The following is a 114173-nucleotide window of genomic DNA, read 5'->3' on the forward strand; positions in this document are numbered from 1 at the left end:
CTCAGCGAGCTTCCCCCGGAGAATCGCCAGCTCCCGTGGTGCTTTCCACAGAACTTCCTCGACGCTCTCAACACCGCCGACGCCGATATCAATCAGCCACGCACCCTTCCGATGCCTGGCCTCGGAGAACGAATACGCCAGCGGCGAACCCGAATACCGGACGCGCTCCGAAAGTTCCTGCCGCCCGTGCAGATGTCCGAGGGCCGTGTAGCCGAAGCCATCAAAGAGATCCAGGGGCACAGCCCCCAAACCGCCGATGCTCAAATCGCGTTCGCTGTCCGAGGTGATGCCGCCGCTCGCGAAGGTGTGTGCCAGCACAACGGAGTGCACCGGCCCTGCTTCGCTTCTCCGGGCAATGTCCTCACGGATGAGCTCCACCGCGGCCTGCGTGACGTCAAAGTGGCTCGGGGTTTGGGTGCCGAGCCGTTCGGCGACAAGCCGCGGTTCAAGGTACGGAATTCCATAGACGGCAACCACGGGCGCACCCGGCTGAGCTGCACCGTGGTCGCTATCCAGGGGAAACAGGACGGGCGAATCGAGATCCTCTACGCGGGTCCGCAAATGGACTCCCCCGCGCTCCAGCAGGCGTGAAGCGAAACCAAGGCGGATCGCGGAATCGTGGTTGCCGCTGGTCAGCACCACCTTGGCTCCAGCATCCGTGATCCGTACGAGGGCGTCGTCGAGGAGCTTCACGACGTCCAGACCCGGAAGGGCGCGGTCGTAGACGTCGCCCGCGATCAAGACGACGTCCACCGACTGTTCCCGGACGACTGCGAGCAATTGCTCAATGAAGTTACGCTGGGCGTCAAGCATCCCGACGCCATGGAACGAGCGTCCCAGGTGCCAATCCGAAGTGTGCAAAAGCCTCATGTTTTCAAGCTAACTGGAGGCCCCGACATTATTGGTGCGGCGCGGCGGCACCGGCCGTAACAGGGCCTTCCGGACAGCTGAATTCCTGCGTCAGCCCCGCTTGCCGTCGAAGAAATCGCGGGCCGGGTCGACGTCGGGCTTCTCTTCGACGGGTGCCACGGCGGACTCCGCAGCGGGCGTGGAAACCTCGGCCGCGCTTTCCGGGACAGCCGCTTCAGCGTCGTCGTCGGACTTTTCCTCCCAGCCGTCGGCCGGCAACGGCTCCTCGACCTCAGCCACGGCAACCGGGGTGGTTTCGCCGAAACCGCGGAAGATGAGGCCTGCGATCGCCGCTCCGACCAGCGGTGCGACCCAGAAGAGCCAGAGCTGCTCCACTGCCCAGCTCGAGCTGAAGATGGCGGAGGCAGTGGCACGTGCGGGGTTAAAGGCAAGGTTGCCCGTGGATTGGCCAAGCTGCAGCAAGACCGCGACTGTCAGGCCGACGGCGAACGGTGCTGCGAGCTTGCTGGGATTGCGTCGAGCGGTGACACCCAGGAAGACCCCTACCAGGAGCGCGGCGCCGAGGACCTCAATGAGCATCACGCCGGTCACGGGAACCTGGAAGCTGGAGTGCGTACCGAAGCCGGAGGTCGCCGTGTCAAACACAGTCCGGCTGTCCGTGATCCCCGGTACAGTTCGGACGACGGCGAAAATCGCCAACGCGCCCAGCAAAGCGCCCACAATCTGGGCCCCCAGGTACGCGGCCCCATCCACAAGCTTCATCCGGCCGGCAACCAGGTGACCAACCGTGATGGCCGGGTTGAAGTGGCCGCCGGACAGGTAACCGAAGGCCAACATGGCAGCAGTGACGGTCAGGCCGCTGGCCAGCGACGCCGGCATCGGAACCGCCTGGGGGTTGATGAAGATCAACACACCCAAGCCAATAACCACAAGGAACAGCGTCCCCAGAGCTTCAGCGGACGCCCGGGCTAGGAGCCGGGTTCCGCGGGAGGAGGGAGCGGACACAGTTGTGGTCATGTCGAGGGATTCCTTTGTTCGAAGTTCGGGTGGTCTGTTGCGGAGGCGGACACTCCGGGCAAGGCAAGAAGCCGTGCGGCGGACCGCTTTCTTGCCCCGCAGCATCCTGTCAGCCGAGTCTGGACGCTTCCTGAATCCGAGCCTAGCCGCCCAAGGCGATTGCGGCGACCGCAGCGCCGGCAAGCGCGATGATGGACACGGCGCTTGCAAGCATCAAGACTGCCGACGCTTCCTCCGCGCCATGGTGCAACTGGTGGGACCTGGCCCACACAACGCAGCCGAGGACGATCGTCGCTGCGGCGGCGGTCAAGGCGCAGATTCCCTGGTAGTCGAGCCCCGGTATCCCGGTGGGCAATTGCCCCGCACCGGATTTGGCCGTCAACCACCTGCGCCAGATGAAGAGATCCACCACCAGAAGCGAAATCAGGGTCCGGCGCCAAGCGAGCGTTGTACGCTCCGGCTGCAGCCCCGGATCCCTGGATTCAACGGTCAACGCGCCACCAGGATCAGCACGGCAAAAGTGAATGCCGCCACCGCGACCACGATGGTCATGAGCAACATGACCCGTGAGAACGGCAGGGCCTGGTCGTTCCGCATGGCCGCCTCCATCTGCGCCCACCGGCGGTAGGCGAGCGTCGCGAGGCCCGCGCCGATCATGGAAAGAACGACGCACAAGACAATGCGCACGGGCTGGGGCGCGATGTTCGGAGCAAGCTGGTCGATGGCGACGGCACCGGCCAACAGGGCCAACGACGTACGGATCCACGCGAGGAAGGTCCGCTCATTTGCGAGCGAGAATCTGTAGTCCGGGGTCTTTCCGGTTTTCCGCCACGCGGGTTCACGCATCATGCCTCCTGGTTCACGAGCCACCGTATCAGCGGGCAGGTGAAGACCGGCCGAGCAGCCACGGTAAATTACCACTATGAGCGCTGAACCATCCCCCTCCGCCGTGCCATCCTTCGAGTCCCGGGTTAACGGCTGCCTGCTGGGAGGCGCCTTGGGTGATTCGCTCGGCTACGCCGTGGAGTTCGACGACGTAGCCACCATCCGTTCCCGCTTCGGCGCCGCGGGCCTGACCTCTTTTGGCCAGCTCGACGGCGGCACCCACTTTTCGGACGACACCCAGATGACGCTGTACACCGTCGACGGCCTCGTGGAAGCCCTGGAGTGGGCCAACGACGGCGTAGCCGCGGATGAAACTGCATGTCTCTGGCTGGCTTACCTGCGATGGCTCGCGAGCCAGGGCGTCGCGTTGCCGGCATCCGCCCCCGTTCCCCAACCGCGGTGGATCGACGGCCAGGAGGTGCTCCGGCACCGCAGGCACCCGGGAAAGGCGTGCCTGAGCGGACTCTCTACGGGCGAGATGGGAACCAAGTTCCGGCCCGTCAATCCGGAATCGAAGGGCTGCGGCACGGTCATGCGCTCGGCTCCCTTTGGCCTGGTCCCGCATATTTCCGAGGCCGCGGTCTACAAGCTGAGCACCGATGCCGCGTGCTTGACGCACGGGCACCCTTCGGCACGGCAAAGCGCGGGTGCCTTCAGCGTGCTCGTGCACAAGGTGACCGCGGGCTCAGATGTGCGGACTGCGGCTGAGCATGCCCTGAGCGTGGTGTCAGCACTGCCGGATCCAGCCCCCGAGCTCCTGGGGCGCCTCCGGGAGGCGCTGGAACTGTCTTCCACCGGCACGCTGCTCAGCCCGGAAGAACTCACCGCGCAACTGGGCGAGGGCTGGGTCGCGGAGGAGGCACTCGCCGTCGGGCTCTATGCGGTGCTGGCGACCGCGCGGGCAGCGGAGACACGGAGTGATCCGGCCGCCCATTTCCGCCAAGCCATAACTGTGGCGCTGAACCACAGCGGTGACAGCGACTCCACCGCCTCGATCGCGGGCAATATCCTTGGGGCGCTCCACGGCGAAGAGGCACTGCCGTCGGACTGGCTTGAAGCCCTTGAAGCCCCGGAAGTGATCCGCGGGATGGCGCAACGGCTCATCGCCGTCACAGTGGGCTAAGAGCCAAACGGTTCAAAGCCTGCGAAGCGCGATATTGTTGCACGCTTCGCAGACGTCCGCGGGAATGAGTCCGCGCCTCTGCAGGATCCCGAAAATGGCGCAGCCCAGGCAGAATCCCACAAACGATTCGAGGGACGCCGCGACGATCAGCAAGGCGAGCAGGATCCAGGCACCTAAGGCGAAACCGGCGAAGAACAGGACCGCGGCCGCCGTGCTGAGCACCGCGCCGATTCCCTGTGCGAAACGCTTGGGCGGCCCCGGGACAAGTTGGGCTGGACCCACCCTGGGGGCCAGCAGTTTGACAGACAGCAAAGCGAACGGCGAGATCCTCGGCCCGAACAACACCCGCAGCCAGAAGCCGGCCGCGATCAGCACGAGTCCCCAGCCGACGCCGCTCACGAGGGTGGCCACTGCGGCAACAACCACCAGGCCGGCCGTGATCCTCGCGGCGTATTCGTTGACCGGATTGGGGAAAGCGAAGACGGCGCGCCATCCGGTGGCCGCCGGAGCCGGCGTTCCTACGGCGAACGCTGCAGTGTCAGCCTGTCTTCCCTGTGTCATGGCTCAAGGCTAGGAGCGCCGCGACACAACGGGAAGCTTTGTTGCTCCGTGTGAATATTGGCGCGGCTAGCGTCCGCCGACCATCTGCAGGAACTCCCCCTCGGACAGCACCTCGATCTGCTGGCCGCGGCTGTGCAATTCCAGGACCCTTTTGGCTTTGCCAGTGAGGCGACCGTTCCGGAGATCGCCTGCCACGAAGCCGTCGCCCACCACCAGGACCGTGGTCCTCCCGGTCACGCGGCTCTCCGGACGCGCACCCATCTCCGCTGCCCGCTGTTTCGCTTCCGGCCGGGCAATCGCAAGCTCACCTGTGAAAACGACCGTTTGCCCGAACAGGGGGTGGCCCGGTTCCGCTGCAGGGTTGGGCTCCGGATTGTCGCCTTCCTCAGGCCAATTGCTCCAGGCGCGTCCAAGCTGGCCGGCACCATTCCCGACGCCGGACCGGCCCGCGGCCGCGTCGCGCCCTCCACTGGCCCCCGCGAGCGCAGCGAGCGTTTGCTTGGACAGTCCGTCTCCTGGCTGGAAGGCCTGCTGTTTGGGAATGGCCAGGCCGAGGGACAAGTAGAGCTCTGCGATGCTGTTGGCGTTGTTCCTGTGCGCGATGTCCACCAGGATTCCGGCGCAGGCCCGGGCGTCCTCCGCGGCGTCGTGATGGTTCACGAGGGGCACGCCCGCCTCCTCCGCGGCGTAGGGCAACGAATTGGATACCAAGGAGTAGCAGCGCCGGGACAACATCACCGTGCAGACGTACTCGTAAGCGGGGCCAGGCAGGCCGGAAACTTCGAGTCCGGAACGGATCACGCCCAGATCGAACGCGGCATTGTGGGCGGCAAGGATATCCCCGCCGATGAAAGCCCCGATTTCAGGGAAGAGTTCGCCGAAGCGCGGAGCCCCGGCGACGTCCTCGGCTCGAATGCCGTGGATCCGGGTGTTGTGGTACTCGAAGTGGTCGTGGTTTTCCGGCGGCCGCATGAGCCAGGAGGCTTCCTCCACCACGACGCCGCCGCGGACCTTGCTCAGGCCGACCGAGCACGGAGAACCCCTGAAGCCGTTCGCAGTTTCAAAGTCGATCGCCGTAAAGTCCAATGCCACTGGTCAAGGTTACAGGTGGAAAGCGGCCCCAATGGCGCCGGTGACGGCCGCCCCCTGCCCCGGAGCGTCTTTCAGACCTCGTCCGCCGTCTCCTGCAGCTTGGTCAGGGCCTTCTTGGTTGTTCTTTGGGTCAGGACATGGATGACCGCCCCTACCGCGCCCCCGGCGAAGGCGAACAGCAGCACTCCAGGCAAGGAGTCCTCCAGATTGGTCGCATCCTTCGGCGCGGGCTTTCCGGTCGACTTGCTCCAGATGGCCTCGAGGGCTTTGTTCGCCGCAACTCCGGCGCCCATGCCCACCACCAGGCCAAGTAGTTTGATCAGGACGTTCATCTCGTTCCTCCGATTGTGGCCAGACGTGTGGTCCGCGGCTGGGAAATACGTCAACGCAGCCGCCTGGACACAAGATTATCAGCATGCTTATCTTCTCTTCCCCGATGCGGGCCGTGCCTGCGACGCCGTGCGCAGCACCGGTCGGACTTACCGACGTCTCATCAGTTTCGTCTCCCGGGGACCGGCGGGGTAGCCGCCGCGGCGGCTCGCCAGGATGATTGCGAGCGCTGCCGCCGTCGGGACGGCTGCGGCTAAGGGCACCCACAGCGCGCCGACAGTGGTCAGGGCCAGGGCGCCATATCCGGCGCCCACGGCGATGCCCAGTTGAATGGTCACCACGGTCAAGCCGTTCGCGGCGTCCTTGTGCTCTCCGCCGGCGCGAAGGATAGCTGCCTGGTTGTAGATGCCGATGGCCCCGAAGGCGGTTCCCCACACGGTCACCAGCACAAGCTCACCCACCCACGTGCCGCCAAGCAGCGGCAAGAGGCCGAAGGCCAGCACCAGCAGGGCGACCGCGGAAATCAGGGAGCGCCGCGGATGGGAATCGGCGGTGAGGCCGGCGATCCAGATCCCCACGAGGCTGGCAGCCCCCACCACGGACAACGAAATGCTCGTGAAGGCATCCGGCAGTCCGGAGACGTGGAGGAAAGGCGCTATGTAGGTGAAGAGCGTGAAGTGGCCCAAAAGCAAGAGTGGCCACGCTGTGGCCACGGCGATCACGCCGGGCAGCTTCAGGGCTCCGCGGAGGGTCGGCGTCGCATGGCCGTCCTCGTCGGGGGCTGCGGGGAGTACCCAAATGGCCAGCAAAGCGAGAACCGCGCCGACTCCGGCCAGGATCAGGAAAGAGGCGCGCCAGGTGAGGACCGAGCCCATGAGCGTGCCGATCGGAGCGCCGACGGCGAGCGCGATGCTGTTACCGCTGAAGACCATGGCCATTGCTCTTCCTACTGAGTGCGCCGGGACGATCCTGGCAACGTAGGGGGCCATGCTTGACCACAGCATCCCGTGGGCCACGCCTCCGAGGAGCCTCGCGGCAACTGCCAATCCCAGGCTCGGGCTCGACGCCAACAGGACATTGCTGAGTGCGAACGCGAGCACGGTGCCGATCAACAACGCCTTGCGGGGAACTCGTCCGCCGAGCAGCCTGGACAACGGAAGCGCCGTGAAGACGATAACTGCCGCATAGGCGGCAGTCAGGGAACCTACGGCCGATTCGTCTACTCCCAGGTCCCGGCTGATCTGGGGCAGCAGCCCGGACGGGAGGAGTTCCGTAGTCACCGCGGTGAAGCCTGCTGCCGCGAGGATCAGGAGACCGCCCCACGGGAACACCGGGGCTGACGCAGGAGCGGCCGTCGCCGCTGTTTCGGGTATAGCTACGTCGCGCATCAAAAAGTTCTTCCTCGTCATTCATGCTCAGTTAGCTGCGGACGCAGAAGTTCTCGTCATTTCTGCCCACGTCCACCACGCTACGCATGTCGGGCGACTGGAGGCAGTGTCTGTCAGACACCCCCAGCCGATGTGTCAAGGGCCCGACGGCGGTTGTCCCGTACCCTTGAAGGGTGACCCTTTCTGCGATGAACGACTTTGCCGTATCCGCTTTGGTGGGTGCAGGACCGGTGCAGCCGCATATGTCCGCGCTCCTCCCCGACTGGTTGAACCCCCAGATCTTCCTGGCCGACCCCGCCTTGGCGCCATGGGTAGTCCTTCTCGTGTGCGGCATCGTGTTCGCCGAGACGGGACTCCTGGTGGGCTTCTTCCTGCCCGGCGACTCGATGCTTTTCACCGCTGGGCTCCTCGTCGCCACGGATACCATCAAATTCAACATCTGGGCACTCGCGGCCCTCATCATCGTGTCCGCGATCATCGGCAACCAGAGTGGCTACCTCATCGGTTCCAAAGCCGGACCGGCCATCTTCAACAAGCCTGATTCCAAGCTGTTCAAGCGGGAAAACGTCGAGAGTGCGCACGCCTTCTTCGAAAAGCACGGCGGCAAGGCCCTGATCCTGGCCCGCTTCGTGCCCATCATCCGCACCTTCGTCCCGGTGATTGTTGGCGTCGCGCAAATGGACAAGCGCAAGTTCTTCATTTTCAACGTCATCGGGGCGGTGCTCTGGGGCGGTGGCGTCACGCTGCTCGGCTACCTGCTCGGCGACAAAGTTCCGTGGGTCCGGGACAACCTCGACATCATCTTCGTGGTCATCGTCCTGATCTCGGTGGTCCCCGTGGCCGTGGAAGTCATCCGCGGCTTGCTGGCCAAGCGCAAGGCAACGAACGGCGGAGCAGAACCCGCCGAAGAATTGGTCGACGGACGCGAAGCCGGAAAGCACGGCGAGCGCTAAGCCCGTTGCTTCAACAGAAGAGGCACCCCGCACTTTGTCTGCGGGGTGCCTCTCTCGTTAATGCTGGCGCAGGTTCTAGCGCAGGGCGTCTACGATCGCCGGGAGCAGCGCCCTGAACGCCTTGCCGCGGTGGCTGATGGCGTTCTTCTCCTCGGAACTCAGCTCCGCGCAACTGCGGTCCAGTCCCTGCGGCTGGAGCACGGGGTCGTAGCCGAATCCACCTGCGCCGCGGGGCTCATGCAAGAGAGTGCCTTCCAGCTGGCCGTACTCGACCACCTCGCGTGCCCCGCCGTCGACGGCGGCCGGTACAGCGAGTGCCGCCGCGCAGACGAACGCGGCTCCCCGGTGCGCGTCGGGGACGTCCGAGAGTTGCGCCAGCAAGAGCTGCAGGTTGGCGGCGTCGTCACCGTGCCGGCCGGACCAGCGGGCCGAGAAGATGCCCGGAGCTCCACCCAGGACGTCCACGGCCAACCCCGAGTCATCGGCAATCGCCACTATTCCCGTGGCTTCAGCCACGGCCCGTGCTTTGAGCAGGGAGTTCTCGGCAAACGTCACGCCGGTCTCGGCAACGTCGGGAGCACCGGCCGCAGCCGCGTCAATCACTTGCGTATCGACGTCGAGTCCCGGTACCTGCCCCCTGAGGAGTTCCCTGAGTTCGCGCAGTTTTCCCTTGTTGTGCGTGGCGAGGACGAGCCGCGGCGCAGTCGCCCCGCTCACGGGGCCTCGGCCAGGGTCTCACGTTGGATGGCTGCCAACTCGCCCGTGCCGATAAGGGCAAGGTCCAGCAAGGCATTCAGTTCATCGCGGTCGAAGGGGGCTCCCTCGGCGGTGCCCTGGACTTCCACGAACTTGCCGGAGCCCGTGACCACCACGTTCATGTCGGTTTCGGCGCGCACGTCCTCGACATAGGGCAGGTCCAGCATCGGGATACCGTCGATGATTCCCACCGAAACGGCAGCGATGGTGTCGATCAGCGGCTGTGCGTTCTTGGCGATCATCTTGTTCTCACGGGCGAAGCGGATCGCTTCGGCGAGCGCCACGTAGGCCCCGGTGATCGCGGCGGTGCGGGTGCCGCCGTCGGCCTGCAGGACATCGCAGTCCAGGACGATCGTGTTCTCGCCCAGGGCCTTGGTGTCGATGATGGAACGCAGCGAGCGGCCGATCAGGCGCGAAATTTCGTGGGTGCGTCCGCCGATCCTGCCCTTGACGGACTCACGGTCGGAACGCGTGTTCGTGGCCCGCGGCAGCATGGCGTATTCGGCCGTGACCCAGCCGCGGCCTTCGCCCTTGAGCCAGCGCGGAACGCCCTCGGTCAGGGAAGCCGTGCACAGCACCCGGGTGTTGCCGAATTCGATCAGGGCCGAACCTTCGGCCTGCTTGGACCAACCGCGGGTGATGCTGATGGGACGGAGTTGATCGGGTGTGCGGCCGTCGGCACGGATGACGGGGACAGATGTGGCTTCGGAAGTCATACTGCAAGCTTAGCGATCCCCCGGCCTCCGCTGGACTGCGGGTTCAGACGGTGTAGTGGACTCCGGCAACCGCGACGGCGACATCGCCGGCGAACTCGGGCCGCGCCTCGGCCATGACCTTGGTCTGCGATGTCCAGACCGGGATGTGGGTCAACAGGAGGCGTCGGGCTCCGGCGGCTGTCGCTGCCTGGCCCGCGCGCTTGCCGGTCAAGTGCACATCCTTGATGTCGTCGTCGCGCCCTTCTTCGAAGGCGGCCTCGCAGAGGAAGAGATCGGCGTTGCGGGCCGCGTCCTCAAGGCCCTGGCACGAGTCTGTGTCCCCCGAGTACGTGAGGACCCTGCTGACCGCTTTGCCTTCTTTGTCCGGCTCGGTGACCTCGACGCGCAAAGCGTAGGCCTCTTCCACCGGGTGGTTCACGGCATACGGGGTCACGATGAAGGGCCCGAGCTGCACGGATTGCCGTTCGCTCCAGTTGCTGAAGTCGAATTCCTCGTGCATTCCGGGGTCCAGCTCAAGGCCGTAGGCGGTGGCCATGCGGTCGGCCGTCGCGGCGGGACCCCAGACTGGGATCCTGTCCCGTCCCCAACCGCCCGGCTTCCAGCGGACCGCTACGTGCAGTCCGCAGAGGTCCATGCAATGGTCCGGGTGCAGGTGGGTCAGGAAGATAGCGTCGATGTCTTCGAGGTCCGTGTACCGCTGGATGGCCCCGAGGGCGCCGCTGCCGAGGTCCATGACGATCTTCCACTGGCGTTCACCGTCGTGCGCGGTCAGCAGATAGCACGACGCCGGAGAGCCGGGACCAGGGAAGGAACCCGTGCAGCCAACAATGGTCAGTTTCACTGGATGCGGCCTCCGCGGGCCGCGCCGAATTCGTTCACTGTGAAGGCTGCGGGGTCAACGAAATTGGACGTCCTCGCATGATGGCCGCCCGCGCGGGCGGCCTCCAACATTTCCGGGGTGATGCGGGCGAGGCTTCCGGTCGGGTACTGGGCGGCCACATGGTCCACGTGGCGCACGGACAGGACCTCCGGGCCGAGGAAACGGCGCGCCAGGGTCTCAAACTGGACGGCGTCGCCGGTGGCCATGAAGTCGTGCCGGGGCAAGCCGGCATCGGTCCGCTGGATCCCGTGGGTGGCCAAGGCGCGGTAAACGTCTTTGGCGGTCTCTTCGGCACTCGACACAAGAGTGACGTCGTCCCCCATGACGTAGGAGATCACGCCAGTAAGCAAGGGATAGTGCGTGCAGCCGAGCACCACGGTGTCCACGCCGGCTTCCCTGAGCGGTTCCAGGTATTCGTGGGCCGCGGCCAGCAGCTCGGGGCCGGTCGTAATGCCGGCCTCCACGAAACTCACGAATTCGGGGCAGGCTACCGAGGTGATGCTGAGGTCCGGGGCTGCGGCAAAGGTGTCCTCGTAAGCGCGGGAACCCACTGTGGCCGATGTCCCGATCACGCCGATCCTGCCGGATCTCGTCGCGGCCACCGCCCGGCGGACTGCGGGTTGGATGACCTCGATGACGGGAATCCCGTAGCGGGCCGTGTAGCGTTCGCGGGCATCGCGCAAGACGGCGGCCGAGGCCGAGTTGCAGGCGATGGTCAGGAGTTTCACGCCGGAGTCCACGAGCTCGTCCATGACGCCGAGGGCATTGGCCCGGACTTCGGCGATGGGGAGCGGCCCGTAGGGTCCGTTGGCTGTGTCTCCCACGTAGATGATCGACTCATGGGGCAATTGGTCGATGATGGACCGTGCCACGGTGAGTCCGCCGACTCCGGAATCGAAGACACCGATGGGGCGTGATCCCAGCAAGGGGTTGGGTGCTGTGCTGTTCAGTGTTTCCGGCGTGCGCTGGGATTCCAACGCCGCTGCGGCGCTCTCCCCATCCGATACCGCGTCCGATGCTGAGTTCATGATTCTTAGAGAATAAGCCAAGGCATGTGCTGCAGCGACGACATGTGGCGGGGGCCTCGTGTCTGTTTTGTCACACGGACGCCCACAAGCCCCACTCAGGGCTTCCGGTCCATCGAGGCCATCATGGCCTGGACCAACGATTCCTGGAGCCACGTGGTGAAGTTGTAGACGAGCGCCAGGTAGCTCTCCACGTCTTCGGCCTGGGACCAGTCCTGCATGGCATGGACATGGTCGGCATCCGCTTCGTCGCGGATATCGAGGCGCTCCGCCAGCACCAAACGAACATCGTTGAGGGCCATGGACCAGAGCTTCGCCTCCTCCGGGGTGAGGACGAGCTCGTTGCGGTCCAGGCCCATGGCAGCGGCTCGAAGGGCGCCGATTTTTCCTTCCCGCAGCGAGCGCTCGGTGAGCTGGCGGAACTCGAGGGACGCGGCGTCGTCATTCTTCATGACGTTCGGCAAGAGCCGCAAAAGGGCGCGATCGGACGGTTCCTTGACGTTCATATCCAGGCCGATCAAAGCCGTCAGGGGATCTTCGTTGCTGGACAGCTCCGGTTCCAGCATCGAAATGACATCATCCACGAGTCCGCGCAGGAGTTCGCGCTCGGCGGGCTCAAGATAGCCGGTGATGCCCTTGAGTCCGTACTTGAAAGCCTTAGCCACGTGCGCCGCCCTTGCGTCCCCGGCCGTCGCCGCTGCTGCTTGCCTTTTCAACCGTTGCCCACAGACCGTAGCCGTGCATGGCAACCGCGTGCTGCTCCACTTGTTCCTTGCCTCCGTGCGCCACGATGGAACGGCCCTTCTTGTGGACCTCGAGCATGAGTTTGTTGGATTTGGCCTCGGAATAGCCGAAGTAGCTCTGGAACACGTAGCTCACATAGCTCATGAGATTGACGGGGTCGTTCCAGACCACCAGGTTCCAAGGGATATCAGCAGCACTGAGAAGGTCGGTGGAGGACTGCTCCGAGATGTCCGTCCGTTCTTCTCCCTTTAAGCCTGCGTCTGTCACTGTGCAGGTGGCTGCATAAATGCCGGGGGCGACGGTAGTGGTCATCTGTCCATTCTAATGGTGATGGATGGGCGAGCTAATGACGGCGAGACGTGGGAGGCGGTGGGTGGGCCCACACCGCCGAGGGCCCCGCGTTGAGCGAAGCGAGACGTGGGAGGCGGTGGGTGGGCCCACACCGCCGAGGGCCCCGCGTTGCGCGAAGCGAGACGTGGGAGGCGGTGGGGGGGCCCACACCGCCGAGGGCCCCGCGTTGCGCGAAGCGAGACGTGGGAGGCGGTGGGGGGGCCCACACCGCCGAGGGCCCCGCGTTGCGCGAAGCGAGACGTGGGAGGCGGTGGGTGGGCCCACACCGCCGAGGGCCCCGCGTTGAGCGAAGCGAGACGTGGGAGGCGGTGGGGACTAGAGTGAATTCGTGAGTAGATCCGTCGCCTGGGACCACCCCCGCACGTCGTTGTATACCGATCACTACGAGCTGACAATGCTGGAAGCCGCCCTCCATTCGGGCGCGGCGCACCGGCGCTCGGTCTTCGAGGCCTTCGCCCGCCGCCTGCCCGACGGCCGCCGCTACGGCATCGTCGCCGGCACCGGCCGGCTGCTTGAGGGAATCAAGGACTTCCGTTTCGGCGATGCCGAGCTCGCGTTCCTCGATCAGCACAAAGTCGTTGACAGGCAAACACTGGACTTCCTCGCCGACTACAGGTTTTCCGGCGACATCTGGGGCTATCCGGAGGGCGAGGCCTACTTCCCCGGCTCGCCCATCCTGATCGTCGAATCAACGTTCGCGGAAGCCTGCATCCTGGAAACGTACATCTTGTCCGTGCTCAACCATGACACCGCGATTGCTTCTGCTGCTTCCCGGATGACCAGCGCGGCCGGCAACCGGCCTTGCATCGAGATGGGCTCCCGGCGCACCCAGGAGGAGTCCGCGACGGCGGCAGCCCGCGCCGCGGTCATCGCCGGTTTCGGCAGCACCTCCAACCTTGAAGCCGGACGCCGTTACGGCATCAAGACCGTGGGCACGGCCGCCCACTCGTTCACTCTCCTGCACGACACCGAGCGCGAGGCCTTCGAAGCCCAGATCGCCGCCTTCGGACCGGAAACCACGCTCCTGGTGGACACGTACGACGTCGAGGTCGGGGTACGGACCGCGGTGGAACTCGCGGGTGACAAACTCGGGGCCGTCCGGCTGGACTCCGGAGACCTCGTGGCCCAAGCCCAATGGGTCCGCGAGCTGCTGGACAACCTCGGCAACATCAACACCCGGATCGTCGTCACCTCGGATCTCGATGAATACGCGATCGCGGCCCTGCAATCGGCCCCGGTGGATGTGTACGGCGTGGGCACCTCGCTGGTCACAGGATCGGGAGCGCCCACCGCCAGCATGGTCTACAAGCTCGTCAGCCGGACCAACGATGCCGGGGAATTCGTTCCCGTGGCCAAGGTAGCCAAGAACAAGGCCAGCGTGGGCGGCCGCAAATACGCCCTGCGCAAGCTCAACGAACTCGGCATCGCAACCCAGGAGATCGTAGGCATCGGACATCGCCCGGAAGACGATGGCAACGACCGCCAGTTGCTCCAGCAGTTCATCAAGAACGGTGAACTGCTCCCGGGATGGACCGGACACGAGGGCGTAGTCCGGGCACAGGAACGCCACGCTGCCACCATGGCCGAATTGCCTCCGGTAGTGCGCAGGCTGCAGCGCGGTGAGCCGGCAATCCCCACCGTCTATGAGGAGGACTGAATGTCCCGTGCCCTGATTATCGTGGACGTCCAGAACGATTTCTGCGAAGGCGGCTCCCTCGCCGTGGAAGGTGGCGCCGCCACGGCGGCTGCTATCAGCGAATACCTGGACGCGAACCATCAGCACTTCGACCACGTCGTGGCTACGCAGGACTGGCACGTGGACCCGGGCAGCCATTTTTCGGAAACTCCGGACTTCGTGGACAGTTGGCCGCCGCATTGCCGCGCCGGGAGCAAGGGCGCCGAGCTCCACCCGGATCTCGACGCCGAATACGTCCAGGCTTACTTCCGCAAGGGACAGTACACGGCCGCCTACTCGGGATTCGAAGGAGTCCTTGCGCCCGAAGACGAAGTGCCCATGGGCGAACTCGCACCCGGTGCAGTCCCCTCCGTCGAGCTGGACGAGGACGCCCTCGGGCTCGATGACTGGCTGCAGAGCCACGGAGTGGAAGAAGTCGTCGTGGTGGGAATCGCGACCGACTACTGCGTCAGGGCCACCGCGCTGGACGCCGTGCAGGCGGGCTACTCGGTGACGGTGATCGGTGAACTCACCGCCGGAATCGCGGAAGATCTTGACGAGACCTACGCGGAACTGGAAGAAAACGGCGTCGAGCTGGGGCAGCGCTAAGGGCAGGAGCCCTGCCAAGCAGTTCTACTTCCGTCCGATGAACCAATCCTGGAGCTTGCGCAGCCGCGACTGCAATTGCTCCTCGTTCGCCTGCGCGACTGCCGGTCCGCCACACACTTCGCGCAACTTGTTGTGGACGACGCCGTGCGGGGTGCCGGTACGGGCCGACCAGGCCGCGACGTTTTTTGCGAGCTCATTGCGCAGGTCCATCAGCATGCGGTGGTCCGGGACCGCGGGCGACGCCGCGGCAGCCAACGGAGATTGGCGTTTCTTCCTCGACTGCTGGTCATGCTGCCGCTGCCGGAGCAAGGTTCCCACTTGTTCGGCGTCGAGCAGCCCGGGGATCCCGAGGAAATCAAGTTCGTCCTCGGAGCCGATATCGGCTCCCGTACCGAATTCGCCGCCGTCGAACAGCACCCTGTCAAAGGATGCCTGCGAATCGAGGGCCTCGAATTTGCCCTTCTCCAGGGAGTCCGAGGCCTTCTCTTCGCGGTTGGCCTCAGCCATCAGGTTCTCTTCGGGGTTGAAGAGGCCGTCCGGATCTTCCTTCTCAGGCCGGTCCAGCGCGTGGTCCCGCTCGGCTTCCATGGAGTTGGCCAAGGCCATGAGGGGTGGCACGGAGGGCAGGAAGACCGACGCCGTTTCCCCGCGTTTGCGGGCACGGACGAAGCGGCCCACGGCCTGGGCGAAGAACAGCGGCGTGGAGGTGGACGTCGCGTAGACGCCGACCGAAAGCCTGGGGACGTCGACGCCTTCGGACACCATGCGGACGGCCACCATCCAGCGCTTGTCGCTGGCGGTGAACTCCTCGATCTTGTGCGAAGCCTTGGAATCATCGGACAGGATCACGGTGGGCGACTGACCCGTGATCTTCTTGAGCTGACCGGCGTAGGCGCGGGCGTCGTCGTGATCCGTGGCAATCACCAGACCGCCGGCGTCGGGCACGGTGCGCCGCACTTCACTGAGGCGCTTGTCAGCGGCAGCAAGCACGGCGGGGATCCATTCGCCGCTGGGGTTCAGCGCGGTCCGCCACGCCTGGGAGGTGATGTCCTTGGTCACGGCGGCCTCGCCGAGGGAAGCCGCCATTTCGTCTCCCCCGCTGGTGCGCCAACGCATCTGGCCCGAATACGCCATGAACAGCACGGGACGGACGACGTGGTCCCTCAAGGCATTGCCGTAACCGTAGGTGTAGTCCGCTTTCGAGCGGCGGATGCCGTCACGGTCTTCGGCGTATTCCACGAAGGGGATGGGTGAGGTGTCGGAACGGAAAGGCGTTCCTGTGAGGGCCAGGCGCCGAGCCGCTGGATCGAATGCCTCGCGCAATCCGTCGCCCCAGGACAACGCCTCGCCACCGTGGTGGATTTCGTCGAGGATGACCAGCGTGCGGGCTGCCTCGGTCTTGGCCCGGTGGAGCATGGGCTTGCTGGCCACCTGCGCATACGTCACTGCGACGCCGACGAACCCCCTGCCGTGCTGGCCGTCCGCATTCTTGAAGTTCGGATCGATGGCAATGCCCACCCTGGCGGCGGCGTCCGCCCACTGCCGTTTCAGGTGGTCGGTAGGGGCGACGATCGTCACGCGGTTCACGGTTCCGCTGTCAAGGAGCATGGACGCAATCCGCAGGGCGAAGGTGGTCTTACCGGCGCCCGGCGTTGCCACGGCGAGGAAATCGCGCGGGCTCGCGTTCAAGTACAGGTCCAGCGCTTCCTGCTGCCAGGCGCGCAGCTTCGGGGCGGTTCCCCAGGCCGCGCGTTCCGGATAGGCCGGAGGCAGCGCCGGGCCGCCGAAGAGTGTTTCAGTCACGCGGATTCCCCCCGACCAGCAACGATTCCAAGCAAGGCCGCTGCAGCCAGCGAAACCCAAATAACCACAAAAAACACCAATCTGTTCCGGATGCGCCGAATCACGCAGGGCAGCACACAGGCAGGGGAAAGCGCTCCCCCGCCTACTACCAGGAAATACCCGACTACTGGGGCTTACTCGCTACTTGGAGCCGCCCGAGCCGCCTTTGTCTCCGCCGTCGTTACCTGGGCGAAGTCCTTCATAGATTTCTTTGCACTCGGGGCAGACCGGGAACTTCTGCGGGTCCCGGCCAGGGGTCCACACTTTACCGCACAGCGCAATCACGGGTTCGCCCGTCAGGGCGGACTCCATGATCTTTTCCTTGCGGACATAGTGCGAGAAACGCTCCCGGTCACCGGGTTCCACTTCTTGGCGCAATTCCTCGCGCTCAATGGTTGCAGTGGAAGTTCCGGCTCCGGAAAGCTCGCGCATGGGATCGTTTTCGAATGGGTCCGGAGGCAGCGTCGTCATGCCATCCATCTTAGCCGCTGCAGCTTCGCGATCAGATGCACCGTGTCAGATGCTCTGCCATTTCGGCTTGTTGTCATAGGTGTGGCGATAGTAGTCGGCGAGCTTGAGCGAGGACGCCGCAGCCTCATCGATCAAGATGGTGGCGTGCTGGTGCATCTGCAGCACTGATGCCGCGCAAATGGCCGCAACCGGCCCCTCGACGAAGTCCCTGACGGCCTGGGCTTTCTGGGCACCCGTAGCGATCAGGACCACGTGCCGGGCATCCATGATGGTTCCCAAACCCTGTGTGACCACGTGGTGGGGAACATCGTCGATGCTCTTGAAGAACCGTGCGTTGTCCTTGCGGGTCTGCTCGATCAGCGTCTTGATCCGGGTCCGCGAAGCGAGCGATGAGCCGGGCTCGTTGAATCCAATATGGCCGTCGGTGCCCACGCCGAGGATCTGCAAGTCAACGCCGCCGAGTTCGCGCATGGAGTCCTCGTACGCTTGGCAGGCCGCGGGAAGGTCGGCCGCGGTACCGTCCGGGCTGTGGACGTTGGAGGGGTCGATGTTGACGCGGTCCGTGAATTCACGGCGGATGACTTCACGGTACGACTCCGGATGGCCAGGCTCGAGCCCCACGTATTCGTCAAGGGCGAAGGCGTGTGCCTGGCTGAAGTCGAGGCCCCTTTCCTGATGGCGGCGCGCCAATTCGTCGTAGACAGGGAGCGGAGAGGACCCTGTGGCCAGGCCCAGGACGGCATTCGGCTTTCGGAGGAGCAGCGCCTCGATGGCATCCGCGGCAAGCGCCCCGATCTGCTTGCTTCCCGGAAGGATGACAACTTCCATCGTCCACGACCTTTCTAGCTGTGTTTCCCGGATCGACTGGTTCAAACTCGAGGTTATCCCATGTCCCATAACTTGTCATTGTCGTTCATGGAATCAACGGTTGACGCTCAATTGCGCGAAGAGCTCCGGCCCGCGCCGGTCAAGCCATCGGCCGCCGATCCGGACACCCGCAACGAACAATGCCGCTCCGAGAACCGTACCAATTGCCAGATTGATCCATCCCCACAGTGGATCGCCCGTGACCGACTGGACAATCACCAGGACAAGCTCCGGAAGGACGAGGAGGAACAAGACTGCCATTCCCCCGAACTGGACCGCCAGTGTCTGGGCAACGTTTCCCGGCGGCTTCTTGAACGGGCTGTCACCGGGCAACGGCACGGTGGACGTGTACCGTGCCGACACGATGGAGGCCAGGCCCAGGCCGGTGAACAGCACACCGAGGGAAAGACCCAGGACACCGGGCAACCAACCCCAGTCGCCGGTCAGGAAAAAGGGCCCGACGGCGAAGATCAACACCACCGGGAGGGCCAATGCCAGGCAGGCCAAGGCCCGGCCGAGCCGGTCGTGAATGCCGCGGACCCCGGTGGCCAGATGCAAGGCAAAGGCGGTGTTGTCGTAGGAGACATCCGCGGAAATAGACCATGCGAGCACAAAGGCGGCCATGGGTCCCAGAATCACCAGCATGGAGTAGCTTCCGGACTGCGCTGACTGGAACAGGAAAATCATGGGCAACAACGGGACCACCATCAGCGAAGCTGCGTAGCGCGGATCGCGGACCCAGTAGCTGAGGGAGCGTGCGGCAATGGCACCGGTGGGAGTTGCCGGCAGCAGTCCGAACAAGCCAAGTTTGCCGCCGCGTTTCCTTGATCCACCCGAATATGGCGGAGTGACCAGCGCCCGCTTGAGCAACGCATTCCAGGCGGCAAACAACACGAGGAGAGTGGCGAGGCCGATCAATGTCTTCAAGCCGGCTGCGGCGATATCTCCGGACGCCAGATCCCCGCCAAGCGACCAGGAAGCTCCGAGTGGAGTCCAGGAGACCGTCCGGGCAAGTTCCGGGAGATAGCCCGTGGAACCGGATACTCCCCTGAAGACGCCAGCTACGATCGGTCCCATCAGCACGAGTGGCACAAAGACCACAATGCTGCTCACGTCTTTGAAACGACGGGAGGCCGCGAGGCTGGCAGTCGCCGTCGTGATGACTTTCGACAGGACCACGCAGCTCAGCACGCCCAGCACGGCACCCAGCAGGGCGCCGAGCGCCGCCGGCACGCTGCGCCACCATGTGGCCGCAGTGAACAGGGCCACAATCGTCGTGGACAAGCCCGGCAATCCGATGAATCCGGCGAGGGTAAGCCCGGCCAGCAGCTGGCGCATGGGAATCGCCGACGTCGTGAAGCGGGAAGGGTCAAGCGTCATATCGGCGGCCGAGGCCATCAGGGGAACGATTGCCCAGGCAAGGATCGCGGCGGCGCCACCGAGGACGACGGCGGTGTGGGCCGTCTCGGCGTCGGCCCACCGCAGGGCGACGAGCGTCACCACGAGGGTCGCGACGACCCCCAGCGCATAGAGCCCTCCGATCGCGATTCCCACAAGCTGGCCGGGGCTGCGCCGAAAGCCGTTCAGCAGGAGCCGCCACTTCAGGCTCAGAAGGTGCGCAACCATTCCAGGCCCCCCGTCTGGTTTCCGCCGCCCACGAGCTGCACAAAGCGGTCCTCGAGCGTGGCGCCATCGCGGACCTCGTCGACGGTACCGGCGGCGAGGACCCTGCCGGCAGCCACGACGGCTACGTGGTCGCACATGCGCTGCACAAGGTCCATGACGTGGCTCGAGACGATGACCGTCCCTCCCGAGGCCACATAGTTGTCAAGAATTCCCCTGATATTGGCTGCCGAGACGGGATCCACGGACTCAAAGGGCTCGTCCAGCACCAGCAGCCTGGGCGCATGGATGAGCGCCGACGCGAGGGCAATCTTCTTCGTCATGCCGGCGGAGTAGTCCACCACGAGGGTGCCGGCGTCGGCGCTGAGATCCAGGGCGGCCATCAACTCTCCCACCCTTTGGGCAACGACGTCCCTGTCCATGCCGCGGAGCAAGCCGGCGTAAGTAACAAGCTGCTCACCCGTCAAGCGGTCGAAGAGGCGGACGCCGTCGGGCAGTATCCCCATCAGCTTCTTGGCTTCGAGCGGCTTCGTCCACACATCCACGCCGTGGATGTAGGCCGTCCCGAAATCCGGCCGCAAGAGGCCGGTGGCCATGGACAATGTGGTGGTCTTGCCCGCCCCATTGGGACCAACGACGCCGTAGAAGGAGCCGGCCGGGACGTCCAGGCTGATGCCGTCGACGGCGATTTTGCCGCCGAAGCGTTTCGCCAGTCCGCGCAGGGCCAAGGCGGGCACCGGGGATGTGGGAGGGGAACCGGGAAGCTGGACAGTCATGCAGTCAGCCTAGCCCCGGGGGCCGTGCCAGGGGTCGTCCCGGAGGGGGAACTACGGGGCGCCTTTACGGATCCGCCTCATCCCAAAGGACTAGCTCCTAGAAGCTGTGCCGTGGAACCGCGCGCTGATACTGCGGCGCCCAATCCAAGGGGAAGCCGAGTTCAAATGCCGCGCGGAGCCACCAGTGCGGATCGCGGAGGGCTGCCCGTGCCATGAATACACCGTCGGCTTGGCCCGTAGCTACAGTGTGTTCGGCCTGTCCTGAGGATGTCAGGAATCCGACGGCTCCGGTGGGAACTCCCGCTTCGCGCCGGATCTGTTCGGAGAATCCCGTCTGGTATCCCGGGCCGGCCTTGATCCGCTGGTGGGCCACCGCACCCCCGCTGGAGACGTCCACCAAGTCCACGCCGCGCTCGGCCGCGGCCCTCGCGAGACGCACCGAGGCGTCAATGTCGATGCCGCCCTCGGCCCAATCACTGGCGGAAATCCGCAGCAGCAACGGCATCGAATCCGGAATGACCGCACGGACGGCGTCAACGACCTCAAGCATCAAGCGGTTTCGTGCCGCCTCGCTGCCTCCCCAGGAATCCTCGCGCTTATTGATGAGCGGGCTTTGGAATTGGTGCAGGAGGTAGCCATGCGCGCCGTGGATCTCCACCGTGTCGAACCCGGCGTCCACAGCCCGTCCGGCCGCCGCGGCGAAATCCGAAATCACGGCGTGGATGTCCGCCTCGCTCATGGCGAGAGGAGCTGCAAGCCCGGCGAAGGCCTCGACTCCGGGGCCGCGGGTAACCCACCCGCCGTCGGACTCCGCTACGGATCCGCTCTCTTCGGCGAAAGGCCAATAGGTGGAAGCCTTGCGGCCGGCGTGCGCCAGTTGGACGCCGATCTTGCCGCCCACCGCACTGTTGCGGTGGACGAAGTCCACAATCCGCTCCCAGGCGCCCGCTTGCTCGTCCGTGTACAGTCCGGCGTCCCGCGGGCTGATCCGCCCCTCCGGGCTGACGGCCGACGCCTCGGTGAGGATGAGCGCCGCGCCGCCCGTGGCAAACGCTCCAAGATGCACCAGGTGCCAATCGTTCGGCACGCCGCCCCCGCCGTCGGGCGAGCAGCTGTATTGGCACATCGGGGAAACCCAGCCGCGATGCGGCAACGTCAAGGAGCGCAATTGAAGCGGACTGAACAACGCCGGCTGCGTCATTAGAAGAGGACCCGCGCCAGACCTTGCCGGGCCTTGGCAACGCGTTGGTCCGCAATGCCGACGACGTCGAACAGCTCCAGCAGGCGCACACGAGCCGTCTCGCGCTCGGGCCCGAAGTTGCGGCCAATGAATGCGATGATGCGGTTGAACGCGTCCTCGATGTGTCCGCCCGAAATGTCGAGGTCGGCCACCGTGAGCTGTACTTCGATATCGTCCGGCTCCTCCGCCGCACGCTGACGCATGGCTTCGGCATCCGTTGCCGTCAGGAGCTCAATCCTGCCCATGAGTTCCACCTGGGCAAGTCCGGCCTTCGCCTCGGCGTCAGCCGGTTTCTCGGCCAGCGCCTGGCGGTAGGCACTGGCGGCGGCGGCGTAATCCCCCGCTTCAATGGCGTCGAAGGCTGCCTGGTGCAGCGGCGGCAAAGGAGGGGCCTCGGCAGCAGCGGGGCCAGCGCCGATACTGCCCGTTACGCCGTTGGCTTCGGCCACCTTGAGGAGTTCATCGATGAGGGCACGGATTTCCTGGTCCGACGCGGGCCCCTCGAAGAGCGGCACGGGCTGGCCCTTCAGGACCGCGACGGCGGTGGGGACAGCCTGGACCTGAAATGCCTGCGCAAGCTGCGGGAACGCGTCCACGTCCGCCGCGGCCAGCACCACTTTGCCGGCGTAGCTTTCGACGACGCCTTCGAGGCTATGAAGGAGGGTCGAGGCCTCCAAGGAGCGATTGGACCACAAGAGGAAAAGGACGGGAATCTGCGCGGAGAGCTGGACGAGGTCCTGGAAATTGGCCTCGGTGGCATCTACGCGAAGGGGCTGGCCGCTTCCCGGGCTTCCGCCGGAGGCAGCCGGGGCACCGCTCGGTGCCGCCGGCGCAGGGCGCCGCAATGCAGAGAGGTCGACGGCGCCGCGCAGGTTGAGCTGGCTGGCAGCGGCTGGAGAGACGGGACGGGATCCTGGCGAACTCATACCGTCCACTCTAGCCGCTGCGCCGACAGCATTTGCCTACTGGAAGCTGGCTCCCACCAGGCCGCGGACCGCGGCAACGAGCTTCATGGGAGCGGTCGAGCCTGCCGGCGGAATGTAAACGGCTACCGACTCCGAGAAGGTCTGCACAAGGCCGACTTTCGTGGAATCCCCGCCCGCGAGCACTGCCGCGGCTTTGTCCACGGTCAGCGTGTCTCCATCCGACTTGGGTTTGCTGGTGAAATCGAAGTTCAGCTTTCCCACCACCACGGCGCCGCCGTCGGAGGTGCGGAACACTGCCGTATCCGTCGGAGAGGGCGTGTGCGTGAAGGTGAAATTGCCGTTGGTACCGGACTTGACCGTGCTCGCCTGGTAGTCAAGGACATCGGCTATGTAGGGCGAGTTGGTGCCTTCCACGAGCTTGTCCTTGAATGCCGAATCGGCCTTGGTCAAGCGATCGCCCAGGGCTGCCATCGCCTCAGTCCCGCTGTACTGCAGCCCGGACTTGTCTCCGGCCGCCAACTGCGCGGTTCCGCCCAAGGGGATCGCCGGGAAGGACGTTCCCGGCTGAAGCGGGGAAGTGCTCTTCAGCTTGTAGTTCTCCCGCGGCGAGGCCTGCACGAGGGTCAGGACCTGGGGAACCACGTTGCCATCGCCCTGGGTCAGGGCGATCACGGTGCGGGGCCAGGTTCGCTGGTTGGAGATGACGCTGCCCAGCAACTTGCTGGACCGGACGGGCATCCGCGCCTCGTGAGTAGCAACCTGGGACCGTATTTTATAGTTCTGCGTGCGCACCTGCAGTTCCGCGCCGTCAACCCTGGGAGCAAGTTTGGAGGCATCGCGTGCGGCATCTCCGGCCGCCACGGCGCCGGCGACCTGGTCCAGGATGCGCTTGAGCTGCGCGTCCACCAAGACGGGGACGTTCTGCGCTCCGGCGGTCCCCGCGGGGCTCGCCGTCGCGGATCCGGAGGGAGAAGGAGTCTCGGCCGCTTGGGCACCTGCCGCGGTGCCACCGACGAGGGCCGTCACAACAGCTGCGGCTACAAGCGAAATACGAAGTGCGGGACCCGCGGCTGTGCCTTTGTTGGTGTCCTGGGCAGGTGCGTCCCCGGCAGGTGTGTCCTCGCCCAGGGGGTCCTTGTCGGTTTCATCGGCGGTGCCTTTGCTGGCGGTCTCCGGGGAGTTTCCGGTGGTTACGCCGCCCCGCGGACCGTTGGGGCGGCCGCCCCGGCCCTTGGTGAACTTGCTGACGAACGGCAACGCCGCACCCGCGACAATGAGGATCGCGCCAATGACGATGAGCGGTACGGCCCACGGCATGGTGGCATCATTGGCGAATGTAATGGAGACCGACGACGGCGCCGGCTTGGTTCCGTCGCTCGCCAGAAGGAGGGACCAGTTGCCGCTCGCGGGAGGGGTGAAGGTGTACTCCAGCTGTCCGTCGGCGTTCTCCGTTTGGACCCACAAGTCCGATCCGGCAGGAGAGGGGGCGTTTGCTTCGCCGTCGGTGCCTGAAAGCTGGAGGGACTTGCCGTCCTCGGAGACGCCGTTGATGGTGTTGTGGGCGGTCTTGCCGACCCACGCATCGACGTCATCCGGACGTCCCACAGCCAACACGAACTTGCCGTCGCCCTTGACGCTGATCTGTCTGGGACCGCCCTTGTGGGTCAACACGTCTTGGGTGATCACCGTCAGCGGAGCGGCTTTGGAGTCGCCAGGGGCGGACGCGGTTACGGTCTCGGCCGGGGCCCAAAAGGTCAGCTGGCCAATGCCGGCCAACAGTGTCAGCAGGCCAAGCAGCACCAGCGAAACTGCAGTCTTCAATCGCACAGGAATACCAATCATCAGCGGTCGTTGAACTTCAAGGGTAACGGTTTTGTTACCAAGGAGTCAGTTCGGGGTCCTCCCAGAGGGCTTCCCGCCGGACGGCTTACCCTCTAGAATTCGGCAATTCCGGCCTGCTGATAGTGTGGCGAAGAACATGACATCGGGCACCCCTCGAGCCTGACCGCGGAACGAAAAGGCAGCTGAAACACGTGAAAGAGCGCAAGGATCCCACACCCGCCGAACAAGGGCCCGGCACCAGCCCGGGTGGCTTGGATGATGGGTCTGCCCAAGACGGCAGGGATCACGGCGAGGGCCTGATGGCGTCCTTCGTGCGCCGCCTCCGCCAGCCCATTCCCGGCGCCCAACCGCGGGTCCGTTTCGAAATGCCTCCCGAACTTGAGCACGATGCAACCGCCGAACCCGCCTTGGATGAATCCGACGGCCCGCGCTTCGGTTCCCCCGGCCCGAGGATGTCCGCGCAACATCCGCTGTATGTCGGCTTCATGGGCACGGCCGGCGTCGGCGTCGCCCTCATGCTGTACTACATCGGCACCAACACCGCCCAACTGCTGTTGTGGATCGTGACGGCCCTGTTCATTGCCTTGGGACTTGACCCTGTGGTCCGCGGGCTCGAAGAGCGCAAGGTGCCGCGCCCGGCCGGCGTCGTCATCGCCGTCGGGGTCCTCGTTGCCGGAGTGGCGGCGTTTTTCGCCACCCTGATCCCCACCATCGTGGAACAGGTCTCACAGATCGTCCGGCAGGCTCCGGACTGGATCCGGGGCTTCGTGGATTCGGATTTCTTCCGCTCCCTGGACAGCCAATTCGGCGTCCGCGACAAGATCAGCCAGGAACTCGACAAGTTCGTCAAGAACCCGGACGCCATGGGCGGTATCTTCGGCGGCGTCGTCGGCTTCGGATCCACCGTGGCCAACGGGGTCTTCGGGACGCTGATCGTCCTGGTCCTCAGCCTCTACTTCCTCGGTGCCCTGCCTGCCATGAAGAGATGGGGATACAGGCTCGCACCACGGTCGCGCAGGCCCCGGGTGGAAGCGCTATCCGAAGAAATCACTCGCTCGGTGGGCAACTACGTGATCGGCCAGGTCTGTGTTGCCTTGCTCAACGCGCTGTTCGCGTTCATCGTCATGAGCATCCTGGGCATTCCGTTCAGCGTCCTGTTGGCGTTCGTGGTTGCCCTGCTTGCCTTCATCCCCTTGGTAGGCGGGCTGATTGCCGCTGTGGTGGTCATTCTGGTGGCTTTGACCGCCGGCTGGCAGACCGCCGTGATCTACGCCATCTGCTACTTCGCCTATCTGCAGTTCGAGGCCTACTTCATCTCTCCGCGCATCATGCAGAAGGCAGTTGCCGTCCCGGGTGCTGTCGCCGTGATCTCGGTGATCGCGGGCGGCAGCCTGCTGGGCGTGCTCGGTGCATTGATTGCCATCCCGACGGCCGCAGCCATCATGCTGCTGATCAAGGAAGTCTTCATCGTCCGCCAGGACCGCCACTAAGCGGTGACTGTTAAACCGTAGCCATTAGGCCGTGGCCACTGGGCCTGCCCAGTGGCGAGGCAAGCCATGGGGTCCCGCACCGGCTTCCGTCACGTCGTCCACAATCTCGTCCAAAACCCGGGCAGCGTACTTCTCGCCGACCCACAAGTGCTTGGCGCCGTCGATCCCCACCACCCGGGCCTGGGGCACCAAACTGAATCGTTCCGCGGCCTCGGCGGGCTGAAGATAGTCGTCGTGTTCCGGAACCAGGACCGTCAGCGGCTTTCCCGAAGCAGCCCATTCCTTCAAATGCACGTCCGTTGCACGGTGCAGCGGCGGAGACAGCAGGACGGCGCCCTCCACTTGGGAAGCCACCGGTTCCACCGCACCGTACATCAAGGCCAGCTCGGTGCCGAAGGACCAGCCCACCAACCAGCGGTTCGGAAGCCCGCGCTCCACAGCGAAGCGAACAGCAGCCTCGACGTCGTACCGCTCGCCGATGCCCTCGTCGAAGTGCCCCTGGCTGGTACCCCGGGGCGAATGCGTTCCCCGCGTGTTGAAGCGCAGAACCGCGACGCCGGCCAGCGCCGGAAGCCGATAGGACGCCTTCCGGTAAACGTGCGAATCCATGAACCCGCCGTGCGTTGGCAGGGGGTGCAGGGTAATAAGGGTCGCCGAGATCTCGCCGGATTCCGGCAGCGCCAGCTCACCCACAAGCAACTTGCCGTCTTCGGTGCGGAATTCCACGTTTTCGCGGTGCGCCGGCAAAACCGTGGATGCCCTGATGTCCGTGGCAGACTCCGGCTGGCTGAAAACGAGGGAAGCGGGATCGAAACTCATGCTTCCAAGCTTAAGCGCTCAGCGGTATCTGTAGGTCCGGCCGGTCCAGCAGTTGTTGTGCCAGTGGCGGCGCTCCGCCAGGCCTGCGGCGTCGCCGAAGAGGTGCGTCTCGGACCACACCACCAGGTGGGCGATGCCAGGCATGATGGCCATCGAACAGCCGGGACATATATACGTCTTCTCGGCATTGCGTGCGGTCATGGTCCGGACCATCCAGTCGCCGTCGGGGGCGCTTTCCCTGCGGGCAATGCCCGAGCGGGCACGTTCCAGGTCCAGTTCCGGCGACTCGCCTGTCCGTTTCCAGCTTGCCTTGGCTGATTCGGTGCGTCGGGGGCGGTTGGAGCGGGGCATGACTCCATTCTGCCCCAGTCGCTAGTTGCGCGGGGCAGGGGATGCGGCAGAGGAAGTAAAGTGGAGCGGGTGCGACTCGTCATAGCCCGTTGTTCCGTAGATTACGTTGGCCGCCTCAAGGCCCACCTCCCCCTTGCCACCCGGCTTTTGCTCGTCAAATCCGATGGTTCGGTGCTGGTCCACTCCGACGGCGGCTCCTACAAGCCGCTGAACTGGATGAGCCCGCCCGCAACCCTCCGGGTGACGACGCCGGAAGAGACCGAGGTGGAAGAAGGCGTGGTGGAGCAGTGGACCGTGCAGTCGGCCAAGACCGATGACCGGCTCATCATCAACATCTACGAGCAAATCCATGACACGTCCCACGACCTCGGAACGGACCCCGGGCTCATCAAGGACGGCGTCGAGGCCGATCTGCAGCGACTGCTCGCCGAGCAGATCGAAACACTTGGTGCCGGCTATTCGCTCATCCGGCGCGAGTACTTCACTGCCATCGGTCCGGTGGACATCCTCGCCCGCGACGGCGACGGCAGGACGGTCGCCGTCGAACTCAAACGGCGCGGCGACATCGACGGCGTCGAGCAGCTCACGCGGTACCTCGAACTTCTCAATCGCGATCCGCTGCTGGCCCCGGTGCGGGGCATTTTCGCCGCCCAGCAGATCAAGCCGCAGGCGAAGGTCCTTGCCAACGACCGCGGAATCGACTGCGTCACCCTGGACTATGACGCGATGCGGGGCGTGGACGACAGCGAGTCCCGCTTGTTCTAGCGGTCCCGGCCTTCATCCCGGTCAAACCGGGCCAGGCGCGGTCCCCGGCAACTAGAATCAAAACATGACTGTCCCAGACCGGCCTGTATCTTCTTCTGCGCCCGTGCGCCACCTGATCACCGGAACCATCGTCAGCGACGGTGCGGTGATCGAAGATGGCCTGGTGGCGGTGGAAGACGACCGCATCGCCTTCGCCGGGCCAGCCGCCGAATTCCACGAAGCAGCCTTCGAGGGGTTCGAGGAAACTCCCCGGACCGATTTCCCCGCGGAACGGTACATCGTTCCCGGATTCGTGGACGTGCACTGCCATGGCGGCAATGGAGGCGACTTCCCCGGGGCTGATGAATCCTCGGCGCGCAAGGCCATCGATTTCCTGCACCGCTCCGGAACCACCACGCTCCTCGCCAGCATGGTCACGGCGCCCCGGGAGGACCTGCTCCGCGGCATCGAGCTTTTCGTGCGCCTGGCCGATGAAGGACTCGTAGCGGGAATCCACCTTGAGGGGCCCTTCCTCTCGCACGCGCGATGCGGTGCCCAGAACCCTGCTTATTTGCTGGAGCCGGACCTGGACCTCATGACGGAGCTGGTTGAAGCCGCTGCAGGCAAGCTCGCAACCATGACCTATGCCCCCGAGCTTCCGGGTGCCGCTGCACTCGTGGACCTGATGACGTTCCACGGAGTAACGCCGTCTCTTGGCCACACGGATTGCGACGACGCGACGGCGGCAGCCTCCCTCACTGCGGCGCGTGAGGGCCTGGAATCCGCCGGTTTCGACGGCGTCAGCTCTCTGCCCACCGTCACGCACTTGTTCAACGGCATGCCTCCCATGCACCACCGCTCCCCCGGCCCCGTGGCCGCCTCCCTTCGGACGGCCCAGGAAGGCAAGGCCGTGGTGGAACTGATTGCGGACGGCACGCACCTGGACCCAAGCACGGTCGCAACCGTCTTTCAGCTGGTAGGCGCAGCAAACGTTGTCCTCGTGACCGATTCGATGGCGGCGGCGGGACTCTCCGACGGAAACTACATGCTTGGCCCCTCCCCCGTGACCGTGACGGACGGCGTCGCTACCTTGGATGCCACGGGATCCATCGCGGGTGGCACCGCCACCATGCTCGACGTCGTCAGGCGCACGGTTGCGGCCGGCGTCGGGCTCGCCGACGCGGTTGCCTCGGCGACGGCGGTTCCCGCCGCGGTTCTGGGGCTCTCCGATGAACTTGGCGGCCTTCGGAGGGGCTTGCGGGCCGATCTCGTCGTCGTGGACAAGGAGCTTCAACTCGCGGGTGTGTTGCGCAATGGGGATTGGCTCGCCTAGGCCGAATTGGCGGGCTCCCCATGGCGGATCCCGTGGCCGGCGCGCTTTCTTCCGTTACCTTCTTTTTACTTAAAATTTGTCGGAATTCCCCAGCAGACCGTTGACCTCCACTATCCGCCATGAAAGTGTTGTAGCAGTCTTTGTGTAGGTGTGATTCATGCTCGCAAGACGTGTTGCGAGCGTGAAGCTCCTGCGAAGCCAACCAGGCCTTGCTTGGACGGAATACCAGGTCTTCTCGCGGAGTAACCAAGGCCGGCACGCGGTGTGCCGGACTTAATAGTTCCACAATGAGGAGAAACAAAAATGGCACTGGGCACCGTCAAGTGGTTCAACGCTGAAAAGGGCTTCGGCTTCATTACCCCGGACGACGCTGAAGGCGACGTCTTTGTCCACTACTCCGAGATCCAGACCGGCGGATTCCGCACCCTCGACGAGAACCAGCGTGTTCAGTTCGAGATCGGTCAGGGCGCAAAGGGCCCGCAGGCCACCGGCGTAACCGCCGTCTAGTTTGACTGCTTGAATTCTGCTTGGCAGGTTCAGGGAAGGGGTTCCGCACAGGCTGCGGGACCCCTTTTCCTTTTCAGGCGACCAGGGTGCGGAGAAGCCTGGCAGTTTGGCGAACGGATAGCCCCGGCAAATATGCGCGGCTTAGCGCGGCGCCGATCGCGGGAATCTCCAGGCTGTCCTGATAGTACATATACAAAGTCCTGTACTCCGGCTGGAACCTCGATTTGAAGCGGGCCAATGAGCGGAATCCGTAAACAGGTTCCAGGGTCCTGCCCACGAGGTCGAGAATGCCCGCCAGGCCGGCTTCCCCGCTGGAGAATTCCTCGGTCTCGCCGGCAAGAGGAGAGCCCGACAAAGAAATGACCTCCACTCCTTGCCGCAACTCGTGCACTGCCGAGGCAATCATGAATTCCATGAGGCCAGGAAAGGCATCGCTTCGCCGACGCATGAAATCCAAGGTCCAGCTGATCACCCGCCCGTCACGAAACACCGGCAGCCAACTGGTGACCCCATAGACAAACCCTTTGCGGTCGACGGCGATGCAGCACAGCACTTCATCGTCCATCAGCTCGTCGAGGGAACCCAAGGTAAAGCCCATTTCGGGTACCTTTTTCCTGGCGGCCCACTCTTCCGACACTTCGCCGAGTTGGGAGCGTACGTGTTGCGGAAACTCCGAATAGCGCCCCCACCGGGCTTCAACGCCGGCCTTTAGCGCGCGGTTCTTTGCTGTACGGACGTTTTGCCACGCTTTGCCCGTGAACTCAAGGTCACGGATGGAGAGCCGGGTTTCCTGGGCGACCGCAATTCGGCGAAATCCCGCGGATTGCAGCATCGACCACAATTCCTCGGTGCAGGAATAGAGGCACGGCACCAATGCATGGTGCGCACAGTAGTCCAGGAACCCCTCGGTCGCGGCAGGGGCTTGTGCGGGATCACCGAACGGTCCGGCAAGGGTCAGTGCCACGTTTCCGTGCTGCTGGTAGGCAATTCCAGCGTCCATTCCGGGAGTGAACCAGAACTTGTTCGGCTCCCACAGCGCCATCCACGAAAGCGACTCCCCGCCGCGTTTGACCAAAGCCTTGGCCGCCAGGCGGGCCGGATCGTCGCCGCCGGGCCCGTGCTGCCGTTTCAGGAGCAGCGTCCACACCGCTGCCATGGCCACCAGCCAGAAGATGATCCCGGACCACGCGAACAATATCGACTCGGCGGCGCTACGTTCCGCGAACACTCGACCGAAGGCCGTGGGTATGGGCAAGGGAAGATACTGCCGGGCGAGTTCCGCAATGAGGCCGAGGATGCCGCCGTCGTGCGCCATACCGCCCGAGCCGAGCCAGGCCCCGGTGTAGCCACTCGCCAAGATGAGCCACGTACCGCCAACCAGCCATGCCATTTTCCGGCGGAGCGGCGCCCTGGAGCCCACCACAAAGTTGCCCCGGAAAAGGAAGAGCAGGACCGCCAGGATAAGGGGAACCAGGGCGAGGGTCAGAATGTGGAACACCGCGGAGCCCATGACTACCGTACGGCCCCGCCCTGGAAAATGCGGAATGCTGGCAAACAACACCAGATAGGCAAAGGACAAAGCCACCACACCGAGTTGCACGGCGATGGCGATTTTCAATGCCAAGCGCCTTCCTTGGCGCATGCCCACCGCGCAGATCAGGAGAAGCAACGCGGGCACCACCGCGAGGGCCACGCCGGCGGGCCCGGGATAGCCCTGGCGTCCGAGCTCAAGGCAGCTGATGTCCACGGTTCCACCGCAGTTCGCCTGTAACTGGTTGAGCGTCGGGACCGGGTTCAGGACCATTTCGCGGAGCAACGCGAGCGGCCCCGCGGGGCTCCTCACCGCGCCCGCCACCAGGGGCCCGACGCCGAAAATCGCCACCATGAGGGACAACAGGTTTCGGGTTTCACGCCTGGTCGCCCGGTGGCTCGGTTGAATTCCGTGGTCGAGCTGGAGCCACAGGCCCGCCCCCAGTCCGAGCACGGCTCCGGCCAGGGCCATGACGGCTGAGGGGTCGCCGACGTACAGGACCAAGAGGAGCGACAAGGACACAGCGGTCGCCCTCAGGCGCCTGCGCCACAGGGTCGGGAGAAGGCCGCTGGCCGCCATCGAGACGAAGAGGGTTGCCGGAAGCGGCCCGGAAGTCCTGGCGTCCATCATCCGCCCCAGCCAGCCGTCGTCGGCGTAGGCTGCCAACTGGACCACCAACAGAAAAGCGGTGACCGTGGCAAACTGTCCGCCAAAGAAGCCCGCCGCCGTGCGGAACAACCCCAGCTTGCGCTCTGCAGAGCCCAACAGCACGACAAACAACAACGAGCTCATCACGTAATCGAGGGGGTTGGCTGCAAAGAACATCGACGTCCAGATGGACCACCAGTCCCCCGACTTCAATCCTCCGCCGCTCACGCTTGAAAGGTGCCGCAAGACGTCGGGGCCGTACCCGAGATCTGAGTCGAAGATCGCGGGAGTGAGAAGGTACAGGGCGAGCACAATCACGGTGAACGGGATTGCCCCGATGTGGGCAGCCACGTTGCCCAGGATGGCCCGGGCAAGCGTTGCCACCATCTTCCGGGCGGGTTTGCCTTCTTCGGGATCAGTCGTCTGGTCCTTGGATAACCGGGCTTCCTGGGTGCTCACTGGACGAGTCCCCAGCGAGGGGCCAGGAATTCCATGGCGGAAGGAAGCTCTTGCACGGCGACCGCCCACGAATGGCCGGCTCCGGAAACTGAAGCGTGCCGGATGTCGAAGCCGGACGTGCGGGCGGCCGCCGCAAGCTCGGTGGCGTAGCCGACGAATTCGCCGTCCGAGGCCCCGACGGCGAAGAAGCCCGCAAGCCCGTCGTAGCTTCGCTGTTTCATCAGGTTCAACGGTGTCAGGGCGTCGAAGGCCGTAGAGTCGCCGCCAAATGCGGTCTGGATGGTCCGCCGGCGGTCCGGGCCAAGTGAAGGCTCCCGCTCTCCCGAGAACGCGATGAACGAAGGATAGATTTCGGGATGCAGCGTAGTCATCTGCACGGCACACGTTGCGCCGAAGGAGAACCCGCCGACCGCCCACTTCCTTGGGTCGGCCGAAACCTCGAGCGTCGAATTGATCCAACGCGGAACATCGATCGCTAGGTAGGTATCCGCACGTGCGATCCGGCTATCCATGCACATCGTGTTTGCGGTATCGGAACCGTTGGGATCGACCACCACGACGACGGGCGCCACGCCTCCGTGCCGGGCGGCGAAAGTATTCATGGCCGGTTCAAGGAGACCGCCGGTCAGCCAGTCGGCGGGACGTCCGGGTTGGCCGGCAAAGAGCACCAGAACCGGTAGTTGGCTGCGGTCAGCGGATTGGTAGGCCGGCGGCAGGTAGATGAAAGCATCCTGGGCCGTGAATCCGGATTCGATTCCGGGGATCGACGCCCTGCGGACAAGTCCCCCCTCAGGCAGCGACACCGGGAGGGTTCGGGAAGAACCCCTCTTGAACCCCTCCTCAAGCTGTGGGATCCGGCCAACATTGTGGCCGAAGAGATCAGCCGCCGTGTGGTTAAGCCCGAAGTAGCTGTTGGTCTGAAGTGCGGAGAGGAGCAGGACCGCGAAGAACGAGACCCCTGCGGCGCTCCTGCCGCGCCACGAGGAACCCGGAAGCCGAAAAAGGAAGAGGGCCAGCGCGGAAAAGGCAACCGTCGACCAAGCAAGGACATCGAAGGGGAGATCCTCCGGGAAGACGGTGAGGACGTTGACGAGCAGCCAATGAATGACCGCAACAACTCCGCTTGCGGCGACAAGCGACACAACAATGGAAAGCAGCCAGCGCCGGTCCCATCGCAGGAGAAGGAATGCGCTCCCGGCAATTCCAGCGCCAAAGATGGTCCAATAGAACGGACCATCAACAAGGCTCAGGTTGTACAGGAATTCCACTGTCCTCAGCGCCAGGTGCCGACGCCCACCACGGGGCCGGCCTCCAGCCAGGATGACAACCCGGCGTAGGCATCAAATCTCATTGCCAGCATGAACCGCTGGCCTTCGTGCTGGAGTTCGACGACCACGACGTCGGGCTGCAGCCTCGTCAGTTCTTCCTCCGTTGGCTTCCGGCGGCCCAAGAGTTCCAGGGAGCTGCGGCGGAAGCTGTGTCTTGGACGGAAGCTAAGGGAAAGCAGGCGGAACCACTCAAGCTCCGAGTCCTGATAACGACAAACCCCCATCCGCCAGCTGTTTCCAGCCGTGCAAATGGAGGCGTCGACCGTGCCCAGGGCGCGCCGCAGATTGAAGCGGCGCACCCCGACGAGGCACAGTGTAAAGATCAGCAACGCAAACGCCGTTGCCAAGGCGATGAACGGAATAGCAGAATCGTCCATCAAGGTCTTGCTATCGGATCCCCGCAGTAGCTGAATCGCCCAACTGGGCGTTGTCAGCGACGATCACCACGCGGTTGTTGTCGACGGAGAAGAACCCGCCGTCCACAACTACTGCAAGGCGGTCTCCGGTAACCGGCTCGATGGCCAGCTCGCCCGCGGCCAGAATGGCGAGGAGCGGCGAGTGGCCCGGCAGGATCCCGATTTCACCATCGCTGGTACGGGCCTTGACCATCTTGGCCGCACCGGACCACACGAAGTGGTCCGCTGCGACAATCTCAACCTCGAGCTCAGCCATACTACTTGGTCTGTTCCTGGATCTTGGCCCACTGGCGCTCGACGTCGTCCAGGCCGCCGACGTTGAAGAACGCCTGCTCTGCGATGTGGTCCAGCTCGCCGTCGCAAATCGCCGTGAAGCCTTCGACAGTGTCCTTGATGGACACGGTGGAGCCTTCGACGCCGGTGAACTGCTTGGCGGTGTAGGTGTTCTGGGACAGGAACTGCTGGATGCGGCGTGCACGCGACACGACGATCTTGTCTTCTTCGGACAGTTCGTCGACGCCGAGGATGGCGATGATGTCCTGGAGTTCCTTGTTCTTCTGCAGGATCTGCTTCACACGGACAGCCGTGTTGTAGTGGTCCTTGCCGATGTACTGCGGGTCCAGGATGCGGGAAGTCGACGTCAGCGGGTCAACGGCCGGGTACAGACCACGGGAGGCGATTTCACGGGAAAGTTCCGTGGTCGCGTCGAGGTGTGCGAAGGTCGTTGCCGGAGCCGGGTCGGTGTAGTCATCAGCCGGCACGTAGATAGCCTGCATCGACGTGATCGAGTGGCCCTTCGTCGAGGTGATGCGCTCCTGCAGGAGGCCCATCTCGTCAGCGAGGTTCGGCTGGTAACCAACTGCGGACGGCATGCGGCCGAGCAGGGTGGAGACCTCGGAGCCCGCCTGCGTGAAGCGGAAGATGTTGTCGATGAAGAGCAGCACGTCCTGGTTCTGCACATCGCGGAAGTACTCCGCCATAGTGAGCGCAGACAATGCCACACGCAAACGCGTTCCCGGCGGTTCGTCCATCTGGCCGAATACAAGGGCAGTGTCCTTGAGGACGCCTGCCTCTTCCATTTCAACCCAGAGGTCGTTTCCTTCACGGGTACGCTCGCCAACGCCGGCGAATACCGAAGTACCACCGAAGTTGCGGGCCACACGGGTGATCATTTCCTGGATCAGAACGGTCTTGCCGACACCGGCGCCACCGAACAGACCGATCTTTCCACCCTTGATGTACGGGGTGAGAAGGTCGATGACCTTGATGCCGGTCTCGAGCATCTCCGTGGAGCCCTCAAGGGACGCGAAGGCCGGGGCCTTGCGGTGGATCGGCCAGTAAGCGTCCGCGTTGATCTCGGACTCGTCAACGTCCAGCGGCTTGCCGAGAACGTTGAAGATGTGGCCCTTGACGCCGTCGCCGACAGGCACGGAGATCGGGGAGCCGGAGTCCTGCACGGAGGTGCCGCGGACGAGTCCGTCGGTGGCCTGCAGGGAGATGGCACGGACGAGGTTGTCACCCAGGTGCTGGGAGGTCTCGAACGTGATGGTCTTGGTCTCACCGTTGAGGGTTACCTCGGTGGTGAGTGCGTTGTAGATCGACGGGATTGCGTCAGCCGGAAATTCGACGTCGACAACCGGGCCGATGACGCGGGCAATGCGGCCGGTGGCGCCGGCCGTTGCGGCTGCGTGCTCGGTAGCGGTGGCAGTCATCTCTCTCACTTCACTCAGTAGATGGCGTGGGGTTAAGTTTATCTATTTGGTGCAGGTGCAGCTTGCGCCGAACCATGCACCGGCAACTACGCGCTCAGGGCGTCGGCACCGGCCACGATTTCGGAAAGCTCCTGCGTGATCTCAGCCTGGCGGGCCGTGTTGCGCAGACGCGTGTACTTCTTGATCAGTTCGGTCGCATTGTCGCCTGCCGACTTCATGGCGCGCTGGCGGGCGGCGAGCTCGGAAGCCGCTGCCTGCAACATTGCCGCGAAGATGCGGGACTCGATGTAACGCGGAAGAAGAGCGTCAAGCACCTGCTCCGACTCCGGTTCGAACTCGTACAGCGGCAGAAGCTCGGACTCGCTGACTGCCTGCTCTTCGACCTCGAGCGGCAGCAGACGGACAACCGTGGGCTCCTGCGTCACCATCGACTTGAAGCGGGTGTAAACGACGTGGATCTCATCCACGCCACCCTCAGCGAAGTCGTTGGCGAACTCTTCGAGAAGAGCGGCGCCGACTTCCTTGGCAGTCTCGAATTCCGGTGCGTCCGTTCCGCCGGTCCACACGCGGGAGTACGAACGGCTGCGGAAGTCGAAGTATGCCTGGGCCTTGCGGCCAACCAGGTAGGTCTTGACTTCCTTGCCCTCTGCCCGGAGAAGCTCGTTGAGACCTTCAGCCTTCTTGAGCACGCTTGCGGAGTAAGAACCAGCCAGGCCACGGTCCGAGGTGATGACCAGGACGGCGGCACGGCGGATCTGCTCCGGCTCGGTGACTAGCGGGTGATCGATTTCGCTCTGGCTTGCGACAGCAGAAACAGCACGGGTAATCGCGTTTGCGTAGGGCGTCGAAGCTGCAACGCGGGCGCGGGCCTTACCGATGCGCGAGGTAGCGATCAGTTCCATCGCCTTGAAGATCTTGCGCATCGACGTCGTCGAGCTGATCTTCTGGCGGTAGACCCGGATCTGGGCTCCCATACATTTCCTTTCCTAAGATCCCGATGGATCAGCGGCTAAGGCTTTGGCGAAGGTACCGGGCCTGCGGATTCCGCAGGCCCGGTAACCAATGCTCTAGCGCTTCTGCTTGACGATCTTTTCCTGGTCGACTTCGCCACCGGAAATCGCTTCGTGCTCTTCGTGGCCGGCGCCAACCAAGCGGTTGTCGCCCTCCCCGAAGAAGCCCTTCTTGAAGTCGATGATCGAGGACTTCAGCGCTTCAGCGGTGTCGTCGTCCAGGACGTTGGTCTGCGCCAGCGTGGTCAGGATGGAGGACTTGTGCTTGAGGTGCTCCAGGAACTCGGACTCGAAACGGCTGACATCCTCAACCGGAACGTCGTCCAAGTAGCCCTTCGTACCGGCCCAGATGGAGACAACCTGGTCCTCGACCGGGAACGGCGAGTACTGGCCCTGCTTGAGCAGTTCCATCAGGCGGGCACCACGGGTCAGCTGCTGGCGTGAAGCCGCGTCGAGGTCGGACGCGAACATCGCGAAGGCCTGCATGTCGCGGTACTGCGCCAGGTCCAGCTTCAAGGTACCGGAGACCTTCTTCATGGACTTGACCTGTGCCGCACCACCAACACGGGACACGGACACGCCGACGTCAACAGCGGGGCGCTGGTTGGCGTTGAACAGGTCCGACTGCAGGAAGATCTGGCCGTCGGTGATGGAGATGACGTTGGTCGGGATGTAGGCCGAGACGTCGTTCGCCTTGGTTTCCACGATCGGAAGACCGGTCATCGAGCCTGCGCCGAGCTCATCGGAGAGCTTGGCACAACGCTCCAGCAGACGGGAGTGCAAGTAGAAAACGTCACCCGGGTACGCTTCGCGTCCCGGCGGGCGGCGGAGCAGCAGGGACACTGCACGGTAGGCTTCGGCCTGCTTCGACAGGTCGTCGAAGATCACCAGGACGTGCTTGCCGCCGTACATCCAGTGCTGGCCGATGGCCGAGCCGGCGTACGGAGCCAAGTACTTGAAGCCTGCGGGGTCGGATGCCGGGGAAGCCACGATGGTGGTGTATTCCAGCGCGCCGTGGTCTTCCAGGGTCTGGCGCACAGCGGCAATGGTGGAAGCCTTCTGTCCGACACCGACGTAAACGCAGCGCACCTGCTTGCTGACATCGCCCGAAGCCCAGTTGGCCTTCTGGTTGATGATGGTGTCGACGGCGATGGCGGTCTTGCCCGTCTGGCGGTCACCGATGATCAGCTGGCGCTGGCCACGGCCGATCGGAATCATGGCGTCGATTGCCTTGAGACCGGTCTGCATGGGCTCGTGAACCGACTTACGCTGGGTCACGCCCGGAGCCTGGAGTTCCAGGGCACGGGTGGTCTCGGCCTTGATCTCGCCGAGGTCGTCGATCGGCTGGCCCAAGGGGTCAACTACGCGGCCAAGGAAGGCGTCGCCTACCGGGACGGACAGGATTTCACCGGTGCGGTGGACTTCCTGGCCTTCTTCGATACCGGTGAAGTCACCGAGGATGATGACGCCGATTTCGCGGACGTCGAGGTTCTGGGCCAAGCCCAGGGTGCCGTCTTCGAAGCGAAGCAGCTCGTTCGCCATGACCGAGGGAAGGCCCTCAACACGGGCGATGCCGTCACTTGCGGCGGTCACGCGGCCGACCTCTACGCGCTCTGCGTTTCCGGGTTCGTAGGACGCCGCGAACTCGTTCAACGCATTACGGACGTCGTCGGCGTTGATGGTCAATTCGGCCATCTGCAGTCCCTGCTCTCCTGTTTTCGTGATCATCGTTGCTCACGATGACCGGTGTTTGTATCAGTTAAGTTGTGCTTGTCTGGCTAGCCAGCGAGTTGCCGGCGGAGTTCGGACAGGCGGGCTACGACGGAAGCGTCAACCACTTCGTCTGCCACCTGGACCCGGATTCCACCGATCAGAGTTGGATCAACGCTGACGTTGACCTTCAGCTCGCGGCCGTAGAGGGCATCAAGCCCGGCCTGCAGACGGCTGGCCTGCGCATCCGTCAACGGACGGGTAACGCGGACAGTTGCGATCCAGCGCTGCTGGCGCTTGGCTGCAAGCTTGGCGAAATTGTCGATGAGCTTGCTCGGCTTGACGCCGCGCGGCTGCGATACGGCCTGGGCGATGAGGAGCTGGGCTTCCGGGCTTGCGCCAGGAACCAACTTCTCCGCCAGGCTGATCTTGGCCGCGGCACTTGCCTGCGACTCTCCCAGGGCACGTTGTACCTCGTGGCTGGAAGCAACGGTCTGGTTGAAAGCAAACAGATCGTTTTCCAGCTCTTCCAGCCCCGTGATTCCGGAGGCAGAAACGGCCGACTTGTTTTCAGCCACGGCGATGACCACCGTGGCGGCAAGAGTCTCGAGTGCATCGCCGATATCGCGTGCCGATGCCCAGCGTGAGCTGGCCAATCCACTCGCGATTTCCGCAGCATCAGCGGAGACTTTCCCGCCAACCAGCTGCTTGACCAGCGCCGACTTTTCTTCTCCGCTGCGGGAGGGGTCAGTCAGGGCGCGGCGCAAGCCAGCCGAGCTGTCCACCGTTCCCAGGATTCCGAAGAGGTCCTTAGCCAACTGCAGCGAGGCCGTCGGAAGCGTGGCTTCCAACTGCTCCAGCGCCTTGGTCAGCGATTCGCTCGATACACCTGCCATTACTTAGCTGCACCTGCGCTCTGGGTCTCCAGATCTGCAAGGAAGCGGTCCACCACGCGGGCGGCACGCTCGTCATCGCTGAGCGATTCGCCAACGATGCGCTCTGCCAAAGTCGTGGCAAGGGTGCCCACCTCGGAACGCAGGGAGACAACAGCTGCCTGGCGCTCCGATTCGATCTGGGCGTACGCCTGCTCAGTGATGCGAGCCGACTCGGCTGCTGCCTTGGTCTTCAGCTCCGCGAGGATCTGGGCACCTTCGGCTCGAGCTTCTTCGCGGATGCGGTTGGCTTCGGCGCGGGCATCGTGGAGCTGCTGCTTGTACTCTTCGAGAGCTGCAGAAGCTTCGGCCTGGGCCTTTTCAGCCTTGGCAATGCCGCCCTCAATCGCCTCTGCGCGCTCGGCAAAGGTCTTCTCGAACATCGGGACAACAAACTTGACCACGATGTACAAGAGGACCACGAAGCCGGCGAAGACGACGCCCATTTCCCAGAGATTGGGAACGAGCGGATTAGCCGACTCGGCGGCACCTTGAGCGGCGGCTGAGATGATCTGCTGATTCATGTTTCACCCGTCCTTATCTACTCGGTTCTGAATGTTCGCTTGGTTCTTAGCGGTTTACTTGAGAACGAAAGCGAAGACCAGGCCGAGGATGGCGAGGGCTTCCGTCAGAGCCAGACCAAGGAACGCGATCGGCTGGAGCACGCGCTGGGCTTCCGGCTGACGTGCAACACCGTTGATGTAAGCAGCAAATACGAGACCCACACCGATACCACCGCCGATTGCGGAGAGACCGTAGCCAATGAGGTTAAGGGAGCCGTTGATGTCGCCGTTCATTGTATTCCTTTCAAGATGCCGCAGTCGCGGCAGGTTGTTTGGTTTGCTTCAACCCCCGAAGGGGAAGATTGAGGGGTTGTGCCTAGTGGCTGTCGGCGTGGAGCGCGCCTTCGATGTAGATCGCAGTCAGAAGGGTGAAGACGTATGCCTGAAGCACCATGATCAAGGCTTCGAGCATGTACATGGCGACGGCGCCAACAAGTACCAGCACGGATGCGCCTTTGAGAAGGACGTTCTCCTGCATGACAAGGAACTCAATACCGGAGCCGGCGATCATCACGATGAGGTGTCCGGCCATCATGGTGGCGAAGAGACGGAGGCTGTGCGTCACGGGCCGGACCAGGAAGTTGGAGATAATTTCGATCGGTACGACGATCGGCAGGATGTACCAAGGAACTCCGGAAGGAACCGTGGCCAGCTTGAAGTACTTCAGGCCGTTCTTCCTGATGCCGATGCCGATCCAGGTGACATACACGACTGCGGCCAGCACATAGGCCCCGCCGACGTGCGAGAAGCTCGGAAGCTGGATCACGGGAATGGCGCCGTAGATGTTGTTCACCAGGATGAAGAAGAACAAGGAGAACAGAAGCGGCACGAACTTCATGAAGTCGCGGCCGCCGATAATGTCCTTGGCGATGCTGTTGCGGACGAAGCCGTAGGCCATCTCGCCTGCGAACTGCAGTTTGCCGGGAACCAACTGCTGCTTGCGTGCAGCAGCAATGAAGAATGTGGCGATAAGGACCACCGACAGGATCACCAGCAACATCTGCTTGGAGAAGCCATCGCTCGCACCCCACGGCAGGATAGCCGGCAGGTGCATTTGGTCGATTCCGGGAGGAGTGAAGGTCCCTGAATCCTGGGCCGGGAGCGCAAGCGCGATCAACGCGTTTCCTCTCTGCAGTGTCCATCATTGGGCGTTGTTGAGGATCCGGCCGCGTTTCTTGCAGCCATTTCCCGTGTGAAATTATTTGGCATTACTGTTCCCGTCCTGGGACGGACCACTGTCTGCTTTGCTTCCACCGGAAGACGAGCGATGACTTGTGAGGCCGTGCATATGGGAAAGATAGAACCCTCCTGCGGCTCCAAGCAGAGCGCCAAGGAGCACAATCCAGCGAGTCCCCCACAGATTATCCAGACCCCAGCCTATCAAACTCCAGACTATGATTCCGCCAACAATGTAGCTGAAGACGGCTATGCCGGCGTTGTATCCGCCGTCGCTTCCGTCGCTCACTTGCTCAGCGGAATCGCCGGTTTTTGGGGCATTGAGCGTAGCGGAGCGTCGCTTGTTCCTAGGAGTGAACATCGTCGCCCCCTTTGCCCGCTGCGGGGTCGTTGTAGATCTGGAGCCGGGCCTTGCTGAAGCCGTAGATTTCGGCGGTTTGCCACGAGACAACCGTGACGACGGCGCCGATCACGAACCAGCGTCCGTGCAGCCAGGCGGGCGCTCCCACGACGAAGAGCACCACCGCGAAGCCGACCACCTTGACAAAGTAGCTGGCAACGAACAGGCCGACCGCGCCGGAGGGGTTATCCCGGCCGACGAAATGGCCGATCAGGAGGCTGATAGCAAAAAATGCCATCACGATCGCCCCGCCGAATGCGGCAGAGAGCACCCCTACGCCACCGTTCATGACCGCCGCAACAGCCGACGTTGCCGCGAGGGCCGCCACCGCCGTCGTCGAGCTGAGGAAAAGAAGCCGCAGCCACAGCGAAGACGTGGAGCGGGGGGCAGCAACGCCGCTCGAGTCGGACTGCTGTCCGCCGGCGTTGGAGGTCATGGGGATGCCAATCGTCGTGGCAAGAATGCCAAATTCTCAAAAAGGGTGGGTGCGCGGGCGAGTGACTGTCCGCCCTAGAATTCTACATGAGATAGAACTGTGATGTTAACGCCCTCGTCACACATCGTCTACTGGGCAGCGCGCCCTTTTCGGACAAAGTAGGGCCAGGCCGTCACCCCGGCCATGATCAATGCGGCCACGATGTCGACCGTGAGGACCATCTGCCAGGGGAAGATGGCGAACGCGAGGCCTCCGAACGCCAGAATGCAGGTCCACACGTACATCATGAGCACCGCCGTGCGGTGGGTGTGGCCGAGCTCGATGAGCTTGTGGTGCAAGTGACCGCGATCCGCAGACCATGGCGATTGGCCGCGAGCTGTCCGCCGCAACACCGCCAAGCCGAGGTCCAGCAACGGCAGCGACAAAATCGCGAACGGCAGCAGGATGGGCACGATGGTCGGAATACCGTTGGCGCGGTCGTAGAGTCCGGAACTGATCTGGCCCGTGGACACCACACCGGCCGAGGCCATCACGAGGCCCAGAAGCATGGCGCCGGAGTCGCCCATGAAGATTTTGGCCGGGAACCAGTTATGCGGCAGGAATCCGATGCAACAACCGACGATGATGGCCATCAGCAGCGCCGCCAGATCCGAGCGGTCCGTCAGCGTTGCATTGCGGTGGACCCAATACGCCGTCAGGAAGAACGCAACCCCGCCGATCGCGGCGACGCCGGCCGCGAGGCCATCGAGGCCATCGATGAAATTGACGGCGTTCATGGTGGTCACGATGAGGAGCGCAGTCAGGACAATCCGTAGCGGTTCCGCCTCGATCCGGATGGGTTCCGGGACAAAAGGAATCACGGACATCTGCACGCCCCAGACCGCAACGATCGTACCCGCCGTGCATTGACCGATCAGCTTGACCCACCAGCGGATGTCCATCACGTCGTCGGCAACACCGACCGCGACGATCACCAAGGCACCCGCCAGGATTCCCCACGGCGCACCGTTTCCGTGGAAGATGTCCTTCACGAAGAACGAATTGCTGGCTACCACGAGGGCCACGGCGAAGCCTGCGAAGAGTCCCAGGCCTCCGAGCCTGGAAATCGGGACTGAGTGCATATCCCGGCTGCGGATGGGGGCGAAAAGCCGGAGTTTGTTACCCATCTGGCGGGCTACCCACGTAGCGAGATACGACACGACGGCAGCCGTGAGCATCATGAGCGAATACATGATCACGTGGCGGCTCCTGTTGGCGGTGGTGGTGGATTATGTCCCTGGCGACTAGCTGCCGGCACAACACCTGCAACACCTCTGCGCACCGCCGAATATTGCTGTACTACAGTTGGACTCTGTCAAGATACTAGCGTCAACGGCGGCTTTGCTCCGTTTCACGCGCCCCTAGGGCGAGCCGGGAGGACCCTCCCCGCGAGTGCCCGGAAGGAACCCTACATGACTGTCTCCGTTGCCGTAGCGGCTGTGACCTTTGACCGCCCCGGAGAGCTAGCAGTCTTGCTCGACGCCATCAACAAGCAGTCCATGCCCGTGGACACCATTTGCCTCGTGGACAGCGGAACCATTCCTTCGCGGGAGCTTGCGTCAAGCCATCCAAAAGTGGACTACGTCCGCTCGGAGGCGAACCTGGGCGGCGCGGGCGGCTTCGCCCTCGCAATCCTCAAGGCGGTCGCCAGCGGCGCCGAATGGGTCTGGATCATGGACGACGACGCCGAACCCGGCGATCCTGCCTGTCTTGAAACCCTGGTTCGCGAAGCAGAGGCCCGCGGACTCGACGCCGTCGTGCCGCTCGTCGTTGCGCCCGGCCACCCGGACAAGCTCTCCTTCTTCTTCCGCATCGACGGCAAGGTGACCCACGAACGCGCCGAAGTCGAGAAGGCGGGGTTCCTGCCCGACGTCGGGCACTTCTTCAACGGCGCGCTCATCCGTTCCAATGTGTTCTTCAAAGTGGGAGTGCCGGATATCCGGCTGTTCATCCGGGGCGACGAGGTGGACTTCATGATCCGCCTCAGGAAAGCGGGAATCCGCTTCGGTACCGTCGCGACGGCCTGGATCAGCCACCCGCACGCGTTTTCCGAGACAAAGCACGTCTTCGGCGCGCGCTGGCACGTGATCGTGCCGGATTCGGCGTTCAAGCGATACTTCTACTACCGCAACCGCGGCTACTTGATCCGCCGCTACCGCCGCGGAAAATCCATGGTGGCCGACGTCGGAGGCTACTTGGGCTACTTCCTCCCCCGGGGTGACTTCCGCGGGCTCGCCGAATGGTTCCGGGCGTTCTCCGCCGGCTTGCGGGACAAGGGCTTTGGCCCCCTGGAGGACCAGAAGTTCTAGCGGTCCTGCCGGGCGCTTCGGTTCAGGCGCTGTTCCTGCCGGAGAGCCGACGGCGGACCAGCAGGCCGAGGAGCACCCACGGCTCGCCGAAGACCCTGTAGGCGACGCGTCCCGGGTGCAGGACGAGCCGCCATGCCCATTCGAGCCCGAGGCGGCCCAGCCAGCGTGGAGCGAGCTTCTGGAGGCCCGCCAACTGTTCGATGGCGCCACCGACGGTGCAGTAGACGGCAGGCGGAAGCTCGTCGAGGCGGCGGTGCAGGACCGATTCCTGCAGCGGCATTCCAAGGCCAAGAAGCACGAGTTGCGGGCGGAATTCCGCGAGCCAGGCGACGGCGGCCTCTTCGCTGTCATCGTCCCAATTCTCACCGGGCCGCCCGGAGACCTCGGCGCCCGGCACGATTTTGCGGAGGCGCTCCACCGTCTTGCTGTTGGCCTCGGGGCCGGCGCCGACGACGGCGATCCTGCGCAGGCCTTCGACGCCGCCTAGCGCCGGCACCCAGTCAGTGGATCCCAGACGGTATTCCATCAACCCCGCGGCATCGCCCCGTGAAGCTCCGCGCCGTCCAAGTCCCCAGAGCATGGCGACAGGCGCACCATCCATGAGCACCACATCGCTGCGTTCATAGAGGCGGCGGAAATCCGGGCTCGAGTGGAACAGCGTTACGCTGTGCAGATTGTGCCCGAGGACAACCTTGGTGGTGCCGTCCGAAACGTACCCGCTGATGGCCTCGATGAGTTCGTCGGCGCACAGTGCGGTGACGTCTACGTCCAGAAGGGGAACGCGATCCCGGACCAGGCTCATTCGGCCCTGGTCTCCGTGTGGACAGGGGTCTCGGCCTGTTCCTGCGGGGCTGTTTCCGTCTCGGACGCCGGTTCCGCCGCTGTTTCAGCCGCGGCCGTTTCAGGCGCCGGCTCAGTGTCAGGTGCGGCTTCAGCCGCGGGTTCGGGCGCGGCTTCCCCGAGGGCCAGCACTCCGGGAACAATCTCGCGGAGGCGTTCCAGGGAAATCGCACCATCGCGGACCACCCGAAGCGGCAGCGTGGTGGCGTCGACAATCGTGGACGCTACGGACTCGGTTCCCTCGACAGGCCGGAAGCCGCCCTCAAGGTACACCTCGACCGATTCAGCAAGCTGGGTCCTCGCCTCGGAGGCTGTCTGCGCGGCGGCGTGGCCGGTGCGGTTTGCCGAGGACACCGCTAGCGGTCCGGTGCGGTTGAGCAGTTCAAGCGCAATTTCATCGTCGGGCATGCGCAGGGCCACGGTTCCGCGGGTCTCCCCCAGGTCCCAGTCCAAGGACGGCTGGGCGTGGAAGATCAGCGTCAGGCCGCCGGGCCAGAAGGCTTCCGCGAGCTTGCGGGCTTCTTCCGATACATCGGTTGCCAGCCCGTCCAGCGCATTGAGCCGCGGAATCAGCACCGGGGGCGGCATATGGCGGCCGCGGCCTTTCGAGACAAGCAGCATGGTCACGGCTTGCGGCGAGAAAGCGTCGGCGGCAATGCCGTAGACAGTGTCCGTCGGCATGACGACACACTTTTTCTCGCTGATGGCGCGCTGCGCATGCTCCAGGCCTTCGGCGCGTTGTTCCTCTGACGTGCAGTTGTAGCTTGTGGTCACAGCGCTATTCTTTCATTTCCCGGAGGCAGCGATTGCCAACACTGCGCTCGTGGCACGTTCCTTGCCATTGAGATCGAGGTGGGTGGCGACGTGCGTCCAGCAACCGGCAGCCTTCAGGTGTTCGGCAATCCAGCCCGCCTGCACTTCCGCGTGCTCCATCACGAAGTAGCCGCCGCCCTTGAGGAGCCGGGCAGCGGAGGCTGCAGCCGCCGTCGGAAGCTCCATTCCGTCCGCTCCCCCGCCGTACAGTGCCTCCGGCGGATCGTGCAGCGCCACTTCAGGTTCGTTCGGAATTGCTTCAGCCGGGATATAGGGCGGATTGGAAACGACGACGTCGAACGTTCCATCGTGTTCGGGCAGTGCATTGCGAAGGTCGCCTTGAACGAGCTTCACCCCGAGGGGCTTCAGGTTCTTCGCGGCCCAGGCGTGGGCGAACGTGCTGAATTCGACGGCGTGGACCTCGGCCCCGGGCACTTCGTGGGCGATCGACGCCGCGATGGCGCCGGAGCCTGTGCCAAGGTCAACCACCTTGGGGTGCTCGAGTCCCTGGAGGTGGTCGATGACGAGCTGGACCACGGATTCCGTTTCCGGTCGCGGAATGAACACGCCAGGGCCCACGGCGAGCGTGAGGTAGCGGAAGTGCGCGACGCCGGTGATGTGCTGGAGCGGGACGCGCTGGGCCCGCTCGGCCACCAAGTCCGCGTAGCCTTCCGGGGCCTCGGAATCGCCCAGCAGCATGGCGCGCAGGCGGCCGAGGCCGACGCCCAGGAGGTGTTCCGCGAGGAGTTCAGCGTCCACGCGCGGAGTGGGGACTCCGGCGTCGGACAGGATGGCTGTTGCCTCGCGGACAGCGTTGGCGAGGCTTTGGCCCGGAAAGAACGTCATGAAGATCCTTGCAGGCTGTTACTCGCCCAGGGCATCCAGGCGCGACTGTTCATCCATTTCGATGGCCGATTGGATGACCGGCTCCAGGTCGCCGTTCATGACGGCGTCGAGGTTGTAGGCCTTGTAGCCCGTCCGGTGATCGGCAATCCGGTTTTCGGGGAAGTTGTACGTGCGGATGCGCTCGGAACGGTCCATGGTGCGGATCTGCGACTTGCGCTGGGCCGAGTTCTCGGCGTCGATCTGCTCCTGCTGGTGTGCCAGGATACGGGCACGAAGGACGCGCATGCCGGCTTCACGGTTCTGGAGCTGGGACTTTTCGTTCTGCATAGCCACCACGATGCCCGTGGGGAGGTGTGTAATGCGGACGGCAGAGTCCGTGGTGTTGACGGATTGGCCGCCGGGACCTGAAGACCGGTAGACGTCGATCTTGAGGTCGTTCTGGTTGATTTCGAGCTCTTCAGGCTCATCCACTTCGGGAAGCACGAGTACGCCGGCCGCGGACGTGTGGATGCGGCCCTGCGACTCCGTGACGGGAACACGCTGGACGCGGTGCACGCCGCCTTCGAACTTCAAGCGGGCATAGACGCCTTCTGCGGGATCGTTCGAGTTGCCCTTGACGGCCATCTGGACGTCCTTGTAGCCTCCCAGGTCCGATTCCGTGGCCGAAATGAGTTCGGTCTTCCACCCGCGGGACTCGGCGTAACGCATGTACATGCGCAGCAGGTCCCCGGCGAAGAGCGCAGCTTCGTCGCCGCCTTCGCCGCCCTTGACCTCGAGAATGACGTTGCGGGCGTCGTCGGGATCGCGAGGGATCAGCAGCCTGCGCAACTTCTCCTGCGCTGCCGGAAGCTTCGCCTCGATTTCGTCTACCTCGGCAGCAAATTCGGCGTCCTCGGAAGCCATTTCCTTGGCCGCTTCGAGATCGTCCATGAGCCCGCGCCAACGGTTGTACGCCTCAACGATGCCCTGCAACTGGGCAGAGCGCCGCCCCAACTTGCGGGCCAAAGCCTGGTCGGCATAAACGGCAGGATCACTCAACTGCGCCTGGATAGCAGCATGCTCGTCAAGCAATCCCTGTACGGACTCAAACATTTTCAAACCTCTTTCGACTTCTACAAGTCTAATAACGCAACGCGGGGTCACTTACGGCCCATCCAGGCCCTCGGCATGGGCCGTAAGTGACCCCGCGTTGCAAAGGGAAGGGGCGGGAGCGGAACATCCGCGCGGCACCAACCGCACGAACGAACCAGCGCCCGCCCCTAAAACAGCTATTTGTCGTTATCCGACTTGGCTCCAAGAGTCGTCTTCTGTACCTGCATGAGGAACTCGACGTTGCTCCCGGTCTCCCGGATCTTGTTGGTCAAGAGTTCAAGGCTCTGCTGGGTCTCGAGTCCGGAGAGGACGCGGCGCAGCTTCCACATGATCTTGACTTCTTCGGCCGAAAGCAGGTTCTCTTCGCGACGGGTACCCGAAGCGTTGACGTCCACGGCCGGGAAGATGCGCTTGTCCGCCAGCTGGCGGGACAGGCGGAGCTCCATGTTGCCCGTGCCCTTGAACTCTTCGAAGATGACCTCGTCCATCTTGGAACCGGTCTCCACGAGCGCGGTTGCCAGGATAGTGAGCGAGCCACCGTTTTCGATGTTGCGCGCAGCACCGAAAAAGCGCTTCGGCGGGTAGAGCGCAGCGGAGTCGACACCACCGGACAGGATACGGCCGGAGGCCGGTGCTGCCAGGTTGTAGGCGCGGCCCAAGCGGGTCATGGAGTCCAGGAGGACCACCACGTCCATCCCCATTTCCACGAGGCGCTTGGCGCGTTCGATGGAAAGCTCGGCAACCGTGGTGTGGTCATCGGCAGGACGGTCGAAGGTGGAGGCAATGACCTCGCCCTTCACGGTGCGCTGCATGTCCGTGACTTCTTCGGGACGTTCGTCAACCAGCACCATCATGAGGTGGACCTCAGGGTTGTTGGTGGTGATCGCGTTGGCGATGGACTGCAGGATGAGCGTCTTGCCGGCCTTGGGCGGGGAGACAATCAGGCCGCGCTGGCCCTTGCCGATCGGGGCCACGAGGTCGATGACACGCGGGCCGATCTTCTTGGGGTCCGTTTCGAGGCGCAGTCGCTCGGACGGGTACAGCGGAACCAGCTTGGCGAATTCGACGCGGTCCTTGAGCTCTTCGGGCGTCTTGCCGTTGACCGACGTGACGCGGACGAGCGCGTTGAACTTCTGGCGCGCGGACTGCTGGCTGCGGTCCTCGCCGTCGCGCGGGGCGCGGATTGCGCCGACGACGGCGTCACCCTTGCGCAGGTTGTACTTCTTGACCTGGGCGAGGGACACGTACACGTCGTTGGCGCCGGGCAGGTACCCCGAGGTGCGGATGAACGCGTAGTTCTCCAGTACGTCCAGGATGCCGGCAACAGGCAGCAGGACGTCGTCCTCGGTGACCTCGACATCGTCGACGTCGGGACCCTGGCCACGGCCACGGCGGCGTTCGTTGCGGTCGCGGAAGCGGTCGCTACGGGTGTTTCCATCGCGGTTGTCACGATTGTCCTGCGGACCCGGACGATCGTTGCGGTCGCGACGGTTGCGACGATTGCGGCGGTTGCCGGTGTCATCGCCGTCGTTCGTGTCTTCGCGACGCGTACGGGTGTTGTCGCGGCGTTCGCGCTGGCCGGGTTCGCCGGCTTCGACAGAGGCCTGCTCGCCCTGGCGCTGCTGTCCCTGACGCTGATCGGGCTGGCGCTGCTCTGGCTGACGCTGCTCGGGCTGGCGCTGTTCAGGCTGGCGCTGCTCTACGCGGGGCTGTTCGGCCTGGGGCTGCTCTGCGGCGCGGGTCTCGGCGGCTTCACCGGCCTCTACCGGAGCGGCCTCGCCACGACGACGGTTCCGCGTGCGCGGCTGGCGGCGTTCGCCGGCGGCCTCGCTTGCTTCTGCGACGGGAGCGGCGGGAGCCTCGACGGCGGCGGCGGGAGCCTCCGCGGTTTCCGTGGCGGCAGGAGCGGCAACAACGCCATCGCTGGTGGCGCGACGGCTTCGGCCACGGCCACGTGCACGGGTGCCGTCCTGCGCAGGAGCTTCAACAGGTGCGGCAGCGGTCTCAGCTTCCGGGGCTGCAGGCGCGGCCTTTGCTGCCACGGCCTTGGCCGCGGTGGGAGCCTTGCTGGTGGTTGCACCGGCACGGTGGGCCGAGATAGCCGAGACCAAGTCCCCCTTGCGCATCCGGGATCCGCCCGAAATGCCCAGCTGACTGGCGAGAGCCTGGAGCTGCGCGAGCTTGAGGCCTGCAAGGCCGCTGCTCTTAGCGGTTGCGGCCGTTGATTCAGCTGCAGAAGATGTTGTGTCCACAGCTGAAGCCAGCTCAGTGGTTTCTGTCACGAAGGATCCTTCCCCCTCGACGGCGTCCAGACCTAGAGCTGGACGCGATGATTTGTTCTGGACTGCAGTTCAGATCTGCAGCCGTGATTTCGGTCTTGCCGGTTTAGTTTCAGCAGGGCCGGATACTAATACGTCTTCGATGCTCCGGCGGGCGGGGCGCGGGCTGACGGCTCGGGTAACAGAAAGGGTTCTGTGGCACCTGCGACAGGCCGATAAGGAGACGACACCGGCAGACTTCGACACAGTAGGAGACGGGAACGGCAATAAGCCGGGATCCAATGTCAGGGAACTGCCCGCGGTTCTACCGCCGGTGCAAGTCCACTCTAGCACCTTCAACGTCCACTGCCAGTGTCATCACGCGCCACGCAACATCCGGAGTGTTGTCCGCGGTGAACGAATTAATCAATTCGGCGATCGCCTCGGCTTCATCCGCGCCGTTGGCCAGTGCCAGAACTGTGGGTCCCGCTCCCGAGACCACGGCTGCATGGCCCGAAGACCGCAATGCCTTGATCAGCGCCGCACTGGGCCGCATTGCCTCTGCGCGGTAGCTCTGGTGCAGGTAGTCCTCGGTTCCGGGAAGCAGGAAACGGGGGTCGGCCGTCAATGCATGGATGAGGAGCGCCGCGCGTCCTGAGTTCATGGCTGCTGCGTGGTGGCCGATGGAAGCGGGCAGCAAACCGCGGGCGGTCTCGGTGGACAGTTCGTAGTCAGGCACGGCGACGATCGGGATGACCGACGGGACCACTTCTGCGCGGGTGCTGCTGTACTGCTCGCTGTCCTGCCATGACAGGGCCAATCCGCCGAAAATCGCGGGTGCGACGTTGTCCGGGTGCCCTTCCATCTCGCTCGTGAGCTGCAGGATCCACTCTCGGTCGCGCTGTGCGGATTCGGGCACCAAGGCGTTGGCCGCGGTCACGGCGGCAACCACGGCCGACGCCGAGGAGCCAAGTCCGCGGCCGTGCGGGTTGACGTTGTCCGCGGTGATCCTGAGGCCGCTGTGCCGGAAACCGAGGCGCTCCAAGGCCGTGTTGAGGGCACGCACGACGAGGTGGCTCGCATCCCGGGGAAGGGAATCGGCTCCCTCACCGGAGAGCTCGAACTCGAGCTCTCCGGTGGTGAGTGTTTCGACGGTCAGGGTGTCGTAGATCGACAATGCCAGGCCGAGGCTGTCATAGCCGGGGCCCAGGTTGGCGCTGGTGCCCGGGACCCTGACGGTCAGCTGCTGGCCTGCCGCGACGAGCGTGAGACCCGTCGCGGTGGGCTGCGTGGTTTCCACTCTTAGTTTTCTTCCAGTCCCAGTTCGGATGCCACGGTTACGACGTCGTTCGGCACCTTGACCGGTTGGACCTCACTGCCGTCTTCGGTACGGAGTGCCCACTGCGGGTCTTTGAGTCCGTGTCCGGTGACGGTGATGACGATCGTCTTGCCGGTGGGAACCTCGCCTGCGGCGTGCTTCTTGATGAGCCCGGCTACGCCTGCTGCGGAACCGGGTTCCACGAAGACGCCTTCCTTGGCGGAGAGCCAGCGGTGGGCATCGAGGATTTCCTCGTCGGTCACGGCGTCGATGAAGCCGCCGGATTCATCGCGCGCCGCGATGGCCGTGTCCCAGGACGCCGGGTTGCCGATGCGGATGGCCGTGGCGATCGTGTCCGGTTCGGTGATGGGGTGGCCTGCCACGAACGGTGCCGCGCCTGCCGCTTGGAATCCCCACATGGCCGGTGTCTTGGTGGAGACGGCGGGAAGGGTGCCACCGGTCGCGGACTCGAAGGGCGCGGAATACTCCTTGTAGCCCTTCCAGTACGCGCTGATGTTGCCCGCGTTGCCGACCGGCAGGACGTGGATGTCCGGAGCGTCTCCGAGGGCGTCGACGATTTCGAAGGCACCGGTCTTCTGGCCTTGGATACGCGCCGGGTTGACCGAGTTCACGAGGAACACCGGGTAGGACTCGCCGAGCTTGCGGGCGATGTCGAGGCAGTTGTCGAAGTTGCCGTCCACCTGCAGGAGCGTCGCGCCGTGCGCGATGGCCTGGCTGAGCTTGCCCATGGAGATCTTGCCTTCGGGGACCAGCACGGCGCACTTGAGCCCGGCGGCGGTGGCGTAGGCTGCGGCGGAGGCCGAGGTGTTGCCCGTGGAGGCGCAAACAACGGCCTTGGCGCCTGCTTCGACAGCAGCTGTCATGGCCATTGTCATGCCGCGGTCCTTGAAGGACCCGGTGGGGTTCATGCCCTCCACCTTGAGGTACACGGTGGATCCGGTGAGTTCGGAGAGCTTCTGCGCGTGGACGAGCGGAGTTCCGCCCTCGCCGAGGGTAATGACCTTCGTGGCTTCCGTTACAGGCAAACGATCAGCGTATTCGCGGATTACTCCGCGCCATTGGTGAGCCACTTAGACCCCTTCTACCCGCAGGACGGATGTCACAGAATTGATGACGTCCAGGCCCTTGACGGCCTCGACGGTTGCCGCGAGTGCGGCTTCGGATGCGCGGTGGGTGACGATCTTCAGCTCGGCCGACTCAACCTTCGAGGCGGCGTCGCGGTGGATCGTCTGGCGCATGATTTCGATCGACACGCCGTGCTCCGCAAAGATGTGGGTGATCCGGGCCAGGACGCCGGCCTGGTCGGCAACGTCGAGGCCGATGTAGTAGCTCGTGGTCGATGCATCGATCGACAGCGCAGGCACGTAGCCCGTGGTGGTCTCGGTACGGCCGGGACCGCCCAGTACCACCCGGCGGGCTGCCGAGACGAGGTCGCCCAGGACGGCAGACGCCGTCGGGGTTCCGCCGGCTCCCTGGCCGTAGAACATGAGCTCGCCGGCGTTCTCGGCCTCGATGAAGACTGCGTTGAACGCACCGCGAACGGCCGCCAGCGGGTGCTCGCGGGGCAGGAGGGTGGGGTGAACGCGGACTGAAATGCCGCCGTCGCCGTTTGCGTTGGTGATCTTCTCCGCGATGGCGAGCAGCTTGATGACGAAGCCTGCGTCCTTCGCGGCGGCAATATCCGCTGCGCTGACCTTTGTGATGCCTTCGCAGTACACGTCTTCGAGGGCGAAGCGCGTGTGGAAGGACAACGACGCGAGGATGGCGGCCTTCGCCGCGGCGTCATGGCCTTCGACGTCGGCAGTCGGGTCGGCTTCCGCGTATCCGAGCCGCTGGGCCTCGGCCAGCGCGTCGGCGAACTGCGCACCGGTGCTGTCCATTTGGTCGAGGATGAAGTTGGTGGTGCCGTTGACGATGCCCAGGACCCTGGTGATGCGGTCGCCGGAGAGGCTGTCGCGGATGGGTCGCAGGATCGGAATGGCTCCGGCGACGGCGGCCTCGTAGGAGAGCTGGACGCCCGCCTTGTCGGCCTCTTCGTAGAGGGTCGGGCCGTCCTGTGCCAGGAGTGCCTTGTTGCCAGTGACGACGCAGGCGCCGTTCTGCATGGCGGTCAGGATGAGCGAACGGGCCGGCTCGATGCCGCCCATGAGCTCAATCACCAGATCGGCGTCCTTGACCAGGGTGTCGGCGTCGGTGGTGAACAGTTCGCGCGGCAGTTCGACGTCGCGCTCTGAATCAAGGTTCCGCACGGCGATGCCGGACAGCTGCAAGCGTGCGCCGGTGCGGGCCGCAAGGGCGTCGGCGTCGTCAAGGAGAATCCGCGCTACCTGGGCTCCCACGTTGCCACAGCCCAGCAGGGCCACCTTCAGGGTTCGCACTTCAGACATTCGCCACTCCCATGTCGCGGTTCAAGAGATCTTCTTCGGTTTCCCCGCGGACGATCAGCCGGGCGGATCCATTGCGCACAGCGACAACGCCAGGCCTGGCCAGATAGTTGTAGTTGCTTGAGAGGGCCCAGCAGTAAGCGCCGGTTCCCGGTACAGCGAGCAGATCACCGGCTGCCACGTCTTCGGGCAGATATACATCTCTAACAACTATGTCGCCGCTCTCGCAATGTTTGCCCACTACTCGGGACAGTTGCGCGGCAGCGTCCGAGGTCCGCGAGGCGAGAATGGCCGAATAATCCGCGTCGTACAGCACCGGACGGGCGTTGTCGCTCATGCCGCCGTCCACCGACACATAGCGGCGCGGGAACGTAACGTTTTCCTTGGCGTCGGCTTCTGCAGGCGCGTCCACGCGGACGGTTTTCAGCGTCCCGACCTCGTACAAGGTGAAGGTGCTGGTGCCCACGATTGCGCGGCCCGGTTCGATCGAAATGCGCGGCGAGGCGATTCCCAGCTCAGCGCACTTGGAGCGAACGACGGCGGCCATCGCCTGCGCGATTTCGGCCGGCGGGCGGGGTGTGTCCACGGGCGTGTAGGCGATCCCGTAGCCACCGCCGAGGTCCAGTTCCGGCAGGACGATGGAGTACTTCGCCTGCATCGCGGCAAGGAATCCCAACAGCTTCTCGGCTGCCAGGGCGAAACCGTCAGGCTCGAAGATCTGGGAACCGATGTGGCAGTGCAGGCCCAGGAGTTCCACATTGGAGTACGAAGTCGCCGCAGCGACCGCTTCTTCGGCGGCCGAGAGGCCGGCTGACTCCGTGGTATCCCCGGCCATGGAGAGACCGAATTTTTGGTCCTCGTGGGCCGTGGCGATGAATTCGTGGGTGTGGGCGTGCACGCCGGGAGTCAGCCGCAGCATGACCTTCGCCGTCTCGCCGCGGCCGGAGGCAATCTTGGCGACCCGCTCAAGCTCATCGAGGCTGTCCACCACGATGCGGCCGAGCTTCATGTCCAGTGCCCGGTTGATCTCGGCGTCGGACTTGTTGTTGCCGTGCAGCCCCAAATTGGCGCCGTCGATGCCGGCGCGGGCCGCGACGGCGAGTTCGCCCCCAGAGCACGTGTCCAGGCGCAGGCCTTCCTCGGCCACCCAACTGGCCACGGCAGTACACAAGAAGGACTTTCCGGCGTAGTAGACGTCCACTCCCCCGCAAATGTCCTCAAAAGCCGCGTCAAAGGCGTCCTTGAAAGAGCGGGCGCGGGCACGGAAATCACCCTCGCTCATGACGAACAGCGGAGTGCCGAACTGCGCCTTGAGCTCGCTGACGGGAACGCCGTCAATGGCGAGCTCGCCGTCGTCGGTCCTCTGGACACCTTCGGCCCACATCGGCGCGTGAAGCGCGTTCACGTCCTCCGGCACGACGAGCCACTCGGGGGCAAGGGGCGAGGCGGCGGTGTTGTTTTGCACGCTGATCACATCCGTTCCGGAGCTGAAACGCCGAGGAGTTCGAGTCCGTTGGCAAGTACCTGGCTCGTGGCGTCGTTGAGCCACAGCCGTGTGCGGTTGACGTCCTGGACCGGCTCGTCGCCGAGCGGTGAGACGCGGCAAGCGTCGTACCAGCGGTGGTAGGCACCGGCGATGACCTCGAGGTGGCGGGCCACACGATGCGGTTCGCGGAGCTCGGCGGCCTTGGCAACGATGGACGGGTAGCTGCCGAGGTAGGACAGCAGCTCGTTCTCGGTGGCGTGGTCCAACAAGGACGCGTCGAAGGCGCTGTGGTCGACGCCAGCCTCGATCGCGTTGCGTGCCGTGCCGCGGGAGCGGGCATGCGCGTACTGCACGTAGAACACCGGGTTTTCGTTGCTGTTCTTCTTCAGCAGTTCCGGATCCAGCGTCAGCGGAGAATCGGCGGGGAAGCGGGCCAGCGAGTAACGCACGGCGTCCTTCCCGAGCCATTCGATCAAGTCCTTGAGCTCGATGATGTTGCCGGCACGCTTGGACAGCTTGGCGCCGTTGACCGAGACCAACTGTCCGATCAGGACCTCGATGTTGACCTCGGGGTCGTCGCCCGCACAGGCTGCGATGGCCTTGAGCCGGTTGATGTAGCCGTGGTGGTCGGCGCCGAGCAGGTAGATCTTCTCCGTGAAGCCGCGGTCCTTCTTCGACAGGTAGTACGCGGCGTCGGCGGCGAAATACGTGGGTTCGCCGTTGGCCCGGATCATCACGCGGTCCTTGTCATCGCCGAAGTCCGTGGTGCGCAGCCAGACCGCCCCGCCGTCGTCGAACACGTGGCCCTGCTCGCGGAGGCGGGCGACGGCGGACTCGATCGCACCGCCGTCGTGCAGTTCCTGCTCGGAGAAGAAGACATCGAAAGCCACGCCGAACCCGGCCAGGGTGTCCTTGATGTCCTTCATCTGGGCCTGGTAGGCCGCGGAACGGATCACCGGCAGTGCGGCCTCGTCGGTCAGCTCGCGGATTGCCGGATGGGCCTTGAGCACCTCGTCGCCGAGTTCCCGGATGTACTCACCGGGGTAGCCGCCCTCCGGAACGCCGCGTCCGTGCAGGCGGGACAGCACCGAGTTCGCGAAAACGTTCATCTGCGAGCCCGCGTCGTTGATGTAGTACTCCGCGGTGACGTCCGCACCGGAGGCGCGGAGGACGCGGGCAATCGAATCTCCCAGGGCCGCCCAACGCGTGTGGCCGATGTGCAGCGGTCCCGTGGGGTTGGCCGAGACGAATTCCATGTTGACCACATGGCCTGCGAGCGCCTGGTTGGTTCCGTAGGAGCTTCCCGCCTCGACGATGGCCTTGGCCAGCGCACCGGCGGCCGCCGCGTCCACGGTGATGTTCAGGAAGCCCGGGCCCGCGATGTCCACGGCGGTGACGCCGTCGATCGCTTCCAGCCGCTTGCCCAGGATTGTGGCGAATTCACGCGGGTTGGTCCCGGCATGCTTGGCAAGCTGCAAGGCAATGTTCGTGGCCCAGTCGCCGTGCTCCCGGTTCTTGGGTCGCTCCACGCGCACGTCCTCAGGGAGGGCAGATTCGGAAAGCGCAAGCTCGCCGGCGGCGACAGCGTCTTTCAGGCAGGCGGATATGGCGGCTGAGAGTTCTTCGGGAGTCACCCGTCTAGCCTACCGGTGGGGCTTGCAAGTGGTGGAATTCTAATGCTTAGCAATGCGCACACGCGGGCACCAGCGCGCACCCAGCCGGCGCCCAGCTTCGGCCAGTAAAGCTCCCAGACTGAACCGATAGGCTGAAATCACCGTCAGTGGTGTGATCGGCCCACGGCCCGAAGGAACGCGCATTGACCACTTTTCGAGTCCAGTTGAAACGAGCAGAACCATGACTACGCCACTCCGCAAGGGCCTCCTGGTGGGCGCCGCCGGCCTCTCTTTGGCCAGTTCGGTGGCAGCTTGCGCCCCCTCGGCACAAGGCAGCACCCCGCAAAAGACCTCCACGATTTCCGGCCCCTACAAGGACGGTACCTACAGTGCGGACGGTGACTACATTTCACCCAACGGCGGTGAAACCGTGGGGGTCAAGCTGACATTGGCCGGTGGCACCATTTCCGCGGTGGACATCACAGTCCATGCCAACAACCCGAACACCAAGGAATTCCAGGGGCGGTTCAAGAACGGCATCGCGGCGCAGGTGGTCGGCAAGAAACTGGATGAGATCAACGTCTCAAAAGTCGCCGGCTCCTCCTTGACCAGCCAAGGATTCAACAAGGCCGTGGAAACCATCAAGTCCGAGGCCAAATAGGCGCATGGCGCACACGGGCTGGAGCGTTTTCAGCTTCGACGGGATCGGGACCACGTGGGAAATCTCGACGCCGGAGCAACTCCCAGAGGAGGTGCGCGCCGGCTTGCTCGGCATCGTGGAGGACTACGACCGAAGCTACTCGCGCTTCCGGGACGACTCCCTGGTTGCGCCGCTCGCCCGTGAACCCGGCACCGTGACCCTCCCTGCCGGGGCAGGCGAGCTGGAACGGCTTTTCAAAAAGCTGTACCGCCTCAGCGACGGCACCATGACGCCGCTCATCGGCGGCAGCCTCGAGCACCTGGGCTACGGGGCGGACTATGCCTTGCGGCCCCTCGGCCATCCGGTGCCGGCACCGCGCTGGGAAGACGCCCTCGTATGGAACGGCACGGAGATTTCCGCTTCCGTCCCTGTGGTTTTGGACATCGGTGCTGCCGGGAAGGGCCAATTGGTGGACCTTCTGGCCTCGGTCCTGCGTGGAGCGGGAACCACGGAGTTCCTGGTCGATGCCAGCGGCGACATGCTTCATTCCGGGGCGGAGCCGTTGGGCGTGGGCCTCGAACACCCCTACGACCCCACCCAGGCGATCGGCGTCGTCGAACTCCGTGACGGGGCGCTGTGCGCTTCAGCCGCCAACCGCCGCGCGTGGGGCGACGGGCTGCACCATGTCCTCGACGGCGCCACCGGGCGCCCGGTGGAGACGGTGGTGGCCACGTGGACCATGGCTACCACCGCAATGGAAGCCGATGCGCTGGCCACGGCGCTCTTCATGGTGGATCCGAAAGTACTTGAGCGAGAATTCGAGTTTTCCTGGCTCATGGTCTATTCAGACGGACACGCCGCCTATTCGGCCGGCTTCGAAGGGACACTGTTCTCATGATTGCCATCAAAGCGCGAGTGGATGCCTGGCTCGGCCATTTCACGATGTACCGGCTGATTCTTTGGGTCCTTGCCGTTCTCGCGGCGTACAGCATGGTGTTGAACGCCCTGGGCTGGTTGAGCTTCGGGCTGCCTGAAATGGTTGTCCATCTTGTGCTGTGCCTGGGCCTGACGTATGCATCCAACCGGCTCATGGCCATGCTCTTCAAGGTCCAGCCGCACTCGGAGTCCTCGCTCATCACGGGCCTCTTGTTGTACTTCCTGTTCTGGCCCACCGAGCTGATTCCTTCGGTCCAGGTCCTCGACCTGGCCGGAGTCGCCGTGGCATGCGTTTTGGCCTCGGCATCCAAATACGTCTTGGCGTTCCGAGGCCGGCATATATTCAATCCCGCAGCGGCGGGCGCCTTCATCGCCGGGCTCACCGGTTTGAACATCGCCACGTGGTGGGCGGCAACCCCGGCCATGTTGTGGCTCCTGGTTCCCGGAGTGCTGTTGGTGCTGTACCGGACGCTGAAGGTGCTCATGGCCTGCACTTTCTTCGCGGTGGCGCTGTCGGTGGTGTGCGCCGTGCTCCTGCGCGGCGGCATGTCCTTCGGACCCGCTTTGTGGCAACCGATCGCCCAGCAGCCACTGCTCTTTTTCGTCGGTTTCATGCTCACCGAGCCCCTCACCCTGCCTCCCCGCCGATGGCAGCAAATGGTACTGGCCGCCGTCGTGGCCTTGTTGTTTGCTGTGCCGTACAACGTGGCGGGCGTGGCCAATTCGCCGGAACTCGCTCTGCTGATCGGAAACCTCCTCGCATTCCTCGTGGGGCAGCGGGGCGGGATCATGCTGACGTTCAAGGGTTCGCGCCCCCTGACGCCGTTCACCACCGAGTTCCGCTTTGAGCCACGACGGCCCGTCCGTTTCCTCCCGGGGCAGTTCATGGAACTCAACCTTCCGCACTCGCGCTCGGACGGTAAAGGGCGGCGACGGGTCTTCAGCATCACCAGCTCGCCCGACTCGCCCGAGATGACATTCGGCGTCGGCACAGCGGAACCAGTCTCCGCCGCCAAGCGTGCGTTGCTCGCGCTTGAGCCTGGAGAGTGCGTCAGCGGAACCGCGGTGGGCGGCGACTTTGTCCTGCCGCCCGACGCCGGCAAACCCGTGCTGCTCATCGCGGCGGGAATCGGGATTGCGCCTTTCCTTTCCCAGCTGGCGTCCGGCAGCTCCGCGCGACGGGACATCGTCGTGCTGTATCTCGCCCCCAGCGCCGCAGAACTCGCCGGAAGCGATGTCCTGGAGGCCTCGGGCGCGCGGGTCATCGCCCGCCTTTCGGACGGTTCCCCGCCGCCGTCGTTCATGCACGACGCCGGGCGGAGCCGCATCGACGGCGACTCCCTGCGGGAGCTCATCCCCGATGTGGCCGAGCGGGACGTGTACGTCTCCGGGTCCCCGGCAAACGTGGACACCCTTCGCTCCGCCGCCCGCCATGCCGGAGCCGGACGCATCCATGTGGACGCTTTCGCGGGCTACTGACGGCTCGCCCCCGCCCGTTTTCCATTGCGGCGCGGTGACCTGCTAAGCTCGTGGACGTCCCTCCGGCAACGGACGGGAGCCCCGGATGCCCTCGTAGCTCAGGGGATAGAGCGTCTGCCTCCGGAGCAGAAGGCCGTAGGTTCGAATCCTATCGAGGGCACAACAGAAAACCCCGCCAGTTCAAGGAACCGGCGGGGTTTTTCTTTGCCTCACCGCCTGCCGAGGAGCCTCGCCGCTTGCCAGTCGGGCAACAAAAAGTGGAAAACTGCGTCACGATTGGCCGCCTGCCAGCACAACGTTCTTGTGCAGACAACAAAAAGACCAGGGCAGACACCTCAACAGGAGCCCGCAGCAGCGTTCCCCGAGCTCGAGTCCATTGCCCCGGTTCTCGCCAAGAAGCTGTCGCGGCTCCCGGCAGCACATCTCGCAACCATCCTTTGCCCACAACCCAAGGACACCGATGCCTGAATGTGAAGCCGCCCGCCGCAACAAGCAAGCCCTCTACGAAATCGAACTGGCCTGGGGCAATGGCATCGTGGACCTCGGCAAGCTGCAACGGATCCTGAAGGGCCCCGAATATGAGGAGGAACTGTTGCCGGTGTGCTTGCAGGAGGCCTCCGAGTCGTCGTGATCCCGGACATGCCGCACCGGCCCGGCTAAAAAGTCAGTAGCCACTCCTAAGCTGTTCGTACCCGTCCAACAGGTACGAAAGGGTTCGCCGTGATCTGTTCCATCATTCCTCCCTACATGCTGCGAAGGCTGGCGGCACAGCACGAGCCCCGCCTGCGGGTGATCGCACGGGCGGCCAAGGAATCCCTGCTCCACATCAAGAACCTCCAGGCGGTCCGCGCGCTTCCCGTGCCGGCCCCCGTGCCGACGGCACGGCAGGCGAAGCCCGGCCCGCCCAAGCGGACCATCTACGACGCTGGCTCCACCGAAGCCCTGCCCGGCAAGCTCGTCCGCAAGGAAAAAGGTCCGGCAACGGGCGACCCCGCCGCCGATGAAGCCTACGACGGACTGGGCGAAACCCACGCGCTGTATGCAGGTGCGTTCAGCCGTAATTCGATCGACGGCGCCGGGCTGAAACTTGATGCCACTGTCCACTACGGCGAGCTGTATGACAATGCTTTCTGGAACGGCAGCCAAATGGTCTTCGGTGACGGCGACGGCGAGATCTTCCAGAGGTTCACGAAGTCGCTCAGCGTCATAGGGCACGAGCTTGCCCACGGCGTCACCCAATACACGGCAGCCCTCGCCTACCGGAACCAGGCCGGAGCCCTCAACGAGTCCATGTCGGATGTTTTCGGGGCCCTGGTGGAGCAATACGCCAAAAAGCAATCGGCTGCGGAGGCCAGTTGGCTGATCGGCGAGGGCTTGTTCACTGACGCCGTCCAAGGCACCGCGCTCCGTTCCATGAGGGCACCCGGCACCGCGTATGACGACGACGTTCTGGGCAAGGATCCGCAGCCGGACTCCATGGACAAGTACGTCCGCACCACCGCGGACAACGGCGGTGTCCACATCAATTCAGGCATCCCCAACCGGGCGTTCTCCCTTGTTGCCCTGGAGCTGGGTGGCAATGCGTGGGAGGCTCCGGGGCAGATCTGGTACAATACGCTGACCAGCGGCTCATTGCCTGCCACGTGCACCTTCGGACGCTTCGCCAAGGCCACAGTGGCCTCGGCAGAGGAGCTCTTCGGCGCCGGCTCACACGAGCATGACGCCGTCCGTACGGCGTGGGAAACTGTGAAGGTAAAGCTCTAGCAGCACCCTTCGGAGCAGTGGAAGCCGCAGAACATGAAAATCACCGTCCAGCGCAGCGGTGGCGTCGCCGCGATCACACGCGTCTGGACCGTGGATGCCGCCACCTCCGAAGATAAGCAGCGCTGGATGCCGATCGTGGAGGCCTGCCCTTGGGACCAAGTGCCGACCCGCGGTCGCGCCAGCGCACAGGCGGCCGCGCGGGCACCCGGGAAAGCTGCCGGGCAAGCCGACCGGTTCATGTATTCAATCCGCGCCGGACAACACCGTGCCACGCTCCCGGAGACCGAGGTCACCGGGCCATGGCACACCCTTGTGGAGAACGCCAAGGTAGAAGGCCACGAGACCCTCCGCCGCTAGCCAACTTCCGCCAACTGGCCGCGGAAAGCCCTCCGGTAAGACTGCGGGCTCGTGGCCAGGACCTTGGCGAAGTGGTGCCGCAGCAGCACGGAATGTCCGAATCCTGCTTCGCGCGCAATTTCGTCGATGTTCAACTCCGTGCTTTCCAGGAGCTCCTGTGCCCGGAGCACCCGTTGCGAATTGAGCCACGCCGCCGGTGTGGCACCTGTTTCGGCCCGGAACCGGCGGGCGAAGGTCCGGGCGGACATGTGCAGCCGGGAAGCCAGTTCGTTGACGCTGTGGTCATGCTCGAGGTTTTCCACCATCCAGCGCAGCAATGCCTCCATGGGCGCAGAGCCGCACGTGGGCATGGGCCGGTCGATGAACTGGGCCTGGCCGCCGTCGCGGTGCGGCGGAACCACCATGTCGCGGGCGATGGCAGCAGCAACGTTTGCGCCAAGCTCGACGCGGACAAGATGGAGGCAGGCGTCAATGCCAGCGGCCGTGCCGGCACTTGTGATGATCGTTCCGTCCTGGACGTAAAGCACATTTTCGTCCACATGAATCTGCGGGTACCTGCTGGCGAGGTCCTGTGAATAGTGCCAGTGCGTGGTGCAGCGGCGCCCGTCAAGGAGGCCCGCACGGGCAAGCGCGTACGCCCCGGAGCAGATCGACATGACCCAAGCCCCGCGCGCGTGGGCCGCCCGTAGCGCATCCAATACAGGCTCCGGGACGTCCTCGTCCCGTCCGTACGGGGCCATGATGACCAGGTCGGCATCGGCCGTAGCTTCCAGGCCCAGTCCGACATGCATCGACAGGCCGGACTTCATCTTCACGTCTCCGGGTACGGGGGTGCAGACCCTGAAGTCAAAGCCGGGAACGCCACTCCCCCGGTCCGCTCGGTCAATGCCAAAGACCTCGCAGGCGGTCCCGAATTCGAAGATCGAGAAGTTGGGAACAACAATGATTGCCACCGTTTTCAACATAGATCCAGTGTGGCAGAAAATTGCCTAAATGGGTCATTTCTGCCACTGTTTCTTGGGGTGCATGAGGAACACGATGGAGTCATGGAATTCATCGGAGTCTTGCTCTTCATCATCCTCATCATCACTGCCGCCGCTTCCATCTCAGCGGTCCTTCGGGACGGCCGCGGCCGCCTTCCCGACCGTTCCGAGCCTTGGACGGCGAGGGACCTGCCCGACAACTCGTGCTGGACACTGCGCGCGTTCTAAGGACAGCCTGCCCCTCAACACGGACGACTTTTGTCCGCATGGTGGGCTAGATTCAGTGCCATGATCCAAACGTCCGCAAGGCTCCTGCAATTGCTGTCCTTGCTGCAGGTCCGGCGTGAATGGACCGGCCCGGCATTGGCCAAGCGGATGGGTGTCACGGAGCGCACCGTCCGCCGCGATATCGACAAGCTCCGGAACCTCGGCTATCCCATCCACGCCTCGCCTGGGATAGCCGGCGGCTACCAACTGGGCGCCGGGGCCCAGCTCCCGCCGCTGCTCCTTGACGACAATGAAGCTCTCGCCGTCGCCTTGGGACTGAACTCGGTGGCGGCGGGTCCCGTGGCCGGTATCGGCGAAGCATCGGTCCGCGCCCTTGCCAAGCTCGAGCAGGTGCTTCCCTCACGTCTCCGCCCGAAGTTCGCGATGCTCAAGGCCGCGGTCACCACACTGCCCAGCAACGCGGCGTCGGTTGACCCCCAGCAGCTCACTGTGGTCTCCGCGGCGATCGCGGACAAGCGACAACTCAGTTTCGACTATGTCAAGGCAGACGGTGACGCTGGCCGGCGTTTGGTGGAGCCATACCGGCTCGTCGACACCGGGCGGCGCTGGTACCTGGTCGCATGGGATGTGGACCGGGAAGACTGGCGCACGTTCCGTGCCGATCGCATCGCCACGCTCCCGGCCGAACGGAAAAAGTATGTGCCGCGCCCCCTGCCTGCCGAGGACCTCGCGGACTACGTCCAGCGCTCCGTGACCCGCTCGCCTTACCGTTACGACGTCGTCGTGCGCCTCCACGCCCCCATCGGCGACGTGGCCGCCGTCGTCGGCCCGCAGCTCGCTAGCCTGAGCGACGACGGCGGGAACGCAACCCTGCTCCGCGCCGGCTGGGACAGCTTGGCACAGCCCGCGGCGCACCTCGCGGCGCTGGACATGGACTTTGAGATCATCTCTCCTGAAGAATTCAAGGAGTACGCCCGCACCATGGCCGGGCGATTGGAAAAGGCCGCGGGAAAGCGCGCACTGCGCGCCGACGCGCCGCCACAGTAGACTGTCAGCAGCCATGACACTTCATATTTCCTACCCCGCAGAGCTGCCCGTCTCCGAGCGCCGCGAGGACTTGATGGCGGCCATCGCCGCAAACCAGGTGACCATCATCGCCGGCGAAACCGGTTCCGGCAAGACCACGCAGATCCCCAAAATGTGCCTGGAACTCGGCCTCGGCGACAAGGGCCTGATCGGCCACACCCAGCCGCGCCGCCTTGCCGCGCGCACCGTCGCAGAACGCATCGCCTTCGAGATGGGCGTCGAGATCGGGCAGGAAGTGGGCTTCCAGGTCCGTTTCACCGGCGAAGTCAGCAAGGCCACCAAAATCAAGCTAATGACCGACGGCATCCTGCTGGCTGAGATCCAGCGGGACAAGCTGCTACGTAAGTACAGCGCCATCATCATCGACGAGGCACACGAGCGCAGCCTCAACATCGACTTCATCCTGGGCTACCTCAAGCGGATCCTGCCGCAAAGGCCGGACCTGAAGGTCATCATCACCTCGGCGACCATCGACCCCGAGCGTTTCGCGAAGCATTTCGGCAGCGAGGAAGAACCCGCGCCGATCATCGAGGTCTCGGGCCGGACCTACCCGGTGGAAATCCGCTACCGGCCGCTGTCCCAACCGGCCGGCGGTGCATCCGGCGAGGATGAGGACGCGTCCGACGACGAGCTCGAGGAAGACCGCGACCCACTCGATGCCGTGTGCGACGCCGTCGACGAGCTCGCGCTTGAGGCTCCCGGAGACATCCTGGTGTTCTTCTCCGGCGAGCGCGAGATCCGCGACGCCGCCGAGGCGTTGAACGGCCGGATCCAGGCCAACCGCAGGCTGGCGGGCACCGAGGTGCTGCCGTTGTTCGCCCGCTTGAGCCTGCAGGAGCAGCACAGGGTCTTCAACCCGGGCGGCAAGCGGCGGATCATCCTCGCTACCAACGTCGCGGAAACGTCCTTGACCGTTCCCGGCATCAAATACGTCGTCGACACCGGCACGGCCCGCATCTCGCGCTACTCGCACCGCACCAAGGTGCAACGGCTGCCGATTGAACGCGTGTCGCAGGCATCGGCAAGCCAGCGTTCCGGCCGTTGCGGGCGCGTGTCCGAGGGTATCGCCATCCGGCTCTATTCCGAGGAGGACTTCGAGTCACGCCCCCCGTTCACTGATCCGGAGATCCTGAGGACCAACCTTGCCGCGGTCATCCTGCAGATGACTGCCATGGGCGTTGCCCGCGGCCCCAAGGACGTGGAGAACTTCCCCTTCGTTGAGCCGCCGGACTCCCGGGCCATCAACGACGGCGTCACGCTGTTGCGCGAACTCGGCGCCTTGAGCGCGGCCCGCACGGGCGACGGCGGCGCTCCCCCACCCGTCGACGGCCGCAGCGCGCGCGGGGGCGGCACCGACAACCGCGGCGGCCTGACCGCCGTCGGGCAGAAGTTGGCCCAGCTCCCGGTGGACCCCCGGCTCGGCAGGATGATTGTCGAGGCCGGAAAGCGCGGCTGCGTCAAGGAGGTCATGATCCTGGCGGCGGCCTTGACGATCCAGGATCCGCGCGAGCGTCCGACGGACAAGCAGCAGCTTGCCGCCGAGAAGCACGCACGCTTCAGGGATGAGAACTCGGACTTCACCGGATTCCTGAACCTGTGGAACTACATCCAGGAAAAGCAGCAGGAGCTCTCCTCCACGCAGTTCCGCCGGCTGTGCAGGAACGAGTTCATCAACTACCTGCGCGTCCGCGAATGGCAGGACCTCTTCCAGCAATTGCGCCAGCTCGCCAAGCCGCTGGGCATCACCATCGACAACAAGCGCGAGGCCGACCCCGTAGGCAACAACGAGGGAATCCACATCAGCTTGCTCTCCGGACTGCTGAGCCACATCGGCATGCTGGATGAACGCAAGCGCGAATACGCCGGAGCACGCGGCAGCCGTTTCGCCATCTTCCCGGGCTCGGCGTTGTTCAAGAAGTCGCCCGCCTTCGTTATGGCCGCGGAATTGGTTGAAACAAGCCGGCTCTGGGCCCGGGTCGCGGCGAAGTTCGATCCCTTGTGGGCGGAGCAGGTTGCACCGGATCTCGTAAAGCGCTCCTACAGCGAACCCCACTGGTCCACCCGGACGGGCTCGGTTATGGCCCACGAGAAGGTGATGCTCTACGGAGTTCCCATCATCCCGAACCGCCGCATCAACTACGGCAGGATCGACCCCGAGCTCTGCCGCGAACTCTTCATCCGGCATGCCCTCGTCGAAGGCGACTGGAAAACCCACCACAAGTTCTTCCACCGCAACCGCGCCTTGCTCCACGAAATCGAGGAGCTCGAGACGCGGATGCGCCGCCGGGACATCCTCGTGGACGACCACACGCTCTTCGAGTTCTACGACGCCAGAATCGGCAAGGACGTGGTCTCTGAACGCCACTTCGACAAATGGTGGAAGGAAGCCCGCCAGCAGGACCCCACGTTGCTGGACTTCGACCAATCGCTGCTCATCAGCGAGGACGCGGAAGCCCTGGATGATTCCGCCTACCCGAAAACCTGGCTGCATAAGGGCTTTGAGCTGCCCCTGAGCTACGAGTTCCATCCAGTGGCTCCCGGCTCGCCGCCCAATCCGTCGGATGGTGTCACAGCCGAGGTCCCCGTGCTGTTCCTTAATCAGCTCGACGACGCCCCTTTCCGCTGGCAGATACCGGGCCAGCGGGTGGAGCTCGTCACCGCCTTGATCAAGTCGCTGCCCAAACACATCCGCAAGAACTTCGTGCCTGCCCCGGATGTTGCCCGGCAAGCGGCTGCTGCTTTGGAAACCGACTTCGATCCTGCCTCGGACGATCTTGAGGCCTCACTTGAGCTGGTGCTGCGCCGTATCCGGGGACACATCGTTCCTCCGGGATCGTGGAATTGGGACGCCGTTCCGGCGCACCTGCGCGTCAGCTTCAAGGTAGTGGACAGCCGCGGCAAGGTGCTCGACGAAGGCAAGGACCTGGCCGCTCTCCAGGAGCAGCTGGCTCCGGCTACCCGCCGTGCCATCGCCGAATCCCTCGGCGCAACACCCGCGACGACGGCGCGCACCAACGGTCCGAAGGGCGCTGCACATGCCGGCGGTGCCGGATCCCCCAGTGGAAACGGCAGCGGCGGCTCGACCCCGCAGGCCGCCGGTTTCCTCTCAGAGCAAACCGGGCTCACCGCGTGGACTTTCGGAGCTATCGAACGCCAAGTGACGCGCACAGTGAAGGGGCACGATGTCACGGGTTTTCCCGCTCTCGTGGATGAGGGCACATCCGTTGCGTTGCGGGTGTTCCAGACCCGGGCGGAGCAGGAGCCGGCAATGCGCGGCGGCGTTATCCGGCTGCTCGCGCTGCGGGTTCCCGCCCCGGACCGCTACGTCCTGGAACACTTGAACAACACGGAGAAGTTGACGTTCAGCCAGAATCCCCATGGTTCGGTAAGTGCCTTGATTGCCGACTGCGTCCTCGCGGCCATCGACAAGCTGACTCCGGCCGAACTTCCGTGGGACAAGGAGGCATTCGACGCCCTGTACGAGCTGGTCCGTGCGGAACTGATCGATACCGTCTTCACGGTGACCGCCGTCGTCGAACGCATCTTGGGCAGCACACGGCGGATCAAGAAGCAACTCAAGGGCAGCACGAGCCTCGCCTTGATCAGCGCGCTCAACGACATGAAGAGCCAACTGGAGCAACTCGTGTTCCCCGGTTTTGTGGCACGGACGGGCTACGCCCAACTGAGCCAGCTGCCGCGGTATTTGGCCGCAATCGAGAAGCGCCTCGAAAAGCTCCCGAACAATGTCCAGCGTGACGGGCTGAACATGTCCGTTGTTCAGGCGTTGGAGGACGACTACGACGACGCTGTCTCCGCGCTGCTGCCGGGCCGACGGGCAGGAGCTGAATTAACACGGGTGCGCTGGATGATCGAGGAGCTGCGCGTGAGCCTCTTCGCCGTCGAACTCGGCACGGCCTACTCAGTCTCGGAAAAGCGCATCCGGGCGATTCTCAACCAGGCGCTGGCCCCCGCGTAGCCGGGGCGGTACCAACGCCCGCTCACCTATATGGCCAAATCCCAAGACGCCCGCTCACCTATATGGCATTGCCTTGCCAAAGGTGAGCGAGCGTTTGGGAAAACACCACCAAAGGTGAGCGAGCGTCGCCCCAACTCAATCTGCGGGAACGTACTCGCCATGTCCGGCGGCGACGAGCCCGGCGCGGAGTTTCGCCGCATTCGCGTCGAGCCGGGCAGGGTCCGGGTTGTGCTCCACGGTTCCGAAGTCGAAATCGGCCAGGGACGTTGCCGGGAAGACGTGCACGTGGAAGTGCTCCACTTCGAAGCCCACCACGGACAGTCCCGCCCGTGGTGCGCCAAACGCCTCCACTTGTGCCTTGCCGATTGTCTGCGCGACCGACATGACTTTGTTGAGGAGCTCGGGAGGGACGTCGGTCCAGCGGTCCACCTCTTCGCGCGGCACCACGAGGGTGTGGCCATCGGTCAGCGGGGCGATGGTCAGGAAAGCCACCACGTCGTCGTCCTTCCAGACAAAACGTCCGGGAATCTCGCCGTTGATGATCTTGGTGAAGAGGGTGCTCATACGTCTGCCTTTTCCGAAGGGGGCTGAAGGGTCTTGGTATCGAGGACGAAACGGTATTTGACGTCGCCGGCAACCATGCGGTCGTAGGCTTCATTGAGTTGCCGGGCGGTGACCACTTCGACTTCGCTGACGACGCCGTGCTCAGCGCAGAAATCCAGCATTTCCTGGGTCTCGGCAATGCCGCCGATCAACGAGCCTGCATAGGAGAGCCGCCGCCGGATCAGCGCGCCAGGACTGACCGGAGGCATGTCGGTGGGAGGCAGCCCCAACTGGAAGAGGGCGCCGTTCAGCCGCAAGGTCCGGAAGTACGGGTTCAGGTCATGGGGCGCCGCGACGGTGTCGATAATGACGTCGATAGTGCGGTCGGCGCCTTCCATGGCTTCGGGGTCCTTCGAGAGGATCACGTCGTCCGCACCGAGCTCTATTGCTGCCTCGACTTTGGCATCCGAGGTGGTGAAGACCACCACGTGCGCCCCCATGGCCTTCGCGATCTTGACCGCCATGTGGCCGAGTCCGCCAAGTCCGACGACGCCCACAACGTCCCCCTCCTCGACGTCGAAGTAGCGAAGCGGCGAGTAGGTGGTGATGCCCGCGCACAGCAAGGGCGCCGCCGCGGCCGGGTCAAGGCCCTCGGGAACGCGCAACACGAAGCGGCGGTCAACCACCACGGAAGTGGAGTAACCGCCTTGGGTGATGGCGCCGCCGTTCCAGGAATCCTTCACCCCATAGGTGCCGACGTTTCCGCGTTCGCAATACTGCTCCAAGCCTTCGAGGCAGCTATCGCACTCGCGGCAGGAGTCCACCAAGCAACCGACGCCCACCAGGTCTCCGGGCACGAAGTCGTCGACGGCGGAGCCCACCCGACGGACCCGGCCCACGATTTCGTGGCCTGGGACGAGCGGATAGCTCTGGGCACCCCATTCGCCCCGCGTCGCGTGGACATCGGAGTGGCAAAGACCGCAGAAGTCGATCTCGATCTCGACGTCGTCTTCCTTGGGAACGCGGCGGGCCACTGTCAGCGGGACAAGACCGCTTTCCGCGGAAGTGGCGCCGTATGCGGCCGCCAGGGTCGGCATGCCTTTCGCGGCCACGGGTGCAGCGGGGCTGGCCTCCGCGGTCTCGTCACTCACGACGAGCGGCTTGCCAAGGGGCGGAGGAACGGGGCGTCCGGGAGTCATGCCTCGACGCTACCCCTGCGGGCGGATTTTTTGCCACTCCGCGCTGCCGTACCCCTCCGGCGTCACCGGACCCATGACTCATGGGCCCGGAGTGCCTAGCGGCGCTGCACCGGTGACAACCGGGTTGGCGTCGAGCGAGGACCATTGCGAAAAGGAGCCCGGGAAGAGGGCTGCCCTGAATCCGGCGATTTCGAGGGCGGCGATTTCGTGGGCTGCCGTCACCCCGGAGCCGCAGTAAACCGCTACCTTGCTGCCTTCGTCGATGCCCAGGGCAGCAAATCTATTGCGGAGCTGCGCTGCGCGGAGGAACGTGCCGTCCGGTCCGAGGTTTCCGCTGGTGGGGGCGCTCAGCGCGCCGGGAATGTGTCCCGCGCGGGGATCAATGGGTTCGATTTCGCCCCGGTAGCGCTCCCCCGCCCGGGCATCGAGAAGGATTCCACGCCTGTGCCAGTCAGCCGCGTCCTCCATGCTGATGGCATCCATGTGGCCGTGTCCAAGCACGACGTCGCCCGGAACCGGCGGTTGCTCGTCCTGCGCCAGCGGGTGGCCTGCGGCGCGCCAGGCACCCAGTCCACCGTCGAGCAGGAAGACGGAATGGAAACCGGCATCCCGCAGCAGCCACCACAACCGTGCCGCGGCAGTGCTGCCGCTGTCGTCGTAGGCAACCACGGTATCGCCGTCGTTGATTCCCCAGGCACGGGCGCTCCGCTGCAAAGCAGCGGTGGACGGCAACGGATGCCTCCCCTGGCCCTCGGCCGTGGGATCGGCGAGTTCGTGATGGAGGTCCACATAGACCGCGCCAGGAATGTGGGCTTGGCGGAAGTGCGAATGGCCGTGCGGATCGCCCAACACCCACCGGACGTCGAGCAACACAGTCCGCTTGCCCGCATCCATGCGGTCCTTGAGTGCGGCTGCGTCAATGATCGTGGCCATCAAATCTCCTTTGTTTTGCTGTGTCTACCAAACGATTGCGACGCTGCCGCCGTGCAGCTGCCGACCGGCTACCAGCCTATCCTTGGGCGGCAGCCTCCGCCGGTAGGCTGGATCGGTGAGCACTCTACGCAACCAGGACCGGGCATGGGCCAGCGAGGCAATCCGACGAATCGAAGCCGAGAACAACCGCTCGGCGGATACGCACCTCTACGCAGTGCCGCTCCCCGAACACTGGGGTGTCCAGCTCTACCTCAAGGACGAGTCCACGCACCGTTCGGGCAGCCTCAAGCATCGCTTGGCCCGCTCGCTCTTCCTCTACGGCCTGGTCAATGGATGGATCACGGAAGGGACCACCATCGTGGAGGCTTCCAGCGGGAGTACCGCCGTGTCCGAGGCGTACTTCGCCAGGCTGATCGGACTTCCCTTCATCGCCGTGATGACCCGGACCACCAGCCCGGAAAAGATCGCCCTCATCGAAGAGTTCGGTGGCGCCTGCCTCCTCGTGGATCACGCCTCTGAGGTCTACGCATTGGCCGAGGAGGTTGCCCGGACGTCCGGCGGTTACTACATGGACCAATTCACCTTTGCTGAGCGCGCCACCGACTGGCGCGGCAACAACAACATTGCGGAATCGATTTTCGAGCAACTCGCCCTCGAAGAACATCCGGTGCCCGAGTGGATCGTGGTGGGCGCCGGCACCGGCGGCACCAGCGCCACGATCGGCCGGTACCTGCGGTACCACTGCCACTCAACGCGGCTGGCCGTGGTCGATCCTGAAAATTCCGCGTTCTACCCCGGCTGGCGCGACGGCGTCTCGGACTACTCGACGGGAATGCCATCCAGGATCGAAGGCATCGGACGGCCGCGCATGGAACCCAGCTTCGTCCCGGCCGTCATCGACACCATGATCCAGGTCCCCGATGCCGCTTCTGTGGCCGCCATGCGGCACCTGCGCAGGCTGGCCGGGCTGCACGCCGGGCCCTCCACGGGAACCAACCTGTGGGGTGTTTGCCAACTGATTGCCGAGATGGTGGCCCAGGGAAAGCGCGGCAGCATCGTGTCACTCATGTGCGACGCCGGTGATCGCTACGCGGGCAGCTACTACAATCCGGACTGGCTCGCTGAGCGCGGCCTGGATCCCGCCCCATACGAGGCCGTACTGGCCGACTTCTTCGAGACGGGTACGTGGCCAGGCAGCATGTAGGCGGCGCAGACTGAGCTAGACCTCCACGGACTCGAGCGGCGACAACCTCGCATAGCGGGTACCGTACTTCGCACCGATCCGGGTTACGTGGCCTTCCACCAAACCGCGTCCGAGTTCATTGAGCAGGCCATCGTGGACCGGGTAGGCCTGGGGTGCGCGGACCGCGATCACGAAGTCAACCACTTCGCCCACCTTTGACCACGGCGCGTGGATGGGCACCAGCAGGGTTTGCACGTCGATGCCATCGGGGACGACGAATGAGTCCCCGGGGTGGAAGACATTTTCGTCCACGAGGTAGCCGATGTTGGCCACCACCGGAATCTGCGGGTGGATGAGGGCATGCTGCCCTCCGAAGGCACGGATCGCGAAACCACCGGCTTCAAAAGAGGTGCCGGGTTCGACGGCGTGTACACGCTCGCCGTCGTCGCCCGCCTTCTCGGCAAGTCGGGACGCGACACCGGAGGGTGCGTGCACCTGCAGCCCTGGGTTTCCCTTGAGGGCTCCGACGACGGCGTCCACGTCCACGTGGTCGGCGTGCTCATGGGTGATCAGCACCGCGTGGGCGCCTGCGAGCGCTTCCTCGGACTCGGAAAAAGTCCCGGGGTCGATCACAAGGACCTGGCTGTCCTTTTGCAGGCGGACACAAGCGTGGGTGAACTTGGTGAGCTTCATGGAGCCAGCCTAGGACGGGCCTCCAATGGTGTCCACGAACCGGCGTCCGAGCGTGGCCTGCTGGTAACGTTGGTACTTGCGAACAACCACATCGAAATGAGTCCACGAATGTCACAGGGCGCCCATGCCGCCACGTCCGGGCCCACAGCCCGGTCGCTTCCGGATGCCAAGGATCCCGCCGTCAAAGAGCAGCGCGTCACCAAGCAACGCCTGGCCGTCAGCGCCGCCCTGGACGAACTCGACGATTTCGTGAGCACCCAGGAACTGTACCGGCTGCTCCAGAACCAAGGCGTCTCGGTGTCCCTGGCCACGGCGTACCGCATCCTGCAGTCACTTGCCGACGACGGCCTGATCGATGTTCTGAGAAACGCCGATGGCGAAGCCGTCTACCGCCGCTGCGCGGTCACAGGCCACCACCACCATTTGCTGTGCCGCAATTGCGGCAAGGCCGTCGAAGTGGAAGCTCCGGCGGTGGAGACGTGGGCAGCCCGGGTGGCTGCCGAGAACGGCTACACCGAAGTGGCGCACACGGTGGAGATTTTCGGGCTCTGCCCTGAGTGCACTGCCAAGAAGGCCGCGGGCCTGCTCTAGCCGGCTACCGCCTGGTCTTCCACTGCCTGGCCCATGGCAGCGTGGGGACGGACGATCCGGCCGTTGTTCCCGCGTTTGGCGCGCACGTTGCCGATGACCCGGCACACCACATAGATCAGGAACGACAACGTGGTGACATAGGGGCTGATGGGAATCCTGCTGCCGAGCGCCAGGAGGATGCCGCCCACAGTCGCTGTGATTGCAAAGACCACGCTCAACAAGACCACGAGCCGCGGCGAAGTGGTCACGCGAAGGGCAGCGGCAGCGGGCGTGATCAGCAAGGCCAGCACCAGAAGCGCGCCGACTATCTGGATGGACAAGGCAACGCTGACGCCGAGCAACACCATGAAGGCAATTGCCAGGCCGCGGACAGGCACTCCCCTGGCTTCCGCCATCTCAGGATCCACACTGGCGAAGCTGAGCGGGCGCCATATCGCGGCCAGAGCGAGCATGACCACCACGGCCGTGCCTGCCAGGACCTGGAGCTGGACAGTGTCCACTGAGACGATCTGGCCGGTCAGTAGCCCGAACTTGTTGGCCGCCCGGCCTTGGTAGAGGGCCAGGAACAAGATGCCCAGGCCTAGCCCGAACGGCATGATGACGCCAATGATCGAGTTCTTGTCCCGCGCCCGGACGCCCATGAGTCCCAGAAGCAGCGCAGCCGAAACGGATCCCGCGAGCGAACCGAAAATGATGTCCGCCCCGATAAGCAGGGCAAAGGAGGCACCGGCGAAGGACAACTCCGAAATGCCGTGCACCGCGAAGGCGAGGTCCCGCTTCATGACAAAAGTGCCTATGAGCCCGCCGAGCAGGCCAAGGACCGCACCGGCCCAGATGGAATTCTGGACCAGGGCCAGCAGTTCGCCATAGTTTTCAAAGTTGAAGATGGTGTGCAGGATGCTTCCGAGATCCATTTAGTGACCTTCCTCCACACCGGCGTGGGCGTCATCGTGGTAGTGCGTCGTCGCGTCCGGAAGGCCGACGACGACGATCCTGCCGTTCGCGCGGATGACCTCAACGCGGCTGTTGTACAGCTCGGACAGGACCTCGGTGGTCATGACCTCTTCCGGTGTTCCCACGCGGAACCTGCCGCCGGCAAGGTAGAGGACGCGGTCTACGTAGTCGATGACCGGGTTGATCTCGTGCGTCACGAACACCACGGCGCTGTTCCGCTCGTGGCATTGCTGGTTGATGAGGGCACTTACGGCCTGCTGGTGGTGCAGGTCCAAAGACAGCAGCGGTTCGTCGCAGAGCAGGAGTTCAGGCTCCGCGGCAAGGGCTTGTGCAACCCGGAGCCTCTGTTGCTCGCCACCGGACAATTGGCCAAGCGGTACGCGGGCGTAGTCACTCGCCCCCACCAAGTCCAGGAGGGCGTCGACGCGCTCATTGACGGCCTTGGCCTTGATCCGCAGGCCCCAACGGTGGCCGTCGACGCCGAGGGCCACGAGGTCCCTGGCGCGCAAGGGCGTATCCGGAGCAAAGGACTTCTGCTGCGGGATATAGCCGATTTTCCGGCTGCCACGTTCCACGGCCTGTCCGGCCACGGTCACCGTCCCCGAGTGAAGCTGCTGCAAACCGAGGAGGACTTTGAGGAAGCTGGTCTTGCCGCTGCCGTTGGGGCCGAGCACAGCGAAGAACTCACCCGCCTGGATGTCCACGTCGAGGTCCTTCCAGAGGGCCCGTTGGCCAAACTGGAGGCCCGCGCCGCGAAGGCTCACTACCGGTGTCAAAAAGAATCCTCGATCCATGGGGTTCGCGAAGAGATGTCGCTGCCGGCCTGCACTTGGATGAACAGGGAGGGCCCCGCAGCCGCCCTGTATATCTTAGGACGATTGCGGGGCCCGTCTGTTCGTATCTGCATAGGCCTTTACTTGTTCAGGGCAGCAGCAACGTTGCCCACATTGTCCGTCATCCAGGCAACGTAGTCCTTGCCCTCGGGAAGTGTCTCGGTAAAACCGATCACCGGGACGCCGGCAGCAGTTGCCGCGGCCTTCAGCTTTTCCGTCTCAGCGCTGGCGGTCTGCTCGTTGTACGCGAGGAAGCGAACCGACTTCGAGGAAATCAGATCGCTCGTTTCCTTGACCGCTGCCGGCGGAACGTCCGAGCCGACCTCAATGGCGTGGCTGAATTCCTCGGGCGTCTTGTTCTCCAAGCCCGCAGCCTCAAGCAAGTACCCCGGTACGGGCTCTGTAACCGCTACCGGAGCGGAACCCTTGGAAGCCTTGATCGCTGCGACTTTGGCGCTGAGTCCGGTCAGCGAAGACTTGAACTTGTCGGCATTGGCGGTGAAGGTCTTGGCATCGGCGGGGTTCAGGCTTCCGAGCTTCGCAGCGATAGCATCGGCCACTTTCGCCATCGCGTCGAAGTTGTACCAGACGTGCTCGTTGAACCCTTCCGGCACCGCTGAGGGAGATGTGCCGGCCGTGGCCGCGGGAAGGAGCCCGGAGACGTTGACGGCGGTAAGGGTCTTGTCCGCCGCGACCTTGCTGTCATCGGCCAGCTTGCTGAAGAAGTCGTCGTAGCCCGCGCCGTTGTCGATCACCAATTGGGCCTTGGAGACGGCCAGCTTGTCCTGGGTGCTTGCCTCGTAGGAGTGCGGATCCTGGCTGGTCTTGCTGATGATGGAGGTGACTGACACTTTGTCACCGCCGACGCTCTTGGCGATGTCGCCGTACACGCTGGTGGAGGCCACCACGTCGATCACCCCGGAGGGCGACGACGGCGCCGTCGCGGCGGGTGCCGCGCATGCGGAAAGCAGGACTGCCAGGCCCGCGGAAGCGGCAAGCGAAAGGCGGGCGGCAAGGGAAAGGCGGGCGGCGGCACGACGCACGGAAAACCTCGGATCTACCGAATCAAGCACAACAGGGGACTCCATGAGTGTACCCGCAAATGGGAATGATTCCTATTTAGAATTTTGGGCGGCTCCTGCCGGCCCCGTTGGAGGCCAGCAGGAGGTTACGCTGATTCCGTTCCGCCCAGCCGTCGGATTCCCCTGGCCTGGGTGGCGTCGCGGATCTCGCCCACAAGCTGTTCGATGACGTCTTCCAGGAACAACACCCCCAGAGTCGCACCGCCCGTCCCCACCACGCGACCCAGGTGCGAGCCGGTCCGCTGCATCACGGCCATGGCATCTTCAATCTCGTCCTCCGGTGCGAGGTTCACGAGGGACCGGATCCGGCTTTCCGCGATCGGATAGCGGCGCCCTTCCTCGGGAATGGAAAGCACATCCTTGATGTGAAGGTAGCCGGTCAGCTCACCGTCGTCGTCCAACACGGGGAAGCGTGAGAAACCGGTGCGGCTGACCGCTTTCTCGAGTTGCCGCGGCGTCGAGCCAGGCTTGAGCGTGACGAGTTTGTCCAGCGGCACCATGATGTGCGCAGCGGTGTGCTCGGAAAACTCCAAAGCGCCGCTCAGCAGGCCGGCGTCGTCGTCCACCAGCCCGTGACGGGTCGATTCCTGCACGATGGACTGCACTTCCTCGAGGGTAAAGGAGGAGGTCACCTCGTCCTTGGGCTCGATCTTCATCAAGCGAAGGATGCGGTTGGCCAGCCAGTTCAGCGTCCAGATGACGGGCTTCACGAAGCGGGCCACGTGGACCAACGGCGGCGCCAGAAGCAAAGCCGCCTTGTCTGCGACCGAAACAGAGATGTTCTTGGGGACCATCTCGCCAAAGGTGACATGCAGGAAGGTGACCGCGAGCAAGGCAACCGCAAACGCGATGACATCCGCCAATTCAACCGGGACGCCCACGGACTCCAGCGGTGCCCCCAGCAAATGGTGGATGGCAGGCTCGGCCACGAGGAGAATCAGCAAAGAACACACCGTGATGCCAAGCTGGGCACACGCCAACATCAGCGAGACGTGTTCCATCGCATAGAGGGTGGTCTGCGCGCGCTTTGACCCGCGTTGGGCCAAAGGCTCGATCTGGCTGCGGCGCGCAGACATTACGGCAAACTCGGCGCCGACAAAGAAGGCGTTGCCGATCAACAGCACCACGAGCCACAGGATTCCTGCCCAGTCGCTCATGCGGCACGTCCTTTACGGCTGGTTTTGGCCACGGGGTTGCCTACGGCATCGCCTGCAGAACCGCCGGACCCCTTGCTCAACCGCTTGCTGGCCTGCTTCCTGCTTTGCCATCCGTTCGAATCGCTTTCCGCTGTGCCAATTTCGGTGCCTTCGTCGTCGTCGGCGTCACCGTCGGGCGCCGTGGGGTGGAAACAAATGCGGTCGATCCGGCGGCCGTCCATCCGGGTGACGGCCAGCGTGCCGCCGCCGGCCTCGACGACGTCGCCGACCATCGCGATCCGGCCAAGTTGGCTCATGACGTAGCCACCCACGGTTTCGTAGGCGGGGTCGTCGGGAACCGTGAGGCCCGGGATCTGTTCACTGACCTCGTCCGGACGCAATAATCCGGGAAAATACCAATCCCCCGAGGCGCTCTGCAGCAATCCGGGCCGGACCCTGTCGTGCTCATCCGCCACCTCGCCGACGATTTCCTCCACCAGGTCCTCAAGGGTGGCGATCCCCGCAGTTCCGCCGTACTCGTCAAGCACGACGGCGAGTTGCAGGTTGCCCTCGCGGAGTTCCAAAAGCAGGGCGTCAAGATGGATGGTCTCGGGAACGCTCAGGACTTCGGACATGATGGCTCCGGCCTCCAGCCGGCTCCTGCGTTCCGACGGGACTGACACGGCTTTCTTGATGTGCACCACGCCCCGGATGTCATCGGCCGATTCGCCGATGACCGGGAAGCGCGAATACCCGGTCCGCCGGGCCGCTTCGATGATGTCCGACACGGGCTGGTCGGCGTCGATGGTTTCCATGCGGATGCGCGGGGTCATGACGTCGGCCGCCGTACGCGCCGAGAAATTCAAGGTCCGGGCAACAAAGTTGGCCGTCCCGGCGTCGAGGGTTCCCAGCTCTGCCGAACGGCGCACCAGGGAGGCCAGTTCAGAAGGCGAGCGCGCGCCAGAGATCTCCTCCTTGGCCTCGAGTCCCACAAGGTTGAGCACCTTGTTCGAGAAGCCATTGAGCACAATGATTGCGGGCTTGAACACGGCCGTGAACATCAGTTGCGGGCGGGCCAGCGCCCGGCCGAGCGGAAATGCCAAGGCCAGGGCCATGTTCTTGGGAACGAGTTCGCCGATCAGCATCGACAAGCCGGTAGCGAAGGCCATGGCCAGGATGAGCGACAAGGACTGGGCAGCAGCCTCAGGCAGCCCGGCCCAAAGAAGCGGTCCGTGCAAGAGGGAGCCGACCGATGGCTCCATGACGAAGCCGGTCAGCAAGGTGGTGAGGGTGATCCCCAATTGGCAGCTCGAGAGCTGGGTAGAAAGGGATCTGAGGCATCTGAGCAACGCCTCGGCGGCGTGGTCGCCGCCGTCGACCGCTCTTTGGACCGTTGACTGGTCGAGTGCCACGAGTGAGAACTCGACGGCTACAAAGAAGCCGGTGCCCAGAATCAGGAGCACGCCGGCGAGAAGGAAAAGCCACTCCATTAGAGGCCGCCGGATCGTGCGGAGGGCAGGAGCAGGGCACCAGGAGGGCTACAGGCTGGTTGGCCCGGCGGGGGTTGGTCGGACGCAGCGGATGAGCGATCCGCCGACCGGCCGGCCAGGAGATCCGGAGTGCGATGGGCATGTGTACGGGTATTGCCGGCTCGGCGGGTGCGCTGCGCGGAGATTGCCGAACGGCTTCCCCTGCAGCTCCCAGGCCGGCACCTAGAATTACTGTCCATAAGAATTCAAGTCTACAGTCCGGCCGAGACGCGGCTTCACGCGACTTCACCGGCCAGGGCCGGGCTCTGCGACGCAGCAAACGACCGGAAAATCCCGGGAAAGATGAGCCCCCTCCGGACGCAAAAGCCGGGCCATCCCGCCTTAAGCATGATTTAGGTCACCACTATTGGCAGATAGCCGCCGCTCGTCACTAGACTGGCTAGGGTCTGAGTTCGCGGGACCCGGACCCTGGCTCGCCTTGCACCCCCCTGCAGTTCCCCGGGCCAGCTGGAAATCAACACTCATGGAAGAGGCGTATTTCAAGTGCCAGAGCAGCCAAGCCACCGTCTACCCGAGGAATTTGGCGGAAACGAGTGGCTCGTTGACGAACTGTACGAGCGGTACCAACAGGACAAGAATTCGGTCGACGCCAAGTGGTGGCCGCTTTTCGAGTCCTTCGATACCGCTGACGGCACTTCTTCCAACGGAACATCAGCAGCCCCTGCCAACCCTCCCACTCGCGAAATTCCTGTCGTGGCACAGGCCGCCGCAACGGCAATGACGCCGGTCGCGCCCGTGGTTGCCCCGGCAGCTCCCCCCGCCGCCCCCGCACCTGTTCCGGCTGCTCCCGCGGCACCGGTCAAGAAGGCACCGGCCACTGTCGCCAAGGACGGCGCGCAGAAGCCATCCGACGGCAGCCAGTCCCAGCCGATCCCGGCACAGCTTCCCAAGAGCACCAAAGCTCCCACCCCGCCGGAAGAGGACGTCGTCTCCGTCCTCCGTGGTCCGGCCAAGGCCATTGCGTCCAACATGGTCATGAGCCTTGAGGTTCCTACCGCCACGAGCGTCAGGGCCGTTCCTGCCAAACTCCTGATCGACAACCGCGTTGTCATCAATTCCAACCTTGCCCGCGCCCGTGGCGGCAAGGTTTCCTTCACCCACCTCATCGGCTACGCAGTGGTCCGCGCATTGTCCCAGTTCCCGTCGATGAACGTGTACTACGACGAAGTGGATGGCAAGCCCGTTGCCGTGCAGCCCGCGCACGTCAACTTCGGCATCGCCATTGACATGCCCAAGCCCGATGGCACGCGCCTCCTGATGGTTCCCAACATCAAGAAGGCCGAAACGATGAACTTCGCGGAGTTCTGGCACACCTACGAAGACCTCATCAAGCGCGCGCGCAACGGCAAGCTCACGGCGGACGACCACGCCGGCACCACCGTGTCCCTGACAAACCCGGGCGGCATCGGCACCGTGCACTCCGTGCCCCGGCTCTCGAAGGGCCAGGCCGCCATCATCGGCGTCGGAGCCCTCGACTACCCGGCCGAGTGGCAAGGCGCGAGCGAGAAGATCATCGCCCAGAACGCCATCAGCAAGATCCTCACGCTGACGTCCACGTACGACCACCGCGTCATCCAGGGTGCCGGAAGCGGCGAGTTCCTCAAGCTCGTCCACCAGCTCCTCCTCGGTGCCCAGAACTTCTACGACGAGATCTTCGAAGCGCTGCGCATTCCCTACGAGCCCGTCCGTTGGAGCCCCGACCTCCAGGTCGACCCCGCTGACGAAATCAACAAGGTTGCCCGGATCCAGCAGTTGATCCACTCCTACCGGGTCCGCGGCCACCTCATGGCAGATACGAACCCCCTCGAATACGTCCAGCGCAAGCACCCGGACCTCGACGTGCTGACCTATGGCCTCACCCTGTGGGACCTGGACCGCGAGTGGCCCACCGGCGGATTCGGCGGCAAGCCGATGCTCAAGTTCCGCGACATCCTGGGCGTCCTCCGCGACGCTTACTGCCGCACTACGGGCATTGAGTACATGCACATCCAGGAACCCGAAGAACGCAAGTGGTTCCAGGACCAGGTGGAGCACCCGTACTCCAAGCCGAGCCGCGAAGAGCAACTGCGCATCGTATCCAAGCTCAACGCAGCAGAGGCCTTCGAAACCTTCCTGCAGACCAAGTTCGTGGGCCAGAAGCGATTCTCCCTCGAAGGCGGGGAATCCCTGATTCCGCTGCTGGACACCATCATTTCCGACGCCGCCGACGACGGACTCGACGAAGTCGCGATCGGCATGGCCCACCGTGGCCGCCTCAACGTGCTCACCAACATCGCGGGCAAGACGTACGCCCAGGTGTTCCGCGAGTTCGAAGGCACCCAGGACCCCCGCTCGGTGCAGGGCTCGGGCGACGTCAAGTACCACCTCGGCACCGAGGGCACGTTCACGTCGGACAACGGCAATGAGACCAAGGTCTACCTCGCCGCCAACCCGTCCCACCTCGAAGCGGTTGACTCCGTGCTTGAAGGCATTGTCCGGGCCAAGCAGGACCGGCTGGACCAGGGCGAGGCGTTCCCCGTGCTGCCCATCATGGTCCACGGCGACGCCGCGTTTGCAGGCCAGGGCGTTGTCGCGGAAACGCTCAACTTGTCCCAGCTGCGCGGTTACCGCACCGGTGGAACCATCCACATCATCGTGAACAACCAGGTCGGCTTCACCACCGCACCGTCGTCGTCGCGCTCTTCGACGTACTCCACCGACGTGGCCAAGATGATCCAGGCTCCGGTCTTCCATGTGAACGGCGACGACCCCGAGGCCGTGGTGCGCATCGCGCAGTTGGCCTACGAGTTCCGCCAGCGATTCCACAAGGACGTCATTGTGGACATGGTGTGCTACCGCCGCCGTGGACACAACGAGGGCGACGACCCCTCGATGACGCAGCCGCTCATGTACAACCTCATCGAAGCCAAGCGCTCCGTCCGCAAGCTCTACACGGAATCCCTCATCGGCCGTGGCGACATCACCGAGGACGAAGCCGAACAGTTGCTGCGCGACTACCAGGAACGCCTCGAACGCGTCTTCGCGGAGACCCACGCCGCACAGACTTCGCCTATCCCGATCATCACGGCGGATTCCGCCGCGGTGTCGGACATCGAGCGTCCCATCGCCCAGCAGGCGGACTTCGGCACCAACGCGCCGGCCACCACCGCCATTTCAGCCGAAATGCTGCAGCGGATCGGCCAGGCGCACCTCGATATTCCGGAAGGCTTCACGGTCCACTCCAAGCTCAAGCAGCTCTTGGAGAAGCGTGAGCAGATGTCCCGCGAAGGCGGCATCGACTGGGGCTTCGGCGAGATCGCGGCCTTTGGTTCGCTCGTCATGGAGGGCGTCCCCGTCCGCCTCGCCGGCCAAGACTCCCGCCGCGGCACGTTCGTTCAGCGTCACGCCGTGTTCCACGACCGCGCCAACGGCAGCGAATGGATGCCGCTGGGCAACCTGAGCGGGGATCAGGCCAAGCTGTGGATCTACGACTCCTTGTTGTCCGAATACGCGGCCATGGGCTTCGAGTACGGCTACTCCGTGGAACGCCCGGACGCCTTGGTGCTGTGGGAGGCCCAGTTCGGTGACTTCGTCAACGGTGCACAGACCATCATCGACGAATTCATCTCCTCGGCCGAGCAAAAGTGGGGCCAGCGTTCCTCGCTCGTGCTCATGCTGCCCCACGGGTACGAAGGCCAGGGACCGGACCACTCGTCCGCACGCATCGAGCGCTTCCTGCAGCTTTGTGCCGAGGACAACATGATCGTGGCGAACCCCACCACGGCCGCCTCGCACTTCCACTTGTTGCGCCGGCAGGCTTACAGCCGTCCGCGCAAGCCGCTTATCATCTTCACTCCGAAGCAGCTTTTGCGCCTCAAGGGTGCGGCTTCAGCGGTGGAGGACTTCACCACGGGCGGCTTCAAGCCGGTCATCGGCGAACACGAGCCCCTTCAGGCACAGAGCGTTGACCGCGTGATCCTGGTTTCCGGCCGCCTGTACTACGATCTTCTGGCGAACCGGCAGAAGACCGGCGACACGTCGACTGCGATCATCCGCCTGGAGCAGCTGTACCCGCTGCCCCAGGCCCAGCTCGAGGCGGAACTGGCCAAGTACCCGAACGCCGACATCGTCTGGGCGCAGGACGAACCCGCCAACCAGGGTCCGTGGCCGTTCATCGGCTTGAACCTGCCGCAGGCACTGGACCGCAAGGTCCGGCTCGTTTCGCGTCCGGCATCGGCCTCTACGGCAGCCGGTTCGATGAAGCGCCACAGCGCTGAACAGGCCACGTTGCTCAAGCAGGCATTCGAACGCAAGTAACCCTCAAAAGAGAAGGCCGCCCGGCTGGAGGTTCAATACCCGCTTCCAGCCGGGCGGTTCTGTTTAATGGAACAAGTGCCCGGTGATCCAGCCGCCCGGCCGGGCACAGTGCAAGGACCGCAACGTTTGGTGAAGAGGTAACCGTGGAAGACAGGAAGCTGCGCATCGCAGCTGTTGGTGATGAACTACTCGCCGGGCTCGGTGACCCCAGGGCCTTGGGCTGGCTCGGAAGGGTTCTTGCGCGGACTCCCCAGGACTCCGTTCCCGTGGAGAGCTACTCGCTTCCCTGCCCCATGGAGGGCACGGAGGGCCTTGCGGCGCGCTGGCTCGACGAAGCCGGGAGACGCTTCAGCAACGTCCACGAAAACCGCCTCGTGATCGGTTTGTCCGGCCGCGACATCGAATTCGGTGTCTCCACGGCACGCAGCCGCCTCAATCTTGCCAATATCCTCGACGGGGCGTCCCAAAGCAACATCGAAGTATTCGTCGTCGGTCCACCACCCACGCTGGACCCGGCCAAGAACCGCCGGATCGCGGAACTCAATGCCGCATTTGCGGACGTCACCACCCGCCGCAACCACCACTACGTCGACACGTTCTCGCCGTTGCTCAACCACGAACAGTGGCGCACCGACCTCGCTGCGAATGGCGGCACCCCGGGCCAAGCGGGCTACGGGCTCATGGCCTGGCTCGTGTTGCACCGCGGCTGGTTCCAGTGGTTGAGGATCGCCCAGCCGGAATAGCCAGGGCCCGAGGCACCCCTCTCGCTTTCGGGACCCATTGCCAAGCGCGATATCGCGATATATCGTGAATTCATCAACGCGATATATCGCGACAATGGTAGCGCAGCAATGGAGGGGCCATGTCAGAAGAGAACTGGACCGTTACCGGTCCGCAGACCATCGACGTCGACGGCGTCCGCTCACTCAAGCTGGGGATCGTCAAGGGTCGCTTCGACGTCGTCACGCACGACGAGGCGACCACCAGGATCGAAGTCTCGGAGATCGACGGCGATCCGCTGAGCGTCAGCCTCATTGACGGCCGGCTCGAGGTCCGCCACCAGTTGCACGGCCCCCAGGGCTGGTTCCGCAACCTGATGGGGACCGTCAACAACACCAGCACCAACACGATCGTCATTAGCATCGCACTGCCAGCCGGCGTCGACGTCGAAGCAGGAACCGTGGGCGGCGACGGCATGGTGTCGGGAGTCACCGGCCATATCCGCCTCAACACGGTGTCCGGGTCAGTCCTCGCGGACGGCACGCGGGGCGAGCTTCACGTCAACACCGTGAGCGGCGAAGTCATCGCCCGAAACCACGACGGCGTCATGACCGCCAAGAGCGTCTCGGGCGAAGTCACGGCTTCGGGCCGTTTCAAGAACATCCGGGCCAATACTGTCAGCGGCGACCTCAGCTTCGACCTTCACGGCTACACCCAGGATTTCGGAGCCAACTCCATTTCAGGGGACCTCACTGTCCGCCTTCCGCATGACGTGGGCGTGGACATCGTGGCCAAGACGGCAAGTGGCACCGTGATGATCGATGACCAGCTCTATGCCCAGTCAGGTGGAAGGGTCCAGACCATCGTTGGCCCTGACGAGCGGCTCATGGTGGCACGCACCAATTCCGTGTCCGGAAAGACCTCCATCATCCATGGCAGTGCGCCAGCCCCCGGAACAACGCACTCAGCACCCGGAGAGGAGGAAGCCTGATGCCGCCCGTCTTTGCCCACGGAGCCCTCCGGCTTTACCTGCTGGCGCTCCTGGAATCAGGCCCCAAGCACGGCTACGAGCTCATCAAGGCCCTCGGCGAACGCTTCGGCGGGACCTACTCGCCCAGTGCCGGAACCATCTATCCGCGCCTTGGCAAACTCGAGGAAGAAGGACTCGTAGCCACCAGCAGCGACGGGCGCCGGACCAACTACTCCATCACCGCGGCCGGACTGGCCGAACTCAACAGCCGACGGCAGGAACTGGCCGACGTCGAGGACAACATCTCCGCCTCCGTGCGGCGCTTGGCCGACAATCTCCGAGACGACATCCGCAGCAACATGCGCGGCTTGCGTGCAGACCTGGCGGCGACTGCCGAAGCCGCGCGAGCCAATGCGAAGTCCGCGGACTTCCAGTCGTGGGCCGGAAGCTACTCTCCGGAGGGACACCGCATCCTGAAGGAAGCCGAAATGATGGTCCAGTCCTTCCGTGATGACATCCGGGTGGAGCTGCGACAGCACGCCGGCTCCAAGGCCCTGACTCCGGTCGCCCTTGAGACCGTGCGCACTGTCCTGGACCAGGCCAGGATCTCCATCCGGAATTCCCTGCGCGGCTGAGTCCCCCGATTCCCTCCGCGGTTGGCCGGCACGGTTCGCGGGGCGGCCCCGTGATGTGGGAGACTGGAGGGCAGCTTTATTGAGTATCAAGAATCTAAGGAGGCCAGCTATGAGCAAGCGTGCACGTAAGCGTCGTGACCGTAAGCGCGGCGGCGCAAACCACGGCAAGCGTCCCAACACCTAAGCCAGCGGCTTAGCGTAAGACTTAATGCGGAGGGCCCCGGAAACCATCAGGTTTCCGGGGCCCTTGCCGTTTGAGGCTGTTAGACGTCCACGGACTTCATAGCGTGGATCCTGTCCAGGATCGAGTTCTTGAGATTCTCAGGAGCCGCTTCCGTACAGGAGCGCTTGACCACGGTGCGAATGACGCACTCAAGGTCGTATTGCTCGGTGCACTCCGGGCAATCTTCCAGATGCACCTTGATCTCTGCGATGTCCTCGCGGGTCAACGCACCATCGAGGTACTCGTAGATACGCTGCATCCGAGCATCGTCGCAGTCGCCCAATCCTTGGCAGCTCATTTCCTTTTCTCCTGTTTTTTGCTTGTGGCCGCGCCCACGGCCAAGGCCTTTTCTTCCGCGCCGGCGCTGATTCCCCGTTCTGCGGCGTAGTCCGCCAGCAGATCGCGCAACATTTTCCTGCCGCGATGAAGCCGGGACATGACCGTGCCGATCGGGGTATTCATGATGTCTGATATTTCCTTGTAGGCGAAGCCTTCGACGTCAGCGAAGTACACCGCGAGCCGGAATTCCTCCGGAATGGACTGCAGGGCGCTCTTCACGTCCGAGTCCGGCAAATGGTCCAGTGCCTCCGCCTCCGCAGAACGCAGCCCCGCCGACGTATGGGACTCCGCCCGCGCCAGCTGCCAGTCTTCGATGGTGTCCGAATTCGACTGCAACGGTTCTCGCTGCCGCTTCCGGTAGAGGTTGATGTACGTATTGGTCAGGATGCGGTACAGCCACGCCTTGAGGTTGGTACCCGGCTTGTACTGGTGGAAGGCGGAGAAGGCCTTGGTGTAGGCCTCCTGGACCAGGTCCTCGGCGTCGGACGGATTCCTGGCCATGCGCATGGCGGCCGAATAAAGCTGGTCGACATACTGCATCGCGTCGCGTTCGAAGCGCGCCCTCCGTTGTTCGGGGGTCTCCGTTGCGAAGTCCACCGCAATCTCGACGTCGGACTCAACCGTCGCGTCGCCGTCGGACGTTGCGTCCGTGACTTCGGTCGCTGCCTTGTACATGGCCGCTGCGGCCGGATCCATGGTGCTCATTGCATCCAAGTCTACTGTCACCCTCCGGGAGTCCCCTGGCAGCTCCCGCCCAAGCGCCAAGTGTCCCTCGCGGTCCTTAACCAAGGCCAAAAAACCATCTCCACTCAAACGACATGACAAAGCGCGGCACCACACACACGCCACAATCCAAGGTCCAGCCCATACCGCACCTTCTTCTGACAACGGCAAGCTCCGGGCAAATATTCCGCAAAGATGCAAGACTAGATCCGACTGCACCCCGTGAACACCGCACCACTTGAACGCAGCACCACCTGAACACCGTGGCACGCCATCCAGGAGGCAAAACATGTCCCTCGTCCGTTTTCTCGCCAGGCCAATGTTGGCTTCCAGTTTTGTCGTCGCAGGGCTGGACAAGCTCAAGAACGCGGATGACACTGCCAAGCAGCTCTCTCCGCTGCTCCGCCGCGCTTCCGAGTCACTGCCTTTCCCGGCGGACGAGAAGACGCTGGCGAGGGTCATCGGCGGTGCGCAAGTGGGCGCCGGCGCCTTGCTGGCACTCGGCAAATGCTCCCGGTTCTCGGCAAGCGTGCTTGCCGGCATCTCGGTCCTGAACACTTTTGTCGAGTGGCGTTCTGCCGACATCAGCACCAAGGAAGGCCGGCTCGCCCGCCGCGCCCAGTTGCTCAAGAACATTTCGCTGACGGGTGGCGTTTTCCTCGCCGCCGTCGACACCGCGGGCAAACCAAGCCTCGCATGGCGTGCCGAACACCTCGCCATGGACGCCAAGAAGGCCACGGGCAAGCAGTTCAAGAAGACAGACCGTGCCGTCCGCAAGGCCGTAGACAACGCAGTTGGAGCATAAGGAAGCATGCCAGGATCCCCCGCCACGCAGACCGACGATTCAGGAAGCGCCACGCCGCCCGCACTCCCCCTGTGGCCGGCACCCTTCGCCAGCCACCCTGTGGATGCCACGGTCACGGTTCCCGGCTCGAAGTCGCTGACCAACCGTTATCTGGTCCTGGCGGCCTTGGCCAACGGCCCAAGCAGGCTGCGGGCACCCTTGCATTCGCGGGATTCCGCCTTGATGGTCGAGGCCTTGCGCCAGCTTGGCGCCACCATCACCGAAGTTCCCGGCGATGGACACTACGGCCCGGACCTTGAAGTCACCCCCATCGATCCCGCGGCCACGGCGTCGGAGACCGCCATCGACTGTGGCCTGGCCGGCACGGTCATGCGCTTTGTGCCGCCGCTCGCGGCCCTCCGCAACGGCGCTTCGGTGTTCGACGGCGACCCCCACGCACGCCAACGTCCCATGGGCACCATCATCGAAGCCCTCCGGACACTCGGAGTGGAAGTCAGCGGCCTCGACGGGCATACAGCGAACTCCCTCCCGTTCAAGGTTTCCGGCACAGGCTCTGTCCGCGGCGGCCACTTGGTGATCGACGCAAGCGCTTCGTCGCAGTTCGTCTCCGCCCTGTTGCTGGTCGGCGCCCGGTTCGATGAGGGCCTTCACCTCGAGCATGTCGGCAAGCCCGTGCCGAGCCTCGACCACATCAACATGACCGTCTCGGTCCTGCGCGGCGTCGGAGTGCAGGTGGATGACTCCGTGCCGAACCATTGGCGGGTCGCCCCCGGCACCATTCAGGCGTTCGACGAGAGGATCGAGCAGGACCTTTCCAACGCGGGTCCCTTCCTCGCCGCGGCGTTGGCCACGAAGGGAACCATCCGCATCCCCAACTGGCCGGCCAACACCACGCAAGTCGGGGACCTTTGGCGGGACATCCTCGCCACCATGGGTGCAACCGTCACGCTGGACAACGGCACACTGACGGTCACCGGCGGACCGGAAATCCTGGGAGCGGATTTCGACGAAACCAGCGAACTCGCTCCTACCGTAGCGGCATTGTGCGCCCTGGCAACCGGTCCTTCCCGGCTCACCGGCATCGCGCATTTGCGGGGACACGAAACGGACAGGCTGGCCGCGCTGGTCGCCGAGATCAACCGGCTCGGCGGCGACGCCGAGGAAACCAGCGACGGCCTGGTGATCCGGCCCGCAGCGCTGCACGCCGGCGTCGTGCACAGCTACGCCGACCACCGCATGGCTACTGCGGGCGCCATCCTGGGGCTCGCCGTCGAGGGTGTCCAGGTTGAAGACATCGCAACGACGTCAAAGACCATGCCGGAATTCCCGCACATCTGGGCGTCGATGCTCACTGCCGGCGCAGCTGCCGCGGACACCGTTTCAATGGAGACAAGCAACTGACGATGGCTCGCGACGCACGCTCCTGGGATGAGTCCGATGTCCGGATCCGCCCCAACAAGAAGGGCACACGACCCCGTACGAAGGACCGCCCCAGCCACGACGACGCCGTGATCGGGCGTATCATCACAGTCGACCGCGGGCGCTACACCGCGATCGTGGGCGAAAGCTCGGACAACGAGCGCATCGTCATCGCGGCCCGCGCCCGGGAGCTCCGTCGCTCCCCTGTGGTTCCCGGAGACTTCGTGGCGCTCGTCGGCGATGTGTCCGGAGCACCGGACACCCTCGCCCGCCTCGTGCGCGTCGAGGAGCGAAAGACCCTCCTGCGGCGAAGTGCCGATGACACGGATCCGATCGAGCGAGCCGTCGTCGCCAACGCCGACCAGCTCGTGGTGGTGGTTGCGGCAGCCAATCCGGAACCACGCACCGGATTCATCGACCGCGCCTTGGTGGCAGCGTACGACGCCGGAATCGAGCCGCTGCTGCTCGTCACCAAAGCAGATGTCAAGGATCCGACGGAACTACTCGCCAACTATGTGAGCCTCGGTTTCCCGATCATCATCAGCCGGACGGCCGACGCCGGCGCCTCCGGAATCGACGCCCGCTCCGACGACGGCCTGTCCGCCCGCCTCGACAGTGACGCCGTCGGCCAGTTGCGGGACTACCTCGACGGCAAGGTCACCGTCCTCCTGGGCCATTCCGGCGTCGGGAAGTCCACTATGGTGAACGCCCTCACCGGGGCCGAGCGCGCCACAGGCGGGGTCAACGCCGTGACGGGGCGCGGACGCCACACCTCGTCCTCTGCCCTCGCACTGAAGCTCAGCGACGCCCCTGGCGGAAGCTGGATCATCGATACGCCCGGCATCCGTTCTTTCGGCCTCGCCCACGTGAACCCGGACCGCATCCTGCACGCCTTCCCGGACCTGGAACCGGGGACGGAAAGGTGCGAGCGGGGTTGCAAGCACGATGCCTCCGCCGTTCGATGCGGGCTGGATTCCTGGGTCGCCGAAGGCCACGCGGGCGAGGCCGGCCCCGCCCGCCTCGCATCGCTCCGCAGGCTCCTTGGTGCGGACCCGCGCATGGAAGCCCAAGAGGCCAAGGAACTGGGTACGGTCAACTAACTCAGCGCATGCCGTCCTACCTCCCCGGCTCACCGGCGAATAGACGGTAGTTTGGAACCATGACCCAACCCGATTCGAGCTACAACGACGACCTGCGGCTGGCCCATGTGCTGGCCGATTCCGTCGATTCCCTGACAATGGAGCGGTTCAAGGCGCTGGACCTCCAGGTGGAGACCAAACCCGACCTGAGCCCAGTCACCGATGCCGACAAAGCCGCCGAGGAAGCAATCCGTGGGCAGCTCTCCCGCTCCCGGCCCCGCGACGCCGTCCTCGGCGAAGAATTCGGCAGCACGGGCCACGGCTCGAGGCGTTGGATCATCGATCCCATCGATGGGACCAAGAACTTCGTGCGCGGCGTACCCGTCTGGGCTACGCTCATCGCCCTCGTGGACGAGGGCGAAGTAGTAGTGGGGCTCGTGAGCGCTCCGGCGCTCGGCAAGCGTTGGTGGGCGGCCAAGGGCTCCGGCGCCTACATGGGCCGGTCGCTGGCCGCCGCCACCCGGTTGAAAGTTTCCAACGTGTCCCGGCTCGAAGACGCCTCGCTTTCCTACTCCGAGCTTTCCGAGTGGAAGCAGCACGGGAAGCTGGACAACTTCCTGGGCCTCGAGAACGATGTCTGGCGCAGCCGTGCGTACGGCGATTTCTGGTCCTACTGCCTCGTTGCCGAGGGTGCCGTGGACATCGCGGCCGAACCCGAACTCCAGGTCTACGACATGGCCGCCCTAGTGCCGATCGTGACCGAGGCAGGCGGACGCTTCACATCCCTGGATGGCGCGGACGGCCCCTTCGGGGGAAACGCCGTCGCCACTAACTCGATCCTGCACTCCGAGGTCCTCAAGAGGCTCAACCCCGAACTCGACGACCTTCTGTAGCCCCTCCTGTTCACTGAATAAACGACGGCGGACGTCCCCTTTTGGGGGCGTCCGCTGCTTTTTCTTCGGCTGAAGGCACATTTTTCGGGCGGTGTAACAATCCGCTTAACAATCGCGGTCACATTGGAACCCGCCTCGCCGGTGTCCTACTCTCTTTACAGGTCACGAGTGCCAGCGCGAAACCCCGGTTTGCTGGCCGGCAACCCTCCATCGCGGCGGGGTGCCCCGGGTGACGACCCGGCCGGTCCGGAACGGATGCGGCAAGCGCGGACCCCCTGCACGCAGGGGTCCCTCTTGAGTGAGGTCCCATGAGCACAGCCACAATTACTTCCACGGCTCTTTCGCAGCACCACGAAACCGCACAGCAGCTGCCTCGGGCATCCCGCCCGCTGGCCGCGGTCACCGGCGCGGAGTTGCAGGCACCCCTGATCCAGGGCGGCCACATCCGCTACGCCAACCTTGACTACGGCGCATCCGCACCTGCCCTGACGGTTGTTTCCGCGTACCTCAACGAGATCCTGCCGTACTACGCGAGTGTGCACCGCGGCGCAGGCTACGCCTCCCAAATCAGCACCTCCGTCTACGAAAACGCCCGCAACATCGTCCGTGACTTTGTTGGCGGACGGCCGGACGATTCCGTCATTTTCACGCGCAACACCACCGATTCCCTCAATCTCCTGGCCGGCTGCTTGCCGGTCACAGACGGCAAGCACACCGACGAAGTCCTTTACCTGGACATCGAGCACCACGCAAACCTGCTGCCGTGGCAAGGCGTCCCCCACCGAAGCATTGTTGCCGCGGAAACCTTGTCGGAGACCGTAGCCAATGTCCGCACAGCCCTCTCCCATGGTGGCGTCAGCCTCCTGGCTGTCACCGGCGCGTCGAATGTGACCGGCGAAATCCTGCCCATCAAGGAACTAGCTGCCTTGGCCCACGAATTCGGGGCGCGGATTGTGGTGGACGCGGCGCAACTTGCCCCGCATCGCCGCATCAACATCGCCGCCGCGGATGTCGACTACTTGGTTTTCTCGGGGCACAAGCTTTATGCACCGTTCGGCGCGGGTGTCCTGGTGGGCCGTCCCGACTGGCTCGACGCCGGCACGCCGCATCTGGCAGGAGGCGGCGCCGTCCGGGAGGCGCGCCTCGATTCCGTCAGCTGGGCCACGGGACCGGCCAGGCACGAAGGCGGCTCGCCGAACGTTCTCGGTGCGGCCACCCTCGCCCGGGCCACACAAGTCATCGCCAGCCTCGACCACGACGAATGGCACGCCCACGAGGCCGCCATCCGCTCACACCTGGTCGAAGGCCTCAAGGAAATCGACGGCGTGACCGTGCACCAGATCTTCAGCGACACGGATCCCGAGGACACCATCGGCGTCGTGAACTTCTCGCTCCAGGGCTACGACGCCGGACTTGTGGCGGCCTATCTCGCGGCCGAGCACGGCATTGGCCTGCGCGACGGGCGCTTCTGCGCCCACCCGCTGCTCAAGCGCCTCGGCCTTCCCTCCGGATCCCTCCGGGCCAGTTTCGGCGTAGGGTCGCGTTTGGAAGACGCCACCCGGCTCATCGCGGGCATCCAGGCGCTCAAGAGCAATGGCCTCGGTTGGGACTACGTGGTGGACGCCGGCCGTTGGGTGCCCGCGAACGATCACCGCAGCTACCCGGAATGGGCTCCCAACACTCCCGGGACCGCGGGCGCAGCTCCGTGCAGCACCGACTGATTGCGGTAGATTCGTAGGGTATTTTTTCCTGTCCTACGAAGGAGTTTCCGCGTGGCCCCGCGACCCAAAGGCACGTCAGCCGGCCCCAAGCTCTATGAGGAACGGCGCCTTGAACTCGGTCAGAGTTTCCAGGACGGCGGAGAGCACTATGACCGTGTCCGGCCCGGATACCCCGCGGATTCAGCTGACTGGCTGCTGCCGGAAGGCGCGCGGGACGCGGCAGACATCGGCGCGGGCACCGGAAAGTTCACATCGCTCCTCGTCGAGCGCGGGCTGGCGGTGTCCGCAGTGGACCCCTCCACGGACATGCTCACGCAACTGCGCAAAACGTATCCACAAGTGATCGCCCTGGAGGGTACGGCCGAGGCAACTGGACTGGCGGACTCAGCATTCGACGTCGTCAGCGTTGCGCAGGCCTGGCACTGGTGCGATCCCCTCGCCGCCAGCACCGAGATCGCCCGGATCCTTCGGCCCCAGGGTGTGATCGGCTTGATCTGGAACCAGCTGGACACGTCGGTGCCCTGGGTCCATCGTTTGTCTCGCATCATGCATGCCGGCGATGTCCACAAACCGGACTTCCGGCCTGTGGTGGGCCGGGAGTTCGCCGGCCTCGAAAGCCATGTGACGCGTTGGGAGGATCCCGTGACTCCGGCGGACATCCTCGAACTCGTGAAGTCGCGCAGTTACTACCTGAGGGCGAATGAGACCACCCGGGCCAAGGTGACGCGCAATCTCGAGTGGTACCTTTTCGAGCATCTGGGCCATGCCGAGGGCGAGGTCATCCCCTTGCCCTATCTCACGCAGAGCTGGCGGGCGCGGAAAGCCTGATGCGGCCGGTTCACGATAGGCTTGGAACCGTGAAGACCAGTGCGCCCTCCTCCTCGATCGAGGACTACGTCAAGGTCATCTACTCCTTCACGGAGTGGCAGGACAAACCCATCACGTCCTCACAGCTCGCGCAACGGCTCGGCGTCGCCAATTCCTCCGTCTCGGAGATGGTCCGCAAGCTCAAGGACCAAGGCCTGGTGGACCACCAGCCCTACAGCGCCATTTCCTTGACCCCCCGGGGAATGCAGCTTGCCCTGGGCATGGTCCGCCGCCACCGCCTGATCGAGACCTACCTCGTGAGGGAGTTGGGCTACAGCTGGGACGAAGTCCATGACGAGGCCGAGATGCTCGAACACGCCGTTTCGGACACCTTCATCGATCGCATGGCCACCAAGCTGGGCAACCCCGGACGCGATCCCCATGGGGACCCCATCCCTGCCGCGGACGGTTCGGTGAGCCTGCCGCATGCGCACCGCATGATCGAGCTCGACGACGGCCATTCCGGCAAGATCACGCGGATCAGCGACGAAAACCCGGAGTTGCTGCGGTACTTGTCCGCAGAGGAAATCGACCTCGACGCCACCATCCAGGTGATTGGCCGCAAGCCGTTCGGTGGTGCCCTGGTGGTCCGGATCGGAAAGGGTCCGGGCAGCCGCGACTATGATCTCGCGGATGAGGTCGCCTCGGCGCTCTGGGTGGCCACCGACGTCGAACACGACGGCTGCGTCCTCGCGGAACACTAACGAAGCCCTGTTGTGGAAGGCGCTGTTCAGGCGCGCTGGGCAGCCGTCCCGCCGTCGTCGGGCGCTTGACCTTCGGGAGAGTCCACTACAGCAGCGCCCAGCACCGGGTTCCGGATCCCGACGGCGGATGCCACCGCCCCGAGGAAGAACAGCACGGCCGTGACCACGACGGCGTTCATGAGGCCTTGGCGGCTGAAGACCGGGCCGATGATGAGCCCGGCAAACGCGATGCAGATCAGGCCTGCGATACGGGCAACAGCGTTGTTCACTGCGGAACCGATCCCTGCCTCTTCCGTGGGTACCGCGCCGAGGATGGCCGCGGTGAGGGGCGCCACCAAGGTGCTCAGGCCGATCCCGAAGACGATCTGCCCGGGCAGCACTTGCGTCCAGTAGTTCAAGGGCTCCTGGACGGCCAAGGTCATGAGGAAACCGATTCCGCAAATGAATGGTCCGGCCGTCATGAACCACCGCGGACCGTATTTGCCGGCCAGCCCGCCGAAGAATGAGGCCGTGAGCATCAGGAGGACCGTCGCGGGGAGCAACGCGATGCCCGCCGTGGTGGCCTTCATCCCTCCCACCTGCTGCAAGTAGATGCCCACGGCGAAGAAGCCCAATGACAGGGCGCCGTAAATGGCGAGCGTGGCAATGTTTCCCCAGCCGAAATTTCGGATGCCGAAGAGCCTCAGGGGCAGCATCGGTTCAGGGGTCCTGGCCTCGTGGACCAGGAAGAGGACCAGGCCGACGGCTCCGAGGGCGAGCGGCATCCAGACCACCATGTTGCCCCAGCCCATGCGCCCTTGTTCGATGAAGGCGTAGACAGGGCCACCGAGTCCCACCATGGCAAGGAACGCGCCGAGGTAGTCGATCTTCTTGCTCGTGTCCGTGGCGGCATCGGACTTCCGCAGCCCGGCGAGGATCGGCCAGACGGCGACGGCCGGAATCACATTGATGAAGAAGATGACGCGCCAGGACAGCAGATCGACCGATGCGCCGCCGATCAGCGGCGCGACGATGGCGGCCGCGCTGGTCCAACCGGACCATTGGCCGATTGCCTTGGACTGCGCGGGACCGGAAAAGAACGTGACGATCATGGCAAGCGAACTCGGGACAAGCAGGGCACCGGCGATCCCCTGGAGGGCGCGCGATACCACCAGCACCTCGCCGTTCCAGGCGAGGCCGCAGGTGACGGAGGTGAGGGTGAAACCGGCGAGTCCCCATTCCAGGATGCGTGCACGGCCGAAGTGGTCGGACAGGGATCCCGCGACCAGGATCAGCGCGCCCAAGGTCAACAAGTAGGCATCCACCACCCATTGCTGGATGACAAGCCCACCACCCAGCTCGCGGCCAATCGCCGGGAGCGCGAGGTTCACCACGAAGCCATCCAAAATGGCGATGAAGGAAGCCACAATAGCCACAACAAGGACCCGCTTTTGAAGCGGGGTGCTTGGCTGCAGGGCCGCTGCGTCGGTCATGAGCACAGCCTACGCCTGCTTGTCAGCTCCCGTCCGGATTCCTGCCCGATCCTGCCGCGGCGAAAGTCCCGTATCGTTGAATGGTGATTAGCAGACGTGACGCCGCACTGGCCCTTGATATTTCGATGGAAATGGCCCAACGCCACGGCATCCCCTCCAGGCTTTCACAAGCCGAGCTGAACGAACTGCAAGACAATCCGCCCCAGTGGCTCGTCCAATCCCGCGCCAACCGCACCGGCAAGCGCCCTGTCTGGGTCCACTTGAGCTGCGTCGTGTGCGGCTACACAGAGGCCGCGCGTCCCAAGAAATGGTGGCCGGAGTTCACCTACGTCTTCTGTGGCCACCACCGGAACAGCGAGGTTCCCGGAATCCTGCCCGGCGAAGTCCGCAGCGAGTACGAAGGAATCGGCTCCCGGTTCGTGGGCGTCGTGGACGTCCCGGCTCCGAAGGCTGGCCACTAGGCCGTCCGGCTGTCGGTTGATTTCGGGTGAAACAGGCGTAGCTTACAAGGAGAGGGCCTTTCAGGACCCTCTTTGCAGGATCTGCAGGGAAGATCCGTAGTTAGGGAGCATGACATGCCTGACAAAGCGCCTCACCAGCACGAGACGAAGAAGAGCATCAAGTCCATCAAGGAGAAACGGGCAGTGAAGCGTGCCAAGCACGAATCCGACGCCGCAGTGGATCCGGTGGCCCATTTGAGGATGCGGAAGAAGTAGCAAAAAAGCCGGAGCCAGCTTGGCTCCGGCTTTTTCGCGGACTGGCTCCATCAGGTCCGCGGCTCCTCATGAATCCGCGTCAGTCATTTCACTGGGAACTGCCACAATTGCGTGGATTTTTCCGTCCCGGAGGACCGTCAGGAAGAACGGCTCCCCGATGGCCTGCGAAAACAAGAGTTTTTGAAGGCTCTCGGCACTGGATACGGCCCGCGACTGAGCACTGAGCACAAGGTCGCCCGCGAGCAGTCCTGCCCGCTCCGCGGGAGATTCGGCGATGACTTCCACCACCCGCAGCGCTTCCTTCTGGCCTGTCCGGATCACCGCACTCGCGTCCAACGGAATAGGGGTGCTCACCAAGCCAAGGTATGCCCGGCGGACCCGGCCGTCCTTCAACAGGGCGGCGATGATCCGCTGGGTGGTGGTGTTGATGGGCACTGCGAGTCCGAGGCCCAAACCGGCCACGGCGGTGTTGATTCCCACAATCCGCCCTTTGGCGTCGGCCAGGGCTCCCCCGGAATTGCCTGGATTCAACGCAGCGTCGGTCTGGATGACGTCCTCGATGACCCTGCTGTGCCGTCCGGACCTGACCGGGATGGAGCGCCCGAGCCCGCTGACGACGCCTGCGGTCACTGATCCTGCCAGCCCCAGCGGGTTGCCCACGGCAATCACCAATTGGCCTACGTGCAGCGACTCCGCGTTGCCCAGGATGGCCGGCGGCGGCGTGTGGCGCCCGCGGACAATGGCGAGATCAGACAAAGGATCCGCACCGACGAGTTCGACGTCGGTGTGGGTTCCGTCAGCGAAGATTGCCCGCCCGGAGCGGAGACCCGAGACCACGTGCGCGTTGGTCAGCATGTAGCCGTCCCCCGTGAACACGACAGCCGATCCGCTTCCAATCCTGACTTGGCCGTTCCTGCGGGCGCTGCTCATCTCCAAAGCTGCAACATGCGGCGTGACCGTCTCTGCGACGTGCATCACTGTCCGCGAGTAGGCGTCCAAGGCTTCGTCATCTGACGGGGCGTCAGGGATGTCCTCGGGAAAAACTTGTTCCGGCAACGTACTCATCGTGCACCTCCTGTAACCGGTGGTGTCTATATCAACGAATACGCTGCTTCGGTTAGTCCGTTCCGTCCTACGCCGTGGGTGAACTCTGCCACTGCACGCCGACACGGTGAGTGCCGCCGTCGTTACCTTCTTTGAACTGGTTAACAACCACACTCGACGGACCGCAACAGCGGTCGCGTACGAATCCCCGAAAACAAGTAGGGACCACTCAAGACGGCAACCGCCCGCAGTCCTATGGTGTCGGTCAGCGTCCATGCGACAACAGATGGGCGGATTGCAACGACTGGGCTCAGACCGGCGAGGGGTCGCAGCCAATAAGGCAAGGGGGCTTGCTGAATGGACTACCCACAGTTCAAAAACCGGGGTCGGTGCATCGCCTACGCAAACCATCAGGAGAAAGACTGACTCCTCAGCGGGCCCGCCTTCCGGCCTAGGCAGGCAGGGCAACGGCCTTTCGTAGTACAAGCGGGACGCAGCCGACGGGCTGAGATTGGGGCGAACGTGGACGGGCAACAATGGATTTGGGTCGTGATGGTCCTCATCGGAGCCGCAGTGGTAGCCGTTGTGATGGTCTTTGGACACCGGCGACTGAGGCTGGTTGATCGCAAGAGCACTGCCAAACATCGCAACGGGGAACCTGGAAGTTCAACGGACAACGTCGAGAACTCGGATGACGAGCCCGCGGCCCGAAGTCCGAACCATTAAGATCACCCGGGAATGGAACGTCGAATCTTCGGCGGGATCACGATCCGAGGCAAAGAAGCACAACGTCAAATAAAAACACCCCGGTCCGAAGACCGGGGTGTTTTCAGTGAGACGGTTTGTTCGTGCGCCGTGGTTAGAGGAAGTAACCCGAGACATCCGCAATGAGTTGGGCGGTGCCGCCGGAGCGATTGTACAGATTGACCTTGCCATCCGGTCCAATTGGAATGGTGACGCTGTTGGGGACAATCTGGCCGGTGGCGTAGTTCAGATTCGACGCGTTCGGGAGTGCCGCCCCGGAGGGATAGGCCGTGACAAAACCGAAGGACGTCGAGTTGGCCACCGTAAGGTTGAAAATCGTCGCAGCGGCAGTAGCTGGGACTCCGCCCACGCCACCCACCTGGAAGGAGATTGTTCCGTCCCCTGCCACCGCCGTGGCGTTCCTTGTATCAAGGAACCTCGTTGGGGCGATCGGCTCGAACGTACCCGGGAGCGTTGCTACGCCCGACAGGTAATATCCCGAGACGTCGACGATCAATTGCGCAGTGCCACTGGACTGGTTGTACAGTATGACCTTGCCGTCCGCTCCGACCGGGACCGTCACCCTGTTCGGGACGATTTGCCCGGTGGCGTAGTTCAGGTTGGATGCATTTGGCCTCAGGGTTCCCGAGGCATAGGCGGCAACAAACCCGAATGACGTCGAGTTCGCGACCGTCAGGTTGAAGGTCACGGCCGACACGTTTGCCGGGACTCCGCTCACTCCCCCAACCTGGACCGAAACGGTGCCGTTCGGAGCCACGGGCGTTGGGGTGTTCCTGGTATCAAGGAACCTGGTTGGCGCGATCGGCTGGAATGCGCCTGCGGCGGCCGCTGTTCCTGCGACGTAGTACCCGGAAACGTCTGCTATCAGTTGTGCCGTGCCGCTGGACCGGTTGTACAGCGTGACCTTGCCGTCGGCCCCGACCGGAACCGTGACGCTATTCGGGATAATTTGTCCCGTGTCATAATTCAGGTTCGATGCGTTAGGTCTCACGGTGCCGGAGGCGTAGGCCGTGACGAACCCGAATGAGGTTGAGTTCGCGACCGTCAGGTTGAACGTCACCGCGGCGATGCTTGCCGGTATTCCGTTCACTCCAGCGACCTGGAATGAGACGGTCCCGTCGGGAGCCACCGGGCCGCTGCTGGTCCTCGTGTCGAGCAAGCGCATCGGGGTCAACGGCTCGAACGCGCCGGGCGGCAATACTGCTTCCGTCAGGCTGTAGTCATCGGTAACCAGTGTTCCCAGGCTGGTAAGGGTCAGTGCCATGGTCATGGCGGTGGCGCCGGCAGGCACGGGTGGAGAGGTATAGGTGACCTGGGTGTAGGCCGCGGAGGCAGGATAGAGCGGACTCGACGTCCAATACTGCCAGTTGCCCTGACCCAGCCTGTAGTAGAGCTCGAATTGGGTATTCGCCGTCGAGTTGTACCAGGCCGACATCGTGTATCTCTTGCCCGGCGTCACGGTCGGGGTGCATTGGCCCGTATCAAGCGGTGGCAATATTTTGGCATCACCGTCCAGGTAGGTGGTCATGACCAGTTGTTCGGCGGCAGTCCCGGTGTGGGCCCCGGTTACCGTGCTGTAGGTGTAGGTGTTGTTGCCGTAGCCTCCCGGAACCCAGCACGAAGGCGCCCCTCCGGCGACGGGGCCGGCGGTCTCAAAACCGGGATTGCGGAGAAGATTTCCGGAGGTGATGGGCGCCGGCGGCGGCGGCCCGGCCGGGTTGGTCTTGACAGTGCCGCCGATCACTTGGTCGACGGTCTTGACAATGATCCGGCCTGCGGCCTGCTCGGCCACCAGGAAGTCAATGAGGGCATTGAAGTTTGCGGTGCTCACGTTGAGCGGATTGTTCGCGATGTTGATGTGGTGGAAGGTGTATTGCATCCAGCCGCCGCCGGGCTCGGCTTTGAGGGTCAGGTCCTTCAGGTTCTGAAGTGTCCACGTGCTGTCGATCTGGTCCGGTGCCTTCGTCAGATATGGGTCGGCTGGCGGCATGGTTTCGGAGAGCGGCATGCCGGCCGATGCGGGGATCTGGCTTGCAATGTCACCCAATCCACGGGCGCTGTTGTAGCCGCAACTTTGGACAATCGTCTCTATGGCCGGGGTGGACGAGGCATAGGGGTACGCAAAGTTCGTTACGCGCAACCCCATGTTCGTCAGGTTTGTGCGGTCATCGCAAACCTGACGGGTAACCTCACCCGCGTCAGCCTGGGCGAGGTCGGGGTGGGTCACCGTGTGCCCCCCGATCTCGTTACCCGCTGCCTGAAGCGCGAGTGCCTGAGCAGTCGTCATGTGCAGGGAGTCAGAGTTCAGGAAGCCTGACGGAGTGAAGAATGTTCCGTGAAGGCCCTTCGAATTCATGTAGGCAGCGGCTGCCATCTGATCCACGTGGGCGTCATCAAAAGTAAGGGTCACAGTGACGAGGCTTGCCGCCTGGGCTGCCGGCGCCAGCAGGACCGCGTTGAAGAATGTCGCAAGGACAAGCACCACTGTGCCGATGGCCGTGGCTGCGGTGCCACGGGACTTGAGAATTTTCCACCACTCGAGTATTTTCCACGGCTGGCCCCGCTCGGGCACTGAGGCAACCGTCCACCGGTCTGCCCCCACAGAAGTATTTTGGACTGGCGCGTCATTCTGCCTTGATCGTTTCATAGGACCGAACTCGTTTCACAAATGCGGTTCGTCCCCCATGTCCTGCCCGGATATGGCCCGAACGAAACCGGAACGGGCATTCTCACTGCCGGCCACCCACACCCACAAGTGATCGACCCTCCCCAAAATACTGTCGTTCCCACACAGCGACTTGAGTGTCGGCTACCTGTCTTTCGGACACGCCACTCGGTTTCGTCCGGGTCTCCCGCGCAGCGAGTAGCGGAGCTCTGCCCGGTTCGGAAACCGGCAGGGCTGACAGGCTAGTCGCGAACGTGAGCGGCGTGTACAGTCGGTTTTCGCAGCCCCTTCCGGTGTCCCCGACCGGGTCCGAGGAGTAAGGAGTGACTGTGACGCTGCCTGCAGTCGACAAACGCGAACAGCCGGGACGCGAGCACGGAAGTCCGTCACGTGCTTTCACGTCGAAGTCTGCCGCCGGTCTCATCGTCGGGCTCGCCCTCATTGCACTGTTCGCGGCCGTCCGGGTGCTGGCATCATCAACGCCGGAGGTCTTTGCTCTACCCAACGCTGCCCGCGACTTCGCCACACTGTCGATCAGCGTCGTCGTCGAGTCCCTGCCGTTCGTTTTCCTCGGGATCGTCCTCTCGATCGCTGTCCAGGTCTGGCTGCCGGAGGGCATGCTGCTCCGCCGCCTGCCGCGGAGCCCGGTGCTGCGGAGGCTCGTCCTGTCGCTTTTGGGAATGCTGCTGCCTGTTTGCGAATGCGGCAATGTTCCGCTTGCCCGGGGTCTGGTGGTCAACGGCCTGACGGTTGCGGAATCGATGACTTTCCTGTTCGCGGCACCCATCCTGAACCCCGTCACCATCGTCACCACCGCGCAGGCGTTTGGTTGGGACAACGGCATCCTGGCCTCCCGTGTCCTGGGCGGCTTCTTCATCGCCAACCTTGTCGGTTGGATCTACAGCCGGCATCCGCGGCCAGGTGAGCTGCTGACCGCCCGGTTCCAGGAGACATGTTCAATAGCAGACCACCACGCCGGCTCTGCCGGAAGGATCAGGCGCAGCGTGCAGATGTTCGCCCAGGAGACACGCGCAATGATGCCTGCACTGTTTGTTGGTGCAGGCATGGCGGGGCTGATCCAAGTTGCCGTTTCCCGCGAAGTGCTGGTCGCCTTGGGTAGCAACCCGGTCTGGTCTGTCTTGGCATTGATGGTGTTGGCTTTCGTCGTTGCGATCTGCTCAAACGTGGATGCCTTCTTTATCCTGTCTTTCGGAGCAACCTTCATGCCGGGGGGCATTGTGGCTTTCCTCGTCTTCGGGCCCATGATCGATGTGAAAATGCTCGCCCTGATGCGCACCACGTTCACCGCGAAAACCCTCCTTCAGCTCAGCCTGCTGGTGGCACTTTGCGCGGCGGTCCTCGGATTGGCGGTCAACTATGGTCATTAGGCGGCTCGTGGGCCGGTGGCAGGGCGTGGTCCTCAGCCTGATCGGCCTCATCGCAACGATCTGGCTGGGCGTGTCAGGGCAGCTTGCCTTGTATATCCATCCGCGGTATTTCGTGTTCACGGTCATCATGGCCGTGATCGCAGGAGTACTTGCCCTCGCGGCCTTCGCCTTTGCTCCCGGCACCCAAGACGGGCACGAGCACACCGATGAGCCCGGTTCGCGATGGGGCTGGCTGTGGCCAGTCGGAAGCGTGCTGACCATCATCGCCGCAGTCGTCGCCTTACTCATCCTGCCGCCGTCGACCCTTACTACTGCCACCGTCGCGCAACGGGACCTCAACGGTTCGGCATCCGCCCTGACCCTGAAAGCCCCCGCTCTGCCCGGAAAGGGAGACTACTCCGCTTTCACGGTGAGGGACTGGGCATCGTTGCTTCGGTCCGGCGCGGGGCAGGACTTTTTTGCCGACAAGACTGCCACCGTGACCGGGTTCATCAGCGCGGACAAGACAGATCCAAATGTATTCTTCGTGACCCGTTTCGTAGTGACCTGCTGCGCCGTCGATGCCCAGCCGATCGGTGTTCCGGTCTATCATCCCGGCTGGCAGAACGAGTACAAAACCGACAGCTGGGTCACCGTCACCAGCAGCTTCCGTGCCAACCCCAATGCGGCCAGCCGGGAGTCAATCGTTCTGATACCGGACTCCATCAAGCCCACCACACAGCCGGCACAGCCCTATGTCTACTAAGCGCCGTCCCGTCTCAGCCAAGCGGGCCGCGGCCATTGCTGCCGCAGCAGAGCTACTGGCCGGACGCCGTTTTGCCCGGCGCCTCTACGGCGCCATCGCGATCCTTGCCGTCCTTGCCGGCGGGTTGACCGTAGCAAACCTTTCGAAGCTACCGCACCCCCATTCCACGTCGGCCCTGGCCCGCTCGGCCACTCCGGCCGCCTTCTCGCTGTACACCCTGCAGAGGGACACCGGCAAAGACAACTCAGGCCTGAAGAAGCCGGACACGATCCTCGGCTCAAGCCTCTCCGGAAGCGATCAGGGCACCGTCATTCTCAGTGCCCCCCGCATCCAGGAGTATGCTGCCCTGCCGTCCGCCCTCGCCGTCGTCACCGTCAACGATGACAACACCAGCTCACTTGAGATGGTCCCGCTCACCGGCGGCCCGCCGACGCTCGTTCCTTTGCCAAGCCTCGGGACGGTGGCCAACCTTCACGCGGCAGGATCCAATCACCTCATAGGCTTCACGTTCACCGCTTCTTCTGCCACTGGCCAGTACTGGAAAACGCTCTTTGTCTACGACGTCGACAAACCGTCGTCCGCTCCGTGGGCTGTCCAGGGCATCCACGGTCCGGTCACTGCGACGGACTGGCGCTTTGTTCCCGGCGCCGCCACCTTGGTGGCGCAGGCAGACGACCAATCCATCTTCCTCATCGACCCGCTCGACTCCGGCAAGGTGTCCCCTTTGGGCACGCATGCCGGAATCCTCGGATTCCCCGGGACGAACGAGCTTGCGGTGAGCGACCCGGGGCTGAAGGTGGGCGTCGACCCGCCACGGTATTCGACCATCAATCTCTCCAACGGTGCACTCACGCCGGCGACCCTCGCGGGAGGCGCCGCCCCGGAGAACAACCAAAGCGCCACGACCACCGTGGGCCAGCCCGTGGTCCTCGACGGTTCGGGGCAGTTTGCGCAGGTGGTGAGAAAGTTCGACGCCGGAAAGGAGACCTCATTGGTCAATCTCACCGACCGGAACGGATCGCGCGTGCTCTACCGGCCTGACGCTGCCTGGTCGCGCATCCTGGACACCTGTGTCTCACCGGCCAGCGATTACCTCGCCGTCGAAACAGCGGCACCCCAATATGCGGGCGACCAATACCCGGTCCGCCCCGAACCGACTCCCATGCGGACAGACCTCGTGGACTTGAAATCGGGCACTGTCGTGAAAAGCGTTCCCGGTTTCCTCCCCAGTTGGTGCGGGTGAACATACCCGGGCAACGGCCGGCCATCGTGGTCTGATGCTCCCGCGGGCAAAGAAAAACACCCCGGTCCGAAGACCGGGGTGTTACCGATGACCCGACTCATCCATGAGGGATGTCTCGACTCATCACAAAAAGTGGAGATGGGGGGAATTGAACCCCCGTCCGATGTCGTGTTGTCAGGGCTTCTCCGGGCGCAGTTCGCGTCGGACTTTCTCGGCCCCAGCTATCCTGCGAACAAGTAGCTGATCCGGGCCCAGTCATCTAAGAGTCCCGCTTGCCTCGATGACGAAGGCAAACAGCAGTGGCTATCTAAATGACGCCAGGATCCGGGGCAATAGCAACCTCGGGCTGACGGACTGTCTTACTGCTTAGGCAGCAAGAGCGAAGTCAGTGCGCTTAGAATTGGCACTTATTGGTTTGCAGACAGCGTTTACGAGATAATTCTGCATCCTCGGCCCGCTTCACCTGTCGCGACTAACATCGTCGAAACCGATCATCCCCGTATTTTGTTATCAATCCCCGCAGGACAACGACCGCCCGAAAACGACCACCTAAAAACCTGCCGGGTTAATCATCATAACGCATCGCGGCGCCCGAACATTCCGGGACACGCCTTGGCTGCCTACCCGCGTGGCGGCCTGGGGGAAATCAACGGCGGTTGCGCTCGCGCAGTTCGCGTAGCGATTCGCGCTTGTCCTGCTGCTCACGCAGGGTCTGCCGCTTGTCGTAATCTTTCTTGCCTCGAGCCAAGGCGATCTCGACTTTGGCGCGTCCATCCAGGAAGTACAGCTGGAGCGGCACTACGGTCAGCCCGGTCTCGCGGATCTTGCCGGAGATCTTGTTGAGTTCCTCGCGGTGAAGCAACAGCTTCCGACGGCGGCGCGCGGCGTGGTTGGTCCAGCTCCCCTGGTTGTACTCAGGGATATGGATGCCCTCCATCCACAACTCGTCATTGTAGAAGGTGCAGAAACCGTCGACCATCGATGCATGGCCTTCACGCAGGGACTTTACTTCGGTTCCCATGAGGGCAATGCCGGCCTCATAGGTATCCAATATGTGGTAGTCATGCCGAGCCTTGCGATTGGTGGCCACTACCTTACGGCCACTTTCCTTGGGCACGGTAGAACTCCTTGGTTGTCGAAGAATCACACTAGTCTACGCCAGCAGATCCCTGTCGTGCGGGCTACAAAAGGTTCATCGGGTCAACAGCCTGCCCATTAACCCAGGTTTCAAAGTGCACGTGGCAACCGGTGGAGTTACCCGTGGTACCTGAATAGGCAATGAGCTGACCTTGACTCACTTGCTGTCCGGAGGAAACCACCACGCTGGTGTTGTGGTAGTAAACCGTGGTCAGGGAATCACCATTGATGACTCCGTGCGATATCTTGACACGGTTGCCACCGCCGTCGTTGCCCCAACCTGCAGAAAACACCGTGCCTGCAGCGGCTGCGTATACCGGCGTTCCGCAGGGGGCACCGAAGTCGATGCCCGTGTGCATATAGCCGCCCTGGCCGTAGAAATCGATGGTTCCAGGCGGCGTCGCACGCCAACCGAAGCCTGACGTGATCGGGATGTTCGCAGGCACCGGGTGAATCAGGCCGAAGTTCGAGCGCGGGTTGCTCGCCGGTGGGACAAAAGGCTGCGGGGCTGCCTGGTTTTGCGCCTGGGCCGCGGCCGCCGCGGCTGCGGCGAGGCGCTGCTGTTCGGCCAACCAAGCTTCGCGCAGTTTACGGTCACGTTCCGAGATTTCCGCGGCGACGGCGTCCTGGTTCGCCTTCACTTGCTGGAGTTGGGCTTGGATCCCGGGTTTGGCTGCTTGAAGCTGGGCGTTGAGACGAGTGGTGTCGGAGATGAGTTTGTCCACCTCCGCCTTCTTGGCAGCGGCGTCATCCCGGGCTGCCTTCTCACGCTCAAGTGCGGCGTCCGCCTTTGCCTTGAGATCGCGGATTTCCTGTTCGACGGCGGTGAGCCGGGCCTGGGAGTTCACGTTCGTCGCGCTCTGCTGCGTCAATTTCGTCATCGCGGCGTTCTGGCTGCGCATCGCTTGGTTGGCGAGGTCCATGGTTTCCGTGAGGTTGCCGCCGTCGTTCGATCCGAACAGCAAAGCGACATTCGTTGGAACCCCTCCGGATTTATACGCCTGCGCCGCGATCTGGCCGATGAGCTTCTTGGTATCGGTGATCTTTTGCTTGTCGTTTTCCAGTTGCTGGGTGATCTGGGCTTTACTCTGCTGCGCCAGATCCACGCGGGCGGCCAAGGCATCAGCCTCCTTGACTGCTGTGGCAACCTTGCCCTGGGCTTCGAGGAGTGCCTGCTGCGCTCCCGGAAGCTGTCCTTGGTAGACCACAAGGTCGCCGGCCGCCTTGGCGATGTTGGCGTCGACGAATTCCAGCGACTGCTGCACACGCGCCGACTCCGCGTTGAGGGCAGCCTGTTGGTCATCGAGATTGTCAGCGTGCGCCCCGGGCGCGGTGCCGAGGCTCGCGGCGAGTGCAATGGCCAGCACGGAACCGGCGACCTTCGCCCGGCCGCTCACTTTGCGCAGCTGCAGCGCAGCCTGGTACTTCCGTGTCATCGGCTGTCCTGTTCGCCCGGGATCAGTGCTCTTCATGGCTAGACCTTGAGATATCGGCGGAGGGTCAGGAGCGACGATATCCCGGCCAGGCCACCGCCCAACGCTATCAGGACCGGCGCAATCACGAGTACCTGGGTCGAGGAAATAAACGGAGTGTTCAGGAACTGCCGCGACAAGTCTCCGTTGAGCCAGAACTGGGCCACCAGCCACAGTGTGCCTGAGGCCAGGACTGCACCCACGACGGCGGCGATGACGCCTTCGAGGATGAACGGCAGTTGGATGACGGTCTTCGATGCTCCAACGAGGCGCATGATGCCTGTTTCCCGTCGCCGGCTGAACGCGGACAGCCTGATGGTCGTGGTGATAAGCAGGACTGCGCAGAAGATCATGACTCCCGCCACCACCATTGCCGCCACAGAGGCGCCGTTCATCCACTCAAAGATCCGTTCAAGGACCTGACGCTGATCGCTCACGGTCTCCACCCCGGCCTGGGACGAGAACGTTTCGCTGATGATCTGGTACTTCTGGGGGTCCTTCATGTTGATTCGGAAAGACGAAGGAAGCTGGTCCTGGGTTACCGAATCAACGATCGGAGAGTTGGAGAACTGTTCCTTGAAGTGTTTGAACGCATCGGCTTGCGATTCGAACTGGTAGTCGGTGATGTACTGCTTGACAGCCGGCGAATCGAGCATTTTGGCCAGATTGGCCTGCTGCTCCTTGGTGACCGCACCCGAGGCACATCCGGTCGACGTCGAGGAGTCGTTGCAGAGGAAGATGGCGACCTGGACTTTGTCATACCAGTAGCCCTTCATCTGGTTGATCTGCATCTGCAGCATTCCGGCCGCACCAACAAAGGTGAGCGAGACAAAAGTCACCAGGACGACGGAAATCACCATTGACAGGTTCCGGCGCAGACCGCTGCCGATCTCGCCCAGGATAAAAGCGAGCCTCACTGCTGGACCCCCTGCGCGCGGTCGATTTCCGCATCGCTCGCGTCCTTCATCCGCCGGGACTCTCCCACTACCGGAATCATCGAGGTGTAGAGGGCCCTTGCCTCATCGCGGACCACCACTCCGTTCCGGAGCTCCACCACGCGCTTGCGCATCTCGTTCACAATGTCGTCGTCGTGCGTCGCCATGACCACAGTGGTGCCGTTCTGGTTGATCTTGTCGAGAACGCCCATAATGCCCATCGAGGTAATGGGGTCCAGGTTTCCGGTGGGTTCGTCCGCCAGCAGGATGCCGGGACGGTTGACGACGGCGCGGGCGATGGCCACGCGCTGCTGCTCACCACCGGACAGCTCATGCGGCATGCGACGTTCCTTGCCTTCAAGCCCAACAGTCTTCAGCACTTCCGGAACCGTCTCGCGGATGATGCTGCGGCTTTTTCCGATCACCTGCATGGCGAAGGCAACGTTGGCGAAGACATTCTTCTGCGGCAACAGGCGGAAGTCTTGGAAAACGACACCGATTCCGCGGCGAAGTTTGGGGACCCGCCAGCTTGAAATGTTGGCCACGTTCTGGCCCGCGACGTAGACGGAACCGGATGTTGCCCGGTCTTCCTTCAGAATGAGTCGTAGAAACGTCGACTTGCCGGAACCCGAGGCCCCGACGAGGAAGGTGAATTCTCCACGGTCAATCTCAAGGTTGACAGCATCCAGCGCCGGACGGGCATTGGGGTCGTAGACCTTGGTGACATTCTCAAATCGGATCATGACTCTTCAGAACCCCGCCGGACATGCCACGTTCGACCAGTCCAACCGCCAGCGCACGGGCTTTCATTGGGGGAAGTTGAGCGCCGGCTCTTCGACTATACGCACGCTCCGCGATGGAATCGCGGGCTTGGCGCGGTGTGTCGCCCAATCAAGTAATCAGCCCGGGCGCCTTATCCCTCGGCGTTGCGGTTACCTGTGCGCCAGCGAATCCCTGCGTCAATGAAGTCGTCGATGTCGCCGTCGAACACCGCAGACGTGTTGCCCACTTCGTGCTCAGTCCGCAAGTCTTTGACCATCTGGTACGGATTGAGCACATACGAACGCATCTGGTCCCCCCACGATGCCTTCACGTCACCTGCGAATGCCTTCTTCTCGGCATCTTCCTGCTCCTTTTTCAGGAGGAGGAGCCTTGATTGGAGCACGCGCATCGCGGCTGCGCGGTTCTGCAACTGGGACTTCTCGTTCTGCATGGAGACGACAATCCCTGTGGGGATATGGGTCAAACGTACTGCGGAGTCCGTCGTGTTGACGGACTGCCCGCCGGGGCCGGAAGAGCGGAAGACATCGACGCGGATCTCGTTGTCCGGAATGTCGATCGAGTCGGTCTGCTCAATGAGCGGGATGACTTCGACGGCGGCAAAGGACGTCTGTCGCCGTCCCTGGTTGTCGAACGGGCTGATCCGGACAAGCCGGTGCGTCCCGGCTTCGACGCTGAGGGTACCGAAAGCGTACGGCGCTTTGACCTCGAAAGTAGCCGATTTGAGGCCGGCCTCTTCGGCGTACGAGGTGTCCATCACGGTAGTCGGGTAGCCATGGCGTTCTGCCCAGCGCAGGTACATGCGCATGAGCATTTCGGCGAAGTCCGCCGCATCAACACCGCCGGCGCCCGCACGAATCGTGACGACGGCCTCGCGTTCGTCGTATTCGCCCGAGAGCAGGGTAACCACTTCAAGTTCCTTGAGGGCCTTGCGGATTGATTCGAGTTCCGTGGCCGCCTCCACCATGGAGGCGTCGTCGTCCTCGTCCTGGCCGAGCTCGACAAGGACCTCAAGATCGTCGATGCGGCCCGTCAGCCTGTTCAACCGTTCAAGCTCCGACTGCCGGTGGGACAACTTGGACGTAATTACCTGGGCGGCAGCTGGATCGTCCCAGAGGTTCGGTTCACCAGCCCGCTCGCTCAGTTCTGCGATCTCTTCCTTGAGCTTCTCGACATCGGAAACCTGTTCGATGGAGCGGTAAGTGGAGCGAAGCGCGCGGATTTCTGCGGGAAAGTCAATCTGAGCCATGGTTGTTCCAGAGTACGCCATCCGTTGACGGCCTTGGCACGGAGCCTGGACGTGTGACGCTTGAAAATCAGCGGGTCAGCCGGGAACGCGCAGTGGAACGGGCTTCGATCGGAACACCGTCGGGAAGCAGAAAGCTGACCACAGGCGGATGGGCAACCGCGCTGAGCACCACTTCGGCCGTGGTGTTGTCCGGACTCCCGGTACCCGGGCCGACGGCAAGTTGATCGAACCGTGAATGGGCGCCGTTTTGGCTGAGGTATGACTCGGTAATACCTCTTACCCGCGCGCTGTTGAGGACGGCCGACGGCGTTTCGGCGCCGCTGTCCACTTGGCCGAGGGCATAGCTGTCCGCGGCCGCCACAGAAGCTCCGTCCGCCACGGAGAGGAGCTTCTTATGTTCGATGTAGATGGCCGAGGCCGCAGCAACGACCGTTGCAAGCAATAACGCGACCACGACATAGCCGATGGTCAAGACCATCAAATGGCCGCCTTCCGCCTCTGATTTTCGGGATAGCAGGATGTCTGTCTTCGCGGGAAGACCTCTCACCGGAACCGCCCGACGATTTGCGTAGCCGACGCACTCAGATTCGCGGCGTCCAGATTCAGGGTGTCTCCAAAGGGCAGCATGGGCAACGGCACCGTGAGCTTGACCGTCACCGTCACCGCAGCGCCGGCGGACAGGCAATCGCCGCGGTCGCACGCGACGTCGACAATTGCCCGCTCCGCGGAATGGCCATAGTCGGCAAGGGCCAGAAGGGCAGCCTGTTCAGCGGCGACGCGCCCTTGGGAGGTGTCCTTCTGCATGACATAGACCTTGGCGGCTTGGTCCGCTGCCCCCACAACGGCGAAGGAACCGCCCTGGATCTGTCCAATAGTGACGATGAAATAGACCACGGGAACCATGAGTAGGAGGGAGAGGAGGATGAACTCGACCACCGCGCTTCCCCTCTCAGGGGCACACGGAGGGCCGGCAGGTTCGCGGCCCTCCGCCGCCGGCCCCTCCGCCGCCGGCAGGCAGACCACCTCCCTGAAGCGGGAGAGCGCTGCACGGCCAGGATCAACCCGAAGTCGCAGCATGGCCCCTCACCTCCAGCCCTGCTACGGGACCAATCAGTCCGATAACTGGCAATGGTGCACGGACTGTCACCTCCAAGGTGCGGATTCCCTGGAAGCTGGCCTCCGATGTCGAGATGTCCCGGGCAAAGTCCGCGTTCAGCGCCGTTCCGATCAGCTCTGCTGTGCGCTCACGGGCATCGGACGATGTCCTGTCGGCGAGAGTGCCGTAACGGGCTCCGGACGAGGCCGCATCAATGAGCGTATTGCGCACGTGCAATATGAGGGTCAGTTGAATGACAGCGAGGAAGAATACCGTCAACAGACCGCCGACCAGCACAAAATCCACGACGGCGGAGCCGCGTTCATCGCCCCTGCCGACCCTCACGCCACTGCCATCTTCCGCTACCCGGCTGCGGAACGGCATGGACTTACTTTCCGACCTTGCTCATCGCCTGGTTGAAGAGTCCTTCCAGTGCCGGGCCGGCCAGCGCCAGCAGGCCCGCGACAAGTGCGGCGGACATCAGGGTGATCATGACCCAACCTGGTACATCGCCCCGCTCCGGATGATCGTCGTCGGGGACCGGACACTTGTGCAGGTTGGTTCCAAGCTCTGATCTGGACGACGGGAGTGTCCACAGCTGCCACAGCAAGAGTCCTGAAGCGGATAGGCCTTCGCGTCCGAGCTTTTTCATTTTCACCATTTCATCTTCCCCATTTCATCTTTCCCATTTCATCTTTCCCATTTCATCTTTCCCAATTCCTTATGCAGGAATCCATTGTGATCCGTGCTGTCTTGGTATTCAGGCGGACGCCCATGTGACGGATGTGAAAAGGCTTGACTGAGATTCGTCATTAGAAGCCAAGATCCAACGCGGCCAAGCCCGGATAGACCGCGAAGATCACCGTGAGGGGCAGGACGCCGAAAACCAGCGGGACCATCATGGCGATTTCCTTGCGGCCCGCCGCTTCCATCAGTTCCCGCTTGGCTGAATCGCGGACATCCGCAGCTTGGGCCCGCAAAACATCGGCCAAGGGAGTTCCGCGTTCGACGGCAACGACAATTCCATCCACGAACCGAACAAGCGGGCCGAGCTCGGTTCGTCCCGAAAACTCGTGCAGGGCTTCGATCAGGGGTGTGCCGGCCCGGGTGGCGGCCAACACCAGGGCAAACTCCTTCGCCAGTTCGCCGCGGGCTGTGCGACACACTCGATCGAGGGCACCGCTGGCGCTCTCCCCCGCACCCACCGCAAGAGCCATCAACTCGGCAAGGCTCGGGAATTCCGCCAGCATCCGCCTTTCCCTTCGTTTGATCTGCACCCGGAGCATGTAGTCGCGGAAAAGAAACCCTGCCAGTGCACAAACCAGGACCGTAGCAACCGCGAGCACCGGACTGAACCGACCCCCGGTGGCATTCACGACCACCACGACGAGCGCCGCGGCGAAGCCTGCGGCGGCCCACAGCAGTTGCTCCGCGCGGAAGTCCAGCGCGGACTTTCCAGAACCGGCCTTTGCCAGCTTTTTGTTGAGGGATGTGGTCCCCAGGTTGAACTTCGCCAGGTAGCCGAGGGCGTCGCGAAAAACCGGCCGCAGGATGCGCTCCAAGGGGCCGAACAGTGCGATGTCCGAGGGTGCGGAGAGCAGGCGCGATTCGAGGTTCTGGGACCTGAGTTGCGGCTCGATGCGCTCCACGAACGGAATCGTCCGCATGAATGGCATGCGAACAAAGATGAGCCACAATCCGGCTCCCAAAAGAAGTCCGCAGAATGCAGCCAAGGCAGTCAGCCCAGTCATCGAAGGACCCTTTCATCTTCAGGAAGGGCGGCGATGCGCAGCATGACCCAATAGCAGAAGGCCGAGACCAACAATCCGCCTCCAAGAACGCTGGCTCCGGCCGCCGAGTTATACGCGGCAACGGCTTCCGGCCGGCTGGCCAGCAACATCAGGACGATCCATGGGGCGGCAACGGCCAGGCGAGCACCATTGATGGTCCATGATTGTCGCGCCTCAAGCTCGCTGCGAGTCCTCGCGCTCTCACGAAGGAACTCGGCAAGAGTTCCCAAAAGGCGGCCCAGATCGGATCCGCCCACGTCCCGGGTCAGCCTGAGCGCCTCAATGATCCGGTCGGCAACGGGATCGGCCAAACGCTCCTTTAGTTTGCTCAACGCCGCATCGAAATGGCCGCCGGAACGGTAGTCCGCGGCAAACTCGCGGAAGAGAGCCCGCAGCTCTTCGGGACCTTTGTCTCCGAGCTGGATAAGCGCCTCGGGCAGCGAAAGCCCCGCACGGATCGCCGAGCGCAAATGGTCGACGACATCGGGCCAGAGCTCCCGGAGCATGGCGGTCCGCTTGCGCGCCCGCCAACTGACAACGGCCAAGGGAAGCCACATACCGAACAAGCCGAAGCACGCTGCGATCGAGAACGACGCGGTCATGATGTAGATCACCAGTGCGGCGAAAAGGCCCAATCCGAGGCACGATGCGATGAATCCCCCGCCGCTCACTTTTTCGATCCCGGCAGTGAGCAGCAAGGACTCAAGGCGTTTAGGTTTTGGCTCCTTGACGGCAAGCGGGTCTTGTTCCCATGCCGACCACCAGATGAGGAAGACACCCAGCCCGCAGAGAACGCCTAGCAGCGGCGCCATTAGAAGTGCCCCAGGAGCGCGGCGACGTCAAATCCGGCCCGGGCGAATTTCTCGGCGGCCGGCATGGAATTCGACGTGGCTTGGAGCCGGCCGTCCTGCATCGTGAATACCTTGGACGACTCGATGATGCCGTTCTCCACGCGTCGCCCCAGCGAAAGGATCTCGGTGACTTGCCGGC

General features: G+C 64.0%; 112 protein-coding genes, 1 tRNA gene, 1 other RNA gene and 1 riboswitch (2 of these 115 running past the window's edge). Of the genes, 38 read left to right on the top strand and 76 right to left on the bottom strand.

Annotated features, from left to right (window positions below; genetic code table 11):
• The 4 genes from VLA65_RS04190 to VLA65_RS04205 all read right to left on the bottom strand — a co-directional run.
• On the bottom strand, positions 1–870 hold the 5' portion of the coding sequence (locus VLA65_RS04190; protein WP_307054199.1) for an exonuclease SbcCD subunit D. It extends 318 nt beyond the left edge of the window; only the first 870 of its 1188 coding nucleotides appear in the window; it begins with the start codon at positions 868–870; its stop codon lies beyond the left edge, outside the window.
• Between the two features lie 90 nt (positions 871–960).
• Complete coding sequence (locus tag VLA65_RS04195) at positions 961–1887, bottom strand: MIP/aquaporin family protein (RefSeq protein WP_306960883.1); 927 nt, start codon at positions 1885–1887, stop codon at positions 961–963.
• Between the two features lie 142 nt (positions 1888–2029).
• Positions 2030–2380: a DUF202 domain-containing protein gene (locus tag VLA65_RS04200; protein WP_059387627.1), complete on the bottom strand. Its 351-nt coding sequence runs from the start codon at positions 2378–2380 to the stop codon at positions 2030–2032.
• Positions 2377–2736, bottom strand: coding sequence for a YidH family protein (locus VLA65_RS04205; protein WP_306972587.1), 360 nt, complete (start codon positions 2734–2736; stop codon positions 2377–2379). The genes VLA65_RS04200 and VLA65_RS04205 overlap by 4 nt, the downstream gene beginning before the upstream one ends.
• Before the next feature lie 73 nt (positions 2737–2809).
• On the opposite strand from VLA65_RS04205, the gene VLA65_RS04210 reads away from it, so the two are divergent.
• Positions 2810–3895, top strand: coding sequence for an ADP-ribosylglycohydrolase family protein (locus VLA65_RS04210; RefSeq protein WP_332601887.1), 1086 nt, complete (start codon positions 2810–2812; stop codon positions 3893–3895).
• 12 nt (positions 3896–3907) lie between these two features.
• On the opposite strand, the gene VLA65_RS04215 is transcribed toward VLA65_RS04210, so the two are convergent.
• The 4 genes from VLA65_RS04215 to VLA65_RS04230 all read right to left on the bottom strand — a co-directional run bounded on the left by VLA65_RS04215 (position 3908) and on the right by VLA65_RS04230 (position 7266).
• Entirely contained in the window at positions 3908–4456 is a 549-nt protein-coding gene (locus tag VLA65_RS04215; RefSeq protein WP_332601888.1) for a DUF4395 domain-containing protein, read from the bottom strand.
• 66 nt (positions 4457–4522) lie between these two features.
• The gene (locus tag VLA65_RS04220) at positions 4523–5548 is read right to left on the bottom strand and encodes an exonuclease domain-containing protein (protein ID WP_307054206.1); all 1026 of its coding nucleotides are present in this window, start codon (positions 5546–5548) and stop codon (positions 4523–4525) included.
• A gap of 71 nt (positions 5549–5619) precedes the next feature.
• Positions 5620–5880 carry a DUF4235 domain-containing protein gene (locus VLA65_RS04225; protein WP_284988392.1) on the bottom strand — a complete coding sequence of 87 codons (261 nt, stop codon included), beginning with the start codon at positions 5878–5880 and terminating at the stop codon, positions 5620–5622.
• 147 nt (positions 5881–6027) lie between these two features.
• Positions 6028–7266, bottom strand: coding sequence for an MFS transporter (locus tag VLA65_RS04230; RefSeq protein WP_332601889.1), 1239 nt, complete (start codon positions 7264–7266; stop codon positions 6028–6030).
• Between the two features lie 188 nt (positions 7267–7454).
• On the opposite strand from VLA65_RS04230, the gene VLA65_RS04235 reads away from it, so the two are divergent.
• On the top strand, positions 7455–8219 hold the full coding sequence (locus VLA65_RS04235; RefSeq protein WP_059387625.1) for a VTT domain-containing protein: 765 nt from the start codon (positions 7455–7457) through the stop codon (positions 8217–8219).
• A gap of 75 nt (positions 8220–8294) precedes the next feature.
• Here the strand turns inward: VLA65_RS04235 and rdgB are convergent, their stop codons facing one another.
• The 6 genes from rdgB to clpS form a co-directional block, all read right to left on the bottom strand.
• Positions 8295–8936, bottom strand: a complete 642-nt coding sequence (gene rdgB / locus VLA65_RS04240; protein ID WP_284988394.1) for an RdgB/HAM1 family non-canonical purine NTP pyrophosphatase — start codon at positions 8934–8936, stop codon at positions 8295–8297.
• Positions 8933–9691: a ribonuclease PH gene (gene rph, locus VLA65_RS04245; RefSeq protein ID WP_078108499.1), complete on the bottom strand. Its 759-nt coding sequence runs from the start codon at positions 9689–9691 to the stop codon at positions 8933–8935. Before rph ends, rdgB begins: the two co-directional genes overlap by 4 nt.
• A gap of 43 nt (positions 9692–9734) precedes the next feature.
• Positions 9735–10532, bottom strand: coding sequence for an MBL fold metallo-hydrolase (locus tag VLA65_RS04250; protein ID WP_284988395.1), 798 nt, complete (start codon positions 10530–10532; stop codon positions 9735–9737).
• On the bottom strand, positions 10529–11599 hold the full coding sequence (gene murI, locus VLA65_RS04255) for a glutamate racemase (RefSeq protein WP_284988396.1): 1071 nt from the start codon (positions 11597–11599) through the stop codon (positions 10529–10531). The genes VLA65_RS04250 and murI overlap by 4 nt, the downstream gene beginning before the upstream one ends.
• Before the next feature lie 95 nt (positions 11600–11694).
• Entirely contained in the window at positions 11695–12261 is a 567-nt protein-coding gene (locus VLA65_RS04260) for a DUF2017 domain-containing protein (RefSeq protein ID WP_284988397.1), read from the bottom strand.
• Entirely contained in the window at positions 12254–12652 is a 399-nt protein-coding gene (gene clpS, locus VLA65_RS04265; RefSeq protein ID WP_059387623.1) for an ATP-dependent Clp protease adapter ClpS, read from the bottom strand. The genes VLA65_RS04260 and clpS overlap by 8 nt, the downstream gene beginning before the upstream one ends.
• Positions 12653–13019: 367 nt before the next feature.
• Here clpS and VLA65_RS04270 point away from each other — a divergent pair, with 367 nt between their 5' ends.
• A complete protein-coding gene (locus VLA65_RS04270) occupies positions 13020–14348 on the top strand; it encodes a nicotinate phosphoribosyltransferase (RefSeq protein ID WP_284988398.1) in 1329 nt (442 codons plus the stop codon).
• Positions 14349–14975, top strand: coding sequence for an isochorismatase family protein (locus tag VLA65_RS04275; protein WP_059390254.1), 627 nt, complete (start codon positions 14349–14351; stop codon positions 14973–14975). It abuts the gene before it with no gap.
• A gap of 24 nt (positions 14976–14999) precedes the next feature.
• On the opposite strand, the gene VLA65_RS04280 is transcribed toward VLA65_RS04275, so the two are convergent.
• The 8 genes from VLA65_RS04280 to VLA65_RS04315 form a co-directional block, all read right to left on the bottom strand.
• On the bottom strand, positions 15000–16778 hold the full coding sequence (locus VLA65_RS04280; protein ID WP_284988399.1) for a DEAD/DEAH box helicase: 1779 nt from the start codon (positions 16776–16778) through the stop codon (positions 15000–15002).
• A gap of 180 nt (positions 16779–16958) precedes the next feature.
• The gene (locus tag VLA65_RS04285; protein WP_059387622.1) at positions 16959–17297 is read right to left on the bottom strand and encodes a DUF3039 domain-containing protein; all 339 of its coding nucleotides are present in this window, start codon (positions 17295–17297) and stop codon (positions 16959–16961) included.
• 36 nt (positions 17298–17333) lie between these two features.
• Positions 17334–18116, bottom strand: a complete 783-nt coding sequence (gene nagB, locus VLA65_RS04290; RefSeq protein WP_059387621.1) for a glucosamine-6-phosphate deaminase — start codon at positions 18114–18116, stop codon at positions 17334–17336.
• 93 nt (positions 18117–18209) lie between these two features.
• Entirely contained in the window at positions 18210–19781 is a 1572-nt protein-coding gene (locus VLA65_RS04295; protein ID WP_284988400.1) for a transporter, read from the bottom strand.
• Positions 19763–20554, bottom strand: a complete 792-nt coding sequence (locus tag VLA65_RS04300) for an ABC transporter ATP-binding protein (RefSeq protein WP_284988401.1) — start codon at positions 20552–20554, stop codon at positions 19763–19765. Before VLA65_RS04300 ends, VLA65_RS04295 begins: the two co-directional genes overlap by 19 nt.
• Before the next feature lie 97 nt (positions 20555–20651).
• On the bottom strand, positions 20652–21755 hold the full coding sequence (locus VLA65_RS04305; protein ID WP_284988402.1) for an NADH:flavin oxidoreductase/NADH oxidase: 1104 nt from the start codon (positions 21753–21755) through the stop codon (positions 20652–20654).
• Entirely contained in the window at positions 21755–22720 is a 966-nt protein-coding gene (locus VLA65_RS04310; RefSeq protein WP_284988403.1) for a tetratricopeptide repeat protein, read from the bottom strand. Before VLA65_RS04310 ends, VLA65_RS04305 begins: the two co-directional genes overlap by 1 nt.
• Before the next feature lie 36 nt (positions 22721–22756).
• Positions 22757–24562: a hypothetical protein gene (locus tag VLA65_RS04315; RefSeq protein ID WP_307054221.1), complete on the bottom strand. Its 1806-nt coding sequence runs from the start codon at positions 24560–24562 to the stop codon at positions 22757–22759.
• A 299-nt stretch (positions 24563–24861) separates the two neighbouring features.
• Between VLA65_RS04315 and VLA65_RS04320 the strand changes: the two genes are divergently transcribed.
• Complete coding sequence (locus VLA65_RS04320) at positions 24862–26052, top strand: AI-2E family transporter (RefSeq protein WP_284988486.1); 1191 nt, start codon at positions 24862–24864, stop codon at positions 26050–26052.
• 24 nt (positions 26053–26076) lie between these two features.
• Here the strand turns inward: VLA65_RS04320 and VLA65_RS04325 are convergent, their stop codons facing one another.
• Together VLA65_RS04325 and VLA65_RS04330 are read right to left on the bottom strand one after the other, a co-directional pair.
• On the bottom strand, positions 26077–26871 hold the full coding sequence (locus VLA65_RS04325) for an alpha/beta hydrolase (protein ID WP_307054223.1): 795 nt from the start codon (positions 26869–26871) through the stop codon (positions 26077–26079).
• An 18-nt stretch (positions 26872–26889) separates the two neighbouring features.
• Positions 26890–27222, bottom strand: coding sequence for an ATP/GTP-binding protein (locus VLA65_RS04330; protein ID WP_284751215.1), 333 nt, complete (start codon positions 27220–27222; stop codon positions 26890–26892).
• 69 nt (positions 27223–27291) lie between these two features.
• On the opposite strand from VLA65_RS04330, the gene nucS reads away from it, so the two are divergent.
• From nucS to VLA65_RS04345, 3 genes are all read left to right on the top strand, one after another.
• On the top strand, positions 27292–27987 hold the full coding sequence (nucS, locus tag VLA65_RS04335) for an endonuclease NucS (RefSeq protein WP_307054225.1): 696 nt from the start codon (positions 27292–27294) through the stop codon (positions 27985–27987).
• 64 nt (positions 27988–28051) lie between these two features.
• Positions 28052–29299, top strand: coding sequence for an N-acetylglucosamine-6-phosphate deacetylase (nagA, locus tag VLA65_RS04340; protein ID WP_284984682.1), 1248 nt, complete (start codon positions 28052–28054; stop codon positions 29297–29299).
• A 303-nt stretch (positions 29300–29602) separates the two neighbouring features.
• Positions 29603–29806, top strand: coding sequence for a cold-shock protein (locus VLA65_RS04345; protein WP_028264741.1), 204 nt, complete (start codon positions 29603–29605; stop codon positions 29804–29806).
• Positions 29807–29879: 73 nt separating this feature from the next.
• Here VLA65_RS04345 and VLA65_RS04350 read toward each other — a convergent pair whose 3' ends face one another.
• From VLA65_RS04350 to VLA65_RS04415, 14 genes are all read right to left on the bottom strand, one after another.
• The gene (locus VLA65_RS04350) at positions 29880–32372 is read right to left on the bottom strand and encodes a bifunctional lysylphosphatidylglycerol flippase/synthetase MprF (protein WP_332602058.1); all 2493 of its coding nucleotides are present in this window, start codon (positions 32370–32372) and stop codon (positions 29880–29882) included.
• Between the two features lie 68 nt (positions 32373–32440).
• A complete protein-coding gene (locus tag VLA65_RS04355) occupies positions 32441–33712 on the bottom strand; it encodes an alpha/beta hydrolase (protein ID WP_332601890.1) in 1272 nt (423 codons plus the stop codon).
• Positions 33713–33717: 5 nt separating this feature from the next.
• The gene (locus VLA65_RS04360) at positions 33718–34149 is read right to left on the bottom strand and encodes a DUF2550 domain-containing protein (protein WP_059387617.1); all 432 of its coding nucleotides are present in this window, start codon (positions 34147–34149) and stop codon (positions 33718–33720) included.
• 10 nt (positions 34150–34159) lie between these two features.
• The gene (locus tag VLA65_RS04365; RefSeq protein ID WP_059387616.1) at positions 34160–34444 is read right to left on the bottom strand and encodes a F0F1 ATP synthase subunit epsilon; all 285 of its coding nucleotides are present in this window, start codon (positions 34442–34444) and stop codon (positions 34160–34162) included.
• 1 nt (position 34445) lies between these two features.
• Complete coding sequence (atpD, locus tag VLA65_RS04370; RefSeq protein ID WP_059387615.1) at positions 34446–35900, bottom strand: F0F1 ATP synthase subunit beta; 1455 nt, start codon at positions 35898–35900, stop codon at positions 34446–34448.
• Between the two features lie 86 nt (positions 35901–35986).
• Positions 35987–36874 (bottom strand): F0F1 ATP synthase subunit gamma, encoded by an 888-nt coding sequence (locus tag VLA65_RS04375; RefSeq protein WP_059387614.1) that lies wholly within the window; start codon positions 36872–36874, stop codon positions 35987–35989.
• 93 nt (positions 36875–36967) lie between these two features.
• Positions 36968–38605: a F0F1 ATP synthase subunit alpha gene (gene atpA / locus VLA65_RS04380; protein WP_059387613.1), complete on the bottom strand. Its 1638-nt coding sequence runs from the start codon at positions 38603–38605 to the stop codon at positions 36968–36970.
• A gap of 83 nt (positions 38606–38688) precedes the next feature.
• Complete coding sequence (locus VLA65_RS04385) at positions 38689–39516, bottom strand: F0F1 ATP synthase subunit delta (protein WP_284988407.1); 828 nt, start codon at positions 39514–39516, stop codon at positions 38689–38691.
• A complete protein-coding gene (locus VLA65_RS04390; protein WP_078108476.1) occupies positions 39516–40076 on the bottom strand; it encodes a F0F1 ATP synthase subunit B in 561 nt (186 codons plus the stop codon). The genes VLA65_RS04385 and VLA65_RS04390 overlap by 1 nt, the downstream gene beginning before the upstream one ends.
• Positions 40077–40130: 54 nt before the next feature.
• Positions 40131–40349 (bottom strand): ATP synthase F0 subunit C, encoded by a 219-nt coding sequence (atpE, locus tag VLA65_RS04395; RefSeq protein ID WP_028264751.1) that lies wholly within the window; start codon positions 40347–40349, stop codon positions 40131–40133.
• An 82-nt stretch (positions 40350–40431) separates the two neighbouring features.
• Positions 40432–41232 carry a F0F1 ATP synthase subunit A gene (gene atpB / locus VLA65_RS04400; protein ID WP_059387612.1) on the bottom strand — a complete coding sequence of 267 codons (801 nt, stop codon included), beginning with the start codon at positions 41230–41232 and terminating at the stop codon, positions 40432–40434.
• Between the two features lie 81 nt (positions 41233–41313).
• Complete coding sequence (locus VLA65_RS04405) at positions 41314–41652, bottom strand: hypothetical protein (RefSeq protein WP_084784335.1); 339 nt, start codon at positions 41650–41652, stop codon at positions 41314–41316.
• Entirely contained in the window at positions 41639–42127 is a 489-nt protein-coding gene (locus VLA65_RS04410) for a hypothetical protein (protein WP_332601891.1), read from the bottom strand. The genes VLA65_RS04405 and VLA65_RS04410 overlap by 14 nt, the downstream gene beginning before the upstream one ends.
• 128 nt (positions 42128–42255) lie before the next feature.
• Positions 42256–43365, bottom strand: coding sequence for an MraY family glycosyltransferase (locus VLA65_RS04415; protein ID WP_284988410.1), 1110 nt, complete (start codon positions 43363–43365; stop codon positions 42256–42258).
• Positions 43366–43578: 213 nt separating this feature from the next.
• Between VLA65_RS04415 and VLA65_RS04420 the strand changes: the two genes are divergently transcribed.
• On the top strand, positions 43579–44475 hold the full coding sequence (locus VLA65_RS04420) for a glycosyltransferase (RefSeq protein WP_306960920.1): 897 nt from the start codon (positions 43579–43581) through the stop codon (positions 44473–44475).
• 22 nt (positions 44476–44497) lie between these two features.
• Here the strand turns inward: VLA65_RS04420 and VLA65_RS04425 are convergent, their stop codons facing one another.
• From VLA65_RS04425 to argS, 10 genes are all read right to left on the bottom strand, one after another.
• Positions 44498–45277, bottom strand: coding sequence for a WecB/TagA/CpsF family glycosyltransferase (locus VLA65_RS04425; RefSeq protein ID WP_306960921.1), 780 nt, complete (start codon positions 45275–45277; stop codon positions 44498–44500).
• Positions 45274–46089, bottom strand: coding sequence for an L-threonylcarbamoyladenylate synthase (locus VLA65_RS04430; RefSeq protein WP_332601892.1), 816 nt, complete (start codon positions 46087–46089; stop codon positions 45274–45276). The genes VLA65_RS04425 and VLA65_RS04430 overlap by 4 nt, the downstream gene beginning before the upstream one ends.
• A 12-nt stretch (positions 46090–46101) precedes the next feature.
• Positions 46102–46974: a peptide chain release factor N(5)-glutamine methyltransferase gene (gene prmC, locus VLA65_RS04435; protein WP_332601893.1), complete on the bottom strand. Its 873-nt coding sequence runs from the start codon at positions 46972–46974 to the stop codon at positions 46102–46104.
• A gap of 18 nt (positions 46975–46992) precedes the next feature.
• Positions 46993–48066, bottom strand: coding sequence for a peptide chain release factor 1 (gene prfA, locus VLA65_RS04440; protein ID WP_028264759.1), 1074 nt, complete (start codon positions 48064–48066; stop codon positions 46993–46995).
• A 176-nt stretch (positions 48067–48242) separates the two neighbouring features.
• Positions 48243–50348, bottom strand: a complete 2106-nt coding sequence (gene rho, locus VLA65_RS04445; protein WP_332601894.1) for a transcription termination factor Rho — start codon at positions 50346–50348, stop codon at positions 48243–48245.
• A 301-nt stretch (positions 50349–50649) separates the two neighbouring features.
• On the bottom strand, positions 50650–51624 hold the full coding sequence (gene thrB / locus VLA65_RS04450) for a homoserine kinase (protein WP_332601895.1): 975 nt from the start codon (positions 51622–51624) through the stop codon (positions 50650–50652).
• 2 nt (positions 51625–51626) lie between these two features.
• Entirely contained in the window at positions 51627–52733 is a 1107-nt protein-coding gene (gene thrC, locus VLA65_RS04455) for a threonine synthase (RefSeq protein ID WP_332601896.1), read from the bottom strand.
• Positions 52734–54050, bottom strand: a complete 1317-nt coding sequence (locus VLA65_RS04460; RefSeq protein WP_284988417.1) for a homoserine dehydrogenase — start codon at positions 54048–54050, stop codon at positions 52734–52736.
• A complete protein-coding gene (lysA, locus tag VLA65_RS04465; RefSeq protein ID WP_332601897.1) occupies positions 54043–55512 on the bottom strand; it encodes a diaminopimelate decarboxylase in 1470 nt (489 codons plus the stop codon). Before lysA ends, VLA65_RS04460 begins: the two co-directional genes overlap by 8 nt.
• Before the next feature lie 5 nt (positions 55513–55517).
• Positions 55518–57167 (bottom strand): arginine--tRNA ligase, encoded by a 1650-nt coding sequence (gene argS, locus VLA65_RS04470; protein WP_332601898.1) that lies wholly within the window; start codon positions 57165–57167, stop codon positions 55518–55520.
• A 220-nt stretch (positions 57168–57387) separates the two neighbouring features.
• Between argS and VLA65_RS04475 the strand changes: the two genes are divergently transcribed.
• The 7 genes from VLA65_RS04475 (at position 57388) to VLA65_RS04505 (ending at position 62322) form a co-directional block, all read left to right on the top strand.
• The gene (locus tag VLA65_RS04475) at positions 57388–57807 is read left to right on the top strand and encodes an FMN-binding protein (RefSeq protein ID WP_332601899.1); all 420 of its coding nucleotides are present in this window, start codon (positions 57388–57390) and stop codon (positions 57805–57807) included.
• A 4-nt stretch (positions 57808–57811) separates the two neighbouring features.
• The gene (locus VLA65_RS04480; RefSeq protein ID WP_332601900.1) at positions 57812–58684 is read left to right on the top strand and encodes an FAD:protein FMN transferase; all 873 of its coding nucleotides are present in this window, start codon (positions 57812–57814) and stop codon (positions 58682–58684) included.
• Entirely contained in the window at positions 58681–60201 is a 1521-nt protein-coding gene (locus VLA65_RS04485) for an FAD-dependent oxidoreductase (RefSeq protein WP_332601901.1), read from the top strand. Before VLA65_RS04480 ends, VLA65_RS04485 begins: the two co-directional genes overlap by 4 nt.
• A gap of 87 nt (positions 60202–60288) precedes the next feature.
• Positions 60289–60361: transfer RNA gene (locus VLA65_RS04490), tRNA-Arg, on the top strand.
• 300 nt (positions 60362–60661) lie between these two features.
• Complete coding sequence (locus tag VLA65_RS04495) at positions 60662–60832, top strand: hypothetical protein (protein ID WP_172465479.1); 171 nt, start codon at positions 60662–60664, stop codon at positions 60830–60832.
• 116 nt (positions 60833–60948) lie between these two features.
• On the top strand, positions 60949–61965 hold the full coding sequence (locus VLA65_RS04500) for a M4 family metallopeptidase (RefSeq protein WP_332601902.1): 1017 nt from the start codon (positions 60949–60951) through the stop codon (positions 61963–61965).
• Between the two features lie 33 nt (positions 61966–61998).
• On the top strand, positions 61999–62322 hold the full coding sequence (locus VLA65_RS04505; protein WP_332601903.1) for a protealysin inhibitor emfourin: 324 nt from the start codon (positions 61999–62001) through the stop codon (positions 62320–62322).
• Here the strand turns inward: VLA65_RS04505 and VLA65_RS04510 are convergent.
• Entirely contained in the window at positions 62319–63287 is a 969-nt protein-coding gene (locus VLA65_RS04510) for a GlxA family transcriptional regulator (RefSeq protein ID WP_284988424.1), read from the bottom strand. The two genes, VLA65_RS04505 and VLA65_RS04510, sit on opposite strands and share 4 nt — an antisense overlap.
• Before the next feature lie 81 nt (positions 63288–63368).
• Between VLA65_RS04510 and VLA65_RS04515 the strand changes: the two genes are divergently transcribed.
• Genes VLA65_RS04515 through hrpA form a run of 3 tightly spaced genes read left to right on the top strand, consistent with a single transcriptional unit; the run spans position 63369 to position 68595 of the window.
• A complete protein-coding gene (locus VLA65_RS04515) occupies positions 63369–63533 on the top strand; it encodes a hypothetical protein (RefSeq protein WP_172465477.1) in 165 nt (54 codons plus the stop codon).
• A 60-nt stretch (positions 63534–63593) separates the two neighbouring features.
• Positions 63594–64580 (top strand): helix-turn-helix transcriptional regulator, encoded by a 987-nt coding sequence (locus VLA65_RS04520; RefSeq protein ID WP_332601904.1) that lies wholly within the window; start codon positions 63594–63596, stop codon positions 64578–64580.
• A gap of 13 nt (positions 64581–64593) precedes the next feature.
• A complete protein-coding gene (gene hrpA / locus VLA65_RS04525; protein ID WP_332601905.1) occupies positions 64594–68595 on the top strand; it encodes an ATP-dependent RNA helicase HrpA in 4002 nt (1333 codons plus the stop codon).
• A 135-nt stretch (positions 68596–68730) separates the two neighbouring features.
• On the opposite strand, the gene VLA65_RS04530 is transcribed toward hrpA, so the two are convergent.
• From VLA65_RS04530 to VLA65_RS04540, 3 genes are all read right to left on the bottom strand, one after another.
• Positions 68731–69159 (bottom strand): HIT family protein, encoded by a 429-nt coding sequence (locus tag VLA65_RS04530; RefSeq protein WP_306960950.1) that lies wholly within the window; start codon positions 69157–69159, stop codon positions 68731–68733.
• Positions 69156–70337: an NAD(P)-dependent alcohol dehydrogenase gene (locus tag VLA65_RS04535; RefSeq protein ID WP_332601906.1), complete on the bottom strand. Its 1182-nt coding sequence runs from the start codon at positions 70335–70337 to the stop codon at positions 69156–69158. Before VLA65_RS04535 ends, VLA65_RS04530 begins: the two co-directional genes overlap by 4 nt.
• Before the next feature lie 78 nt (positions 70338–70415).
• On the bottom strand, positions 70416–71270 hold the full coding sequence (locus tag VLA65_RS04540) for a sulfurtransferase (RefSeq protein WP_284988429.1): 855 nt from the start codon (positions 71268–71270) through the stop codon (positions 70416–70418).
• 115 nt (positions 71271–71385) lie between these two features.
• Between VLA65_RS04540 and VLA65_RS04545 the strand changes: the two genes are divergently transcribed.
• Positions 71386–72474 carry a PLP-dependent cysteine synthase family protein gene (locus VLA65_RS04545; protein WP_332601907.1) on the top strand — a complete coding sequence of 363 codons (1089 nt, stop codon included), beginning with the start codon at positions 71386–71388 and terminating at the stop codon, positions 72472–72474.
• A 15-nt stretch (positions 72475–72489) separates the two neighbouring features.
• Here VLA65_RS04545 and VLA65_RS04550 read toward each other — a convergent pair whose 3' ends face one another.
• On the bottom strand, positions 72490–73146 hold the full coding sequence (locus VLA65_RS04550) for an MBL fold metallo-hydrolase (protein WP_332601908.1): 657 nt from the start codon (positions 73144–73146) through the stop codon (positions 72490–72492).
• A gap of 108 nt (positions 73147–73254) precedes the next feature.
• Here VLA65_RS04550 and VLA65_RS04555 point away from each other — a divergent pair, with 108 nt between their 5' ends.
• Positions 73255–73737, top strand: a complete 483-nt coding sequence (locus VLA65_RS04555; protein WP_284988432.1) for a Fur family transcriptional regulator — start codon at positions 73255–73257, stop codon at positions 73735–73737.
• Here VLA65_RS04555 and VLA65_RS04560 read toward each other — a convergent pair.
• The 5 genes from VLA65_RS04560 to VLA65_RS04580 all read right to left on the bottom strand — a co-directional run bounded on the left by VLA65_RS04560 (position 73734) and on the right by VLA65_RS04580 (position 79232).
• On the bottom strand, positions 73734–74651 hold the full coding sequence (locus VLA65_RS04560) for a metal ABC transporter permease (RefSeq protein ID WP_332601909.1): 918 nt from the start codon (positions 74649–74651) through the stop codon (positions 73734–73736). The genes VLA65_RS04555 and VLA65_RS04560 overlap by 4 nt on opposite strands.
• Complete coding sequence (locus VLA65_RS04565; RefSeq protein ID WP_370872698.1) at positions 74652–75485, bottom strand: metal ABC transporter ATP-binding protein; 834 nt, start codon at positions 75483–75485, stop codon at positions 74652–74654.
• A 119-nt stretch (positions 75486–75604) separates the two neighbouring features.
• Entirely contained in the window at positions 75605–76597 is a 993-nt protein-coding gene (locus VLA65_RS04570) for a metal ABC transporter solute-binding protein, Zn/Mn family (protein WP_307053592.1), read from the bottom strand.
• Between the two features lie 95 nt (positions 76598–76692).
• Positions 76693–77763 (bottom strand): hemolysin family protein, encoded by a 1071-nt coding sequence (locus tag VLA65_RS04575; protein ID WP_059387599.1) that lies wholly within the window; start codon positions 77761–77763, stop codon positions 76693–76695.
• Complete coding sequence (locus VLA65_RS04580; RefSeq protein ID WP_307053591.1) at positions 77760–79232, bottom strand: hemolysin family protein; 1473 nt, start codon at positions 79230–79232, stop codon at positions 77760–77762. The genes VLA65_RS04575 and VLA65_RS04580 overlap by 4 nt, the downstream gene beginning before the upstream one ends.
• 543 nt (positions 79233–79775) lie before the next feature.
• On the opposite strand from VLA65_RS04580, the gene VLA65_RS04585 reads away from it, so the two are divergent.
• The 5 genes from VLA65_RS04585 (at position 79776) to VLA65_RS21975 (ending at position 86097) form a co-directional block, all read left to right on the top strand.
• A complete protein-coding gene (locus VLA65_RS04585; protein ID WP_284988436.1) occupies positions 79776–83588 on the top strand; it encodes a multifunctional oxoglutarate decarboxylase/oxoglutarate dehydrogenase thiamine pyrophosphate-binding subunit/dihydrolipoyllysine-residue succinyltransferase subunit in 3813 nt (1270 codons plus the stop codon).
• A 143-nt stretch (positions 83589–83731) separates the two neighbouring features.
• The gene (locus VLA65_RS04590; protein WP_059387597.1) at positions 83732–84331 is read left to right on the top strand and encodes a GDSL-type esterase/lipase family protein; all 600 of its coding nucleotides are present in this window, start codon (positions 83732–83734) and stop codon (positions 84329–84331) included.
• Between the two features lie 119 nt (positions 84332–84450).
• Complete coding sequence (locus VLA65_RS04595; RefSeq protein WP_332601910.1) at positions 84451–85299, top strand: DUF4097 family beta strand repeat-containing protein; 849 nt, start codon at positions 84451–84453, stop codon at positions 85297–85299.
• On the top strand, positions 85299–85913 hold the full coding sequence (locus tag VLA65_RS04600) for a PadR family transcriptional regulator (protein ID WP_059387595.1): 615 nt from the start codon (positions 85299–85301) through the stop codon (positions 85911–85913). The genes VLA65_RS04595 and VLA65_RS04600 overlap by 1 nt, the downstream gene beginning before the upstream one ends.
• Positions 85914–86022: 109 nt before the next feature.
• Positions 86023–86097 (top strand): 50S ribosomal protein bL37, encoded by a 75-nt coding sequence (locus VLA65_RS21975; protein ID WP_369299106.1) that lies wholly within the window; start codon positions 86023–86025, stop codon positions 86095–86097.
• A 79-nt stretch (positions 86098–86176) separates the two neighbouring features.
• Here the strand turns inward: VLA65_RS21975 and rsrA are convergent, their stop codons facing one another.
• Positions 86177–86434: a mycothiol system anti-sigma-R factor gene (rsrA, locus tag VLA65_RS04605; protein ID WP_028264789.1), complete on the bottom strand. Its 258-nt coding sequence runs from the start codon at positions 86432–86434 to the stop codon at positions 86177–86179.
• The gene (locus tag VLA65_RS04610; RefSeq protein ID WP_059387594.1) at positions 86431–87270 is read right to left on the bottom strand and encodes a sigma-70 family RNA polymerase sigma factor; all 840 of its coding nucleotides are present in this window, start codon (positions 87268–87270) and stop codon (positions 86431–86433) included. Before VLA65_RS04610 ends, rsrA begins: the two co-directional genes overlap by 4 nt.
• Positions 87271–87487: 217 nt before the next feature.
• Between VLA65_RS04610 and VLA65_RS04615 the strand changes: the two genes are divergently transcribed.
• From VLA65_RS04615 to VLA65_RS04645, 7 genes are all read left to right on the top strand, one after another.
• Entirely contained in the window at positions 87488–88003 is a 516-nt protein-coding gene (locus tag VLA65_RS04615) for a DoxX family protein (protein WP_059387593.1), read from the top strand.
• Positions 88004–88009: 6 nt separating this feature from the next.
• A complete protein-coding gene (aroA, locus tag VLA65_RS04620; protein WP_332601911.1) occupies positions 88010–89404 on the top strand; it encodes a 3-phosphoshikimate 1-carboxyvinyltransferase in 1395 nt (464 codons plus the stop codon).
• 2 nt (positions 89405–89406) lie between these two features.
• Positions 89407–90522: a ribosome small subunit-dependent GTPase A gene (gene rsgA / locus VLA65_RS04625; protein ID WP_284988440.1), complete on the top strand. Its 1116-nt coding sequence runs from the start codon at positions 89407–89409 to the stop codon at positions 90520–90522.
• A 59-nt stretch (positions 90523–90581) separates the two neighbouring features.
• A complete protein-coding gene (hisN, locus tag VLA65_RS04630) occupies positions 90582–91394 on the top strand; it encodes a histidinol-phosphatase (protein WP_078108436.1) in 813 nt (270 codons plus the stop codon).
• A gap of 160 nt (positions 91395–91554) precedes the next feature.
• Positions 91555–91667, top strand: a riboswitch (SAM riboswitch).
• 35 nt (positions 91668–91702) lie between these two features.
• Positions 91703–93115 carry an aminotransferase class V-fold PLP-dependent enzyme gene (locus VLA65_RS04635; RefSeq protein WP_284988441.1) on the top strand — a complete coding sequence of 471 codons (1413 nt, stop codon included), beginning with the start codon at positions 91703–91705 and terminating at the stop codon, positions 93113–93115.
• Between the two features lie 51 nt (positions 93116–93166).
• Positions 93167–93943, top strand: coding sequence for a class I SAM-dependent methyltransferase (locus VLA65_RS04640; RefSeq protein ID WP_332601912.1), 777 nt, complete (start codon positions 93167–93169; stop codon positions 93941–93943).
• Between the two features lie 29 nt (positions 93944–93972).
• Complete coding sequence (locus VLA65_RS04645) at positions 93973–94686, top strand: metal-dependent transcriptional regulator (protein WP_306960982.1); 714 nt, start codon at positions 93973–93975, stop codon at positions 94684–94686.
• Positions 94687–94712: 26 nt separating this feature from the next.
• Here the strand turns inward: VLA65_RS04645 and VLA65_RS04650 are convergent, their stop codons facing one another.
• Complete coding sequence (locus VLA65_RS04650; RefSeq protein WP_441432446.1) at positions 94713–96164, bottom strand: MFS transporter; 1452 nt, start codon at positions 96162–96164, stop codon at positions 94713–94715.
• 74 nt (positions 96165–96238) lie between these two features.
• Here VLA65_RS04650 and VLA65_RS04655 point away from each other — a divergent pair, with 74 nt between their 5' ends.
• Positions 96239–96619: a hypothetical protein gene (locus VLA65_RS04655; protein ID WP_253257134.1), complete on the top strand. Its 381-nt coding sequence runs from the start codon at positions 96239–96241 to the stop codon at positions 96617–96619.
• Between the two features lie 114 nt (positions 96620–96733).
• Complete coding sequence (locus VLA65_RS04660) at positions 96734–96874, top strand: hypothetical protein (RefSeq protein ID WP_172465476.1); 141 nt, start codon at positions 96734–96736, stop codon at positions 96872–96874.
• Positions 96875–96940: 66 nt separating this feature from the next.
• Here VLA65_RS04660 and VLA65_RS04665 read toward each other — a convergent pair whose 3' ends face one another.
• Both VLA65_RS04665 and VLA65_RS04670 read right to left on the bottom strand, forming a co-directional pair.
• On the bottom strand, positions 96941–97939 hold the full coding sequence (locus VLA65_RS04665) for a S1C family serine protease (protein WP_332601913.1): 999 nt from the start codon (positions 97937–97939) through the stop codon (positions 96941–96943).
• 838 nt (positions 97940–98777) lie between these two features.
• Positions 98778–101285, bottom strand: coding sequence for a polysaccharide deacetylase family protein (locus tag VLA65_RS04670; protein ID WP_332601914.1), 2508 nt, complete (start codon positions 101283–101285; stop codon positions 98778–98780).
• Positions 101286–101683: 398 nt separating this feature from the next.
• Between VLA65_RS04670 and VLA65_RS04675 the strand changes: the two genes are divergently transcribed.
• From VLA65_RS04675 to VLA65_RS04685, 3 genes are read left to right on the top strand one after another with little or no spacing between them, the layout of a single operon-like run.
• The gene (locus VLA65_RS04675; RefSeq protein WP_442880217.1) at positions 101684–102736 is read left to right on the top strand and encodes a permease; all 1053 of its coding nucleotides are present in this window, start codon (positions 101684–101686) and stop codon (positions 102734–102736) included.
• Positions 102726–103481 carry a TIGR03943 family putative permease subunit gene (locus tag VLA65_RS04680; RefSeq protein WP_059387585.1) on the top strand — a complete coding sequence of 252 codons (756 nt, stop codon included), beginning with the start codon at positions 102726–102728 and terminating at the stop codon, positions 103479–103481. Before VLA65_RS04675 ends, VLA65_RS04680 begins: the two co-directional genes overlap by 11 nt.
• The gene (locus tag VLA65_RS04685; RefSeq protein WP_332601916.1) at positions 103471–104724 is read left to right on the top strand and encodes a hypothetical protein; all 1254 of its coding nucleotides are present in this window, start codon (positions 103471–103473) and stop codon (positions 104722–104724) included. Before VLA65_RS04680 ends, VLA65_RS04685 begins: the two co-directional genes overlap by 11 nt.
• Before the next feature lie 130 nt (positions 104725–104854).
• Here the strand turns inward: VLA65_RS04685 and ssrA are convergent.
• The 13 genes from ssrA to VLA65_RS04750 form a co-directional block, all read right to left on the bottom strand.
• Positions 104855–105223, bottom strand: a transfer-messenger RNA (tmRNA) gene (gene ssrA / locus VLA65_RS04690).
• A 147-nt stretch (positions 105224–105370) separates the two neighbouring features.
• Positions 105371–105841 (bottom strand): SsrA-binding protein SmpB, encoded by a 471-nt coding sequence (smpB, locus tag VLA65_RS04695; protein ID WP_028264808.1) that lies wholly within the window; start codon positions 105839–105841, stop codon positions 105371–105373.
• A 64-nt stretch (positions 105842–105905) separates the two neighbouring features.
• Complete coding sequence (locus tag VLA65_RS04700; protein WP_284988449.1) at positions 105906–107297, bottom strand: M23 family metallopeptidase; 1392 nt, start codon at positions 107295–107297, stop codon at positions 105906–105908.
• A gap of 38 nt (positions 107298–107335) precedes the next feature.
• Entirely contained in the window at positions 107336–108250 is a 915-nt protein-coding gene (ftsX, locus tag VLA65_RS04705; protein ID WP_059387584.1) for a permease-like cell division protein FtsX, read from the bottom strand.
• Positions 108247–109011, bottom strand: a complete 765-nt coding sequence (gene ftsE / locus VLA65_RS04710; RefSeq protein WP_059387583.1) for a cell division ATP-binding protein FtsE — start codon at positions 109009–109011, stop codon at positions 108247–108249. Before ftsE ends, ftsX begins: the two co-directional genes overlap by 4 nt.
• A 170-nt stretch (positions 109012–109181) precedes the next feature.
• Positions 109182–110297 carry a peptide chain release factor 2 gene (gene prfB / locus VLA65_RS04715; RefSeq protein WP_284988451.1) on the bottom strand — a complete coding sequence of 372 codons (1116 nt, stop codon included), beginning with the start codon at positions 110295–110297 and terminating at the stop codon, positions 109182–109184.
• 67 nt (positions 110298–110364) lie between these two features.
• Positions 110365–110775 (bottom strand): pilus assembly protein TadG-related protein, encoded by a 411-nt coding sequence (locus tag VLA65_RS04720; protein ID WP_059387582.1) that lies wholly within the window; start codon positions 110773–110775, stop codon positions 110365–110367.
• Positions 110776–110840: 65 nt separating this feature from the next.
• Positions 110841–111233: a hypothetical protein gene (locus tag VLA65_RS04725; RefSeq protein WP_332601917.1), complete on the bottom strand. Its 393-nt coding sequence runs from the start codon at positions 111231–111233 to the stop codon at positions 110841–110843.
• A gap of 121 nt (positions 111234–111354) precedes the next feature.
• Positions 111355–111777 (bottom strand): TadE family protein, encoded by a 423-nt coding sequence (locus tag VLA65_RS04730; RefSeq protein ID WP_284988453.1) that lies wholly within the window; start codon positions 111775–111777, stop codon positions 111355–111357.
• A gap of 4 nt (positions 111778–111781) precedes the next feature.
• On the bottom strand, positions 111782–112045 hold the full coding sequence (locus tag VLA65_RS04735) for a hypothetical protein (RefSeq protein ID WP_332602067.1): 264 nt from the start codon (positions 112043–112045) through the stop codon (positions 111782–111784).
• A gap of 160 nt (positions 112046–112205) precedes the next feature.
• On the bottom strand, positions 112206–113144 hold the full coding sequence (locus VLA65_RS04740; protein ID WP_284988454.1) for a type II secretion system F family protein: 939 nt from the start codon (positions 113142–113144) through the stop codon (positions 112206–112208).
• Positions 113141–113995: a type II secretion system F family protein gene (locus tag VLA65_RS04745; RefSeq protein ID WP_059387576.1), complete on the bottom strand. Its 855-nt coding sequence runs from the start codon at positions 113993–113995 to the stop codon at positions 113141–113143. Before VLA65_RS04745 ends, VLA65_RS04740 begins: the two co-directional genes overlap by 4 nt.
• A protein-coding gene (locus tag VLA65_RS04750) for a CpaF family protein (RefSeq protein ID WP_332601918.1) crosses the window boundary here: on the bottom strand, positions 113995–114173 show its 3' portion. It continues 1045 nt past the right edge of the window; the window shows 179 of its 1224 coding nt (coding positions 1046–1224); its start codon lies beyond the right edge, outside the window; its stop codon occupies positions 113995–113997. Before VLA65_RS04750 ends, VLA65_RS04745 begins: the two co-directional genes overlap by 1 nt.

This window comes from Arthrobacter sp. S2(2024) (assembly GCF_036662515.1).
GTDB lineage: Bacteria > Actinomycetota > Actinomycetes > Actinomycetales > Micrococcaceae > Arthrobacter.

Coding starts and splice junctions, on each gene's coding strand:
- VLA65_RS04195 (WP_306960883.1), bottom strand. CDS start 1,887: ATGACCACAACTGTGTCCGCTCCCTCCTCCCGCGGAACCCGGCTCCTA.
- VLA65_RS04205 (WP_306972587.1), bottom strand. CDS start 2,736: ATGATGCGTGAACCCGCGTGGCGGAAAACCGGAAAGACCCCGGACTAC.
- VLA65_RS04210 (WP_332601887.1), top strand. CDS start 2,810: ATGAGCGCTGAACCATCCCCCTCCGCCGTGCCATCCTTCGAGTCCCGG.
- VLA65_RS04215 (WP_332601888.1), bottom strand. CDS start 4,456: ATGACACAGGGAAGACAGGCTGACACTGCAGCGTTCGCCGTAGGAACG.
- VLA65_RS04225 (WP_284988392.1), bottom strand. CDS start 5,880: ATGAACGTCCTGATCAAACTACTTGGCCTGGTGGTGGGCATGGGCGCC.
- VLA65_RS04230 (WP_332601889.1), bottom strand. CDS start 7,266: ATGCGCGACGTAGCTATACCCGAAACAGCGGCGACGGCCGCTCCTGCG.
- VLA65_RS04235 (WP_059387625.1), top strand. CDS start 7,455: ATGAACGACTTTGCCGTATCCGCTTTGGTGGGTGCAGGACCGGTGCAG.
- rph (WP_078108499.1), bottom strand. CDS start 9,691: ATGACTTCCGAAGCCACATCTGTCCCCGTCATCCGTGCCGACGGCCGC.
- murI (WP_284988396.1), bottom strand. CDS start 11,599: ATGAACTCAGCATCGGACGCGGTATCGGATGGGGAGAGCGCCGCAGCG.
- clpS (WP_059387623.1), bottom strand. CDS start 12,652: ATGACCACTACCGTCGCCCCCGGCATTTATGCAGCCACCTGCACAGTG.
- VLA65_RS04275 (WP_059390254.1), top strand. CDS start 14,349: ATGTCCCGTGCCCTGATTATCGTGGACGTCCAGAACGATTTCTGCGAA.
- VLA65_RS04285 (WP_059387622.1), bottom strand. CDS start 17,297: ATGGATGGCATGACGACGCTGCCTCCGGACCCATTCGAAAACGATCCC.
- nagB (WP_059387621.1), bottom strand. CDS start 18,116: ATGGAAGTTGTCATCCTTCCGGGAAGCAAGCAGATCGGGGCGCTTGCC.
- VLA65_RS04295 (WP_284988400.1), bottom strand. CDS start 19,781: ATGGTTGCGCACCTTCTGAGCCTGAAGTGGCGGCTCCTGCTGAACGGC.
- VLA65_RS04300 (WP_284988401.1), bottom strand. CDS start 20,554: ATGACTGTCCAGCTTCCCGGTTCCCCTCCCACATCCCCGGTGCCCGCC.
- VLA65_RS04305 (WP_284988402.1), bottom strand. CDS start 21,755: ATGACGCAGCCGGCGTTGTTCAGTCCGCTTCAATTGCGCTCCTTGACG.
- VLA65_RS04310 (WP_284988403.1), bottom strand. CDS start 22,720: ATGAGTTCGCCAGGATCCCGTCCCGTCTCTCCAGCCGCTGCCAGCCAG.
- VLA65_RS04315 (WP_307054221.1), bottom strand. CDS start 24,562: ATGATTGGTATTCCTGTGCGATTGAAGACTGCAGTTTCGCTGGTGCTG.
- VLA65_RS04320 (WP_284988486.1), top strand. CDS start 24,862: ATGGCGTCCTTCGTGCGCCGCCTCCGCCAGCCCATTCCCGGCGCCCAA.
- VLA65_RS04325 (WP_307054223.1), bottom strand. CDS start 26,871: ATGAGTTTCGATCCCGCTTCCCTCGTTTTCAGCCAGCCGGAGTCTGCC.
- VLA65_RS04330 (WP_284751215.1), bottom strand. CDS start 27,222: ATGCCCCGCTCCAACCGCCCCCGACGCACCGAATCAGCCAAGGCAAGC.
- nagA (WP_284984682.1), top strand. CDS start 28,052: ATGACTGTCCCAGACCGGCCTGTATCTTCTTCTGCGCCCGTGCGCCAC.
- VLA65_RS04345 (WP_028264741.1), top strand. CDS start 29,603: ATGGCACTGGGCACCGTCAAGTGGTTCAACGCTGAAAAGGGCTTCGGC.
- VLA65_RS04350 (WP_332602058.1), bottom strand. CDS start 32,372: ATGGTGGCAACGCTTGCCCGGGCCATCCTGGGCAACGTGGCTGCCCAC.
- VLA65_RS04360 (WP_059387617.1), bottom strand. CDS start 34,149: ATGGACGATTCTGCTATTCCGTTCATCGCCTTGGCAACGGCGTTTGCG.
- VLA65_RS04365 (WP_059387616.1), bottom strand. CDS start 34,444: ATGGCTGAGCTCGAGGTTGAGATTGTCGCAGCGGACCACTTCGTGTGG.
- atpD (WP_059387615.1), bottom strand. CDS start 35,900: ATGACTGCCACCGCTACCGAGCACGCAGCCGCAACGGCCGGCGCCACC.
- VLA65_RS04375 (WP_059387614.1), bottom strand. CDS start 36,874: ATGGGAGCCCAGATCCGGGTCTACCGCCAGAAGATCAGCTCGACGACG.
- atpA (WP_059387613.1), bottom strand. CDS start 38,605: ATGGCCGAATTGACCATCAACGCCGACGACGTCCGTAATGCGTTGAAC.
- VLA65_RS04385 (WP_284988407.1), bottom strand. CDS start 39,516: ATGGCAGGTGTATCGAGCGAATCGCTGACCAAGGCGCTGGAGCAGTTG.
- VLA65_RS04390 (WP_078108476.1), bottom strand. CDS start 40,076: ATGAATCAGCAGATCATCTCAGCCGCCGCTCAAGGTGCCGCCGAGTCG.
- atpE (WP_028264751.1), bottom strand. CDS start 40,349: ATGAACGGCGACATCAACGGCTCCCTTAACCTCATTGGCTACGGTCTC.
- VLA65_RS04405 (WP_084784335.1), bottom strand. CDS start 41,652: ATGTTCACTCCTAGGAACAAGCGACGCTCCGCTACGCTCAATGCCCCA.
- VLA65_RS04410 (WP_332601891.1), bottom strand. CDS start 42,127: ATGACCTCCAACGCCGGCGGACAGCAGTCCGACTCGAGCGGCGTTGCT.
- VLA65_RS04420 (WP_306960920.1), top strand. CDS start 43,579: ATGACTGTCTCCGTTGCCGTAGCGGCTGTGACCTTTGACCGCCCCGGA.
- VLA65_RS04425 (WP_306960921.1), bottom strand. CDS start 45,277: ATGAGCCTGGTCCGGGATCGCGTTCCCCTTCTGGACGTAGACGTCACC.
- prmC (WP_332601893.1), bottom strand. CDS start 46,974: ATGACGTTCTTTCCGGGCCAAAGCCTCGCCAACGCTGTCCGCGAGGCA.
- prfA (WP_028264759.1), bottom strand. CDS start 48,066: ATGTTTGAGTCCGTACAGGGATTGCTTGACGAGCATGCTGCTATCCAG.
- VLA65_RS04460 (WP_284988417.1), bottom strand. CDS start 54,050: ATGTCTGAAGTGCGAACCCTGAAGGTGGCCCTGCTGGGCTGTGGCAAC.
- VLA65_RS04475 (WP_332601899.1), top strand. CDS start 57,388: ATGACTACGCCACTCCGCAAGGGCCTCCTGGTGGGCGCCGCCGGCCTC.
- VLA65_RS04480 (WP_332601900.1), top strand. CDS start 57,812: ATGGCGCACACGGGCTGGAGCGTTTTCAGCTTCGACGGGATCGGGACC.
- VLA65_RS04485 (WP_332601901.1), top strand. CDS start 58,681: ATGATTGCCATCAAAGCGCGAGTGGATGCCTGGCTCGGCCATTTCACG.
- VLA65_RS04495 (WP_172465479.1), top strand. CDS start 60,662: ATGCCTGAATGTGAAGCCGCCCGCCGCAACAAGCAAGCCCTCTACGAA.
- VLA65_RS04500 (WP_332601902.1), top strand. CDS start 60,949: ATGCTGCGAAGGCTGGCGGCACAGCACGAGCCCCGCCTGCGGGTGATC.
- VLA65_RS04505 (WP_332601903.1), top strand. CDS start 61,999: ATGAAAATCACCGTCCAGCGCAGCGGTGGCGTCGCCGCGATCACACGC.
- VLA65_RS04510 (WP_284988424.1), bottom strand. CDS start 63,287: ATGTTGAAAACGGTGGCAATCATTGTTGTTCCCAACTTCTCGATCTTC.
- VLA65_RS04515 (WP_172465477.1), top strand. CDS start 63,369: ATGGAATTCATCGGAGTCTTGCTCTTCATCATCCTCATCATCACTGCC.
- VLA65_RS04520 (WP_332601904.1), top strand. CDS start 63,594: ATGATCCAAACGTCCGCAAGGCTCCTGCAATTGCTGTCCTTGCTGCAG.
- hrpA (WP_332601905.1), top strand. CDS start 64,594: ATGACACTTCATATTTCCTACCCCGCAGAGCTGCCCGTCTCCGAGCGC.
- VLA65_RS04530 (WP_306960950.1), bottom strand. CDS start 69,159: ATGAGCACCCTCTTCACCAAGATCATCAACGGCGAGATTCCCGGACGT.
- VLA65_RS04535 (WP_332601906.1), bottom strand. CDS start 70,337: ATGACTCCCGGACGCCCCGTTCCTCCGCCCCTTGGCAAGCCGCTCGTC.
- VLA65_RS04540 (WP_284988429.1), bottom strand. CDS start 71,270: ATGGCCACGATCATTGACGCAGCCGCACTCAAGGACCGCATGGATGCG.
- VLA65_RS04550 (WP_332601908.1), bottom strand. CDS start 73,146: ATGAAGCTCACCAAGTTCACCCACGCTTGTGTCCGCCTGCAAAAGGAC.
- VLA65_RS04555 (WP_284988432.1), top strand. CDS start 73,255: ATGTCACAGGGCGCCCATGCCGCCACGTCCGGGCCCACAGCCCGGTCG.
- VLA65_RS04560 (WP_332601909.1), bottom strand. CDS start 74,651: ATGGATCTCGGAAGCATCCTGCACACCATCTTCAACTTTGAAAACTAT.
- VLA65_RS04565 (WP_370872698.1), bottom strand. CDS start 75,485: ATGGATCGAGGATTCTTTTTGACACCGGTAGTGAGCCTTCGCGGCGCG.
- VLA65_RS04575 (WP_059387599.1), bottom strand. CDS start 77,763: ATGAGCGACTGGGCAGGAATCCTGTGGCTCGTGGTGCTGTTGATCGGC.
- VLA65_RS04580 (WP_307053591.1), bottom strand. CDS start 79,232: ATGGAGTGGCTTTTCCTTCTCGCCGGCGTGCTCCTGATTCTGGGCACC.
- VLA65_RS04595 (WP_332601910.1), top strand. CDS start 84,451: ATGTCAGAAGAGAACTGGACCGTTACCGGTCCGCAGACCATCGACGTC.
- VLA65_RS04600 (WP_059387595.1), top strand. CDS start 85,299: ATGCCGCCCGTCTTTGCCCACGGAGCCCTCCGGCTTTACCTGCTGGCG.
- rsrA (WP_028264789.1), bottom strand. CDS start 86,434: ATGAGCTGCCAAGGATTGGGCGACTGCGACGATGCTCGGATGCAGCGT.
- VLA65_RS04615 (WP_059387593.1), top strand. CDS start 87,488: ATGTCCCTCGTCCGTTTTCTCGCCAGGCCAATGTTGGCTTCCAGTTTT.
- aroA (WP_332601911.1), top strand. CDS start 88,010: ATGCCAGGATCCCCCGCCACGCAGACCGACGATTCAGGAAGCGCCACG.
- rsgA (WP_284988440.1), top strand. CDS start 89,407: ATGGCTCGCGACGCACGCTCCTGGGATGAGTCCGATGTCCGGATCCGC.
- hisN (WP_078108436.1), top strand. CDS start 90,582: ATGACCCAACCCGATTCGAGCTACAACGACGACCTGCGGCTGGCCCAT.
- VLA65_RS04635 (WP_284988441.1), top strand. CDS start 91,703: ATGAGCACAGCCACAATTACTTCCACGGCTCTTTCGCAGCACCACGAA.
- VLA65_RS04655 (WP_253257134.1), top strand. CDS start 96,239: ATGGTGATTAGCAGACGTGACGCCGCACTGGCCCTTGATATTTCGATG.
- VLA65_RS04660 (WP_172465476.1), top strand. CDS start 96,734: ATGCCTGACAAAGCGCCTCACCAGCACGAGACGAAGAAGAGCATCAAG.
- VLA65_RS04665 (WP_332601913.1), bottom strand. CDS start 97,939: ATGAGTACGTTGCCGGAACAAGTTTTTCCCGAGGACATCCCTGACGCC.
- VLA65_RS04680 (WP_059387585.1), top strand. CDS start 102,726: ATGGTCATTAGGCGGCTCGTGGGCCGGTGGCAGGGCGTGGTCCTCAGC.
- VLA65_RS04685 (WP_332601916.1), top strand. CDS start 103,471: ATGTCTACTAAGCGCCGTCCCGTCTCAGCCAAGCGGGCCGCGGCCATT.
- VLA65_RS04700 (WP_284988449.1), bottom strand. CDS start 107,297: ATGACACGGAAGTACCAGGCTGCGCTGCAGCTGCGCAAAGTGAGCGGC.
- ftsE (WP_059387583.1), bottom strand. CDS start 109,011: ATGATCCGATTTGAGAATGTCACCAAGGTCTACGACCCCAATGCCCGT.
- prfB (WP_284988451.1), bottom strand. CDS start 110,297: ATGGCTCAGATTGACTTTCCCGCAGAAATCCGCGCGCTTCGCTCCACT.
- VLA65_RS04720 (WP_059387582.1), bottom strand. CDS start 110,775: ATGGTCTTGACCATCGGCTATGTCGTGGTCGCGTTATTGCTTGCAACG.
- VLA65_RS04730 (WP_284988453.1), bottom strand. CDS start 111,777: ATGCCGTTCCGCAGCCGGGTAGCGGAAGATGGCAGTGGCGTGAGGGTC.
- VLA65_RS04735 (WP_332602067.1), bottom strand. CDS start 112,045: ATGAAAAAGCTCGGACGCGAAGGCCTATCCGCTTCAGGACTCTTGCTG.
- VLA65_RS04740 (WP_284988454.1), bottom strand. CDS start 113,144: ATGACTGGGCTGACTGCCTTGGCTGCATTCTGCGGACTTCTTTTGGGA.
- VLA65_RS04745 (WP_059387576.1), bottom strand. CDS start 113,995: ATGGCGCCGCTGCTAGGCGTTCTCTGCGGGCTGGGTGTCTTCCTCATC.